The sequence below is a fragment of the Paenibacillus sp. Cedars genome (assembly GCF_003184205.1).
Taxonomy (GTDB): domain Bacteria; phylum Bacillota; class Bacilli; order Paenibacillales; family Paenibacillaceae; genus Paenibacillus_AQ; species Paenibacillus_AQ glucanolyticus.
Map to the genome: position 1 here is coordinate 5,338,700 of NZ_CP020866.1, position 115,343 is coordinate 5,454,042.

At 51.5% G+C, this 115,343-nt stretch carries 94 protein-coding genes and 2 riboswitches (2 of these 96 running past the window's edge); of the genes, 30 read left to right on the forward strand and 64 right to left on the reverse strand.

Annotation, left to right across the window (positions count from 1 at the left end; genetic code table 11):
- The 9 genes from B9D94_RS26055 to B9D94_RS26090 form a co-directional block, all read right to left on the reverse strand.
- Positions 1-109 carry the start of a dihydrodipicolinate synthase family protein gene (locus B9D94_RS26055; protein WP_006207872.1) on the reverse strand. The gene continues 974 nt to the left of window position 1, outside the view, so 109 of the gene's 1,083 nt are visible here — the first part of the coding sequence; its start codon is at positions 107-109; its stop codon lies off the left edge, out of view.
- Positions 109-1,125: an NAD-dependent epimerase/dehydratase family protein gene (locus B9D94_RS26060; protein ID WP_006207871.1), complete on the reverse strand. Its 1,017-nt coding sequence runs from the start codon at positions 1,123-1,125 to the stop codon at positions 109-111. Before B9D94_RS26060 ends, B9D94_RS26055 begins: the two co-directional genes overlap by 1 nt.
- A gap of 205 nt (positions 1,126-1,330) precedes the next feature.
- On the reverse strand, positions 1,331-1,471 hold the full coding sequence (locus B9D94_RS31190; protein WP_006207870.1) for a hypothetical protein: 141 nt from the start codon (positions 1,469-1,471) through the stop codon (positions 1,331-1,333).
- A 41-nt stretch (positions 1,472-1,512) separates the two neighbouring features.
- The gene (locus tag B9D94_RS26065; protein WP_063478442.1) at positions 1,513-2,844 is read right to left on the reverse strand and encodes a hypothetical protein; all 1,332 of its coding nucleotides are present in this window, start codon (positions 2,842-2,844) and stop codon (positions 1,513-1,515) included.
- Positions 2,845-3,097: 253 nt separating this feature from the next.
- Positions 3,098-4,720 (reverse strand): Na/Pi cotransporter family protein, encoded by a 1,623-nt coding sequence (locus B9D94_RS26070; RefSeq protein WP_006207868.1) that lies wholly within the window; start codon positions 4,718-4,720, stop codon positions 3,098-3,100.
- A 107-nt stretch (positions 4,721-4,827) separates the two neighbouring features.
- Positions 4,828-6,441 (reverse strand): ATP-binding protein, encoded by a 1,614-nt coding sequence (locus B9D94_RS26075; RefSeq protein WP_100086467.1) that lies wholly within the window; start codon positions 6,439-6,441, stop codon positions 4,828-4,830.
- Between the two features lie 243 nt (positions 6,442-6,684).
- Positions 6,685-8,115 carry an aspartate ammonia-lyase gene (locus B9D94_RS26080; RefSeq protein ID WP_148248867.1) on the reverse strand — a complete coding sequence of 477 codons (1,431 nt, stop codon included), beginning with the start codon at positions 8,113-8,115 and terminating at the stop codon, positions 6,685-6,687.
- A 251-nt stretch (positions 8,116-8,366) separates the two neighbouring features.
- Positions 8,367-9,734 carry a sensor histidine kinase gene (locus B9D94_RS26085; protein WP_063478440.1) on the reverse strand — a complete coding sequence of 456 codons (1,368 nt, stop codon included), beginning with the start codon at positions 9,732-9,734 and terminating at the stop codon, positions 8,367-8,369.
- A complete protein-coding gene (locus B9D94_RS26090) occupies positions 9,731-10,450 on the reverse strand; it encodes a response regulator transcription factor (RefSeq protein ID WP_036643968.1) in 720 nt (239 codons plus the stop codon). Before B9D94_RS26090 ends, B9D94_RS26085 begins: the two co-directional genes overlap by 4 nt.
- A 158-nt stretch (positions 10,451-10,608) precedes the next feature.
- Here B9D94_RS26090 and B9D94_RS26095 point away from each other — a divergent pair, with 158 nt between their 5' ends.
- Positions 10,609-11,328 carry a hypothetical protein gene (locus tag B9D94_RS26095; RefSeq protein WP_006207865.1) on the forward strand — a complete coding sequence of 240 codons (720 nt, stop codon included), beginning with the start codon at positions 10,609-10,611 and terminating at the stop codon, positions 11,326-11,328.
- A 115-nt stretch (positions 11,329-11,443) separates the two neighbouring features.
- Here the strand turns inward: B9D94_RS26095 and B9D94_RS26100 are convergent, their stop codons facing one another.
- Together B9D94_RS26100 and B9D94_RS26105 are read right to left on the reverse strand one after the other, a co-directional pair.
- Positions 11,444-12,364, reverse strand: coding sequence for a polysaccharide deacetylase family protein (locus B9D94_RS26100; RefSeq protein WP_148248352.1), 921 nt, complete (start codon positions 12,362-12,364; stop codon positions 11,444-11,446).
- Positions 12,330-13,652 (reverse strand): MFS transporter, encoded by a 1,323-nt coding sequence (locus tag B9D94_RS26105; protein WP_148248353.1) that lies wholly within the window; start codon positions 13,650-13,652, stop codon positions 12,330-12,332. The genes B9D94_RS26100 and B9D94_RS26105 overlap by 35 nt, the downstream gene beginning before the upstream one ends.
- 215 nt (positions 13,653-13,867) lie before the next feature.
- On the opposite strand from B9D94_RS26105, the gene B9D94_RS26110 reads away from it, so the two are divergent.
- Positions 13,868-14,584 carry a DUF421 domain-containing protein gene (locus B9D94_RS26110; RefSeq protein ID WP_006207862.1) on the forward strand — a complete coding sequence of 239 codons (717 nt, stop codon included), beginning with the start codon at positions 13,868-13,870 and terminating at the stop codon, positions 14,582-14,584.
- A gap of 48 nt (positions 14,585-14,632) precedes the next feature.
- On the opposite strand, the gene B9D94_RS26115 is transcribed toward B9D94_RS26110, so the two are convergent.
- The 20 genes from B9D94_RS26115 to B9D94_RS26205 form a co-directional block, all read right to left on the reverse strand.
- Positions 14,633-15,667: a copper amine oxidase N-terminal domain-containing protein gene (locus tag B9D94_RS26115; RefSeq protein ID WP_148248354.1), complete on the reverse strand. Its 1,035-nt coding sequence runs from the start codon at positions 15,665-15,667 to the stop codon at positions 14,633-14,635.
- A gap of 165 nt (positions 15,668-15,832) precedes the next feature.
- A complete protein-coding gene (locus B9D94_RS26120; RefSeq protein WP_006207860.1) occupies positions 15,833-16,432 on the reverse strand; it encodes a TetR/AcrR family transcriptional regulator in 600 nt (199 codons plus the stop codon).
- A 35-nt stretch (positions 16,433-16,467) separates the two neighbouring features.
- Complete coding sequence (locus B9D94_RS26125) at positions 16,468-17,916, reverse strand: MDR family MFS transporter (RefSeq protein ID WP_228029905.1); 1,449 nt, start codon at positions 17,914-17,916, stop codon at positions 16,468-16,470.
- Positions 17,917-18,322: 406 nt separating this feature from the next.
- Entirely contained in the window at positions 18,323-19,042 is a 720-nt protein-coding gene (locus tag B9D94_RS26130) for a glycerophosphodiester phosphodiesterase (protein WP_036643981.1), read from the reverse strand.
- On the reverse strand, positions 19,003-19,848 hold the full coding sequence (locus tag B9D94_RS26135) for an HAD family hydrolase (RefSeq protein WP_006207858.1): 846 nt from the start codon (positions 19,846-19,848) through the stop codon (positions 19,003-19,005). The genes B9D94_RS26130 and B9D94_RS26135 overlap by 40 nt, the downstream gene beginning before the upstream one ends.
- A gap of 84 nt (positions 19,849-19,932) precedes the next feature.
- A complete protein-coding gene (locus tag B9D94_RS26140; protein WP_006207857.1) occupies positions 19,933-20,793 on the reverse strand; it encodes a carbohydrate ABC transporter permease in 861 nt (286 codons plus the stop codon).
- Positions 20,783-21,733 (reverse strand): carbohydrate ABC transporter permease, encoded by a 951-nt coding sequence (locus B9D94_RS26145; protein ID WP_148248355.1) that lies wholly within the window; start codon positions 21,731-21,733, stop codon positions 20,783-20,785. The genes B9D94_RS26140 and B9D94_RS26145 overlap by 11 nt, the downstream gene beginning before the upstream one ends.
- Positions 21,734-21,738: 5 nt before the next feature.
- Positions 21,739-23,076 carry an ABC transporter substrate-binding protein gene (locus B9D94_RS26150; RefSeq protein ID WP_063478436.1) on the reverse strand — a complete coding sequence of 446 codons (1,338 nt, stop codon included), beginning with the start codon at positions 23,074-23,076 and terminating at the stop codon, positions 21,739-21,741.
- A gap of 299 nt (positions 23,077-23,375) precedes the next feature.
- Positions 23,376-23,930: a glycerol-3-phosphate responsive antiterminator gene (locus tag B9D94_RS26155; protein WP_006207853.1), complete on the reverse strand. Its 555-nt coding sequence runs from the start codon at positions 23,928-23,930 to the stop codon at positions 23,376-23,378.
- A 560-nt stretch (positions 23,931-24,490) separates the two neighbouring features.
- A complete protein-coding gene (locus B9D94_RS26160) occupies positions 24,491-28,360 on the reverse strand; it encodes a discoidin domain-containing protein (RefSeq protein ID WP_148248356.1) in 3,870 nt (1,289 codons plus the stop codon).
- A 560-nt stretch (positions 28,361-28,920) separates the two neighbouring features.
- Positions 28,921-29,391, reverse strand: a complete 471-nt coding sequence (locus B9D94_RS26165) for a DinB family protein (protein WP_006207851.1) — start codon at positions 29,389-29,391, stop codon at positions 28,921-28,923.
- A 150-nt stretch (positions 29,392-29,541) separates the two neighbouring features.
- Entirely contained in the window at positions 29,542-31,614 is a 2,073-nt protein-coding gene (locus tag B9D94_RS26170; protein WP_036643994.1) for an amylo-alpha-1,6-glucosidase, read from the reverse strand.
- A 24-nt stretch (positions 31,615-31,638) separates the two neighbouring features.
- Complete coding sequence (locus tag B9D94_RS26175) at positions 31,639-33,768, reverse strand: glycoside hydrolase family 3 N-terminal domain-containing protein (protein WP_006207849.1); 2,130 nt, start codon at positions 33,766-33,768, stop codon at positions 31,639-31,641.
- A 25-nt stretch (positions 33,769-33,793) separates the two neighbouring features.
- Positions 33,794-34,618, reverse strand: a complete 825-nt coding sequence (locus tag B9D94_RS26180) for a carbohydrate ABC transporter permease (RefSeq protein ID WP_006207848.1) — start codon at positions 34,616-34,618, stop codon at positions 33,794-33,796.
- 5 nt (positions 34,619-34,623) lie between these two features.
- On the reverse strand, positions 34,624-35,568 hold the full coding sequence (locus tag B9D94_RS26185) for a carbohydrate ABC transporter permease (protein WP_148248357.1): 945 nt from the start codon (positions 35,566-35,568) through the stop codon (positions 34,624-34,626).
- 95 nt (positions 35,569-35,663) lie between these two features.
- Positions 35,664-36,911, reverse strand: a complete 1,248-nt coding sequence (locus B9D94_RS26190) for an ABC transporter substrate-binding protein (protein ID WP_006207846.1) — start codon at positions 36,909-36,911, stop codon at positions 35,664-35,666.
- Between the two features lie 173 nt (positions 36,912-37,084).
- On the reverse strand, positions 37,085-37,558 hold the full coding sequence (locus B9D94_RS31680; protein ID WP_253806049.1) for a helix-turn-helix transcriptional regulator: 474 nt from the start codon (positions 37,556-37,558) through the stop codon (positions 37,085-37,087).
- Positions 37,485-38,648, reverse strand: coding sequence for a response regulator (locus tag B9D94_RS26195; protein WP_253806050.1), 1,164 nt, complete (start codon positions 38,646-38,648; stop codon positions 37,485-37,487). Before B9D94_RS26195 ends, B9D94_RS31680 begins: the two co-directional genes overlap by 74 nt.
- Positions 38,649-38,654: 6 nt before the next feature.
- Positions 38,655-40,457, reverse strand: a complete 1,803-nt coding sequence (locus tag B9D94_RS26200; protein ID WP_036644001.1) for a sensor histidine kinase — start codon at positions 40,455-40,457, stop codon at positions 38,655-38,657.
- 55 nt (positions 40,458-40,512) lie between these two features.
- Positions 40,513-41,256 carry a helix-turn-helix domain-containing protein gene (locus tag B9D94_RS26205; RefSeq protein ID WP_006207843.1) on the reverse strand — a complete coding sequence of 248 codons (744 nt, stop codon included), beginning with the start codon at positions 41,254-41,256 and terminating at the stop codon, positions 40,513-40,515.
- Positions 41,257-41,367: 111 nt separating this feature from the next.
- Between B9D94_RS26205 and B9D94_RS26210 the strand changes: the two genes are divergently transcribed.
- The 4 genes from B9D94_RS26210 (at position 41,368) to B9D94_RS26225 (ending at position 46,367) form a co-directional block, all read left to right on the forward strand.
- A complete protein-coding gene (locus tag B9D94_RS26210) occupies positions 41,368-43,653 on the forward strand; it encodes a glycoside hydrolase family 65 protein (protein ID WP_148248358.1) in 2,286 nt (761 codons plus the stop codon).
- Positions 43,654-43,811: 158 nt separating this feature from the next.
- Positions 43,812-44,489, forward strand: coding sequence for a beta-phosphoglucomutase (gene pgmB / locus B9D94_RS26215; protein ID WP_036644007.1), 678 nt, complete (start codon positions 43,812-43,814; stop codon positions 44,487-44,489).
- Positions 44,490-44,861: 372 nt separating this feature from the next.
- Complete coding sequence (locus B9D94_RS26220; protein WP_006207840.1) at positions 44,862-45,824, forward strand: phosphotransferase enzyme family protein; 963 nt, start codon at positions 44,862-44,864, stop codon at positions 45,822-45,824.
- A gap of 24 nt (positions 45,825-45,848) precedes the next feature.
- Entirely contained in the window at positions 45,849-46,367 is a 519-nt protein-coding gene (locus B9D94_RS26225; RefSeq protein ID WP_036644012.1) for a hypothetical protein, read from the forward strand.
- Positions 46,368-46,612: 245 nt separating this feature from the next.
- On the opposite strand, the gene B9D94_RS26230 is transcribed toward B9D94_RS26225, so the two are convergent.
- The 3 genes from B9D94_RS26230 to B9D94_RS26240 form a co-directional block, all read right to left on the reverse strand.
- Entirely contained in the window at positions 46,613-47,776 is a 1,164-nt protein-coding gene (locus tag B9D94_RS26230) for an extracellular solute-binding protein (protein WP_148248359.1), read from the reverse strand.
- A 72-nt stretch (positions 47,777-47,848) separates the two neighbouring features.
- On the reverse strand, positions 47,849-48,148 hold the full coding sequence (locus B9D94_RS26235; protein WP_006207836.1) for a hypothetical protein: 300 nt from the start codon (positions 48,146-48,148) through the stop codon (positions 47,849-47,851).
- Between the two features lie 56 nt (positions 48,149-48,204).
- On the reverse strand, positions 48,205-49,071 hold the full coding sequence (locus tag B9D94_RS26240; RefSeq protein ID WP_006207835.1) for an AraC family transcriptional regulator: 867 nt from the start codon (positions 49,069-49,071) through the stop codon (positions 48,205-48,207).
- A gap of 126 nt (positions 49,072-49,197) precedes the next feature.
- Here B9D94_RS26240 and B9D94_RS26245 point away from each other — a divergent pair, with 126 nt between their 5' ends.
- The 8 genes from B9D94_RS26245 to B9D94_RS26280 all read left to right on the forward strand — a co-directional run bounded on the left by B9D94_RS26245 (position 49,198) and on the right by B9D94_RS26280 (position 59,862).
- Positions 49,198-50,487, forward strand: coding sequence for a Gfo/Idh/MocA family oxidoreductase (locus B9D94_RS26245; RefSeq protein WP_006207834.1), 1,290 nt, complete (start codon positions 49,198-49,200; stop codon positions 50,485-50,487).
- A 112-nt stretch (positions 50,488-50,599) separates the two neighbouring features.
- Entirely contained in the window at positions 50,600-52,417 is a 1,818-nt protein-coding gene (locus B9D94_RS26250; RefSeq protein WP_231887986.1) for a cache domain-containing sensor histidine kinase, read from the forward strand.
- Entirely contained in the window at positions 52,395-53,993 is a 1,599-nt protein-coding gene (locus B9D94_RS26255; RefSeq protein WP_006207832.1) for a response regulator, read from the forward strand. Before B9D94_RS26250 ends, B9D94_RS26255 begins: the two co-directional genes overlap by 23 nt.
- Before the next feature lie 122 nt (positions 53,994-54,115).
- Positions 54,116-55,030 (forward strand): carbohydrate ABC transporter permease, encoded by a 915-nt coding sequence (locus tag B9D94_RS26260; RefSeq protein ID WP_006207831.1) that lies wholly within the window; start codon positions 54,116-54,118, stop codon positions 55,028-55,030.
- Positions 55,031-55,035: 5 nt separating this feature from the next.
- On the forward strand, positions 55,036-55,875 hold the full coding sequence (locus B9D94_RS26265) for a carbohydrate ABC transporter permease (protein ID WP_036644138.1): 840 nt from the start codon (positions 55,036-55,038) through the stop codon (positions 55,873-55,875).
- 71 nt (positions 55,876-55,946) lie between these two features.
- On the forward strand, positions 55,947-57,263 hold the full coding sequence (locus B9D94_RS26270) for an ABC transporter substrate-binding protein (protein ID WP_148248360.1): 1,317 nt from the start codon (positions 55,947-55,949) through the stop codon (positions 57,261-57,263).
- A 24-nt stretch (positions 57,264-57,287) separates the two neighbouring features.
- Complete coding sequence (locus B9D94_RS26275) at positions 57,288-58,934, forward strand: MGH1-like glycoside hydrolase domain-containing protein (RefSeq protein ID WP_006207828.1); 1,647 nt, start codon at positions 57,288-57,290, stop codon at positions 58,932-58,934.
- A gap of 25 nt (positions 58,935-58,959) precedes the next feature.
- On the forward strand, positions 58,960-59,862 hold the full coding sequence (locus B9D94_RS26280) for a glycoside hydrolase family 43 protein (protein WP_006207827.1): 903 nt from the start codon (positions 58,960-58,962) through the stop codon (positions 59,860-59,862).
- Positions 59,863-60,030: 168 nt separating this feature from the next.
- Here the strand turns inward: B9D94_RS26280 and B9D94_RS26285 are convergent, their stop codons facing one another.
- Together B9D94_RS26285 and B9D94_RS26290 are read right to left on the reverse strand one after the other, a co-directional pair.
- Entirely contained in the window at positions 60,031-61,050 is a 1,020-nt protein-coding gene (locus B9D94_RS26285) for a Gfo/Idh/MocA family protein (protein ID WP_006207826.1), read from the reverse strand.
- Between the two features lie 25 nt (positions 61,051-61,075).
- On the reverse strand, positions 61,076-61,849 hold the full coding sequence (locus B9D94_RS26290) for a sugar phosphate isomerase/epimerase family protein (RefSeq protein WP_006207825.1): 774 nt from the start codon (positions 61,847-61,849) through the stop codon (positions 61,076-61,078).
- A gap of 139 nt (positions 61,850-61,988) precedes the next feature.
- Here B9D94_RS26290 and B9D94_RS26295 point away from each other — a divergent pair, with 139 nt between their 5' ends.
- Entirely contained in the window at positions 61,989-62,816 is an 828-nt protein-coding gene (locus tag B9D94_RS26295; RefSeq protein ID WP_036644140.1) for a helix-turn-helix domain-containing protein, read from the forward strand.
- Between the two features lie 217 nt (positions 62,817-63,033).
- Here the strand turns inward: B9D94_RS26295 and B9D94_RS26300 are convergent, their stop codons facing one another.
- The 11 genes from B9D94_RS26300 to B9D94_RS26350 all read right to left on the reverse strand — a co-directional run bounded on the left by B9D94_RS26300 (position 63,034) and on the right by B9D94_RS26350 (position 80,055).
- Positions 63,034-63,879, reverse strand: coding sequence for an arylamine N-acetyltransferase (locus B9D94_RS26300; RefSeq protein ID WP_063478416.1), 846 nt, complete (start codon positions 63,877-63,879; stop codon positions 63,034-63,036).
- 143 nt (positions 63,880-64,022) lie between these two features.
- Positions 64,023-65,090, reverse strand: a complete 1,068-nt coding sequence (locus tag B9D94_RS26305) for a bifunctional transcriptional activator/DNA repair enzyme AdaA (RefSeq protein ID WP_006207822.1) — start codon at positions 65,088-65,090, stop codon at positions 64,023-64,025.
- A 301-nt stretch (positions 65,091-65,391) separates the two neighbouring features.
- A complete protein-coding gene (locus B9D94_RS26310; RefSeq protein WP_063478415.1) occupies positions 65,392-66,261 on the reverse strand; it encodes a carbohydrate ABC transporter permease in 870 nt (289 codons plus the stop codon).
- Positions 66,262-66,279: 18 nt separating this feature from the next.
- Positions 66,280-67,155, reverse strand: a complete 876-nt coding sequence (locus tag B9D94_RS26315; protein WP_006207820.1) for a carbohydrate ABC transporter permease — start codon at positions 67,153-67,155, stop codon at positions 66,280-66,282.
- A gap of 45 nt (positions 67,156-67,200) precedes the next feature.
- The gene (locus B9D94_RS26320) at positions 67,201-68,526 is read right to left on the reverse strand and encodes an extracellular solute-binding protein (protein WP_006207819.1); all 1,326 of its coding nucleotides are present in this window, start codon (positions 68,524-68,526) and stop codon (positions 67,201-67,203) included.
- Between the two features lie 98 nt (positions 68,527-68,624).
- Positions 68,625-70,196 (reverse strand): response regulator transcription factor, encoded by a 1,572-nt coding sequence (locus tag B9D94_RS26325; RefSeq protein WP_148248361.1) that lies wholly within the window; start codon positions 70,194-70,196, stop codon positions 68,625-68,627.
- Positions 70,177-71,997, reverse strand: a complete 1,821-nt coding sequence (locus B9D94_RS26330; RefSeq protein ID WP_063478414.1) for a cache domain-containing sensor histidine kinase — start codon at positions 71,995-71,997, stop codon at positions 70,177-70,179. The genes B9D94_RS26325 and B9D94_RS26330 overlap by 20 nt, the downstream gene beginning before the upstream one ends.
- A gap of 400 nt (positions 71,998-72,397) precedes the next feature.
- Entirely contained in the window at positions 72,398-73,480 is a 1,083-nt protein-coding gene (locus B9D94_RS26335) for a copper amine oxidase N-terminal domain-containing protein (protein WP_063478413.1), read from the reverse strand.
- 184 nt (positions 73,481-73,664) lie between these two features.
- Complete coding sequence (locus B9D94_RS26340; RefSeq protein ID WP_148248362.1) at positions 73,665-75,959, reverse strand: glycoside hydrolase family 3 protein; 2,295 nt, start codon at positions 75,957-75,959, stop codon at positions 73,665-73,667.
- Positions 75,960-76,021: 62 nt separating this feature from the next.
- Positions 76,022-77,353 (reverse strand): MFS transporter, encoded by a 1,332-nt coding sequence (locus B9D94_RS26345; RefSeq protein WP_063478411.1) that lies wholly within the window; start codon positions 77,351-77,353, stop codon positions 76,022-76,024.
- A 164-nt stretch (positions 77,354-77,517) separates the two neighbouring features.
- Positions 77,518-80,055: a GH39 family glycosyl hydrolase gene (locus B9D94_RS26350; protein ID WP_148248363.1), complete on the reverse strand. Its 2,538-nt coding sequence runs from the start codon at positions 80,053-80,055 to the stop codon at positions 77,518-77,520.
- 198 nt (positions 80,056-80,253) lie between these two features.
- Here B9D94_RS26350 and B9D94_RS26355 point away from each other — a divergent pair, with 198 nt between their 5' ends.
- The 6 genes from B9D94_RS26355 (at position 80,254) to B9D94_RS26370 (ending at position 86,471) form a co-directional block, all read left to right on the forward strand.
- The gene (locus B9D94_RS26355; RefSeq protein ID WP_148248364.1) at positions 80,254-80,967 is read left to right on the forward strand and encodes an SMI1/KNR4 family protein; all 714 of its coding nucleotides are present in this window, start codon (positions 80,254-80,256) and stop codon (positions 80,965-80,967) included.
- Positions 80,909-81,091: a hypothetical protein gene (locus tag B9D94_RS26360; RefSeq protein ID WP_148248365.1), complete on the forward strand. Its 183-nt coding sequence runs from the start codon at positions 80,909-80,911 to the stop codon at positions 81,089-81,091. The genes B9D94_RS26355 and B9D94_RS26360 overlap by 59 nt, the downstream gene beginning before the upstream one ends.
- 26 nt (positions 81,092-81,117) lie before the next feature.
- Positions 81,118-81,291, forward strand: a complete 174-nt coding sequence (locus B9D94_RS31195) for a hypothetical protein (RefSeq protein ID WP_164481469.1) — start codon at positions 81,118-81,120, stop codon at positions 81,289-81,291.
- Between the two features lie 280 nt (positions 81,292-81,571).
- Complete coding sequence (locus B9D94_RS31200; RefSeq protein WP_172964002.1) at positions 81,572-81,718, forward strand: hypothetical protein; 147 nt, start codon at positions 81,572-81,574, stop codon at positions 81,716-81,718.
- Positions 81,719-81,867: 149 nt separating this feature from the next.
- The gene (locus tag B9D94_RS26365) at positions 81,868-83,514 is read left to right on the forward strand and encodes an SWIM zinc finger family protein (RefSeq protein WP_253806052.1); all 1,647 of its coding nucleotides are present in this window, start codon (positions 81,868-81,870) and stop codon (positions 83,512-83,514) included.
- Entirely contained in the window at positions 83,511-86,471 is a 2,961-nt protein-coding gene (locus B9D94_RS26370) for a DEAD/DEAH box helicase (protein WP_148248367.1), read from the forward strand. Before B9D94_RS26365 ends, B9D94_RS26370 begins: the two co-directional genes overlap by 4 nt.
- A 1,493-nt stretch (positions 86,472-87,964) precedes the next feature.
- On the opposite strand, the gene B9D94_RS26380 is transcribed toward B9D94_RS26370, so the two are convergent.
- On the reverse strand, positions 87,965-88,804 hold the full coding sequence (locus tag B9D94_RS26380) for a helix-turn-helix transcriptional regulator (protein WP_006207808.1): 840 nt from the start codon (positions 88,802-88,804) through the stop codon (positions 87,965-87,967).
- Positions 88,805-88,958: 154 nt separating this feature from the next.
- On the opposite strand from B9D94_RS26380, the gene fabF reads away from it, so the two are divergent.
- The 5 genes from fabF (at position 88,959) to B9D94_RS26415 (ending at position 94,355) form a co-directional block, all read left to right on the forward strand.
- Positions 88,959-90,200, forward strand: coding sequence for a beta-ketoacyl-ACP synthase II (gene fabF, locus B9D94_RS26385; RefSeq protein WP_148248368.1), 1,242 nt, complete (start codon positions 88,959-88,961; stop codon positions 90,198-90,200).
- 274 nt (positions 90,201-90,474) lie between these two features.
- Positions 90,475-90,987, forward strand: coding sequence for an RNA polymerase sigma factor SigV (locus tag B9D94_RS26390; RefSeq protein WP_148248369.1), 513 nt, complete (start codon positions 90,475-90,477; stop codon positions 90,985-90,987).
- Positions 90,987-91,868, forward strand: coding sequence for an anti-sigma-V factor RsiV (locus B9D94_RS26395; RefSeq protein ID WP_148248370.1), 882 nt, complete (start codon positions 90,987-90,989; stop codon positions 91,866-91,868). Before B9D94_RS26390 ends, B9D94_RS26395 begins: the two co-directional genes overlap by 1 nt.
- A 45-nt stretch (positions 91,869-91,913) precedes the next feature.
- Complete coding sequence (locus tag B9D94_RS26400) at positions 91,914-93,038, forward strand: stalk domain-containing protein (protein WP_148248371.1); 1,125 nt, start codon at positions 91,914-91,916, stop codon at positions 93,036-93,038.
- Positions 93,039-93,359: 321 nt separating this feature from the next.
- Positions 93,360-94,355, forward strand: coding sequence for an aldo/keto reductase (locus B9D94_RS26415; RefSeq protein WP_148248373.1), 996 nt, complete (start codon positions 93,360-93,362; stop codon positions 94,353-94,355).
- An 88-nt stretch (positions 94,356-94,443) separates the two neighbouring features.
- On the opposite strand, the gene B9D94_RS26420 is transcribed toward B9D94_RS26415, so the two are convergent.
- Positions 94,444-95,079 (reverse strand): carbohydrate-binding family 9-like protein, encoded by a 636-nt coding sequence (locus B9D94_RS26420; RefSeq protein ID WP_148248374.1) that lies wholly within the window; start codon positions 95,077-95,079, stop codon positions 94,444-94,446.
- A gap of 195 nt (positions 95,080-95,274) precedes the next feature.
- On the opposite strand from B9D94_RS26420, the gene udk reads away from it, so the two are divergent.
- Positions 95,275-95,910 (forward strand): uridine kinase, encoded by a 636-nt coding sequence (udk, locus tag B9D94_RS26425; RefSeq protein WP_006207800.1) that lies wholly within the window; start codon positions 95,275-95,277, stop codon positions 95,908-95,910.
- A 111-nt stretch (positions 95,911-96,021) separates the two neighbouring features.
- Here the strand turns inward: udk and B9D94_RS26430 are convergent, their stop codons facing one another.
- The 6 genes from B9D94_RS26430 to B9D94_RS26455 form a co-directional block, all read right to left on the reverse strand.
- Positions 96,022-98,367, reverse strand: a complete 2,346-nt coding sequence (locus tag B9D94_RS26430; protein ID WP_148248375.1) for a histidine kinase — start codon at positions 98,365-98,367, stop codon at positions 96,022-96,024.
- A 2-nt stretch (positions 98,368-98,369) separates the two neighbouring features.
- Complete coding sequence (gene kdpC, locus B9D94_RS26435; protein ID WP_006207799.1) at positions 98,370-98,999, reverse strand: potassium-transporting ATPase subunit KdpC; 630 nt, start codon at positions 98,997-98,999, stop codon at positions 98,370-98,372.
- A gap of 82 nt (positions 99,000-99,081) precedes the next feature.
- Complete coding sequence (kdpB, locus tag B9D94_RS26440; protein WP_148248376.1) at positions 99,082-101,115, reverse strand: potassium-transporting ATPase subunit KdpB; 2,034 nt, start codon at positions 101,113-101,115, stop codon at positions 99,082-99,084.
- Positions 101,116-101,137: 22 nt separating this feature from the next.
- Positions 101,138-102,817 (reverse strand): potassium-transporting ATPase subunit KdpA, encoded by a 1,680-nt coding sequence (gene kdpA / locus B9D94_RS26445; protein WP_063478398.1) that lies wholly within the window; start codon positions 102,815-102,817, stop codon positions 101,138-101,140.
- 30 nt (positions 102,818-102,847) lie between these two features.
- Positions 102,848-102,925, reverse strand: coding sequence for a potassium-transporting ATPase subunit F (locus tag B9D94_RS31985; RefSeq protein ID WP_076151255.1), 78 nt, complete (start codon positions 102,923-102,925; stop codon positions 102,848-102,850).
- 149 nt (positions 102,926-103,074) lie between these two features.
- Positions 103,075-103,485 (reverse strand): hypothetical protein, encoded by a 411-nt coding sequence (locus B9D94_RS26455; protein ID WP_006207795.1) that lies wholly within the window; start codon positions 103,483-103,485, stop codon positions 103,075-103,077.
- A 128-nt stretch (positions 103,486-103,613) separates the two neighbouring features.
- Positions 103,614-103,782, reverse strand: a riboswitch (cyclic di-AMP (ydaO/yuaA leader).
- A 551-nt stretch (positions 103,783-104,333) separates the two neighbouring features.
- Positions 104,334-104,505, forward strand: a riboswitch (cyclic di-AMP (ydaO/yuaA leader).
- A 125-nt stretch (positions 104,506-104,630) separates the two neighbouring features.
- On the opposite strand from B9D94_RS26455, the gene B9D94_RS26460 reads away from it, so the two are divergent.
- On the forward strand, positions 104,631-105,095 hold the full coding sequence (locus tag B9D94_RS26460) for a hypothetical protein (protein WP_148248377.1): 465 nt from the start codon (positions 104,631-104,633) through the stop codon (positions 105,093-105,095).
- Positions 105,096-105,118: 23 nt separating this feature from the next.
- Here B9D94_RS26460 and B9D94_RS26465 read toward each other — a convergent pair whose 3' ends face one another.
- Positions 105,119-106,039 (reverse strand): proline dehydrogenase family protein, encoded by a 921-nt coding sequence (locus B9D94_RS26465; RefSeq protein ID WP_148248378.1) that lies wholly within the window; start codon positions 106,037-106,039, stop codon positions 105,119-105,121.
- 444 nt (positions 106,040-106,483) lie between these two features.
- Here B9D94_RS26465 and B9D94_RS26470 point away from each other — a divergent pair, with 444 nt between their 5' ends.
- Positions 106,484-107,242, forward strand: a complete 759-nt coding sequence (locus B9D94_RS26470; RefSeq protein WP_036644057.1) for a YpjP family protein — start codon at positions 106,484-106,486, stop codon at positions 107,240-107,242.
- Between the two features lie 221 nt (positions 107,243-107,463).
- Entirely contained in the window at positions 107,464-107,793 is a 330-nt protein-coding gene (locus B9D94_RS31685; protein ID WP_253806054.1) for a hypothetical protein, read from the forward strand.
- 190 nt (positions 107,794-107,983) lie between these two features.
- Here B9D94_RS31685 and B9D94_RS26480 read toward each other — a convergent pair whose 3' ends face one another.
- The 8 genes from B9D94_RS26480 to B9D94_RS26515 form a co-directional block, all read right to left on the reverse strand.
- Positions 107,984-109,414 (reverse strand): serine hydrolase domain-containing protein, encoded by a 1,431-nt coding sequence (locus B9D94_RS26480; protein WP_148248380.1) that lies wholly within the window; start codon positions 109,412-109,414, stop codon positions 107,984-107,986.
- Positions 109,415-109,467: 53 nt separating this feature from the next.
- The gene (locus tag B9D94_RS26485) at positions 109,468-110,229 is read right to left on the reverse strand and encodes a polysaccharide deacetylase family protein (protein ID WP_148248381.1); all 762 of its coding nucleotides are present in this window, start codon (positions 110,227-110,229) and stop codon (positions 109,468-109,470) included.
- A complete protein-coding gene (locus B9D94_RS26490; RefSeq protein ID WP_006207789.1) occupies positions 110,226-111,062 on the reverse strand; it encodes a carbohydrate ABC transporter permease in 837 nt (278 codons plus the stop codon). Before B9D94_RS26490 ends, B9D94_RS26485 begins: the two co-directional genes overlap by 4 nt.
- The gene (locus B9D94_RS26495) at positions 111,062-111,937 is read right to left on the reverse strand and encodes a carbohydrate ABC transporter permease (RefSeq protein ID WP_006207788.1); all 876 of its coding nucleotides are present in this window, start codon (positions 111,935-111,937) and stop codon (positions 111,062-111,064) included. Before B9D94_RS26495 ends, B9D94_RS26490 begins: the two co-directional genes overlap by 1 nt.
- 170 nt (positions 111,938-112,107) lie before the next feature.
- The gene (locus B9D94_RS26500) at positions 112,108-113,361 is read right to left on the reverse strand and encodes an ABC transporter substrate-binding protein (protein ID WP_036644063.1); all 1,254 of its coding nucleotides are present in this window, start codon (positions 113,359-113,361) and stop codon (positions 112,108-112,110) included.
- 164 nt (positions 113,362-113,525) lie between these two features.
- Positions 113,526-114,485, reverse strand: coding sequence for a LacI family DNA-binding transcriptional regulator (locus B9D94_RS26505; protein WP_036644065.1), 960 nt, complete (start codon positions 114,483-114,485; stop codon positions 113,526-113,528).
- A gap of 191 nt (positions 114,486-114,676) precedes the next feature.
- The gene (locus tag B9D94_RS31990; RefSeq protein ID WP_367613806.1) at positions 114,677-114,781 is read right to left on the reverse strand and encodes a hypothetical protein; all 105 of its coding nucleotides are present in this window, start codon (positions 114,779-114,781) and stop codon (positions 114,677-114,679) included.
- 200 nt (positions 114,782-114,981) lie between these two features.
- On the reverse strand, positions 114,982-115,343 hold the final stretch of the coding sequence (locus tag B9D94_RS26515) for a glutathione ABC transporter substrate-binding protein (protein ID WP_036644067.1). The gene runs 1,288 nt beyond the window's last position; only the last 362 of its 1,650 coding nucleotides appear in the window; its start codon lies beyond the right edge, outside the window; its stop codon occupies positions 114,982-114,984.

The following is a 115,343-nucleotide window of genomic DNA, read 5'->3' on the forward strand; positions in this document are numbered from 1 at the left end:
TCCGGTTCTCATCCAAGGCAAGCGGGTGCGCCGGAATAACGAGTCCTTCATGAAGGGCCTTCAGCTTCTCGGGCGCCAGCTGCTGGGCTGTAGGGACCTGTCCGCTCATTAGAATTTCCCCTTTCTCTCTTGGAAGTGAGTCGGCTTATTCCAGCTTTCGCCGCCGGATAATACCCATTCAGCGGTCCAGTCCAGCATCTGCAGTAAAGACACCCTCGGATAACCGAACAGCTGGTGAGATTTCGAAGCATTGTTCAGGAGCGCCGTCTCGGACTCGGTACCCGTAAAGCTCACTTCCTTGCCCATTCGTGTGGCCAGTTCCTGCGCCGCCCAGCGGATCGACATCGTCTCCGGTCCGGTAATGTTAATGATTTCGGGCGGCGTGCTGCAATGCAGGAGTGAGCGGAGCGCCATTTCGTTGGCATCCCCCTGCCATATCATATTCGCATGCCCCATCGCAAGGTGAATCGGACGATCCTCATGGATCGTTTTGGCCAATTCATGAAGAACGCCATAGCGCATATCAATCGCATAATTCAAACGGTACACCGCCATCGGAGTTCCATTCTTGTGAGAGAAGTACTCAAAGACGCGCTCTCTTCCCAGGCAGGACTGCGCGTACTCTCCGACCGGCTCCGGTGCCACGGATTCGTTGACTCCGCCACTGCTCACCGCTGAGAACGGATACACATTTCCCGATGAGAACACCACCATGCGGGATGTCTTGAATTTCTCGGCCACCCGGCCCGGCAAATAGGCATTCATCGCCCAGGTAAAATATTCACGGCCCGTTGTGCCGAATTTATTCCCTGCCATGTAGACCACATTGGCAGCTTCTGGCAGCTGCTGGAGCTCATCATCGTTCAGCAGATCGCATGAAATGGTCGCTACGCCCGCCTCTTCCAATTCGCGTCTGGCTTCGGCATTGCTAAACCGGGACACCCCGATGATCCGCTTGCTGCCACCGCCTTCACGAACGGCATTAGCCGCAAGTCTCGCAAGGCTTGGGCCCATTTTTCCGCCGACGCCCAGCACAAGGATATCGCCCTCCAAAGACGCCAGATCGGTAACAAGCTGCTCTGATGGCGCAGCCAGCTTTGCTTCTAATTCCGCAACGGTTAACATCAACAATCTCCTCCTCCGATATGTGATTCCCCTTCATCATACGGCCCTACTCAATATAAAGACAAATCTTTTAATCGTCTTTAAATAAGATTGGTTGATGCGAGATGATCTCCGGTTGTCTCCTTCTCGGGAGAGATTTTATCGTTAGGTTCTTCGCAACAAGTACAGAACCCCTTATCCATGCATGAAAAAAAGCTCCCTGAGCTCAGGGAGCAAACGAAATGTTCAGCACAATATATCGAAGTACAAAGAAGGCAATAATGAAGGATGCTGCCAGTCCCAGCAGCGTAAAGATAAAGATTTTCTCAAAGCGGGAAAACTTAGCTTTCGTTCTCGTACTCTTCAAGACCATCACCTCATCTACCATTATAGCGCATTTATGATAGCTTATTCCAGAAAGGTGAACCGGAAGATTTGTCTGGGTCTCCCCCGCGGCACCTTCTCGATCCCCGCGATTTTGACCAGATCATTGTCCGTCCACAGCTGGAGCAGCCGGTGTGCACTCCGAACGGTAATGTCCAGCAGATGGGCAAGCTCATGGACCTTGTATTCGTATTTACCCGAGCGTGCGCGCTGGTTCAGCAGTTTGCTTAAATAGGCGCTGGTCATGCCTGCGTCCTCTGCCCGCTTGATCAGCTCCGCATCGGTAAAAGACAACACCTCCTGCACCGGATCGGCCATCTCCAGCGGTCCAATCAGCGTTCCATCTTCCCGTACGATGAAGCAGGCGTTGCCGCCCACCTCCTTCGCTTTGCGCATCGCGATGCGTGCGTTAGTCCCCGCCAGACTGGCCGATTGGCCGAAGCCCATGCCGATGCTGAGCGAAATGCCGTAGGTTTTGTTCACGTCTTTGGCCAGGGGAATGGTTTTGTAGCCGCCGGTTTCCCGTTCGAAGATGCCCCGCGTTGTAAAAAACAAATACTCATCCCCGCCCAGATGGGTCAGATAACCATCAAGCGACTCCACATAATCCAGCACCATTCGGTGGATGTCCAGCTTCAGCTTCTGGACTTCATGCTCATTATTCCTTCGCAGTGCCTGGGCGCCGAAATCATCTATATTGATCATGCCGACCACAATCTGGCCCTCCCGACTCCGGCGGGAGGCCGTAGACAACAAAGCCCGTTCCAGCGATACCACAATATCCTGATCGGAAGGCAGCAGCCATTCATTCGGTATCCCGAGCTGTGTCAGCTCATCGGCTACAGACTCAACCCCGGTAAACGCAACAGAACTCGTGCCGGATTCATATTGAGACCGGTGAAAGGCAATCAGGCTCTGCTTCGGGGCATAGGCAGGCCCATCGTATATGACAGCCTGTACAGCAGGAATGCCCAGATCCTTCATGGTCCGAACCACCATCGCCTCTGTTAACGTATCCACCGATATTCCTCCTGCAAGCCTTCCCCTCTGTCCGGCATAAAACAGGGCTTTATACAACCCCGCGTCCGTAACGGGTACATAATGAACCGGAATTTCGACTTGGCCGAGATCCTTCACCTTACGCTGTGACAACGGATCCGAGAGGAACATTACCTCGACCTCGCTTCCGATTCGTTCAGCCAGGGCAGGTGCTTCAGCCTCATCCTGAAATACAAGCGGCACAGGGTCAAAGGAAGGAAAGGTTTCAATGACCTTCAAAATCTTGTCAACGATCGTCTGGGTTCCAATAATGCCGATACGGATTTGCTGGACAGGGGTACGGTTACGCTCTGTCATGATTCCTTCACTCCCATCATTCCCATTTCCGAGAAGCCGCATGGGGCAGGCAGGCACGGATACCTAAATCATACCCGCAATCGGAAATTTGGCAAGTGAATGCAGCCCCCATTCGTAAACTCACCCCTGCACCAATCTGGTGATTCAGTCAGGCGTACACGATAAGGAAACAACAAACAGCGCTGCCATGCTTGTCCCCCAAGTTTCAAGTGGACCGACATGATCAGCGCTGCTTTTATGGAATCAACCTATATTAAGTTTGTTCTTCGTGCATGACGAATTGAGCAATGTTCTTGCTGTGGTCCCCGACACGCTCCAGGTTGCTCAGAATATCCAGATATACCGCTCCGGAGTTGCCTGTGCACAGATTCTGGTTCAGACGCTGAATGTGACTCTTGCGGAATTTGACCTCCATCTCGTCCAGTTCCCGCTCATAATCCAGTACCTCCTGCGCCGCAGTCACATCATTATGCTCCAGTGCGGCAAGCGCCCGTTCCACCGCCTTGTCGGCAAGGGTGAGCATCTCTTTCAATTCACGCCCGGCTTCTTCCGAGAATTCAACCTTTTTATTAATGCTGAATTCAGACAGCTCTACGATGTTTTCCGCATGATCGCCAATCCGCTCAATATCATTCACAAGCTGGAACCAGCCGGAGGCTTTCTCCGATTCACCCTCGGGCAGGCCGTTCTGCTGCTGGATTTTCACCATATAATCGGTAATTTTCCGATTCAGTTCGTTAATGAGCTCTTCCTTCTGCAAGGCAAGCTCCCCCACTCGGGATTCCCTGCTGAAAAAGAAGGTTGACGCATCATTAAGCGTCTCACGGGCATACTGCCCCATGCGTAAAATCTCATGCTGGGCTTGTCCGAACGCAACCGCCGGCGTCGCCAGCAAGCGTTCATCCAGATAAATCGCCTTGAATTCAATCTCCTGCATTTTGCCCGGAATAACCTTGGTTACCAGCCATGCCAGAGCCGGAATTAATGGCAGGAAGATCAAGGCATTGGTTGTATTAAAGATTCCGTGTGCGTATGCAATCTGCATCCGGATATTGACGCCTTCGCCAAGCCACAGGACCAGGGAGTGCACGGGCACCAGCAGAATCATAAAGATAATGGCTCCAATGACGTTAAAAATAACGTGTACCAGCGCTGTGCGCTTCGCTGCAACCGTGGCCCCGATGGAAGCCAGCACCGCTGTGATCGTTGTGCCGATATTATCGCCAAACAGGATCGGCAGCGATCCCTTCAGACTGATCATGCCTTCATCAGCAATCGTTTGTAATATACCGATGGTGGCGCTGGAGCTTTGGACAATCATCGTGAATACAGTACCTACAATAAGAGCCAATAAAGGCTGGTCCTGCAGCTGGATCATAAAGTCCGTAAACGCAGGAAGCTCGCTAAGCGGCTTCACGCCGCTGCCCATGGTCGACAACCCCAGGAAAAGGGTCCCGAAACCAAAAACGACTTGGCCAATATATTGAAATTTCTTCTTGTTAAAGAAAAATAAAAAGAACGCACCTACTGCAATAATAGGCAAAGCATATTCTTCAATCTTGATTCCGACGATAAAAGCAGTCATGGTTGTTCCGATATTGGCTCCCATGATCACGCCGATTGCCTGCTTAAGCGTCATCAATCCTGCATTAACCAACCCGATGGCCATAACGGTTGTTCCCGATGAGGATTGGATAAGAATCGTAACCCCGACCCCAACCAGCACGCCCAGCACCGGGTTGGATGTATATTTCTCCAGCAACCCGCGCATCTTGTCTCCTGCCGACTTCTGCAGCCCGTCCGACATATATTTGATGCCGAATAGAAAAATACCCAAGCCGCCTACAAACTTAAATAGGATGTCTTGCCAATCCAAGAGATAAATCCTCCTTCTGATGTTACACACGTAGTAAGGTTATAAAAAACCCTCTAATAATTTAGCACAATTTCCAGATAAGATATACCTATCTAAGTATCGACATATTACGGGAGGGGCAGACCTATTTCGACCGAGGTACCCCGCTCTTCCTCGCTCCGAATGACAATTCGGCCATGATGGCTCTCCATGATCCGATGGACAATCATAATGCCAAGACCGTTGCCGTCCGGCTTGGTTGTATGAAACGGCTCCCCGATCCGCTGAAGCACTTCCTCCGTCATGCCGGAGCCGTTATCTGTAAAGATCACGCGCTGATAACCCTCCTGCACATCCAGGCGAATATGAATATTGCCGCCATAAGGCAGGGCTTCCATCGCATTTTTCAGAATATTAAGAAAGACCTGCTTAATCTGGTTCCGGTCACACAGAATCACTGCATTCTGCACAAAACATTGGGTCATCTCAATCCCGCTGAGTTCCGCCTGAATCGCAAACAGATGGAGCACCTCTTCCAGGATTTCGCCGCAATCCTCCTGCTTCAATACCGCAGCCTGAGGTTTGCCCAGAATCATGAACTCCCCGACCATCAGATTAGCGCGCTCCAGCTCGGACATGATCAAGTCATAATGGCGGAGCCGGGCATCCTTATTGGCCAACTGCAGCATTCCCTTCACGGTTGTAAGCGGATTGCGCACTTCATGGGCAATACTTACGGCAACCTGACCGGCAAACACCAGCTTTTCCGTGTTGCGCAGCACTTCCTCGGTTCGCTTCATCTCCGTAATATCCCGAAGGGAACCCACCACCCGCATGATCTGCCCCTTCCGGTCATACGCCGGCTGGACGTCGAGGATATAGTGGTTCACATTCCCGGATATTTCGAGTGAGAGCTCCTCTCCGATGCAGACTTCCTGCCTCTGTATCACCCGCTCATAATACTCGCCAATCGGCTTGATTCCGAACACCGAGCGGCTCACATAGTTCGACCGGTCCCGGTCACTCCGATCTGGGCACAACAGACTCAGACAGTGTTCGTTCATCTCCAGAATCTGACCTTGGGCATCCGTAATAATGACACCGTAATGGTTCGTGCCGAGGAGCACCTGGTTCAAGGTCTGCAGCTGTGTATTCTGTTTGCGGGTAACCATCTCCCGCTCCAGGGAATCGGCCATGGTGCATAGCAAGGCATGAAGATGCGGGTGAACAAATTCCTTGTTTGTCATCAAAGAGATGGTCCCTATAATCTCCTTGCCGCTCTCGCCATGAAAGGGTGCCGAATAACAGGCCATGCCGTGAAGAATCTGATGAAAATGATCCTCTCCAATTAACGTAAACGGCCGTTTGTAGTTAAGGCACAGATCGATCGAGCTTGGGCCATCTTCCGCGCAATAGCCGCTGCCCTCGACGATACCCAAATACCGGGCCGTTTCAATGATGGTCGGGTCCCCAGCAAAATCAAGAATGAATCCTTCATTATCCGTAATCGTAATCAAGACGGGGTTCCCGGATCCGGAAGAAAGAAACTTATTTACGAATGCTTGTATCACTTCGATGTATTCACTATATTTTGCACGCCTGACGGCCAATGCTTCATCATTCAACCGATGAGTATGTGTTGGAACAAGCTCCGGGTTCATCCCCTTGTCTATACACTGCTGTTTTGCCTGCCGAATGATCTCCTGATCGGTTATTTCACCAAATGGTTTGTCCAAAATCACATACCCCTTTTTATCATACTGCCACTTTAATGTCATTTCCGTCTATTCTATCACTTTTATCGGCAAATGGAGCCCGGCAGTAAACCCAAGAAAATCACACCCATGCCAAGCCTTCATCTTAGCACTATCAGGACTTGCTGAACAGGCAGTCCCGTATGTCTGTCTTCAACCACGAAAATATAAGGAGCCGACCAAGATATGAATCTTGATCGGCTCCTTGTTATTGTATAGGTCACATGATCCTTATTGGTTCAAGAGGAACTCTTCACCGGCAATGCCAGGGGAAGTCATATGATACGGGTCCAAGATGACCCGGATCTGATCCTCTGTCAAAAGCCCCTGCTCCAGAATAATCTCCTTGATGCCTTGGCCCGTCTTCTGCGCTTCCTTCACCAGCCTGGATGCCACATCGTAGCCCAGATGCGGATTCAATGCCGTAATAATGCCGTAGCTGTTATCCACGAAGTACTTGCAGCGTTCCTTGTTCGCTTGAAGGTCGACTATCAGGTTCTTGTAGAATACATCCATCCCGTTCTTCAGGATTTTGAGGGAATGCATCAAGTTGTTGGCCGCGACCGGAACCATAACGTTCAGCTCGAATTGTCCGGCCTCGCATGCCAGACTGATCGTGTGGTCGTTGCCGATCACCTGGAACGAAACCTGGTTCATGACCTCGGCCATAACCGGATTGACCTTGCCCGGCATAATCGACGAGCCCGGCTGTCTTGGAGGCACGTTCAGCTCGTTCAAGCCCGCTCTCGGCCCGGAAGCCATTAACCGGATATCGTTGCACATTTTCGAGAAATTAACGGCACATACTTTAAGCGCAGCCGACAATTCCATGTACGCATCCGTGTTCTGGGTAGCATCCACCAGATCCTCGGCTTGCTTCAGGGAGAAGCCCGTCTGCTCAATCAAATGCTGAACGACGCTGTGCATATAGTCCGGCGTAGCATTCAGCCCCGTTCCCACAGCCGTGGCACCCATATTCACAACTAACAAGCCTTGTGCCGCCCGGTCGATCCGGTTGATGTCACGTGTCAGCACATTGGCATAAGCCCCGAATTCTTGTCCAAGGCGGATCGGTACCGCATCCTGCAGATGCGTGCGCCCCATCTTGATGACATCGTCAAATTCCTTGGCCTTGTCCTGAATCCCGGCAACCAGTGTGCGGAACACCCCCAGCAAATCCTGAGTCAAGCGGTAGGACGCAATGCGAATGGCTGTCGGAATCGCATCATTCGTAGACTGTGACATATTGACATGATTATTAGGATTGCAGTAGAAATACTCAGCCTTCTGTTTCCCCAAGATTTCCAATGCGCGGTTCGCCAACACCTCATTCATATTCATATTGATCGAAGTGCCCGCCCCGCCCTGAATGGAATCGACAATGAATTCGGAGCGAAGATTGCCCGCAATAATCTCATCTGACGCCTCGATAATGGCGCTTCCTATCTTTTTGGGAAGCAAGCCAAGCTCCATGTTGGCCAGGGCCGCTGCTTTTTTTACTTCTCCGAGAGCAGAGATAAGCTCGGCGTGAATCGGTACCCCGCTGATCGGAAAGTTCTCTACCGCCCTGACAGTATTAATGCCGTAATAGGCTTCCACAGGAAGCTGTTTTTCCCCCAGAAAATCCTTTTCAACCCGAAACTGCATATCCATGGACAACATCACCATCGCCTTTTGATTATTTTGTATCGTGCTTGTCACCTGTTATCATCCAGCTTGCCCGGATATATACAGAATTCTGCCTTCCCACTGGAAATCCTCTATAGCTTACGCGTTTTGTTAGAGAACATTGAATAATATGTGTAAGTGCGCAAAAAAAGAGGCTTTCTCTAAGTAGAAATACCCGGAAATCGCCTCTCTTACCCATCATACCTCTTATTCGGTTGATGGACATCCATACGAAGCCACACAGACTACACAAGGGAGGCCGTTCGATACGGGGGAAAACCAAGCGAGATCACCGCCCCTCCTTCTTTACGATTGCCTGCCGTAATCAGCCCACCGCAGCGCTCCACGATGGCACGGGCAATTGCCAGCCCCAGGCCGGATTCGCCGTTCTTCCCTTTAACAAACCGGTGGAACAGGAATGGAAGCAGCTCATCGGATATGCCCTCTCCGTCATCGGAAACGGTAAGCACCACCTGGCCTTTTTGGATGCCGGCTTGAATGTAAATATGTTTGCTTGCATGTCTGGCCCCATTCGAAACAATGTTAAGCAGCGCTTGCAGCAGCTTGTCACGGTCAGCGCACACAATTAACGATTCGTTCTCCCCATAAGAAGGATGCACAAACAGCCCTTTTTTCACCAAGACCGGATTGATTCTCTCAATGGTTTCCTCCACAAGCTCCCTCAGGTTGACGGCTGTAGCCTTGAATATGTCATCCTCGCTGTCCAGCTTAGCCAGAAGTGTCATCTCGGTCACGATATTTCTCATCCGGCCGCTCTCGCTCATAATGATCTCCAGCCCTTTGCGGATGTCCTCCCCTTCAAACACCCCGTCCCGAATTCCTTCCGCATATCCGGAGATGGACATAAGGGGCGACTTCAACTCGTGCGAAGCGTTCTGGAAAAATTGCTTCTGGACATGGTTGTACCGCTCGAGCTCACCTGCCATTTCGTACAGAGAGTCTGCAACAACGCCGATCTCTCCGCTTGCCGTAACACGCTCTACTTCGGAGAACTGGCGCTGCTTCACCTTCTTCAATTCTTCCCGAAGCAGCATGAGCGGCTTAATCAGCCGTTTGGTAATGAATAAGCTTAAGATAAACATCATCACAGCCCCTACGCCAAAGACCAGCATTAAACGGCCAAGCAGCGCCTGCTCAATCGCCTTGATCTTGCTGACGGGGGTAAGCAGCGTTAATGTTCCCTGAGGCACCGTCGTGACCTCCGTGAGATACGCATCGTTGTTCATAGCGGCTTGAAAGGATACCGTCGAGAATTCCACCGGTCTTATCGGTGCAGCGTCATACGGATAGGCTGTGACCGTTTCCCGTGGAATCACTACATTTCCTTGAGTATCCTGAATAATAACTTCCACATTCGCCATCCGGCCAGCCGTATAACCTGTAACGGCTATCGGCGTACTATCGATCGGAAGACTCTGGGCGGCAGCCGTCTCCAGCTTGGCCGAGAGCTCGGCGCCAATGGACTGCATGTCCTTGCGCTGCGTTCCGATAAAGTGATCCAGCAGCACGTAATGAATGACAACGGCTGTAACGGAAAGCACAAGTATTAACGATAACGCAAAAGCAAGATTGATCTGATGCACCAGCTTCATATCGATGATTCCTCCCCATCCGCTCTCATTCGGTATCCATGTCCCCATATCGCCTCAATCGGCAGCTGCTCCACCTTCTTGCGAAGACGTTTAATGAGATGATCCACCGCCCGGTCGCTTCCGAAATAGTCGTCGCCCCACACGGAGGTCAGCAGCTCATCTCTTGTAAACGCACGATTGGGATGCTCTACAAATACTTTCAGCATCTCGAATTCTTTGTTGGTCATCTCCACTTCTCCCCCGTTCCAGAACACGCGTCTCTCTTCCAGCATCAACTGCAGACGGCCGTTGCTAAGCTCCGGGGACGCTGCCGCAATCCTGGCATTACCCTCTACATGATTGAATTTATACCATCGGTTGAGCTGCCGTTTGATTCGGGCGATCAGCTCACGGGGGCTGAACGGCTTGACCATATAGTCATCGCTGCCCAGCTCAAGCCCCAGTATTTTATCGACTTCACTATCCTTGGCCGAGATCATAATGATGGGGACCTCAGCTTCCGCGCGTATCCGCCTGCACAATTCGAAACCGTCCATGCCGGGCAGCATAATATCCAGCACCCACATATCTGGCGGGTTCGTTCTCCACATCTCCCAGCCTTCCTCTGCTGTTCCAAGCCCAACGGTCCGGTAACCCTCCTTGCGCAAATAAGCCTCCACCAAATTTCGTATATGCTGATCATCGTCGATCACGGCGATGAGATAATTTTGATTCATATATAGTACCTCCGAATTCATCTCCTCTCAGTATACCAAGCGTCGTGCGGCGAATGGGGAATGCCATTATTTTTCCACAAATACACCAATGTTCTGCCAATGCTGACCCGTACACTGGGTACTGTAAGACAAACCAACCCGATAAGGAGTGTTAAACCATGAAACACAGATTATTTGGCAAACTCGCACTATCCGCAGCCCTGCTTGGTGGAACAGCAGCTCTTCCAGTCCATGCCTCAGGTGCTGATACACCAGGCGACGTTTCAAGTCAAACAGGGAAAAGCGCGCCTGCTGAGACTATTGAGATTGCAGCCGTCCATACCCTGCCGAACCCGCTGGAATTGGCAGAGAAATACGCCCCGGAAACGGTTCAGGATTGGAAAGAAACCCTTGAGAAATACGGCAAGCTTGCTGGTGCTGAGGGAACATTTCAGTTCGCGGCGACAACAGCCGCCGCCACGGTTCGGGTTAACGATGACTCGAAGCCGGGTGAAGTAAAGGACCCCGTGGAAGCTACAATTTCGTTCAAGGCTACACCGGCCAAGGATATCCAGGAGTTAATTGACAGCGGTGAGATCAAGGAATTCACAGCAACCGGGGTCAATGACGTTGGGATGCCTCCTGAAGGTGTGACCATTCAAAGAACGGAAGCTGTAAAAGCAGGGGGCGGCGAGGCTCCATCTAGCTTTGTACCAGCCGGTGTAGAAGGTACAAAGGCAGTGAAGATCAGCGATGAGGATCTGGCTTTCATTCATGCAAGAGTAGACCTCTTCAAAGCTGCGGATTCCAAGGATTCCGCCGCCATTCAAGAAGCGCTGACAAAACTGCTGAACCAGTACAAGGAACAGATCACCAAGCTGGAAGCTGAAGCGAAATAACATACAACGGTTAAGTACAATCGGAACTTACAACACACAGGCGGCAAACGCCCGATATACTTAACAAAACAACCCTTGCCGGTGCCGCGGCAAGGGTTGTTCGTGCAGGCTCTGTTTATTTTTGCGCCATGGCCTTCATGAGTTTTACGGCTGAACGTATACGCGGACGCTTTAAGTTCTCCTCCACATAGCGGTAATCCGTTAAGATCACCTTCGCATCCCGCAGTCCGTATGCAAAATCGTCATCGAACAGAAGCCGATACTCCCACACCCGCTTCTCCCAATTCGGAATATTCGCCAGCATCCATGCATCCTCGGCTCCCGGGTGGACATAGGTTTCGCTAACCCCTTCAGGCAGTCTGTACAGCTTATCGATCAGCGATTGCTTGAAGCTGTCATAGGTCTCCCCTTCGACAACAGGGAACGGATGCGAGAGCAAATAATCCGGAATCGGCACCCCCAGCATATCGGCAAGACTGGAGGCAAGCGCGACCGGACGCTCGATATTCGATAAAGAGCTAAGCAGGGGATCCTCCGGATGAATGTAACGGAATAACCGTGCAGGAAGCCGCCAGCGCGAAGTCTTCCACAGCATCTGCGGAATAAGACTGCGCCCCGTCTCCATCCCATACAGACTGCCCATGTGATTATCAACATGGCTCACAGGAATGCCAGCCTTGCTCGCCCGCTCATACTGCGCGTCCAGCTCTTTCAGCACGGCCCCTGTCTCCGCCTTCTGTTCAAACTCCTGAACCGTCGCGTATTGATGACCGCTCTGGTCATGCAGGGATGGATGACCGGTCAAGCTGCTCCATCGCAGCGTCTCGAATTCGCTTGTCATGGTCAGGTGCAGTCCGACATTGGGCTGGCGCCGACGAGCCGTCCAGGAAGCAGCCTCTTCAAACCCGGGGGCCACCGTCATGATGGTGGCCGAGGAAGCCTTGTTCTCCTCCAGCAGATGCTGAATCGCCTGGTTCATAGCTTGGCTCTGCCCGAAATCGTCACAATTGATGATCAGCCTTCGCTCCATGGTCATGTTCGCCTCCTATGGTTTTTGAGAATTCGATTCTGGTCAGGAAGGATAACAGGAAGGAGATGATCAGCAAGCACAACGGAACGACACTGATCAAGTACCTGAAGGTTGATTCCGGATCGCTTCCCGGGTTGTCACCGCTCTCATATCCGAAAATCATGCCGACCACAAAGAACGCCAGTGCGGAAATCAATCCGCTGGAACGCGTAATGAACCCGCTGACAGCCGTATAGATTCCCTCTCGCCTTAGACCCGTCCGCTCCGCATCCTCATCGATGATGTTCCCGCTAACCATAGCCGGTGTTACCAGAAATCCTGCCAGACCGAAGCCCACGCCGATGCCGGCCAAAATGCCGCTGAGCAAATCGTATCCGAACCAGAGTGGAATAACGGATATACCGTACACCCCGAGCGAGAGTCGCCAAGCCTTCACACCATCCATCCTGCGGATCATCCAATACCAGACGAACACCAGCGGGATGACCGATACAAACACAGCCGCCAGCAGAATCGATACTTGGTCAACCGGAATCTGCAGCACATATTTGGCATAGAAGGGGATCGTTGAGCTTATCAGACCATTCACCGTCTGGGCGAACGAATTGGAGATGTTAAATACCCAGAACTTTTTGTTGCGCAAGGTTTCACGAAACGCCTGAACCAGCTTAAGCGGCTCGTTTGTGCTGTACACCTCCTGCTCCCGAACGCTCATTATACAGAGGAGCATGAATACACCAAACAACAGCGCATACAGAATTGCCATATTGGAAAAACCCAGGGCATCATAGATGATCGGAGTAAGCGCAGTGCCTATCAGCAAAGCCACTACTTGGTAGCCCTGCTGTATAGCTGAAGCCTTTGCCCGTATCCGGTCCCCGCGGAACAGCTCGGGAAACAATGCTCCATAATTAACCCATAACACGGTGGCTACAGCTTCATACAGAATAAGCGCAACCAAAAACCACATAAACAGTCCGTTCTGAGACAATCCTTCCGGTGGCGAGAATACGAGCACGAAGGTCAGCATGAACAGTGGAATCGCACCGAATACCCACGGCCTGCGCCGCCCAAGCCTGGTCTTCGTACGATCCGACCAATATCCCATGAGCGGATTGTTGACAGCATCCCAGATCAGAAATACCGTCCGCGCGAGGGAGGCCAGCCCAATGCCAAGTCCCAGTGTGTCCACGTAAAAAAAGATATAAAAGGAGCTGAACGCCTGACTCGGAACCATCATGGCAAACATGCCGAGCGAATATGAATACGGTGAATTCCTCCAACTGCGCTTCATCCGTTTCCCTCCATCCGTTAAGGACGATTTGTTGTACAGTATTCGGCGCAAAGAACGATTATACCTGCTCATGCAAGGGAGGCCATGAGATCTTGTCGAACCGTGCAGGGCAGCGTCTCCCCCTGCCGTAAATTTGGCTGATAATACATATTTTTCTTGGCAATAGCCAACCCTTCTGTGTAAGGCCGTAAAACCACTCGGAAAGGATCTGTGCCATGGAACTCATCAAAGATCTTCTGGTAGTGCTCGGCAGAATTTATACCATCTATCCGCTGCTCTTAGCCGTTACCCTGTTTATGGGCCGTCGATCCGTTGCCGAGCTGCCCGTCTTTGATTACATCATCATTCTGTCCCTCGGTTCCGTAATCGGGGCAGATATTGCAGACCCCCATATCGAGCATATTCCTACGATCTTCGCCATCGTTGCCATCGGTGTCCTGCAAAAGATCGGCTCCGTCCTGCTCATTAAGAGCCGCCTCATCGGGAAATGGATGACATTCGAACCCATTATCGTGATTAAGGATGGGCAATTCCTTCATAAGAATCTGAAAAAAGCCCGTTATCCCATCGATAATATTTTGCAGATGCTGCGTGAGGATCAGATTTTTGATATCAACACTGTGGATATGGCCGTGCTGGAGCCGAATGGGACCTTATCCGTTCTGAAGAAAATGGGGAAGATGACCGTTACGCTAGAGGACTTAAAATTAAAGCGGCAGGATTCCGGCCTGTCCTACGCCATTATTAAGGAAGGGCGAGTTCAAACCATAACCCTCCAAAAGCTAAACCTTACAGGAAAATGGCTGGAGAACCAGCTCAGCGAGCGGGAGATCCTGCTTGATCAGGTGTTCTTCGCTTCTCTTGATGAACAGATGTCTTTAAACATCACCGTCTATGATAAGGAAATTCCGGTTCCCCCGCTGTATCATTAACGAGAAAAAAGCCCGGCGCAGCCGCCAGGCTTCTTCTTGTATTCCCTCTTATTGAAGAACGATTTTGATCGCATGGCCAATCGGCGGCAGGCTCTTGGTCATCACAGGGCTGTAATAACCAATGATCTCCGCATCGGCAGTCAAATCACTAGCTTTCATAGCTTTGCCATCTTTATGCTCGATAATCGTTTCAGGCGTCAGACTTAGGATCACTTCACTTGGTGATTGCTCCGTCAATCCTTGACCCTTGATCGTTACACGCAGGTTGCCGCCCTCTGCATTGATATCAGTAATCGCACCAGCGGTAGCGAGTTGTTCCTTCTCTTCCTTGTCCGACTTCACACTGATTTCATATGCGTAGGTCTGCGGCGGCAGGCTCATGGTCATCGCCATGCTGTGAACGGCTTCAATCTCCATCCCTTTCGCAAGATCCTTGAGCTCGATCTTCTTGCCTTCCGCGTCGCGGATGATGGTGCTCTCGTCCACATTCAGAATGATGCCTTCCGTTCCCGTGCCGTTAATATGAACGGCCTTGCGATTTTCATTATGAATGACTTCCGTGATTTTGCCGCTGGTGGTTTCCTTCTTCACATCATCTTCCCCGGAAGTGATACTCACCCTCATACCATCGACCGCGACGCTAGCCCGGAGTACCTCGCTGAAGAAGTTAGCCGGAACATAGAGCGTGCCCTTCACATTCACCGGCGCAGCGCCGAGGGACTTGTACATTTTGTTTACCGCGTACTGATCCTTGCCTGTTTGCACGAGGGTCCAGATCGGTGAGCCCGGTTTCGTCAGCTCTGCAGAGCGATCCTCCTGATTCCAGTCCAGCTCAAATCCGAGTGCCTCGGACACGCTCCGCAGCGGAATCATGACCAGCTTCGCGTCTGTATTCATAAATCCAGCGCCCGTCACATCCTTGCCGTTGACCAGCACTCCATAATCCATGGCAGCCGATATCACAACCGGCTTCTGTCCTTGGCTTCCTCCAGCCTGGGGTGCCGCATAAACCGCTGCACTACCGGAAACCGCCATGGCTGCAACCATCAGTGTCACCGCTTGCTTCTTCCATTGTTTGTTCATGTTGATCATCCTTTCTAGGTGTCTTTCATTATCATGTACAACTATACTGACGGGCGTTTTTTGCCAAATGTTGCATTGAAACGAAAAAGAAACCCTACCGAGAACATACAAAAAAGCCGTCCGGAAGACTATACAGTCTTCCGAAACGGCCTCTTGCATGCCGGTCTATTTCGTTGATCGACATACAAACAACGGGTCAACAAAACTTCTGCAATATTCCTCCGCAATCTGCTCCGCACTATATCCCATATCCCGGAGATACAGAATAATGTCCGCCCGAGGCAGCGAGGCAAGCATGACGGATGTAAATTGTGAATCAACCGGCATCAGCGTTCCTTGCTCCGCCGCTTGGTCCAGAAGGCCCTTGATCTGCAGTCGCAAATACATGAAAGGTGGATGCTCACACAAAATGTTCTTGGTGTCTTCCAGCCGATCGGAACTCAGCATCACCCGCAGCCATTCCAGATCCTCATTGAAGTGAAGAATAACCTTCGTCATGACGGTCCTCAAACGGGCCGCAGCGGGCACATCCGCGCTATTGCGCAGGTAAAGGTCCAATTCCTCCATGAACCGGTCAATCTTCGCCTCCATGAGCGTAAAGCAAATTTTACTCTTGCTTGGATAGCGGCGGTACAAGGTGCCTTGACCGATTCCGGCGGTTTTAGCCACCTGATGCATCGACACGTCCTCGACGCCGTATTGGTCAAACAAGGCCTGAGCCGTATCCAAAATTCTCTGACCTAATTCGTCATTCTCTTTTGCCATTCATATATCCCTTTCTCTTTGAACAAACGGGAATCTTATGCGGCAGACTGTTCTTCTTCTACGGGTGAAGTTGTTCGTTTGACGAAGAAGCCCAGCACCAAGGCCACTATTGCAAGAACAAATCCGATTATAAAGGCGCTTTGAAGGCCTGCAATCATACTTTCCACCGGATTCATATCCCCGGTCGTCTCGACATAATTTTTAGCTCCTGATGACATGATACTGATAAAGAGCGCCATACCAATAGCTCCGGCAACCTGCTGCAGTGTGCTCATAATCGCTGTTCCATGCGGGTACAGCAAGCGCGGCAGCTGGTTTAGTGCTGTTGTCTGGGCCGGCATCATGACCATAGATATGCCAACCATCATCATAACATGAAGGAAGATAACATAACCACCGGTCCAGGAAGAATCCACTCTCGAGAACAGGAAAATCGAGAGGGACAACAGCACCAGTCCAGGAATAATGAGAACTCTCGGACCGAATTTGTCAAACAGCTTGCCTGATATCGGGGCCATCAGACCGTTGACGATACCCCCCGGCATCATGACAAGTCCTGCCGCCAGTGCGGTCAAACCAAGTGCATTCTGCAGGAACAACGGCAGCATGATCATGGTGGAGAACATACTCATCATCAGCACCAGCATCAGCACCGTGACGAGCGAGAACATCGGAAACTTAAACGTGCGCATATCCAGCATCGGCTGGTCCATCTTCAGCTGACGCCATACAAATAGCAGCAAGCTGACCGCACCGGCGGCAATGAACCATGTGACCTTCGGATCAGACCAGCCGCCCTCACCGGCACTGCTGAAGCCGTACACAATTCCCCCGAATCCGACGGATGACAGAATAATGGAGATAAAATCCACCTTCGGCTTGGTGAGCTCTGTAACGTTTTTTAGATATATAAATGCAAAAACAATCGAAAATGCCGCCAGCGGAATGATGAGGAAAAACAACCAGCGCCAGCTAAGAGCATCCACAATCAAACCGGACAGCGAAGGTCCGATCGCCGGAGCCGTCATCATGACCAAACCGATCATTCCCATCGCTCCGCCGCGATTCTCAGGCGGATAAATGCTGAGGATCGTATTCATCAGAATCGGGATCAGCAGACCCGTTCCTATTGCCTGCAAAATCCGTCCGGACAGCAGCACGCCAAAGGTCGGCGAAATACCGCTGATCACGGTACCGATTAAGAACAGCGTCATAGCACCGATAAACATCTGCCTGGTGGTAAACCACATTTGAAGCAGCGCGGTTACCGGCACCAGAATACCGACAACCAGCATATACGAAGTGGACAGCCACTGAACCGTGGACTCCCCAATACTAAACTGCTCCATCAAGCTTGGGAAAGCGATGTTGAGCAGCGTCTCATTCAAGATGGAAACGAACGCGCCAATAATCAGTGCGGCTACAATCGGCCCTCTCTTTAACTTGCTTAAATCAATCTTGGCCGTACTTGGCCCCACTCCCATATCCAAGACCTTATCCTCCTTAAAATGATGTCTGCGGACAATTGTCCGATTATGCTTTTTAAATTCTAACGGACAATTGTCCGTAGGTCAACTGAAAATTTTCATTGAATTTTCAGGAATTGCAGCCATGCTGGAATTCCTGGGATTATGCGAATACACATCAGTAATTAGGACGCTCAAGAGTTAGGATTTTCAAGACCCTTATGGGTTATCGAAATAACTAGAAAAAGGATCTGCCCCATTATGAAATGCCGGGACAGATCCTTTTCATTCTATGTTCATGCCGATCTCCATCAACCCGCAAGCCGGACATCATCGGAAGGATAGAATTACACTGATGTACTGAACTCGAATGATGCGAGTGCCTGTTATCCGTCACTCCAACTGCCGTTGCCTCTTTTGAGTTTCACGCGTTCTGGGCAATCTTCTCTTGGTATACCTTGGCCCAGCCCTCCAAATTGTTCGTCACGATCAACAATTCCGGATATTGGGCAAGCGTCTCCAGAGCTGCTTCATCATCCGGTGTCCAGACAATGAGCTGGATGTTCCGCTTGCGTGCTTCCTCCATGAACTTCGGGGTCACATAAACGTATTTTACGGATACATACCGGGCCCCGATCGCTTCCAGATACGGAAAAACGGAAGGGGTCGCCCCATATATAACCAGGCCCAGCTCAATGTCCGGATCAAGCGCACGCGCCCGTTCAACGGAATAATGATCGAAGGAGGTCAGGAAGACCTGCTTCTCCATACCCGTTTCCTTGATCACGTTGATGACCTTCTCCTCCAGCCCCGGATAGGTATCGCCCATCTGCTTCAGCTCAATGTCCACGATCATCCGATCCTTGGCAAAACGCAGCGCCTCCTCCAGCGTTGGAATGACCTCTCCCTGGCCTGCGTCCAGCTTGCGTATTTCCTCTAGCGTGAAGGCGTTGATCGCTCCTGTACCGTTGGTTGTCCGGTTTACCGTCGGGTCGTGTATCACAACGGGCACGCCGTCCTTCGTCAGCTGGACATCCAGCTCCAGATGCGAGAAGCCAAGCTCCAGCGCTTTTTGAAAACCGAGCATCGTATTCTCCGGATATTTTAGCGGATATCCTCTATGGGCCAGTCCCCGTACTTCCATATTCCCTTCCCTCCATGTACAAATCGATTGATGGCTTCGATCACGCCTTCGCCATAAGATGCCTGACTTACGTAATCGGATGCCATTTGAAGCTCTATAGGACTGTTCGCTACCGATACTCCAATCCCTGCCAGCTGCAGCATGGACAGATCATTCATCTGATTGCCTATCGCCATGATCCGCCCCGCTTCGATCCCAAGCGTGCGGGATAGACGCTGCAGCATAAATCCTTTGCTAACTTGTCCCGAGACAAGCTCCACGTAGTCAGCCTCGGACTGAAACGGAGAAACGGCATGGCGGTGGACGCTTTCCCACCGGTCCCACACCGTGTTGAATGCGAGCAGATTCCCGATTAATATCACTTTCTCCAGCTCCCCCGCCGTCCAGCGGGAAGATCGGGCAGATATCACGGAGCAGGATACGCGCTCCTTATGCTCATAGGCTTCGATCTCTTCGGTGCGTGCAAAGGTCTGGATTTCGTGCTCGCGGAATAACAACACGCTCAGTCCCATCAGGTGGAAGTCCAGCAGCATATCAGCGATGTTCTTTACGGACAAACAGTATCGTTCCAGGACGCGCCCGCCTTCTGCGAGCACGGCTCCATTGCTCAGAATGACGGGGATATCGATTCCCAGTTCCTGAATCACAGGCATCGCAGTCCGATACGGTCGTCCCGTTGCTACCGTGAACAGGCCGCCTTCCTTCACATATTGCCGGATAGTCCCTGCTACATGTTCACTTAACGAATGATCGGGTGACAATAACGTACCGTCTAAATCGCTTACGATCAGGCGAATGTCTCTCAAGAATATGTCCTCCTCGGTAACGGTGCCAAGGGATGCAGGCTTTCTCCGTCAACTCCGCCTAATCTCTTAACGAATAAAATGAGGTTATTTAAATGTCGAATTCGCCATGGCGGCTACAATATGCTTCTGCATGACCGTAAACACCAGCACGATCGGGATAATGGCCATGACGCTGGACGCCATAATAACATTGAAGAACATCGCTTCATTGCCGGCAATGGAATCCCGCAGCATGGCAATACCTACCGTAAGCACGCGCATATCGTTGTCGTTGGTCATGATGAGCGGCCAGAAATACGAGTTCCAGGACGAGATGAAGATTAAGACGCCCATGGTGACAATCGTTGGCAATGCCATCCGAAACAACAGCTTATACAGAATCGAGAACCTTCCGGCTCCATCCACGCGCGCTGCTTCCAGCACGTCATTGTTGATGGATTTGAAGGCCTGCCTAAGCAGGAATATCGCGTAAGCAGAAGCTCCATGAGGCACGATGAGCGCCCAGAAGGTGTCCAGCCAATCCAGCTTGGACATCATGACGTACACCGGAACGAAAATGACCTGCTCCGGCACGATCAGTGCAGCCAGAACCAGTAAGAACAGAGCGTCCCGTCCCCAGAATTGCCCCTTCGCAAAAGCATATGCCGCCATCAGCGCCACATTCAGCTGCAAAATAATCGTTCCTACCGCCATCAGCAGCGTATTACTGAAGAACCGCGCATAAGGGATCACCCGGAAGGCCTCGGCAAAGTTCTGCCAGGCAAAGGTTTCCGGCCAGAATGTAGGAACGGCCATCCGCATCTCAGACTGCGTCTTGAGCGCACTGATCAGCAGCCAATACACCGGAAAGAACATGACAAGCGTTACCATGACGGCTCCGATGATGCGAAGCGTCATCATGGTCTTGCGGTTCTTGGCTGACCCGGCCATATAATTATCCTTCATAGTGCACCTTCTTCCTGCTGACCACCCATTGAACCAATGTTAACAGCAGTATGATAACGAACAGAATCATGACAAGCGCAGAGGCTCTTCCTGTCTTGAATTCATCGAAAGCCATCGTATAGATCCAGTACACAATAGCGTTTGTGGCCTTGAGCGGACCGCCGTCTGTCATTACGTCAATTGACTGGAACACCTGCATGGAGGAAATAAAACTGGTAATGACAAGAAACAGGGTCATCGGCGACAAGAGTGGCAGTGTAATATTGCGGAACTGCCGAAGCTTGCTGGCCCCATCAATCGAAGCCGCCTCGTAATACTCCGCCGGAATCCCCCGCATGCCTGCAATAAAGAGGATCATCGCGAAGCCCACGCCCTTCCATACCGAAACGGCAACCAATGCCGGTAATGCCGTGGAGGGATTGGTCAGCCATTGGACAGGGTCCATGCCAAACCAGGATACAATGGAATTCAGAAGCCCGTATTGTCCGTTGTATATCCAGGTGAATACCATGGCTGCAACCACCATCGACACGTAATATGGCATGAAGATGACACCGCGCATGAAGCCGAACAGACGTGACGAGGACACATTGAGGAGCAGCGCCAGCAGCAGCCCGATCACAAGCGTGAATACAACGTCCATCAAGGTGTACAGGAACGTGACCTTCAGGGACTGATAGAAATCCGCGCTGCCCAGAAGACGCGTATAGTTATCAACGCCTACGAACTTTTTCACCGGACGAGTCATATTCCAATTCGTGAAGCTGATGTAGACGGAATAGCCCAGCGGATAATACAGGAACACGCCCATGAACAGCAGCGCCGGGACCGCGAATGAAAAGTCCTTCCACTTCTCCATTAACGTATGAGACATCCGTTTAGAGACCGAAGCGGTCGCCCGATTGGACGCCGCCTTAGTCACTTGTTTATTGGTCTCCATAGGCATCACTCATAGTCAGCCAGAATATCGTTGATCTTCTTGGCCGCATCCTGCATAAGTGGTGTCGGATCTTTTTTGTTCAGCACCATTTCCCCTACAACTTCTTTGTACACTTCACTGAATTCAGGATAAGCCGGGTGCTGCATACGCGGTGTCACTTCATCAAAATGCTCGTAAACCGATCGGTATTGCGGCCATCTTTCGAAATATTGATCGCCTTCCTCCGACTCGATCGCGGATTTTCTTGTAGGCAGGTATCCAACGGATTCGGCCCATTTAATGTTCTGCTCAGCTGAAGTCATGAACTCGATGAATTTCCATGCTGCTTCTTTCTCCAGATCCTTGGCACCTTCCATCATGACGATACCTGCGCCGCCAATGTTGGAGGTACGGACTTTATCACCAGGAATGAAGGATACGCCGACTTCGAAGTCTGCATTCTCGCGGTACATCTTCAACATCGCGGAAGTGTGCTGTACCATGGCGATTTCACCGTTCAGGAACATTTGCCGCATATTGTCGGAAGCTCCTTTACCGAAGCCCATATGCATACTGCCGTCATTTTGCCATTTGTAGAAATTCTGAAGGTAGCGGAGGGAATCCTCGTTCTCGACAGCGGAAGCACTCAGGTCCTCCGTCAGGATTTGTCCGCCGCCGTTAATGTTCCAAGGGTCATAGTACCACGTATCCCAGCCTGGAACCGAGAAGGCATAGCGAGTCGTTTTGTCGCCTTCCTTTTTTGTTACCTTTGCATTGAAATCCTCAATCTCATCCCATTTCGCAGGAGGCTCCACGCCCAGCTCGTCCAGCATCGTTTTGTTGTAGACAAACACGCTGGTGCTGACAATCAGCGGGAATCCGAATTGCTTGCCGTTGTAGGCATAGGCGTTCAGCATCCCTTGAGCAAAATCGTCCATCTTCACTTCATCGCGCTTGATCCATGGACCCAGGTCGGCAAATACACCGCTGTCCGCAAAGTTCGCGAGGGACGATACCTCCACATTGGTCACGGCCGGTACATTATTCGCAGCTACGGCAGCCGACAGTTTCTTGTGAAGGTCAGGATAACCGCCTTGGAACACCGGTTCTACCGTAATATGAGGATACTTCTTCTGAAACTCTGCAATCATGTAATTCAAGCCTTCAAGCTGGGCATCCGCGTGGGCATGCCAGTATTGGATTTTGACAGGTGTTGTATCGTTCTTCATATCCATTGAAGCGGCTTCCACATCATCCAGCGAAACCTCGCCTCCAGCACTTTCACTTCCACCGCCGCCTCCGCATGCCGTGGTGATGACCATAAATATGGTCAGTAACGTCAACAACCATGATTTCTTTTTCATTGATGATCTCTAGCCCCTTTCGAATCAACTTCTTCTGAATAATGGCTTGTCTATCCACACTTCATCCATCCCAATGCCAGCCCTGGCGGCACATGGACCCTCAGGAATGAGGAAAGCTCCTCATCCAATCAACCCTTCTACCCCTTAAAAAGCGCACAAAAATAGAGACGTCAAAAGAGCGCAACCTAAGAGCCACCACCTCCTATAAAAGCTAAAGTAGCTGCTACTCGGGTTATCTCATCGTCTCCACCCCTAGCAAATATGTAATTGTAGTAAATCCATTAATCCTACAGGACGCTTTATTTCCAAAAGCGCGCATCACCCGTAGATACGAGATCTGCACCGTTAGCCAGTGCCTCATCGATTTCTTCTTCGCTTCGTAAAAAACCTCCCACAATTAGCGGACAGTGAATTTCCTTCTTCAGGTCGCGGATCACGCGGGGCATAAGTCCCGGCATCAGCTCCACCTCGTCCGGACGCGCTTGTCCGATCATCTTCACGGCGGTTCTTAAAGCTGTCGTATCAATGGCAAACACACGCTGTATCGAGCTGATGCCTGCTTGCCGCGCTGCTGCCACCGTATTGGTCTTCGTGGTAATGATCCCATCGATCCGATACGAATCCGCCAAATACTGCACAGCCGAATTGTCACGACCAATCCCGCTTACCATTTCCAAATGAACAAACACTTTTTTGCCTGAGGAGTGCAGCCGACTTACGATATCCCTTAGTTTCATGATGTCACCTGTCATCAGGTTCACCCGTTCCACCGCGCTGCTCACAGCCGCATCGATCTGTTCAAGCTTGGTAATCGAAGCGATCACGGGAAGACGGCTTCTCTTCTGATCTGTCATAAGTGCGTGTCCCCCTTTACCGAACACTCACTATGATAAAGCGATAGGATCATGTGAGTATTAACGATGTGTAAAATATGTGTTAACGACGCTCGCTGCACACAATCCACACGTCATGAATGCGCTTTCCATTTAGCTGATAACAGATTTTACTATATGCCTGGTTTGGTAGGTTCCCTCCTAGACTTAGGATCATTTTCGGTTCAGCGAACATGGGGAGAACGCTTTCAGAATAGCTCGATCAGCTATTTAATATCTATCATAGTGGAATGATTTAGCTAGAGTCTATAGCGAATATTGTATTAATTTGTCGAATTTAAAAGAATGTGAGCTGAATGTAATAAATACATGGCGCTTTGTAAAAAGAACGTCAACTCCGTTTGCAATCGTCCCTGGTTATGGGGCATATAGAAGGGCAGATCGTGCCAGGAGATCGCACAGGATGGAAACAGGCCGCCCGAGGGTATCGGACGACCTGCCAATCCATGCTTCCATGCGCCTGTTTCAGGCGCTTAACCGTTTGGTCTGCAAAATGCGCTGACTGCTCTACACCTTGGGGATTACGGATTCACCTGAATCGTAAACGTCGAGGTGTTATTCTTGATCGGCGTTACGGTATCGGTGATCTTCAGGTTATTAAAGATCACACTGCCCACGGCCGGACCTTGGTTCGGCTCCGGCATTTCGTTAGCCCAGATTCCTACGCCGGACTTCGCGTCAAATGCGTCGCCGCTCTTTTTCGCACCGGAGATCGTAATGTTCGTAAAGATCGTATCCTTGACCGGGTTCTGCGGCTGCCCGCCAACATAATTGGTCTGGAACATGATGCCGTGGTAAGTCGGATCGATAATGTCCACGTCCGTTACCCGAATGCCCTGGAACACCTTTGAGGCTGAGAACAGCCACATTGCCGGGAAGGTCTGCTGGTTCCAGAAATGGCCGCCCGCACGGACAATCGAGATATTCTCGAATTGGGTCGGCGGCGATGCGCCGAAGCCGTTCATCGGGTATCCGAAATCCAGCGAGCTGATCGTGACGCCGGAATAACAGAGCGTATCCGCAATGTAGATATTACGAAACGTATTGCCGTATCCTCCATATACCGCAAGGCCCGCCGCACGCCAGGTCAGCAGCGAAGTCAGATTCTCGTAGACGTTATCCTTCTCGTCTGCCCCTCCCGCATCAATCGCGGAGAACAGAGCAAAGCTGTCATCCCCTGTTGCCCGTGCTTCAATGTTGCTCACGAGATTGTTCGTGCTGCCGTTGGTCATGTTGATCCCATCAGCAAACACGTTGCGGATCCGGGAGTTGGTAATTTTCATGTAATCCGTATTGGCGCCCCAATACATGCACACTTGGTGCTCCACCCAGATGTTATCGATCGTCATGTTCGCAACGTTCGAGAAATCGAACACTTTACCCGGTCCGTCGATCCGGGAGGTGTAATTGCCAAAGTATGCAAAGTTCGCGAAGGTGGAGCCGTTCGCCGTTGCATTGACGGAAAATCCGATATCGGTATTGTTCTGTGACGATGGGCCGGTAAAGCGGGTAAACCATGGGCCCGCACCAACGATTTTCACCGGTTTGCCGTAAACCTGGAACTTATTCGATGTCTGATAGGTTCCGGCCGGGAGATAGACGCCGACCAGATTCCCCGTTGTATCCATGCGGAATTTATCCAAAGCATTCTGCACGTCCTGATGCGTAAAACCTGCGGGAACGACATATTTAGCCGGGTCCGGATTCGGGATTAATGTCACCTGCTCCAGGTTGATAAAATCAATGGCGTACTGGCTTGTGTTGGCTGCATCCTTCTGCAGGCGGATTTTGCTTCCCTTTGGGATGGTGGTATCAAACATGATGTTGGCCTCGTCGTATATGTGACGCGGTGCTCCTGCAGATGGGCTGTTGCTTGGATTGGCCTCATCGCCATAGAGCCATGCATATTTGGAAGTGAGATTGATGGTCTTGGTAAAGACACCATCCACATAGACGTTCAGGGTGGCATCGATCCCTCCGCCGCCAGGCGCATCCGGAATCGAGAAGCGCGTAACCAGACTATTCGTGCTGGCTTTCGTCGTGAACTCTACGAAGCTGCCTGTTGAATGGAGTGTGACCGCCTTCCGGCCGGATGCTTCACCGGCAATATCCCCGATGTTGCGGTTCGGCCCGACCACACCCGCTCCGCCGCCAACGACGGCATCCTCGGCCTCATACATGTCATAAGGCATATTCGCCCCCCGTCCGATAAAGAGCGGACTTGTTGCGATGTTATTAGCTTGCTTCACCGGCAGCTCATTGGCATCCACGGCCACCTCGGTCTTCACGTTGTACTTGCCGTTGGCCGCCGTCCAGCTGCCTACGTTCACCGGCTGAGCCGAAGCCCCACTGGCGATGACGCCATTCACCGTGCCTGTAAAGGTCTGAATGACGTTGTTTGTATTCGCATCGCTCAGGGTCACCTTAATGCCGTGGGCACCTCCAGCGGACGCGGCCGTACCCTGGTTCTTCACCGTAACGGTGAAATTCACACTGTTTCCGGCAGCCGGATTGCCCGGTGACCAACTGGTCGCTGCCACCAGGTCGGAGCTTTGAACAGGGCTGATGACCATGGATGTCGGATGCGTATAGCTGTTATTGGCTTCGTTCTGCTCTATGACGGCATTGTTCTCATCCACCTTGGCCGTGAGTTGATATGTTCCCTCCTCCTTGGCACCGAGATTCAAGGTCACGTTAGCCGAAGCACCGGCTGCAAGTCCCGCCACATTCGAAGTACCGAGCTTGGTATTGCCATGATAGAAATTGACGGTTGTTGCCCCGGAAGAGAGGGTCCCGATGTTCTTCACTACAGCCGTTAATACAATGCTGTCGGTTTCCACCGGGTTCACCGGTGTCCAGGACATTCCCGTAATGGTCAAGTCCGGATTGGAAGCAGGCGTGCCGATAACTTGAAACTCGGCAATCTGTCCTCCCGATGAACCCGTATTGGCCGTGATCCTCAACTGCACGGCATTCACTTTGGCAGTAACCGGAATGGTCACCGTATTGCCCGTGGCCGGGTTAAAGGTATACTGCGCAGCGGATACCAGATTTGTGAAGGCGTTACTGTTCTGATCATGGCCCAGCACCTGAATTGTCTGCGCCCGCGTTCCCCATTGGCTATCCGGATTCAGCTTCAGCACAACCGACGAAATGTCCGCGTTGGAGCCTAAATCAACGGTCAGCGTATGCGGATAACGGTTGGCACTGCCTTCCCAATACGTGCTCAAGCTGCCATCATTGGCATTGGAAGCAGCATAAATGTACTCGTTCGAGGAAGCCGTGATCGGCTTGTTCAGCGCCAGATTGGTTCCGTTGCCTCCGCCGCCGCTGCCTGTGCGGGTCACCGTGTTGCTGGCGGCAGATACATTACCGGCTGCGTCTTTGGCCTTCACAAAGTAACTGACCGTGGCGGCAGCAGGCTGATTATCCGTATACGTCAGCACATTGCCGGCTACGCTTGCCCGCACTGCCTGATTGGCGTATATATCGTACCCCGTTACGCCGACATTGTCCGCTGATGCCGACCAGGTCAGCTTAATTTGGCCTGAAGCTGGCTCAGTATAAGCGAGGTTGCCCGGGGCAGTCGGTGCCTCTGTATCCCCGGCCGGTGCCTGGCCGTACACTTCGAACTCGGAAATCTGACCGGCTGGCCATGCGGTATTGGCGGTGAAAAGCAGCCGTACATATCGCGCCGATTGCGCGGTCAGATTGATCGTAACCTTATTGCCGTCTGCCGGATTAAATGTATAGGCAGCGGAAGAAGACAGGTTGTTGAACGCTGAGCCGTTGCTGCTGCCTTGTACGGTCAACGTCTGAGATCTCGTCTCCCACCCGTTCGCAGGCAGCTTCAATATCACTTTGTTGACACTGTAGGAGCTGCCCAGATCCACCTGAAGCCACTGAGGAAAGGCGTTGTTGCTGCTCTCCCAGTAGGTAGCCTGGTTAGAATCATTGGCATTCCCGGCAGCATAGGTCTGGTTATAGGAGCTGGCCGTCATATTCTTGCCAGCCGCCAGATTGCCTGGCTCCGCTGCGATTACGGCATCCTCGGCTGCTGGCGCTTTGGCGTCTTCGCCGGATGCAGGTGCTTTACCTCCTTCGGACCCGCCGCCCGGAGTGCCTTCATCGCCTGAGCCATCTCCTGGCACCTCCTCATGACCGGAGCCGGGCCGGCCTCCGCCCGGTTGATCCATAGCGGGTTCCCCCGCCGCCGGATCGCCATCCCATTGCTGCCCATCTCCAATCTGAACGGCTGGATGCGAATCGGTATGGGATCCCTCAGCAAAGCCCGGGTCAGGCACCATGATCAGCTGTGTCCATATCAGCATCAATACGAGTAAACTCATGACAGCAGGTTTGATTCTATTCATCAACCTTCTGGATTTCATGATCCAACCTCCTGATATCAAATGTTTTCCTTGTGTACGTTGCATACGTTAGTCTCGTCTTCCCGGCCGCATGCCGGAAGAAATAAGTATGCGCTTACAACTATGTTCCGTTCGTGCCGATCACCTCCCTTGAACTCCTATGTTCCTATGTGCCCTGTGTTGGTCAACCGCCGCCGCTATCCTCCCCATCACGCCCCCAGCACGAATAACCCTGTTAGGATCACCCGAACATAGGCAAAATCTCGCGCACTGGCAGTTTATAAGGAAGAATGCAATAAACATAATGAGAGGGTATGCTGGTTCAGGTGCTGCTGCAAAAACAGAAACATCATGACGCCGTGCGTAAATCTGCGGGGAGCTTAACGATGGGTGGCAAACATATTCCATGCTGTGTCATTACTATAAAGGATTTCCAGATCGATTGACGATGCGCGATCGTATGTTTTTTAGGTGGATTTCTATGCGAGGAAGGAAAGGAGTTTTAATATGGTCAGGTCAGAAAAAAGGCCGGACAAGAACGCCCCCTTGTCCGGCCCGGATGGATCTCCTCCATCCCATGGCTATTCGAATAACGGGACCTTCGGGTCCTTTCCGTTACAGTGAACCAGCATCGCATGCAGCTGTCCCCGGTGGTGGTACACATGACCCAGTATTTCAAGCAGCCATTCGTACCTCGAATAGGTGACGCCCCAGTAGGACGTCATCTCCTGATGAAGCTCTTCTTCCGTCATCTCTCTGAACGCCTGTTCCAGATACGAATAGTTGCTTAACAATTCAGCCTGTATATCCTTCAGGTTATGAATCGATACACCTGCATAATAGGCGCTCATCTCCTCCTGCGCAGCTCCTTGTGATATGTGGAAATCGGCCCGGCAGATGACGGCGATATGCTTGAGCAATTCCCCGACAGAATGTTTGTCCTCGGTCGGCTTAACGAGCAAATCCGCTTCATCGAGCTTGTCGATTATCGCCACGATGGATACAACGGCAACTTCAATCTGATGTAATGCATATGTACAATAGGAATTCATAGTTTCTCTCCCATCCGGTATGTATACAACAATCCATTCAAACTCACTTCACTATTATAGAACATACGTTCCTCTAATTTCAACCAAAAACAACCTGACCCTTAAGTATTAAGAGTCAGGTTGTTCGTGCACACAGAATCTGATAAAAGATCAATCCACAAGATTGAATCCGGTTGTATTCTCAAGTACTTGGACTTTAAACGTGCTGCTGCCGGCTTCCCGTACGACGAATACGGACAGATGGCCGTTTCCGATGGCAATCCGCTCGGCCTTCAGCTCATTCATCCCTTCCGGAAGGAACGGAGACAACGCAATTTCCTTCCTCGCTGCATTCGGATACAATCCGAGCATCGCCTGCAGGAAGGCAATCGAGGTTCCCGCTGCCCATGCCTGCGGCGAACAGGTTGTCGGGTATGGAACCGGATAACCGAGCTTCGCATCATGTCCGCAGAACAGCTCCGGCAGACGCTGGTACTCAAAATGCGCCGAAGCCTGCAGCAGGCCGGAGATGACCTTACCCGCCTCATCCTTGAATCCCTGCTTGCCAAGTCCCAGCAGGATCATGGCATTATCATGCGGCCATACACTGCCGTTGTGATAACTCATCGGATAGTATCCCGTGGAGTCTGTGCTCATCGTGCGGATTCCATATCCGTTAAACATATCGCTTCTGAGCATCCGCTTGGATTGGGCTTTCGCCCGGCTCTCTTCCGGCAGCCCGCTCATAAGCAGATGCCCGGGATTCGAGGATACGCTGCGCACCTGACGGAGATCCTTATCCAGTGCGATGGCATAACACATCTCATCCTCCATCCAGAAGGCCGATTCGAATCGAGCCCGAAGCTCCGCGGCTTCCGTCTCCAGCCTGCGGGCCCGTTCCGGCTCGCCTAACTCTGCAAAAACGGGCACCAGCGATGCCTTGGCTTGATACACATAGCCCTGGACCTCCGACAGTGCGATCGGAGATTCCGCATACTCCCCATTCTCATGGATGATCGAGTTGGCGGAATCCTTCCAGCCCTGGTTCGGGAAGCCTTTCTCGGCTTCCTGCTTGTAAGCCATGAAGCCGGAGCCCGCTTCAAGCGAGGCGTCGATGTAATCCAATGCCCGCAGCATGTTTGGCTTCAATTCCTCCGCCAAGGAAAGATCGCCTGTCCAGCGGTAATACTCGCCGATCAGCGCCAGAAACAGCGGTGTGGAATCGATGGTACCGTAATACGGCGAGAAGGGCGATTGATTCGTCGTGACAAGCTCTCCATAGCGAATCTCATGCATGATTTTGCCCGGCTGCTCATCCCGCCAAGGGTCCGTCTTCTCGCCTTGATAAGCTGCCAGCGTTCTCAAGGTCCCCTTGGCATGCTGCGGGTTCACCGGAAGCATGAACAGGGCCGTGATCAAGCTGTCCCTGCCGAATGGAACCGCGAACCACGGCAGCCCCGCGACTGTTGTATCGCCGAAGCCCACATCGGTCGTCAGCATGCGCAGATCCTGCAGCCCTCTCTGGTACAAGCCGCTGAACAGCGCGGAATCCGACTGGACCCGTGAGCTGTTCCGGTACCATTCTTCATACGAGGCTTCGAGCTTCTTCAGCCCTTCTTCGTAGGTGAGCGGCTCCGTTACGGAATGCTGCTCCGTCATCGGCGTGACAAAGAAAGTAATGACCTTCCGCTCTTTGGCTTTCAGGGACAACGGGAACGAGACGTTCCCGGCCTCATCCGCTTGGCCGCCGTCCGCATCCCAAGCAATGCGTGTCTGTCTTTTCAGGTTATCAGCCCCGACGTAGGCCAGCGTCATATCCTGATCGCCGGTCAGAATCCCCTCCATCTTGCCAACTTCCCCGGTACGGTATTTACGGACCAGGAACATATCCTGAAAGTCCGCGTCGAAGGAAACCGCGAACTCGATATTCGAGTCCGTCACGAAATAATTGGTCAGTGTGCAGCGCTCGTACAAAATGCCATTGTAGATGAAGCGCTCCCGAAGCACTTCAATCGCCCCTTCATCCTTGGCATCCTTCATCAGACGGAATGAAGCAACATAACTCTTGTCCCCCGTGGAGGACAGAAGCGAAGGCTTCTCGCCATCGATGAACAGCTCCATGCGGCTCAAAAAACGCGTATCCTTCGTATATAAACCATGGCCTTGTTCATCCCCCAGGACGATATCTCCATTAAGCCCGGTCAGAAAGAATAAATCTCCTTCTTTAATTACACGGTAGTCCATGTTTAAATCCCCCTTTGATTCCGGTTATTCAACAACTACAAGCTCAGCCTGCAGTCCTTCTTCCGAATGTGGTCCGACCCAGACATGGAACTTCCCGGGCTCTACCGTAAACGCAAGTCTCTCATCCAATAGCCCAAGTTCTTCACGTCCCAGCGTAAAATGTACCGTCCGGCTCTCGCCCGGCTGCAGCTGTACCTTGCGGAATCCCTTCAACTCTCTGACCGGCCGGGTCGAGCTTGCAACCAAGTCGCGAATGTACAGCTGAACGGTTTCCTCGCCGGCTCTTTGTCCGGTATTCGTTATGCTCACCGATACATCTACGGACTCATCCCGGCCGATTTGATGCCGATCCAGCCGCAAATCCGTATATTCGAACGTTGTATAACTGAGGCCATACCCGAACGGATACAGCGGAGAATCATCGCAATCGATATAATCTTCGTACAAATGAGGACGTCCGGTATTCTTCCGGTTGTAATACATCGGAATTTGGCCCGTCGCACGCGGAACGGTAACCGGCAGGCGACCACTTGGATTGTAAGTGCCGGTAAGCACATCTACAAGCGCATGACCTGTGGCGGTTCCCAAATGCCACGCTTCAACCACAGCATCCGCATGTTCATGCAGCCATGGAGTGGCAAGCGGACGTCCGTTCATCAGCACGACGACGATCGGCGTGTCGGTCTGACGTTTCAGCTCCTGAATCAGGCGCTCCTGACAGGGTGGAAGCGTAATGGACGTTACATTGTAATGCTCGCCCGTCATCGCTTCGGATTCGCCCACAACGACCACGGCGACATCGGACTGTCTGGCGAGCTCCACAGCCCGTTCCACTCCCCCATCCAGCCCCTCCAGAATACCGCTGCCCTGCTCATAGAACACCTCGGCTTTAGGTGCGATTTCCGATTGAAAAGCATCCCATACCGTGACAACGTCCTCATCGCGGCCTTTCCAAGCCCAGCAGCCCATCGAATTGTGGCGGTCATCCGCCAGCGGCCCAATTAACGCCAGCCTCTTGTGCTTGCCGGTATCCAGCGGTAAAATCCCGCTGTTATTCTGCAGCAGCACGATGGATTTCCGGGCACTGTCTCTTGCCTGATCCAAATGCGCCGCAGGAATGGACTTCCCTTTCCGTGTGTCTCCGGCTTCTACTATGTCTTCGCTTACATACGGATTCTCGAACAATCCAAGGCGAATTTTTACCTGCAAGATGCGAAGTACCGCATCGTCCAATAGCTCTAGCAGCTCAGGGTTTTCCTGGACCAGCGTTTCCAGATGATCAAGATAGACTCCGGCGTGCATGTCCATGTCGACGCCGGCGTTCAATCCCTTCAACGCGGAATCCTTCCGATCCTCGGCATAGCCATGATAGATCAGCTCCTCGATCGACTCCCAGTCGCTGACCACCATACCTTCAAAGCCCCACTCCCGCTTCAATATATCCCGCAGCAGATATCGGCTTCCGGAAGCAGGAACCCCGCTCAGTTCGCTGAAAGCACTCATCACGGACAGTGCCCCTGCCCGAATCCCGTGCTCAAACGGCGGCAACACGGTTTCCCGCAAGGTCCGCTCCGACATGTCCGTCGTGTCATAGTCCCGACCGCCTTCGATCCAGCCATAACCGGCAAAATGCTTCACGCATGCCGCCACCGTCGGGTAGCCGTCCTCATTCGGACTTTGAAATCCTCTGACCTTCGCGGCAGCGGCCAGGGAGGACAGATAGACGTCCTCCCCCGTGCTCTCCGCGATGCGGCCCCAACGGGGATCACGCGTGATGTCGACCATCGGGGCGAAAGTCCAGCGGATGCCTTCCGCGGATGCCTCTGCCGCAGCAATGCGGGCGTTCTTCTCCATCCCTTCCAGATCCCAGCTGGCGGCTTCGCCGAGCGGAATCGGAAAGATGGTACGGAAACCGTGAATGACATCATCCCCGATGAGAAGGGGAATCCCCAGCCGCGTTTCCTCCACGGCCAGCCGCTGTAGCTCGTTGATCTTTTTCGGACCATGCACATTCAGCAAGGACCCGATCTTGCCTTCGGCAACCAGCTTCAGCTCCTGCTCCTCGCACCGGCCGTATTGCACCGTCTGACCGACCTTCTCGGTCAAGGTCATCTGCGTGAGAAGATCCTTCGCACGCTGTTCCACGTTATCCATGTCTAATCCCTCCCAAGGCTTTATATCAACCTTTCACGCCGGCGTTCGAAATCCCCTCAATATATTGGCGCTGGAACAGGAAGAAGAACAGGATGATCGGCAGCGTGGACAGCACAACCCCCGCCATAATCATCGGCGTATTCTCAAAGAACATATCCTTCACGCTGTTCAGACCAACAACCAGCACATACATTTCCGGTGTATTCGCAAGCGTACTCGGAACAAGATAACTGTTCCAGGTGCCGGCAAAAGCAAGAATCGACATCGTAATCAGCGATGAACGGGCCAGCGGGTACACGATCCGCCAGAAAGCACCCATCTTCGTCAGGCCATCCATCCGTGCAGCCTCCAAAAACTCATTTGGAACCGAGATGAAGAACTGTCGGAGCATGAAGATGTACAAGCCCTGATACAGGAAGGGCACCGTTAACCCCCAGAATGTGTTCAACCATCCAAGCTGCGCCACATTCACGTACACCGGGATCAGGATCATATGGTACGGCACCATCATGGTGGCAACGACGATCCAGTAAATCAGACCTTTTCCCTTGAAATTCAGCTTGGCCAGGGCAAAGCCGGCCATCGGGTTAATGATCAGGTTCCCGATGACAACGACGCCGGTCATGATCACGGTGTTCAGAAACCATCTCGGCACATTGTACGCATCGTTCGTGAAGAAGATTTTGAAGTTCTCGAACGTCCAGTTGGCCGGCGACGTCAGGGTATTAACATGGCGCATCGGGATGATGGACGTATAAAGGGTATAGAGAAAAGGAAGGGCGAATAAGAGCCCCAGTATGATCGTGCCGATATACAGAAACAGCCGACCGTTGTTCGTACGGGTCAACATTACTCTCACTCCTTCTCATCCAAGAATTTTTTTTGCAGGTACGTAATCAGCATGATGATTATGAAGAACAACACCACCGCCGCGCTTCCGTATCCAATGTTCATGTAACGGATCCCGTGCTGGTAGAAATACGTAACCACCGTACTGGTAGCACCTGCTGGCGAACCGAGCGCGCCATACCGGGAAATCGCCGCAATCTGGTCGTAGATCTGGAAGCCGGCGATCGTCGATACCGACACGATGAAGAACGTGATCGGCTTCAGGAACGGAACCGTGATGTAGCGGAATTTGTTCCATTTGGATGCTCCGTCAATCTCGCCAGCTTCGTACAGATCCTTCGGAATTTCCTGCAGGCCCGACAAGTACACAATCATGGTGAAGCCGGCTTGCTGGAAGATAAACAGAATACATACGAATAAGAGCGCATAGTTGGTATCTGCAAACCATGTTACATTCCCGAAGCCTAAAGCTCCGAAAAATTCCGTTAGGAAGGTGCCCTGCTTAAACAGCATCATGAACACGGTGGTGATCGCGATTTGCGAGGTGATATACGGAATGAAGAATACCGTCCGGAATATCCCCTTGCCTTTCAGTTTCTGATTGACCAGGATGGCCAAGAGCAAACCGAGGACAGTCTGAATCGGAATCGAGATGACCACGATTTCCAGGGAATGAAGCAGCGCCCGGAAGAATTCTTTATCTTGAAGAATGGTGACATAGTTTTCGAGGCCGATGAATTTCGCCTGGTCCAAGGCAGCGAAGTTCGCATCTTGAAAACTTCTTACGAAAGACTGGATAAATGGATATAGAAACCACCACGCCCACAATATCAAAAAGGGCAGTGAAAACAACCAGCCCAGTGTCTTGTCGGAGTCTGCCAACGAACGGAACCAGGATTGCCTGATCTTGTTTCCTTTCAAATCAGCGTGCTTGCTGCTGTAATCGGACATAAGTTATCCCCCACTCCCTTACTCAAATTCTAATAGGTGAACAAAGGCTCCCGCTCCCCTGAGAACAAGGAGCGGGAGCGGGTGTTGCCTTTTTCTTATTTAAACTGGCCTTGAATGTCATCGAGAATTTGCTGAGCTGTTTTACCGGAGCCGCCCAGAATCAAACCTTCCAATTCTTTAACGAGTTCATCCGTGAAACGCTTGGTATCCGTCGGATAACCATAGTCTGTGCTGTACTCCAGCGCAGGCTGCAGCGCCTTGAATTCAGGGTTTTTCTCGAAATACTGCTCGGACAACGAGGATACCGCCGGATTAAAGCCGAGCTCCATGAATGCGGTTTGCGTATCGTCATTGGTCATATAATAAGCAGCTTTCAGCGCAGCTTCTTTGTTCTTCGCGTCTTTCAGTACCATGTAAGCATCCGAGCTCATGGTGCTTCCGTTAGTTGTTCCTTTAGGAACCGGAATGGCTACCATTTTCAGATCCGGATTCGCATCCTTCAGGTAACCCTTGTACCAGTAGCCACCCGTACTCATTGCGCCCTGCTCATTGCTGAACACTTCGCCATCCCAGCCGAAGCCGAGTGATTTCGGTGTTACAGCAAGTCCTTCGTCATACATATCGATGATCATTTCCAGCGCCTTCACGTTCTCTGGCGAGTTGATGGTCTCACCGTTGCCCCAGCCGCCGCCGAAGCTCTTCACGTAGTTCGTGATATGGAAGGCATCCAGGTTCACGATAATGCCCTTCACATTGCCTTTGTTCAGCACTTTTGCCGCTTCGATCACTTCATCCCAAGTCGTCGGGTACTCGCCGAGACCGGCATCTTTCCACATCTGCTCGTTGATGAAGAACATCGCCGGCATATCGCTGTTCGGCACGCCGTATTGTTTGCCGTCCACGTTCCAAATTTTCTTCGACGCATCCGGGAAACGGCTCATGTCTACGCCAGCCGCTTGAACCAGTTCATCGATTGGCGAGAACAACCCTTTGTTGATGTATTCGTAAGCACCTTCATTGGACATCTTAATGAAATCAGGCGCAACGCCGGCAGCGATTTCGCCCGGCAGCGTGTTCCAGAATTGCTCACTGCTCGGATATTGTTTGATTTTGAGTTCAAGCTCCGGATATTGCTCGGAGATGGTGTCTGCTGCTTTCTGGTAAATCTCCAAATCCTGTGCCGTACCCCAGAATCCGAAATTCACCGTCACTTTTTCTCCTGCATCTCCAGATCCGTTATCTGTATTGTCAGCGCTTTTATTGCCGCCGCAAGCGGTCAACCCAACAACAAGAGCCAGGCACAACACCAGCATGGCAGAAAACTTCCTGTTCACTTTACCCATGATGCTACCCCCTACATTTCTTTTCGTTTTAACTTGCACCTTAATCATAAAGAGCGAGGGCAATAAAAAAAATTAATCAAATGATGATTAATTTTTTAAAATTGACTATTTTTTTATAAATAGATTGTGCGGTAAGATCATTTTTATTAAAAATCATACTTTCTTTTCGATTATCACACTTCTTCTTTCCTATACTGTTTAGGAGAAAAGCCTGTGTATTTCTGAAATACAATCGCAAAATGGGCCTGATTATTAAACCCTACCATCTCGGCAACGTCATAAATTTTGTAGCGGTAGTTCTTAAGCAGCACCTTCGCCTTCTCGATCCGAAGCTCGTTGATATAATCGAACAGTCCTTGACCGACCTCCTGTTTAAACAGCCGGCTGACGTAATTCGGACTGACATGAAACAGCTCCCCGAACAGCTTCAGCGAGAGGCTCTCCGCATAATGTTCCTCCGTGTACTCCATAATATTGCGCGTGAGCTGGCTGTATCCCTTAAACCCCAGATCGTGGCGATGCTTAAACCGTGCTTCGAACAGGGTCCGGTATGCAGCGGACAGCTGTTGAAAATCATGGATTCCCTGCAAGCCTGCAACTTCTTCCTGCACGGCTCCGCTTGGCTTGCCGCCGCTTTCCCCGATCATAAACTATAAACTTCAAGCCTTCATACACTTTGCGGACATCCTTCTCTTCCATGCACTCTTCTTGCTCCAGAAACTTCTCCCACGTGGATAGCAGCTCGAGAAACCGGTCATTCGCTTCTTCCCTGAGCGCAGACTTCATCTGGCTCAAATAGACATCCGCCTGCTGATAAACGCTCTCGCTCTTCTGTCTCAGATGCTGATAATAAAATATCGAAGTCTCCGGGTGGTAAAATTGCTGGGACAAGGCTCTGCCTGCTTGCTCATAACCCATGGAAATGCCGTCAAAATCAGCAAACCAATCGCTAATGCCCAGCACGATGTCAATATTCACAAAGCGCTTTAGCGCCGAGCTGATCATCTGAACCATTTTATTGACGCGGGTCAACGATGCCAGCAGACTTTTCAATTCGCTGTTGCTTATAAATACGGCATATAGCTGCTCATTCAGCCGAAGAAACTCCACTTCCTTCTCCGTCGATAGAATCTCGCCTACTACGTTCTGAACCGTATTGGGCAGGATCGATTCCGTTTCTTTGGTGTACCTCTTGATGACCGCTTGATAATCCTTGATTTTGAAGAGAACGACATACATATTGCCCTCTTTCAACCCAGTCTCTGCTGACAGGTCATGGACGTTCCCTTGAAGCGCGTCATATAGAATCTGTTCCTTCCGGCTGCCGGGTACATTCGCTCCGGTTCGGGCCGGAGCCTGCTGACTTCCAAACTGCTCCCGAATGCTCTTCAGCATCGCCGTCAGCTCGCGCTCATTCATGTCCGGCTTATGGAAGTAATCGAAGGCCCCTAACTTCAGAGCTTCCTTCACATACGTTATGTCGTCGAAGCTGCTCAGCACGACGGCTTGAACCGGCAGCTGCCGCTCCTTCATTGCCCGCAGCACTTCGATTCCGTCCATCTTCGGCATCTTGATATCCAGCAGCACCACGTCCGGTACCGTTTCCGTTATCATGCGCAGCGCTTCTTCACCGTCGCCCGCTTCACCGACAATGTCCACACCCTGGGCCTCCCAGTCGATGGCCGATTTGATACCGATGCGCACAAGCGGTTCGTCATCTACGATTAGTATTCGCACTTGCTATCACCCTGCTTCTTCTGTGATGATCGGAACCCGAATCCAGGCCACCGTTCCGCCATGCTCTCCGCTCTTGATCCACAGGCCGTACTCCGGTCCAAAATGAAGAGATATCCGGTTCCTTATATTGTTTAGTCCGATCGAGTTGAAGGTATCACGAGGACCTTCCTGCTCCTGCTTGGCTTGTCCGCCCTCCGGAAAACCGCGACCGTTATCACTTACTTTCATAATCAATGTTTCTTCTTCCTCATATATGGATATCACCAGCATCCCTTTATAATCAATACCTTCGAAACCGTGGAAGACTGCATTCTCCACCAGGGGCTGAAGCAAAAATTTCAACGTCCTATGATTCATTACGGCTGGTTCAACCTCATACGTAACATCGAATTTATTAAAATAGCGGAAATCGAGAATTTTCGTGTAATTCTCCATAAACTCGACTTCCTCTGCAATGGTCACATAGTTGCCCTCCTTCTTCACCGTAAACTTGATGACCGAAGAGAAGGCCTGCAGCGCTTCCTCAATGCCGGTGGCCCCCTGGATTTTGGCCATCCACTTGATCACGTTCAGCGTGTTATATATAAAATGCGGACGGATCTGGGATTGCAGCGCATTCATCTCCAGCGTCCGCTTCTCTTCTTCCTCCACATAGATCCGCTCAATCAAATCGCGGATTTCCTGCAGCATCTGGTCCACGGTATGGCTGATCACGCCGATCTCCCCATGCTGCCTCGTATCAAAGCTTACGTCAAGCTGACCTTGGGAGACAAGCTTCATCTTGCTGTTCAGTACCGACAGCGGCTTCATGATCGTGGTCGCGATGCGCGCCGAGATCAGAATGGACAGCACGAGCAGCAGAATCAAGGCGCCCATCAGGATGGCTACCATCAGGTACACGATGGAGAAGAGGTCTTTTTTCGGAATTACCGTAACCGCCTTCCAGTCGGCCATAGAAGAGGACGAAGATATCATGTACGTATCCCGATTAATCTGCGTATTGACTTCACCGTCAGCGTTATATTGAAAATCACTCCCCAGCACCTCGGCTGCCGGCAGCCCGATCTCCTCCGGATAAATGCTGTGCACGATATGATCCGCTTCATCAATCAGATAGAAATTCGTGTTCTCCGAAAATGCCGAATCGCTCCAGAGCGTCTTCAGTTTGTCCACCGAAATGTTAAACAGAATAAAGCCCAGATCTTCCTTTGTATAGGGGTCCATGATCGCTCGGCCGGCAGATACGACCGGAGTAGCCTTGGTGGACAGCAGTTTCTCCTGGTGGATGCCTACCGGAACGAAGCGCCCGTGGGCACCTCTGATCTTCTGGACAAAAGGCTCGCGCGTGAACTGCTCCTTGAAATAAGCGAAATTCATGTACTCCTTGTTGCTTCTGCCGATGATAGACTGGCTGTTCTCGTGGTAGATGACAACCGAGTCAATCAAATCGGAATACAGCATGACTCCGCTCTGGATCAAGCCGTTCACTTTATCGAAATCCCGCCCCCGCTCAAGCAATGGGTAGGTCACCTTGCCATAATCCTTGCGCATGATGGGATACACCGTGGAATCCTGGATCGGAAACATCGACAGCCGCAGCAGCGGCTGCAAGGAGGTATCGATATTCTTGATGATTTGTTTGTTGTTCTCCACGGCAGCATCAATCATCGTACCCCGATTATTCTCTACGTAGACCCACGATACAATCCCGCCGATCAGAATGAGCGGCACAATGATAAATGCGGAGAAAGCAACGATCAGTTTCTTCTCCAGACTGAGATGAAGCATTTTCTGCTTGAGTTTGTTCATGACATTCTCTCTCTTCTCGTTTCTCTCACTTCTCGTTGTTCGTTGTCATCGTTCGTTATCGCGCCGTACCGCTGATTCGGAATTTTCTCGGGGTCATCCCCGTGAAATTCTTGAATAATTGCGTATAATAACTCTGGCTGCAGAACTTGAACGTAAACGCGATTTCGGAGATCGATTGGTTTGTATGGGTCAGCAAATGCTTGGATTCTTCAATCTTCCGCCGATTCATAAAGGTTGTAATGGATACACCCGTCTCCCGCTTAAAGCGATCGGACAGGTAGCTCGGGTGAACGTTTAAATATTTTGCAACCCGCTGTAAGGTCAGCTCCTCAAAAATATGCTCCCTGATGTAATATATCGCCAAATTCACAATATGCGAATAGGATACTTCTTCCTTCTCGGAGCGAATCATCGAAACAAACTGAACCAGCATTTCATATTCAAAATGAACCAGCCGCTCCACATCACTCATTTTCTCAATCTCAAGGATTAGCGTATCACTTAAATGAAAGGCTATCTCCGGGTCGACGCCGCCCTTGATGATCGCCCGGGTAAACAGGGTGCAAGACGCAATTAAGGCATTCTTCTTGGATCGAAGCGGATATGTCGCAAGCACGGCGGCCTCCAGCTCGTTAATCTTGCGCAGCATATCCATGGCCCTGTTCTCGTCCCCGAAGCGTATGGCCTCCATTAACTCGTGCTCGTAATCAAACGGAGGATGTATAAAATTCTCGCGCAGATAATGCATGCGGGAAGACAAATAAAAGGGATGATTTCCTGTGCGGGAAGGTTCCTTCATTATTTCTGCACCACCTAAAAATATTGATAAAAACCTTGATATTTTAGTATAACATAACCCCGTTTGGCTCTAAAATTCAAGCATAACCATGCTAGGAAGGAAGTGTAGACCATGACCTGGACAATTTCAAATCCTGAGTTGTCACAGCAAGCCTTGCTGAATATGGAAAGTATTTTTGCACTCGGAAACGGTTACTTGGGTGTACGTGGCAACTTCGAAGAAGGCTACGGAGAGGACATGTCCACCATTCGCGGAACTTACCTGAATGCTTTCCACGACGTTATTGAAATCCCTTACGGCGAGAAACTGTTCGCCTTTCCCGATACACAGCAAAAACTCGTTAACCATATTGATGCCCAATCGGTCCTGATCTATTTAGGCGATGAGAAAGAACCCTTCCGTCTGGATCACGGCACGATTATTTCGTTTGAACGCCGCTTGTTTATGGACAAGGGATATTCCGAACGAATCGTGCATTGGAGATCGCCCGAAGACAAAGAGATTAAGCTGACCTTCCGCCGCCTGGTGTCCTTTACGCACCGTGAGCTGTTCGCCATCCATGTACGGATAGAGCCGGTCAATTACAACGGCCAGGTCCGCATCGTCTCTACGGTGAACGGCAAAGTGAAAAACTACACCAATCCCAATGATCCCCGGGTCGGCGCAGGACATGCGGAACGGATGACCGTCACCGAAACTGGCGTTAAGGGCAGCGATGCCTATGTCGTTGATGAAACGATGGCATCCAAGCTGCGTGCGGCTTGCGTTACCCGCCACCGCCTGGATGCCGATGCTGACGTTCAACTTGAAAATGGAGCCGGTGAAGTCACCTACACGGCTACCCTTTCATTGACCGGACCGATCGGCTTTACGAAATACAATCTGTATACCGACAGCCTTCGTCACGGGCAGGATATGATCGAGCGCGGGATTCAGCTGCAAGAGAGTTTGAAGGAGCTTTCCTTCGAGGATCTGCTTGCAGAGCAAATCGAATATTTAAATGACTATTGGAAGTCTGCGGATGTGGTGATTCAGAACGATGACCAGCTGCAGGAAGGCATCCGCTTCAACTTGTTCCAGCTGCTGCAGTCCGCAGGGCGGGACAAACACAGCAACATTTCCGCCAAAGGGCTCAGCGGCGAAGGATATGAAGGCCATTATTTCTGGGACACCGAAATTTACATGTTCCCGGTATTCCTGATGACGCAGCCGGACATCGCGCGCCAGCTGCTGCTGTACCGCTATTCCACACTGGAACAGGCGAGAGCGAGAGCTCGGGAAATGGGACACCGGCAAGGCGCTTTGTTCCCGTGGCGCACCATTTCCGGAACGGAGTGCTCCTCCTTTTTCCCTTCGGGCACGGCGCAGTATCATATCAGTGCAGATATCGCATACAGCTATATCCAGTACCATCTGGCCGAACAGGATCAGGATTTCCTCTTGTCTTACGGTGCCGAGGTACTGATCGAAACCGCACGTCTCTGGGCCGATATCGGCCACTATTATAACGGGGCGTTCCATATTGATGAAGTTACCGGCCCGGATGAATATACCTGCTGCGTGAACAACAACTATTACACCAACGTCATGGCAAAACATAACTTGAAATGGGCTGCCAAGAGCTGCTCCATTCTGAAGTCCTATGATGCACAAGGCTTCCAATCCCTGTGCGACCGGCTTGGCGTCACCGAGGATGAAATCTCGGCATGGGCGAAAGCCGCGGAAGCTATGCTGCTCCCGTATGATGAAGCTCTTGGCATTAACCCGCAGGATGACACGTTCCTCCGCAAAGCGGTATGGGATTTCGAGAACACGCCGGAGGACAAATATCCTCTGCTGCTGAATTACCATCCGCTAACGATTTACCGTTATCAGGTGTGTAAGCAAGCCGACACGGTTTTAGCGCACTTCCTGCTGGAAGACGAGCAAAGCTATGAAACGATTCAGCGTTCGTACGACTACTATGAAGGCATTACGACACATGACTCGTCCCTGTCCTCCTGCATCTTCAGCATCATGGCTTCGAAGATTGGCAGCATGGACAAGGCTTACGAATACTTCATCGAGACGGCGCGCCTGGACCTGGACAATACGCACGGCAACACAAAGGACGGTCTGCATATGGCCAACATGGGCGGTACCTGGATGTCCATCGTATACGGCTTTGCCGGCATGCGTCTGAAGGAGAGCGGGCTCTCCCTCTCCCCCGCCATTCCGAAGGATTGGGAGAAGTACGCATTCCGCCTGAACTTCCGCGGCCGCCTCATCGGCGTATCGATCGAGAAGGACGGCGTGACCTTGGAGATCGTCGAAGGCGATGCCATCGAGATCAAGCTGTACAACGAGGCCGTTACACTTGAAGCCGGACAACCGGTGCAAAAATCACTCGCCAAGTAGCTCCGGGCAGGTACAGATCCACCAGATCCATCAGGTTAGGCTTACCGTGAGGAACCAGCTTCAGATAAGTGCATCATTGATCGTGCTCTCATTAGGAAATTAGCGATGATACTAGTACGATTGAATATATTTCAGTTGGTAAAAGGAGTTATTTGGACATGAGCATAGCGAAATCGCTGAAGGCTGTCATTTTTGACTTGGACGGCGTCATTACCGATACAGCCGAGTATCATTATCAGGCCTGGAAGGCTACGGCAACCGAGCTGGGCATTCCCTTCACCCGAGAATTCAATGAGAATCTCAAAGGGGTATCCCGCATGGATTCCTTGAAGCTGCTGTTAAGCCAGGCGGAGACGCCGGTCAACTATTCCGAAGAAGAGCTGGTGCAGCTGGCTGACCGCAAAAACAAGCTGTATGTCGAGCTGATCGAAACGATCACGCCAGCCGATCTGCTGCCGGGCGTCACCGAGTTCGTGGCAGACATTCGGGCGGCGGGTCTTAAGACCGCCATTGCGTCCGCCAGCAAGAACGCCATCGCTGTACTGACCCGGCTTGGCGTCATGGATCAGTTCGACGTCATCGTCGATGTAACCAAGCTTACGAACAACAAGCCCGACCCGGAAATCTTCCTGACCGCTGCCGCGCAGCTGGGCGTAGAGCCCGCCGACTGCATCGGGGTGGAAGATGCCGCGTCCGGCGTCGATGCCATCAAGGGTGCCGGCATGTTCGCCGTGGCAATCGGCAACGCTGCCCACTTCCCGCACGCGGATATCGTGCTGGACAGCACGTCACAGCTGAATTTCCGGGAACTGGCGCAGAAGTTCGAAGGTAAGTAGATCGATGTAGTGAAGGGGTGTTCCTTAGGTGGGACACCCCTTTTTGATGTGGCGGAGGTTGTGCAGGGACGGGATGCTCCCCATGGTCGCTGCAATGGGCTGGCGGGGAGCCGCACTTTGGCGACTCTAAGTCCCTTTTGGGGACTTGTTGGCGCGTAAGCCGCTCTTTGGAAAGTCCCTTTTGGGGACTTATTTGGCGCGTGCGAGCACCCATGCTGAGTAAGATTATCTCACAACGTCAGGATGCGCTATCCCGTTTTTTTGCAACGATGCACCATCTTCGGTAGACTTGAGTTGATACTGATGCTGCTGAGTACCATCCGGTATGTGGACCAGACCTACATATCGAGAACACCATAAAGGGGATTTTCCATGGAACAGGCTGTTTTGAATCAGGGTGCCGAGCGTTTCGGCAGAGGTTCTTATTCACTGCAATTGCTTGGAGGATTTGACCAAAATGTATTTGAATATATCGGTGAAGACGGGCTTCGCTTCATCATTAAATTCTTAGACGCGGCCAAGTACCGTAAAGCCTCGATCATCCGCGAGCTGACGTGGATGGCTTATCTCGCCGAGCATGGGCTAAACATAGCGTCGTCGATTCGTTCCGCCCAGGATCTCCTGATTGAAGAAGTCATTCACGGCTCCAAACGATATTATGTCATTGCCTTTACGAAGGCTCCGGGCAGCCCTTTATCCGATTTGACATCGGATTTTGCTATGATCGAGCGCTGGGGACACGGGATGGGAAGCATGCACAAACTCGGCAAGAAGGACTCCACATCCGCTTCGCTCGTTCACCGCATGGCTTTTCCCCAATGGAATGATCATCTCATCTTTACGGATGCGTTCCCGGAGGCTGCCGGTGAAAGGGTACATACTCAGTGGAGGCGATATCTTAAGGAGCTGGAGTCCCTCCCGCAAGATCAGGACAGCTACGGGATCGTTCATAATGACCTGCACCATAACAATTTTCATGTACATAACGGGGAGATTGTCTTTTTTGATTTCGGGGATGTTTCTTACCATTGGTTCGCATACGATATCGCCATTGCCATCTATCATGCGGTTCAGACAGTCCCTGAACACAGGAAGGCCGAATTTGTCGCCAGATTCTTCGATTCGTTCTTATCGGGCTATCTGAAAGAGAACACATTGAGTGCGGATTGGATTGAACGGATTCCGTTTTTCATCGACTTCCGAAACCTGTATTCCTATGTCTACTTCTCCAAATTCGTGGACTGGAACGAGATGGATGAGTCTACCCGGAATTATCTTCTAGCCATGAAAGCCGATATAGAATCAGGCCAATCGGTAGTCAATCTGTCTATTTAATATAAAGAAGGAAGATTGCTCGCCATGAAACCAAAATCCAAACATCTCCGCCGGCTCGCATATGCAGGCCTGGGTTTGCTCCTCTCAGCCAGCCTTCTATACCTGCTGTTTCTTCGTCCCATACCCATCAAGGCGGGTGGATTCACATCCCTTACGGGCGAGAATACGATCATCTTCGAAGTCATCAACGAAGGATTTACCAAGGTGGAGCTGCTGGATGTGCGGGTGAACGATGGCCAGAAACCAGCCAAGGCGGAGCTCGGCGTCAGTTACTCCCTTCATCTGGTCGGCGGAGACGACCTTGATGAAGACACCCATATCGAATTCGTGGGTATTCAAGAGATGCCGCTCCAACCTGAACTCACAGCAGATGAGAAGTTAGCCGCACTTGATCAGGGAGCACGCATCCCGCTCAATTATGGTGTCCGTCTTTTTAATGATACGCCTATCACCCAGATTGAAGTGACGTATAAGTATTGGGGGATCACCTTTAAGCGGGAGGTGCCGATGGGGCGGTTTTTCAATAACGGTTCAAGCACCTAAATAAGAACAGGTTTTAGTTTACGGGAGTATCATATTGAGCGTAATATCGCTCTAACTGCTTTTGTTATCACTGTTATATCGCTTCCGTTATATCTTTAACCAAGCTCTTTGATATCGACAAGTATACTATGATCACAGGACTCTCTTATACAACTAAATAAGCAAACCAAAGCCTCTATCCCTGTTGGATAGAGGCTGATGCAATTAAAGACCCCGTCTTGCAGTTCTATGTAGTTAATCATTATCTACGTTACAATCTCCGCCCACCGGGCCAGCGTCTCCTGTACCTCGGCCTCTCCTTTCATCATCGCCTCAATATCCTGATTGATCTGCTGCCTGGACAGGTTCCAGACCTGATTGGAGAGATAGGCATTCTTCTCAATGCGCTCCATGGCATACAGGGCGGGACCCCACCACAGATTATCGGTACGCCCAAGCTCCTTGGCCAGTGTTCTTGTGATCGGCAGGCCCCAATAAGCACGCTTGGCTTCCTCAGAAGAGGGGATCGCCAATGCCTTCAGCAATTCCCATGCCAGCTCAGGCTGCCTGGACATGGCAGGAATACCGTATCCTGTCGAATACATCGTATAGATATCCACGCCGTTTCGTGCATGAGGCAATCCCACAATGCCATACGTCTCACTTAGCTCAGGATCGTGGGCCACCCCTCCAATATGCCAGCTAAAGTCATATATCATCGCACAGCGATTCGAACGAAATACGTTCTCAAACCGGACCCCCGGCAGAGGAGCGACACGGTGCTTCTGATACAAATCAACAATCCATCGATACGTAGAATGCGTAATTTCACTGTCCGTATAGCCCTTACTGACAGATCCGTCCTCCGATAAATGCCGTCCGCCCCTGCGCATAAGGAACGGCTCCAAAAATTCCACATCCGGATAAATATAGAGGCCATACCGGGAGTCCTCCGGATATTCTTCGAGCCGCGTTAAGCGAATCGCAGCATCCAGAAACTGTGCATCCGTCCACCCATTCTCAGGGAACGGCACACCCGCTTCGGCAAACCTTTTTTTGTTATAAAAAATAAGGGGAACCGCGGCATCCACAACCGGCAAGGCTGCCAGCTGGCCCTCCCACATCGGATGTGACAAAGCCCCCTGGTAAAAATCATCGATGACCATCGCGGGATCATTCTTCAGATAAGGCAGCAAATCCCGGACAACGCCTTTACGCATCTGAGTAGAATATGCCCCCTCCCGGATGTGCAGCAGATCCGCTCCATCCTGATGAAACTGCTCCAGCACGCCGTAGCTGTCCTCTGCCCGGACAAGCACCACCTTTACATCTGGCCTGGCGGCTTCAAACGTTTGAATAACCGTCTGCACATATTTCAGATCATGTCCGTGCGATTCCGTGATGACACGAAGCTCGGTTGGCGTTGTCATTTCATAATCCCTCCTGTATGATCGATCACGATCACGATTCCCTGTACTTGCTCAGGCTGTTCCCATACGCAATTAAAATCCGTTCTTCTTCTCAACTAATCGTACATCGCTAGGAGTTACCGCATACGTATAGGTTGTTCGCATCTGCGGACCTTCCCCGTGTTTTGGTTCGCAGTCTTGTCTGATGATGACCGTGAAACCCTGTTCATGTTCCTTAACCTCCACGACATCGTTAATCGTCTCTAAGTCCCCTGTACACTTCGGCACTTGGGCCAAAACCTTGGTAAGTACAGCAGCACGGTCCATATTCCCCTCTAAGGGATACCCTGATATTGAAACGATAATCATGAGCACCATGTATATCATACGCATAACATCAACTCCTCTCTAATGTCATAGACGTAACATTCCTCATAATGTTCTATAGATCAACCTGGATCTCTATACTGCTGCCTGTATGTTCGCGGAGACATTTGTACCGTCCGCTTGAACACCTTCCCAAAATGGGAGAAGTTGCTAAATCCTGCACGCATGGCGATATCCGTAATGGAATCATCGCTTTCGCGCAGCAAGCGCTGCGCCTCCTTAACCCGAAGCAGATTCAGATAATCGCTGAAGGTAAAGCCCGTCGTTTGCTTAAACAGCCGGCTGAGATAGTGCGGGCTGATTCGGAACGCCTCCGCTACCCCGGGCAACGTAAAACCTTTCTGATAGTTATCGTTCAGATAACGGACCACCGCTTGGGTCTTGGGATGAAGAATGGGCTCGGTATCGGCGGAACGCACCGTGCCCAGCTGCTGATTGCGGTATGCGTACAGCAGCAATTCAACCGATCGGTGCCGGAGCAGCAAGCAGCTTCCGGCTTGGGGATGAACCATCTCGTCCACCATTTCGCTGACCATTCGCGCCATGGCTTCGCTTGCCGGTGAAGGAAGTCTCAGAATCGGAATATCCCAACCGAACGGCTCCTTCAGTCCTGCGGCCAATTCAGGCGAAATAGCCAGCTCCGTGAACAGCTCCGGCCTGATATAGAGGACAACCCGATCATGATCCGGCCTGCCGCTGTCCAGCGTCTTGTGAACGGCATTCCGGTCAACGAATACGAGATCCCCGGCTCTGACCCGATAGGAGCGGTCCTTAATGAAGTATATGCGCTCGCCCGACAACAGGTAGTACAGCTCGTAATGATCATGAAGATGGTCAACCGTCATCGAGAAGTACCCGATGCGGCGGTCATATTCGATATCCAGATATCCGGCAGGATCATGGTAATCCGCTCGAAATGGCTTCGTCACATGGCTGTCCCCCTTTCCTTGGATTATAGCAAAATATGCGGCATTTGAAAGCGATTACGCATAAAATGCGGCGAAAGAAGTGTTCCCTTGTTATAGGCTAGAGCTATATTCAAGGAGGCGATAGAGATGAGTGACAAGAAACGCTATGTATTGGTCGGAACCGGCGGCCGCGCCGAGTTCTTTTACGGAGCCCTGGCCCAGAACTTCCGCGACAAATCCGAGCTTGCTGCCTTTTGCGATATAAACCAGACCCGCATGAATTACGCGAATCAGCTGCTGAGAGACAAATATGGATATGCCGAGGTTCCTACCTATCCTGCGGATCAGTTCGATCAGATGATTGAGAACGAGAAGCCGGACTTCGTCATTGTGACCAGCATCGACCGCACCCATCACAAGTACATAATTCGCGCGATGGAGCTTGGCTGCGACGTCGTGACCGAGAAGCCGATGACCGTCGATGAGGAGAAATGCCAAGCGATCCTGGATGCCGCCAAGCGGACCGGACAAAATATACGGGTAACCTTCAACTACCGTTATGCTCCGCACCATACCAAGGTACGGGAGCTGATTATGAATGACGCCATCGGACAGGTGACTTCCGTCCACTTCGAATGGCTGCTGAACACCCGTCACGGGGCGGATTACTTCCGCCGCTGGCACCGGGACAAGCGAAACAGCGGGGGGTTGCTCGTTCATAAATCGACCCATCACTTTGATTTAGTCAATTTCTGGATCGGCTCCCATCCTGAAACCGTTTTCGCATTCGGGGATCTCATGTATTATGGTAGAGAGAACGCGGAAGAACGGGGCGTAACCCAATTTTACAATCGGGCAACCGGCAATCCGATCGCCAAGGAAGACCCTTTTGCGCTCCATCTGGATTCCGATGACCACCTCAAAGCCATGTATTTGGATGCCGAGCCGGAGGATGGCTATCAGCGGGATCAAAGCGTATTCGGGGACGGCATCAACATCGAGGATACGATGGGCGTTCTTGTACGGTACCAGAACAAGGCCATTTTGACCTATTCCCTTGTCGCCTACCAGCCGTGGGAAGGTTACCGCATCGCCATCAACGGCACCAAAGGCCGGATCGAGATGACTATTGTGGAGCAATCCTACGTGAACTCGCTGGGTGACAAGAATCTGGAAGGCGCGTTAATCGGTAAAACGCTGCGGGTGCTCCCGACGTTTGATGCCCCGTACGAGGTTCATGTAGAAGAGCAAGAAGGCGGGCATGGGGGAGGCGACCCGGTTCTCCTGAACGATCTGTTCGGGGAGCCCGTGGAGGATCCATACGCCCGCGCTGCGAACCATATTGATGGAGCAAGATCCATACTAACAGGAATTGCAGCCAACCGCGCCATCGCTACCGGCATGCCTGTACGAATCAGCAACCTGGTTCGTTTCTAAGCAGTACAAGGCTGCTTCAAGCAAATTCTCTTAAGCAAAGGCTGCGTCATTCACGCAGTCTTTTTTTCTATTTCCAAGGGCAGCCTTGAAGTCCATTCGGTAAGGAGGGAAAATGATGTTCTTCTCATTAAAAAGCCGTCTGATCGCCTTTATCGTTGTCCTGTTCGTCCTCTCTTTCGGCACGCTCTCCTTCCTGCTCTTTACAGAATCGCGAACCGTAATCCGCTCCTACATTGAATCCTCGGCCCTGGAGAAGATGGAGGAATACGGCTCGTACGTGGACATGGTCCAAATGCAGATTTACGATGTCGCCTCCCTGGTCTTCAACAGCGACATGGCCAAGAACTGGGATAACGCCATACGCGACCCGAGCCTTCCCGAAGGGGAGAAAATGCTTGCTAATCTCGCGATGAGCCGATTCCTGACCCAGGCCACCAACAGCTATACCAGCATCTCCGACGTTTCCGTCTACCGGCGGAACGGGCTTCGCATCGGCAGCGAGAACCAAGTCGCGAATGACCCCGCCTTTATGCAAGAATCGTGGTACAGAAACTTCTTCACGTCCGGGGACCACTGGCTGGCTGCCCATACGGATCAGCATGAACGCGTAAGGGATCACGGCAATCCGGTTGTCAGCCTGCTGATGCCTCTCGGTACCTTCCATCATGCGACGGCACAGAACGTGATGAAGGTGAACGTCAGCGAATCCTATTTTCTGGAGCCGCTCAGCCGCATCCATTTGGCCAAGAATAGCACGATTTTTCTGCTTAATGAACAGGGAAGCCCTATTCTCTCCCAGCAGGCGCATGAGCTTGGTGCTCGGGCTATAGCGGAAATCGACCGTATTCGAAACGGCCCGATCAAATCAGGAGTTGTCTATCTGACCAACGATGAGGGGCAGCGAGACATTCTGGTACACAAAAAGCTGGGGCGTACCGGCTGGATGCTGGCAGGTCTGGCACCGGAAAAGGAGTTATATTCCTCTCTTCACAAACTTCAGAGCACGATCTTGGTAGTTACGGTTGTCCTGATTCTGGTCTCCCTGTTTGCCGCAGCATGGCTCTCCTATGGCGTCACCAAGCCTTTAACGCGACTGGTTCTGGCCATGAGGCAGGTGCAGCGGGGCGCTTTCGATCAGGCGGATTCCCTTCTGCCTCCCGACAAAAACGTAAAAAGCGAGGTCAGTTACGTCATCTCGACCTTCCGCTACATGGTCAGCCGCCTGCGGCAGCATATCCAGAATGAATTCGAGCTGAAGCTGCTCCGCCAGCAAGCGGAATACAAAGCCCTGCTCATGCAGATTAATCCCCACTTCATGTTCAATACCTTGGAGCTGGTAAGCAGTCTGGCCATGCAGCGCCGGACGGAGGATACCGTCCAGGTCATCGAGGACCTTGGCAAAATGATGCGATTCTCCATGAATACGAGCGACGATCGGGTCCCGCTTGAGGAAGAGCTGGCTTATGTCCGGCACTATATCTCCATTCTGCAAACCCGCTTCGGTCATAAACTCGGCATCTCCATCACGGAGGAGGGCAAGCTGGATTCACTGGTCATGATCAAGTTCATTCTTCAACCGCTGATCGAGAATGCCGTCAAATACAGCTTCCAGCATCAGACCACGGCACAGGTGGATATCCGGATCAGCAGAGTGGATAACCGCCTGCATTTCAGCATTGCGGACAATGGCCCCGGCATGCCGTCCGAGATCATCCGCAAGCTGCAGGACCCCATGGCAGCTTCTCAGCTAGAGCCGATCCTGCGGAGCGAGAGCTGGCACATCGGACTCGGCAACGTGATTGCACGCTGCCGCCTGCATTACGGTGCCTTGTTTGCCGTCCATATCCGGAATGGAGTTCAAGCGGGCACATGCATCGAACTGATTCTACCGGTACAGGAGGAATATCATGTACAACGTATTGATCGCTGACGATGAGATCGAAGTCCGCGAAGGGCTGAAGCTGAAGGTGGATTGGGAGGGCATGGGCTTTGCCATTTCGGGGGAGGCCGCAAACGGCGTAGAAGCCGAAGCGCTCTTGCGAGCAGAACGCTTTGACCTGCTCATAACCGACATGAATATGCCCGTTATGGACGGAGTCCGTCTGCTGGATACTTGCCGAAGCCACAATCCTTCCATCCAGATCATCATCATAACCGGATACGAGGATTTCCAATACGCCAGAGCCGGCGTCCGCAGCCAAGCCATGGATTATTTGCTGAAGCCCGTAACCCGGGAGGATCTGAGAACAGCACTGACCAAAATCAAAGCGGAATTGGATAAGAACCGCAAGGTACGGGACGATTCGGAAATGATGCAGTGGCGTCTCTCCCAGTATTACAAGGAAATGAAGGAACGCTTCCTGCTGGATCTCGTGCGAGGCAACCGGCTTCCGGCTTCCTCGCTGCCGGAACGGATTCGGCTGTTCCACCTGGAATCATGGCAGGATCACAGGGTCTGCTTCGTAGCCGCAGGCATGAGGGAGTCCAGCATACAGCATACTCCCAAAGGGCGCGCGCCAGAGCAGCTTCACCTGCCGTTCGAGATGGTCTGCCATGAAATCGCCCAGTCTTATCCCGGCAGCATCCAGGTATTTCATGACGCAGCCCATCCCGGAATCATGTTCTTCATTACGCTTGACGGCGTTCAGCACGAATTCACACGCAAGCTCGCGGAAGATGCGGCTTCCTATTTAACCATGGATGTGCAGGTCGGGCTGGGACTTCCCGTATCGGGACTTGAACGCTGGAAAGAAGGGTATATTCATTCGCTCTTGGCGTGGAATCTGGCAGAGCGTCAAAAGGAACAGGACCGCACGCCCGTAACAGACCACAGTCCATTACTCCCGGAGGAAACCAATCGAACACTGCACCGCTGTCTGATTCGGGGCGAGCTGGATTCCTTTCGCAGCGTCATCCGGAAGGAGCTTGCCGAGGCATACCAGCTCTCTCCTTCCCGCTTGGTCCGGAGCCTTTTTCAAATTTCGCTGCTGATGGAGTCCGCCGCCGCTGACTTCATGGGGTATTCTCAGGGAAGGGAGCCTCACTGGATTTCGCCGGAATGGGTGCTGTGGATGGAGACTCCCGAGCAGGCAGAGCGTTTGCTGATGCAGTGGGCGCAGGATTTTGTGGATCAGCAGCAGGTCTCTGAGGACGGGGAAGCTACTCTGATCGAGTCAGCCAAACGGTATATCGAGGAGAATTATATGCAGGAATTAACGCTGACCTCGTTAGCTGAACAATACAACTACCACCCTACCTACTTCTCGGAAATGTTCAAGGAAGGTGCAGGCATATCCTTTATTCACTATGTTACGGAAGTCCGTATGAAACACGCCGTACGCCTGTTGAAGGAAACCACCTTAACCGTATGGGATATTGCAGAGCTCGCCGGCTTCTCATCTCCCGGCTATTTCAGCTCCAAGTTCAAAAAAATATTCAACATAAGCCCATCCGAGTTCCGATTATCGCAATCCGAAAAAATCGAACATGATGATCCGAAGAAATGAGATTCCGGCCCCTCCCCTTCCCCGGTATGATGAGTTTACCAGAAGTAACGCCGCCTCAATTGTAAGCGGCTTCACATCTCAGGGTAACCGCCCATTCTCATCCATCTGAAGGGAGGCATAACATGAGAAAGCTGTCCAAGCCCTTATACGGCCAGCAGAATAAGACAGCCTACTTGTTTCTTCTGCCTTGGCTCATCGGCTTCTTCTGTCTGACGCTGGGGCCGATGATTGCATCACTGTACTTATCCATGACGAAATTCAACCTGTTGTCATCGCCGACTTGGACGGGACTCAGCAACTATGTCCAGATCTTTACCGAAGACGATACCTTCCTAAGATCCTTGTGGCTAACGTTCTACTATGTCTTCTTGTCCGTGCCGCTGAGGCTTGCATTCGCGCTGCTGGTGGCGATGGCGCTGAACAAGGGCATTCGCGGACTCGGCATTTACCGAACCGTGTATTACATCCCTTCCCTATTGGGGGGAAGCGTGGCCATTGCCATTGTCTGGCGTCAAATCTTCGATGGCAGCGGACTGGTCAATCAGTTCCTGAGCTGGTTCGGCATCACGGGGCCATCCTGGATTGCCCATCCCGACTATGTAGTCTATACGATCATCACCCTGTCCGTCTGGCAGTTCGGGTCGGCCATGGTCATCTTCCTTGCCGGTCTGAAACAGATTCCTGCCGATTTATACGAAGCCTCGGGCGTAGATGGTGCAGGAAAGCTCCGTCAGTTCTTCGGCATCACACTCCCGATGCTGTCACCGGTCATCTTTTTCAACCTGATCATGAGCATGATCAATTCCTTCCAAGCCTTCACGCCAGCTTATGTTATCGGGGACGGCCGGGGAGGACCGCTCGACGCCACGATGTTCTACACTTTGTATCTGTATCTGAAGGGCTTCTCGTTCTTTGATATGGGATACGCCTCAGCCTTGGCATGGATCATGCTGGTCATCATCGGGGTGTTCACCGCAATTGTCTTTCTCACATCGAAGTTCTGGGTGTTCTACGGGGACAACCAGGAAGGGAGGTAATGGATATGCCACTCAAGAGACAACTGGTTCAAGCCGGCAGGCATGCTGCCATTATCCTCCTCGGACTGGCGATGCTCTATCCGGTGTTATGGCTAATTCTGAGCTCGTTCAAACCAAATCAACTCATCTTTACCGACAGCAGCCTTATCCCGACAGCCTTTACGCTGGATCATTATGTGAACGGCTGGAAAGGGCTGCAGGGCATCTCCTTCGGCAGGTTCTTCAGCAACTCCCTGCTGATCTCGGCACTGAGCGTCATCGGAAATGTCATCTCCTGCTCACTCGCGGCCTACGCGTTCTCCAGGCTGAAATTCAAGTTTAAGAGCCTGTGGTTCAGCATCATGCTGGTGACGATTATGCTACCTTACCATGTGACACTGGTGCCCCAGTACATTCTGTATAACGAGCTGCAGTGGATTAATACGTATTTCCCGCTCATTCTGCCCAAGTGGCTGGCGCAGGACTCCTTCTTCATTCTGCTGATGGTTCAGTTTATCCGGGGAATTCCGCGGGAATTGGACGAGAGTGCCACCATCGACGGCTGCGGACAGCCGCAGATCTTTTTTAGAATCGTAGTGCCGCTGCTTGTTCCCGCGCTCATTACAACAGCCATCTTCACGTTTATCTGGAGCTGGGATGATTTCTTCAGCCAGATGATTTATCTGAGCAAAATTGATCTGTTCACCGTACAGCTGGGAATTCGGTCCCTGTTCGATCCATCGGGACAATCGGATTGGGGGGCGCTGCTCGCCATGTCCACGCTGTCGCTGCTGCCTGTGACCATCATCTTTCTTGTGTTTCAGCGGTATTTTCTCGAGGGCATTGCCACAACGGGCCTGAAGTAGTCACGCGCTGTCTGTTCTGTTCGTGAGCATGAAGCACATTTCAAATTATATTTAAACCGGGGGGATTAACTATGTTAAAACGATTTATGGTGGGTATGCTGGCAGGACTCATGTTGTTCGTAACAGCCTGTTCCGGAACGGATCATACCGGTGCTGGCGGAGATACGGATAACGGAGCCGCGGAGAGCGGCCAGGTTGAACTGCGCATGATGTGGTGGGGCGACCAGAAACGGGCAGATATTACGAACGAAGCGCTTAAGGTGTTTCAGGAGAAACATCCGAATATTAAAATTATGGGTGAATTCTCACCCTCCTCAGGATATTTTGACAAGCTGAATACGCAGCTGGCATCCGGCACGGCACCGGATATCTTCTTCTTAGGCGGGAATGTGGTCGACTATGCCAAAAAGAATGTCCTTCTGGATCTGGATCCGTATGTTGGCAGTGAATTGAATCTGGACGGAATGGATCCCACCATGGTTGAGTATGGCCGTCTCGACGGGAAGCTGCAGCATATTTCAGCCGGTGCGAATGCCCGGGGCATTGTCATCAATCAGGCACTGTTCGAGAAGGCCGGAATCCCTTTGCCGGAGCCGAATTGGAACTGGGAGGATTACGCAGCTGTCAGCAAGGAACTGTCTGACAAGCTGGGTGATGGCATTTTTGGAACGTACAACTTCACCGTCGATGGCATGGACATCTATCTGAAGCAGCGCGGCAAACAGCTGTATAATATGGAAAATGGAACTCTGGGCTTTGCCAAAGAAGACATCCAGGAATGGTTCCAATATTGGGAGGAGACGTCCGCAGCAGGTGCTGTGGTCACACCTGAAATGCAGGTATCCAATCCGCATGACGACACTAGTAAATCACTGCTGATTACAGGCAAGGCCGCCATGAGCCTCCTTCCTTCCAACCAGCTGGCTGCTTTCCAGAGCCTGACGGAGGACCCGCTGATCCTCCATCCGGTACCGCGGGGTCCCAAGGGTACGGGTGTTGTATTCGAATCCAGCCAGGGATTGTCCGGTTATGCGAATACCAAGCATCCCAAGGAAGTCGCTATCCTGATGGATTTCTGGATCAATGATCCACAAGCCGCCAAAATTCTCGGCAGCGACCGGGGCGTTCCGGTAACGGAAGCCAACCGCAATCTACTGCAAGAGGAAGCCGGTCCGGTGGAGGAAATTGTATACCAATACACAAGTCTCGTATCTGAGGCTACAAAATCAGAACCTTTTGACGTGAGTTACAATCCTCCGGGATTTGCTGAATTCTCCAAGCTGGCGCAAACGACAAGCCAGGAAATCGGCTTCGGCCGGAAGAGCGTCGAGCAAGCCGTTGCGGACTTCTACAATGGCACCGTTCGAATCTTTGAATCGAATCAATAAACAAGGCTCTACAAGGAGGCGGACATGACCGAAGTTATGCTGGACCGTCTGCGCGGGATCTCGATACAGGATCAGGTGCAGACGGTTAAACCGGAAGATCAGAATTTGTTGCGAGAATGGCAGGAGTCAGGCGTACGATTTGCCGCATCGGGCGGACGGCTGGAGGCTTCATATTATACGGCGCTGGAGAAGCTGCTTCCCTGCATCGTGCCGATGGCTGGCAGCGAGCCTATTCTGCAGGAAGGCGGGATTTATCTTGGCTGCTGGCTGGAGAGCACCGGCACCATCAATGCGGAGCTGCTCTCGCGCTTGATTCCTTCTGTCTCGAAATCGACCTATCTCGCCTTTGCGGCTCACCAAAGAGAGGACGGTTTGCTGCCTTACAAATTAACGGAGAACGGTCCCTCCTTCCGGCAGATTCAGCTGGTTACACCGCTGGCACGCAGTGTATGGAACCATTACCAGCTCCACGGCAAGGACCGCGACTTTCTGAAGACCATGTACAAAGCCATGGCGCATTATGACGAATGGATTGCAAGCTTCCGCAATACCCGGGAGACCGGCTGCGTAGAGGCCTTCAGCACCTTCGACACCGGACATGATTTATCACCCAGGTTCTGGCATGTTCCGGATACACCCTATATGAATGATGCCGCAGCCTATCACCCGGATTCTCCGGTCCTGCCTTTCCTGGCACCGGATTTGACCGCCAACATCTACTGCCAGCGCATATATTTGGCCCGCATGGCCGAAGAGCTTGGTGGATCCGGAGCTGATTGGAGAGCGAAAGCCGAGTCCAGCCTCGAGAGTCTCTTCCGTTACTGTTACGACGAAGAAGATATGTTCTTCTACGACCGGGACCGGAATGACGAGCTGGTCAGAGTCCAGTCCGATGTGCTGCTGCGCGTGATGGCCTGCGAGGTTGGGGACCGTGAATGGTTCGACAAGCTGCTGCGCCGGTATTTGCTGAATACGAGCAAATTTTTCGCCAAATATCCGTTTACATCTATGGCGATGGACGATCCCAGATTCGATCCGTTCTCCTCCTACAACAGCTGGGGCGGGTCGTCCAACTTCCTGAGCCTGATTCGCGCTCCGCATGCGTTTGAATATCACCACCGCTATGTCGAATTGACGTGGGTACTGCATCCGATCCTGTCTGCGCTGTCCAAGGCAAAGCGCTTTGCACAAGCGTTAAGTCCCTGGACCGGAGAGGAAGGTTTTACCGAGACGTATTCCCCTTCCATCCTGTGTCTGCTTGATTATGTGGAACGGTTGTGCGGGATTATGCCGGTCGGGTCGGACCAATTATGGTTTACCGGTCTTCTCCCCGTCGACATGGATCATGGCGAGGAAGTTGCAGGCAACACGGCCTACAGCCGCACGGTGAATGGGCTGCATTACGAATTGGTAAATACAGCAGATCGTATAACGATATACCGGGAAGGCAGCGTTCATATTGAAGGACCGGCCGGAATTCGGCTGGTTACCGATCGAAGCGGACACCTGGAAGGCGTCATTGGAATGAGTGTGCGCACCATCGAGGGCGAGCTCATCTATCAAGGCAATTCCCTTCCGATCCGGATCAAAGGAAATGAAATGCAGCGATATCGAGGCGGAGGCTTGAAAACAGAGAGGGATATCGGCATTATCTGTCCCTCCTATCGTTAATGATTTCAGGAGGTGCCTGAACAGCATGAACACTCAGGATATTCAGCTGCGGGATCCTTATATCCTGCCTGATTCCAAGCACAAGAAATACTACATGTACGGCAGTACCGACAAAAATATATGGAGGGAAGGAAACGGCTTCGATGCCTATATAAGCGAAGATCTTCGGCATTGGGAAGGCCCTTGTACGGTCTTCCACAAGCCCGATAATTTCTTCGCGGAGGTGAACTTCTGGGCACCCGAGGTGTACGAATATCATGGCCGTTATATCATGTTTGCCACCTTTCGCAGGAAGGATAATGATCTGCTGGGCACTGCGGTGCTGTCAGCGGAGCAGCCGACAGGGCCCTTTGCTCTCCATAGCAGCGGTCCTGTGACACCGGCGGATTCGAGTTCTTTGGACGGCACGCTGTATATCGATGAGGAGAACCAGCCGTGGATGGTGTTCTGCCATGAATGGCAGCAGGTTGGCGACGGCGAGGTCTGTGCCATGCGCCTAAGCCCGGATTTATCCGAATCCGTATCGGAACCGGTGATCTTATTCCGTGCCTCTGAGGCGGCGTGGACCACACCGTTTCATTCGCAGCGCTTTCCCGGGACCGGAAACTATGTGACGGACGGTCCCTTTCTATTCCGGACAGCACCCGGCAGCCTGCTGATGCTGTGGGCCAGCTTTGTCGACGGCCGCTACGCGCTCGGCATTGCCAAATCCCCATCCGGCAGCTTGACGGGTCTCTGGCTTCAAGAGCCGGAACCCTTATATTCCAGCGACGGCGGGCACGGGATGGTGTTTCGCACGTGGGAGGGGCAGCTGATGCTGGCGGTACATACCCCGAATCGGACGCCGGAGGAACGTCCGATCTTTATCCCTGTAGTTGAAGACGGAGACAGCCTTAAGGTAAGTCCGATGGATCGGCAAACCGGTTAAAGCACTGGAGTGAATAAAAAAACAAGAGCCGCTCTCCATAGTAATGGCAGAGCCGCTCTTATTTTTATGAAAAAGTTGTTGCTGCCCTGCTTATCATGATCATCGCTTTACTATCGGATATGACAAAAAGAGAAGCCGCACTTCCACGGCTTCCCTCTGTTCATCCTATTACAGCTTCACAATCTTACCCGTCTCTTGCGATTCGAATGCGCCCAGGATGACGTTCAAGGAACGCAGCCCTTCCTCACCGGAAATGCTAGGAGGCGTGTTTGTTAGAATGGATTCCACGAACGCGTCGATGACGCCGCTCGGCACCTGCTTCTCATTCGTTGCCATGGCACCAACCTTGTAAGTCTCGATCGTACCATCTGTCAGCTCGACGTTAACCTCGTCACCATGAACGGCACCGATCTTCATCACGCCTTTCTCGCACCAGAGGACCGTTCCGTTATCACCGGATCTGTAATGCGTCCAGCTTGCCATCAGCGTGCCGACTGCGCCACTCTTCATGCGAACGATGCAGGTCGCATTGTCGTCCACGTCCGTTCCCTCTTTGTGGACCGTTCCGATAAAGCCGGCAACTTCTGCGATTTCATCGTTCAACAAGTAACGGATAAAGTCGGATTTGTGAACGCCAAGGTCACCCATAGCCCCCATAATGGCTTCTTCCTTACGGAAGAACCAGCTGTCGCGACCGTCCAGACTCCAGCTCTCTGGACCCCCATGGCCAAAGGAAGTGCGGAACGTAAGCACCTTGCCGAGCTTGCCGGAATCCAGGATTTCCTTAGCTTTTACGTGTGGAGGCATTAAACGCTGATTGTGGCCTACCATCAGGTAAACCCCATTCTTGCGTGCTGCCTCGATCATTTGCTCTCCTTCTTCCGTTGTTGTAGCCATCGGCTTCTCAACCAGTACATGAAGGCCAGCATTCGATGCTGCAATACTCATTGGAGCATGCAGGTAGTTCGGCGTACATACGCTAACGGCATCAAGCTTCTCATTCTTAAGCAGTTCTTGGTAGTCGGTATAAGCTTTGCCGCCATACTGGGCAGCCATCTCTTCGGCACGTTCCTTTACCGGATCGGCAAAAGCAACCAGCTCCACATTAGCATTGTTCGCGTATTCAGGAATATGTCTGCGCTGGGCGATGGCGCCGCAGCCAAACACAGCCACTTTAATTTTGCTCATTGAAAGTCTCCTTTTTGCACATAGATTAAAATTGGTTCAGGTAGTTCTGCTTCAACCAGTTCATACTGTTCTCCACGCTTTGCAGCGGTGGGTTCTGACACACGTCCTGCTCCACGATCAGCCATTCCGTGCCTGCATCCGATGCAGCTTGAATGACACCCGGCAGGTTCACAGAGCCTTGGCTCAGCTCCAGCGTCTTCATGTTGCCCTCAGCGTCTTTGCTGAAATCCTTCAGGTGAAGCAGCGGCAGGCGTCCCGCATATTTCGGAATGTAAGCCAGCGGATCTTGTCCGGCAAACTGTACCCAGCATACGTCCATCTCGACTTGTACCGCTTCCGGCGTCGTTGCGGAATACATTGCATCAAATACGAATTCGCCGTCAACCTCCGCTTCGAATTCAAACGCATGGTTATGGTAACCAAAGATCAGTCCTTGCTTGCGTGCTTCAGCTCCTACTTCTTCCAGGAAGGAGAAGAGGTTCTTCCAATCCTCAGCATCTTTACGATCTTCTTCAGCTACATAAGGGCACATCATATATTTAGCGCCAATGGTTTTCAGGTAATCTATCTCCTTCTGCAGGTCTGCACGAAGAAGATGCAGGCCCACGTGGCTCCCAATCGCCTTAAGGCCGAGCTCTTGAAGAAGCGTTTTCATTTCCTCGGCCGGAATGTCTCCGTAACCTGCGAACTCCACGCCTTCATAACCCAATTCAGCCACTTTGCGAAGCGTACCGCGGAAATCCTGAGCCGTTTCATCGCGCAGCGTATACAATTGCAAACCAATGTTCATTCTTCTCATTATAGCGCACCTCGATTCCAAAAATGAGTTACTGCTCTATCTGCTACTATCATACATGCAAATAGGCTAAAATGAACATAAACAATATTGCTGCAACATGAACTATCTGCTTGCATTTTTACTGGGGGTTTTAACCATGATGGAGGCAAGACTGCTAATCTGCGACTATTCCTACCACTTCCAGCAGTTCAGCAACAGCCACCGGGGCGGCTTGACGACCTATCTGTTTCGTCTCCAAACCGAGGGGTCCTGTGAAATATACTGCAACGGCATCGAGCACCACGTGCAAGGGGGCGATCTGCTGCTGCTGAAACCCGGCGATGAATACGAGCTGCGGATCAACGATGACGGCGAGGATGGCCGCGTATCCAGCGGAGATTATTATATATTTTGCGATGGGTCATGGATCGATGATTGGTGGAACCGGATCCATCGGCCAGTTGTCAGCCATGTCGGGCTCGACGATCAGCTGCTGGGTCTGTGGAGACAGATGCTGCTGGAGAAGCGGCGCGGACTTGAGGGGGAGACCGGGGAGCTGACGGATTATTTGCTGCGCAGCCTCTGCCTGTGTCTGGACCGTGCCATTACCGAGATCAAGCCAACGGATCGGCTTGCCTTCACCGCTCTTCGGCTGAAGCGATTCGTGGAGGAACATGCCACGATCACCTTCAAGCTGGAGGAAGCCGCTTCTCATGTCGGGCTCAGCTTATCCCGGGCCGTTAAACTGTTCAAGGAGTATTACGGAAAAACCATGATTCAGTACGCCTTGGAGATCAGGCTGAACGCAGCCGTTGAGCGCATGAAATACAGCACCATGACGCTGGAGGAGATCGCGGAAACCTGCGGCTTCGCAAGCTATTCCTATTTTCACAGAGTATTCCGTGCCACATACGGCATGTCCCCGGTCAAATACCGGGAAACGGCAACCGTACCGGCAAGGCCGGGGCAAGAGAAAGCCCCGCGGTAATTTTTTCTCTACATTATAAGAAGCAGCCTGCGCGTACCCGGAAAGGTGGAGCAGGCTGCTCCAGACTACAGATGCTATTAATAACTCGATATACTCTCCAGTACCCCATTAGTAAGTAGAGATAAGGGATATTATACCATGCTTCGACAGGTTGAATAGGTAATTTGAACTAATTGGTGCTGCCGTTCTACTCGGGGAAATCCGGTATAGCGCTGGCTTAAAAAATATCAACACCGAGACTCTGTAGAACCGTTACGGCATCTTCGACAGGCAGCTTCGGAAGCTTAAACTCATGATCGATCACCTCTCGAAGCTCGCTGAGGTCCGATAAAACGCGCTTGTCAACCCTCCCGTCTTCATGCCGGATACTCAGTATATTATTGATTAGGGACAGCGACCGTTCTTGCTCCAATTGCCAGAGCTGACAGCGTAATATAGAGGTGAAGAGATCGTTAGGCTTAAAGTACTCCCTAATAGCAGGCTGAAAATCATCGAATTGATAGGTTTTTCGGGTATCGAAGGACCATACCAGATCTGTAAGCAGCTGGCCGTCCACATACCTGTAGTACGTGTACGTTCCCGGCTCGTCTCCCGGACGCAATCTCACTTCAATTCCAGCATATTGGGAAACCTGATCAGGATAAGTCTCCAACCGAACGGGTTCGAAAAACGGAGCAGCGTTCCCGCAGTCCACATACACTTCTTCTTGCCCATCAGGGTTCCGAACAAGCAGTCCGACATGCCCCTCGCCCAGCAGCGTATAACGAGTTGGAAATCCGAGCTGGTTCAGCAGCTGATGGAGACTGCTGTTAATCATATAACAAGTGCCTCCCGCATTCAGCTGCATCAGCTGATCGACAAACCTCTTCTCGTCTTGCTCCAGCCTGCCTTGCTGATGATACTCATGATACCGCAGCAGCGTGCTAATATTCTCGAAAGGAATCCTATTATGATGCGCAGTGCAAATCTCGGTTAAATACGCCAGCGAAGCCTCCTTGAATGGAACCCGAATATACTGCAAATAATTGGCGGCCCATTCAGGTAAGTGTACTTGTTCCGTCACTATCGTTCACTCTCCCTTATCGGATGCTGTTGATACACTCTTTATTTTAAACGATTCAGCATATCAATACTTCGTACGAACGATAGTGGAACTATGCAAAAATAGTCTTACCCCAAGGTAAGACCATTCTCTATGACCCAGGTCTAATATTCCTCTTTTCTTGCGGCACTCATGGATTTCTCATGATTCAACAGCCATTGCTTGCGCGACAGCCCTCCCCCGTATCCGCCCAATTCACCGCTCGTATTGATGACGCGATGGCATGGAATGACAATCGCAAGCTGGTTGGCCCCATTCGCCTGGGCGACGGCGCGGTAAGCGGTAGGTCTTCCCATCGCTGCTGCGATCTCGCCGTAGGAAGAGGTTCGACCGGGTGGAATCCGCAATAATTGGTCCCAAACTTCCTGTTGGAATGGTGATCCTAACAGGAACAAGGGGGTTTTAAATTCCGTTAACTTCCCGTCAAAATACGCACCCAACTCTCTCTCAATCGAACGGATGGGAGCTGTGTAACCCGGAATAATCGCTGACTTGGTTCTCAGTCTGAGACGTTCTACCTCCCGCTCCAAGCCCCGGCGATCCACGAATTCGAGCAAATACAGTGCTTCGTCATCTGCAATAGCCATCATCGGTCCCAGACGCGTGTCGAGCCACGATGCTTTTAGAATATGATGATGCCCGGACCTTGTAGGGGCTGCGCCCATAATCCGCGAAAAAGCATCCCGAAATCCGCTGCTGGACTCGTAGCCGGTTGACAGCTGCGCATCGATGACAGCATCTCCTTCCCGGATCTGCTTCAGGGCAAGGCCCATCCGCCTAGCTCGTGCATATTCAACAAAGGTCATCCCGAACCGCTTCTTGAATTGGCGTCTTGCCGTTGAGGCATCCACGGACAGCTTCTGGAAGTCCTGGTTGGTCCATCTCTTCTCCGGGTTATCCTCCACAGCGTCTACAAGCAGCCGCACAAGATCCGAAACTTGATTGGGATGCGAGAGCGGCCGGCATCGTTTACAGGGTCGGAAGGATGCCAGCAGTGCTTCTTCGGCCGTCTCATAAAACTCGCAGTTCTCGATCTTCGGTTTCCTCGCCGGGCATGTCGGGCGACAGAATACACCGGTTGTCTTAACGCCCACGTAAAAGACGCCTTCATATTCCGATTTCTTATCCAGCAGCGCCTGATAATATTCCTGTTGATTTGCGGCCGATATCATGTAACGTTCCTCCCTGTGACTATGTTCATTCTATATGGTACATCTGGTATAAGCTGTGTTTCTCCAGGAAAATCATGTACCCTGTCTTGGTGTACCTATTATATTTCTTTTGCACACATGGCGCAGCCGAAAATCGTGCATGAATGTTTCCCGGTTGGAAACAGAGAATGATCATTACTGGCACGAACCAAAACAGCCCCTTCCGAATGAATCGGAAAGGGCTGTTCATGGTAAATATGTGCGGAGCCTCGGAACAGGCTATCTGCCTCCGTTGTAAACTAAATGGACCTTGCTGGCAGCCTTAACCCTTGATCGAGCCTGCCACCATGCCCTTCATGATCTGCTCCTGCAGAATCAGGTAGGCTACAATGGTAGGAATGACCGCGATTGCCATCGCACCCATGGTCAGGGCGTAGTCCGTGCCGAAGCCGTCCGAGAACAGGGACAGACTGAGCGGCAGCGTCTTCAGCGCTTGCGTATTGATAAATACGAGTGCGAAGGAGAAGTCATTCCAGAATCGGAGGAATGCCAGAATGGATATCGTTGCAACGATAGGCGTGCAGAGCGGCAGAATCATTCTACTGAATATCCCCCACCAACCGCTGCCGTCAATCATGGCCGCTTCTTCAATTTCCCTTGGAATGGATGACATGTAAGCCATCGCCAGGAAAATCGCAATCGGCAGCTCAAACGCCGTGTAAGGCAGAATGAGCGCTCCGTACGTATCGAGCAGGCCGATGTTTTTCATCATGATAAACAGGGGCACCAGCGTACTGTGGATCGGAATGAGCAGCCCGGTCGTAAATAACACAACCACCAGCTTTTTGAACCGAAACTCGAATCTGGACAGCACATATGCCGCAAGTACGCTGAGCAGAATGGTCAATGCAACGGCTGTAATGGTCACAACTGTTGAATTGATCATCGCCCTGCCCATATTTCCAAGCTCCCATGCCCGAAATATATTCTCGGTCATCCACTCCTTCGGCAAGCCGTAGGGGTTCGTGAAGAAATCCTGATTCGATTTAAACGCGCTTGTAAAAAGCCAGTACAAGGGATAGAGCGTAAGAATCGCATACACCATCAGCAGCAATTTTACGAACCCGGATAAACCCTTCATGATGACTCGTTTCCCTGAAGCATTTTCGGTCCCGGTCGTCTGTAAATTCACATCGCTCCCTCCTTCATGTTAACTTGACTTTCTGCGCGTTGCGAAGTAATTAAGCGCGATTAGGATGGCGCTGACAATCATAATCATCGTGGAGACGGCAGAACCGTAACCATAACGATACACACTGAAGGTGCTGTTATACATGTATGTGGCAAGCAGCTCGGTCGATTGCGCCGGTCCGCCGCCCGTCATGACAATGACGTGGTCAAAGGCCTTCAGACTTCCGGAGATACAGAGCACGATAGTCACGACAACCGTACTCCAGATCATCGGCAGCGTGATTTGCATCAGCTTGTTCCAGCCCGTGGATCCATCAATTTTGGCCGCATCATGGATCTCGGGAGAAATATTTTGCAGTGCTGCAATAAAGATAACCAGATACGGACCGACGTTCGCCCAGTTAATCGGAATCGATATCGCCAGCATGTTGACTTTCGGATCAGACAGCCAAGCGCGGGTCCATGAATCCAGACCGAGCATCTCCAGCACATAATTCGCAATCCCGAACTGCGGATGGTAAATGTAACCCCAGATCAGGCCGACTACAACCGTCGACAGCACCATCGGCATAAATACGGCGGAGCGTATGAATCTGGAGAAAAACGAATTCTTGAACAGTACAATGGCCAGAATCAATGCAATCGGAACCTGACCGACAATGGATGAGACAACCAGAATCAGGTTGTTTCGAAGCGCCCGCCAAAAAATCGGATCCTTGAACATCTCTATATAATTATCAAGACCGATAAAGGTGGCATCCCCGAACCCTTTCCAGCTGAAAAACCCGTAGTAAGCTGACCAGAAAACCGGAATAATGACAAATATCAGAAACAACAGAAGCGCTGGAAGAAGAGCTATGGCTATAAATCCTTTGCTTCTCATCGCTGTAGGCATGGCAGCCTCCTCCCTCCTAATCCTTGTGCAGTGGTGAATGGTTTCTTATGGAGTAGCGGATCTGGCTTGCGCATCCTGAAGCTTCTGGGCCACACCTTCAACGGGACCGCCCATCATGATTTCCTGCAGACCGTTGTTGATGACTTCAGCCGCTTCTGCAGACAGATAAGCATCATATACTGGCGTAATTCCAGTGGTTTTCACCAGATTAAAGGCTTTGTAGTACAGGGAAGTAACTTTGGACTCATCAATCTCGGTATCGTACATTACCATGGAGTTGCTCTCGGCAATCGCTTTTTGCGCTTCCGGTCCGCTCACGGCATAGATCAGTTCAAGGGCCAATTCTTTCGCTTTCCCTTCGGTTCTGCTGCTAAGGGCCAGACCGCCGCCAGCTCCGCCGGAGATCGTGCCTGCCTCACCTTTTCCACCAGGAATCGTTGGCAAAGTAGTAACCTCGATATCCTTCATTTGCTCCTCAGAGGAAGAAGCCGCAAGATTCGTAAGGGTCCATGCGCCGCTGATCATCATCGCTGCATTTCCTTGAATGAAATACTGCTCAGCTTGCGTGTTGTCGATGCTGTTCGCCCCTTCTTGGAACGCTTTGTTATCAACCAGCTCTTTGAAATAGCCGAGCGCTTCGATAAACTCAGGATCGGTAAACTTCGCGCCTTGCTGTGCTGCTGCATTCTTGAACCATTCGGTGCCTGTCACACGGTCGGCAATAGAGCCGATAATGGTGGATTGAGCAACCCACGGAGCTTTGTTTCCGAGGGCGATTGGCGTTATGCCGTTATCGTTGAAGGTCTTAACCGCCGCCATCATTTCTTCCCAAGTCGTTGGGACTTTTACGTTATGTTTGTCAAACAAGGCTTTGTTGTAGTACAGAATCGAGGTTGCCGACATACCCAGTGGAGCAGAGTAGATCTGGCCTTCCTCGAACTCGTATGGATCAAACGCTCCCGGCAGGAATTTATCCTTCCAATCCGAATGCGCATCTAACACTTCCGTAATCGGTTGAAGCAGCTTCGCTTGATGAAGCTCGGATGACTGACTTCCTGCATAAACGAAGAACACGTCCGGCATCTCATTCGCAGCCGCAACGGTACTCAGACGTTGACGGTAGCCATCCGGTGGAATCGCTTGTGCATCGAGTGTAACTTCAGGATGGTCCTGAGCAAACTGATCGATAAAACTTCGGACTGATTTTGCACGCAGGTCATCACCGGCAAAGTTATGCCAGATGGTCAGCTTGACCTTTTCTTGATCGCCTTCATTCCCTCCGGCCTGCTCTTTGCTTTGCCCGCCGCCGCATGCTGCAAGAACCAGTGTCATCATCAGCAGTACAAGACCTATTTTGCGTTTTGGTCTCATGGTCAATCCCCCTTTAATTTATACGAAAATGATGAAGCATCCTAAGATGATTAGTCCAAGTATAAAAGAGGATGTAACGCTTACATAGGGGATATAATTCAGTCCATAGAGGGACAAAATTCAGGATTTGCCCGATACTCCGACGGCGTCTGTCCCGTCCATTTCTTGAACAGGCGGTTAAAATACTTAATATCCTCATAGCCGATTTCATTTGCGATTTCACTGATTTTGGCCGGCGTTTCCCTCAGCAGAGTCATTGCTTTCCGCAGCTTCGCCTGGGTCACGAATTCAATGTAATTCTGCCCGGTCTCCTTCTTGAACATCTCGCTGAAATAATTGGGATTCATATGAACATGCTTGGCCACTTGCTGAAGCGACAGGCTCTGCCCCAGATGCTCATGAATGAAGGAGATCGCCCTGTGAACAGGACTGGTTGTCGACACCATGTCCCGGTACTGCTTCATGATGAGTCCAAGGGAATCGATCAGCACCTTCTCCGGCTTCTTCGTTAAATCGCGGATATCAAAGTTGTCCTCAATCTTCACCGGACTGGTGTAGCCGATGGACGTTGCAGCGCGTATCAGCCAGCGCTGTCCCGAGACGAGCAGGGAATGCAGATAAGCCTGAACCGAGCCGGGTGTCGCCTGGCTCTGACTTTGGATGCGTTCCAGCACATCCGCGACCCATGCCTCCAAATCGGCGGATTGCCCTGAGCGCAGAAGGGAGGAGAGCTCGGTTTCTTCTTCCATCGAACAGACCGTCTCAATGCCTTTCCGCCCTTCGATGTCCTCATAACGGATATGCCGTTCCGAATGGAGAAGCCACTCGTAGGAGCTGGCCTCCACCGCCGTCTTCAGCGCGCGATCCAGCTCGCGAACACTGGACACCGGTCGGCCGCTGGCTGCCTTAATGCGGCAGGCGTGAGTCGATTCCAGCTTTCGCAGCGCGGAATCCACGCGCCCCCAGCCATCGCCTGGCTCTGTGCGCACCAGCAGAAGCAGGGAACCATTCCACTCCAGCCAGGCACCATGCAGCCCTTCTGCCAGCTCCGTCCCGAGTAAGCTGTGTCGTTCGCCAAGGGTCAAGTGCTCCAACTCATCCTGATGTAACGGATGAACCGACAGCATCCAGATCTGCAGAACGGAGCCGGGCGTTGTCAACCTCAATTCAGGATATCTCTCCCATAATTCATTCTCGGCATGCTCATCCAGTGAAACTCCCGATGCAAGCAGCCTCCTCAGGAACCCCCGGTTGACCACCATTTCCTGGGCCTTCCCCTTCGCTTGATGGAGTCTGTGCTGCAGGATTCGCTCTCTCGCTTGAACTGCAGCTTCGATAATTTCCCCGGGTCTGCTCGTCTTCAGCAAGTAGTCACTCACGCCTTCACGCATCGCCTGCTGTGCATACGTAAATTCATCAAAGCCCGATATGACAATGATTTCGATCTCGGGAAACCGCTGCTTAACTTGATGAGCCATGTCCAAACCGCTCAGGCCGGTCATGCGAATATCAGTAAATATAATTTCGGGCATATCGACGGGAATACGCTGAAGGGCTTCCTCTGCCGAAGCCGCGGGCGCCAGCACCGTAAAGCCGTTATCCGCCCAATTGATCACTGTACTCAGCCCATTTCGAATGATTACTTCATCATCAACGATCAGTACCTTCAAGGTCGTCATCCCCTTTGCTGGATATTTCAGTTTGTTGAATATCAGTTAGGTCCGGTATCGTAAACATAACCCGTGTTCCGGCCCCTTCCGTGCTGTCCACACGCAATCCTGCATCCTTGCCGTAATGGAGGAGCAGCCGCTTATGGACATTTCGCAGCCCGTAGCTTCCGCCCGGGGTTTGTCCCTTCTCGTATTGCAATGGATTCTCTACCAGCTGATCCTGAAGCCATTTCAGACGATCGGGCGTCATCCCGATTCCATCATCCTCCACCACGAAGTGAATCCCTTCGCTGCCATGCCGACCTTGTATCGTAATCGTCCCCATTCCGTCACGGCTCAATATGCCGTGCAGCATGGAATTTTCGACGAGCGGCTGCAGCAGCAGCTTCAACATGGTGTGCTGATGAAGTGTCTCCTCGACATGAACCTCAAACGAGAATTTCTCCGGATACCGAATGGTTTGGATGTTCACATAGTGACGGACATGCATAATCTCCTGCTGGATCGTGCAGTATTCCTGGCCATTGTTCAAGCTGAACCGCAGGAAATCACTGAGTGATCCGACCATCTCGGCTATCTTCACATCCTGGTTCATCAGCGCCAGCCAATGAATCGAAGACAGCGTATTGTATAGGAAGTGCGGATTAATCTGCACCTGCAGTGCATGCATATCCGCCTCCTTTTTCAGCGACTCATTGAGTTTCACTTCATCGGTAAGTTTCACGATCCGGGAACTTAACCGGTTGTAACTGATAATAAGCTGTCCAACCTCATCAATTGTCTTCACCGGCAGCGCAGGCAGCGGCTCCTCCGGGCTCGAATTCTTGAGAAACTTCGTTAACACAGACAACGGATTCGTAATCTTCTGAATCAAGAAGAGAACCAGTATAATGGCGAGCAGGATGGCCACGGTTACGGCAACCGCCGTCAATTTGATGAAATACTGGTTCTGGGAACGGTATTCCTCTGAGGGAATGATGCCGACCAGCTTCCAGTTCACACTCGACATTTTCTTATAGAGAATGGTCTTCTTATTGCCGCCCTCTCCATAGTCCATATTCCCGCTAAGCCCCTCGAACTCTTCAATCGAAGGATAATAGTCTGCCAGGGTAAGATTCGTCTCCATATCCGGCGGACCGGCAATAATCCGGTTGTTCTCATCAAGCAGGAGGACAAAGCCGGTTTTCTCCAAGACGGCCTGCCTGAATTGATTGGCAATGACGCCTTGATCCAGGTTGATCTGCAGATTCCCGATCGGCTTGTATTTATCCGTGCTGCGAATCGGCCTGGCCAGCGTGATGACCTTTCTCATGCCTTCAAATGTCCACTGTCGGTGAACAAAAGACCACCATTTGGGATGATGCTCATAATAATCCGGGATCTCCTCGGTAATATTCCGGAACTCGGAACGCACTAATGACTTATGCGAGATCGGATCCTTGCTGCCGAGCGGTTCGACAATGATATTGGCGATATAATCCTTGGAGAAGGCCAGATTCGTCAGGAAGTTAATGACCGTTGTCTGCTGGACATAGTTGCTCTCCTCTGTCTTGAGGTAGGATTGGACCCCGGTGTGCCCGATGAGGAATAGCGAGATATTCTCGACGTCCTTCACCATCGTGTCCAAGTAAGCTTCCAGTTGGCGGAGCGTATTCATCCCCGTAATCTTGGCTTTCTCTTCCGTCAGGCTCTTGGCCATGTTAAAAGAGAAAATACCAAGAAATAACAGCGGCACCAGCGTAGCTATAATAATAAGCAACGATAATTTATGCTTTAGCGATTTCCCAAGCCATTGCTGCATAAATACACCCCGTTCGAGTCCATATGGTATGGGCTTGTTATATTACTTAACATTGAAGGCGTTTACTTCAAAAACATTCTCTTTCCGTTGCAAAAAGGTGTCAGGTTTATTAACTATCTTAGAGGAATCTTAAGACTCAAGTAAATGGTAATAAAGACCTATGAATAGAGATAAAACCATCTTTCATATAGGGTACACTCCCCATGGTCGCCGACCCGCTTCGGTGATGCAAACCGCGTTGACTCTTGATAAGCGCAGCAAAAAAAGGGCGCTGCAGCGCCCTTTTAAATAGAAAATCACATCACCCGATCCAAATTCCAACCTTCCAGTTCATGCTTATATCCTTCTGCTGGTATGCATATATATGTAGTTCTAAAGTTCCGCATCGATAAACGGTAATTTACCTCTGCTCTTCCAAACGATCATATTCCATGCGATCCACCACAAATCGATTCGACTCTTCATCATACCGGTAGGTTATTTGGAGATCACCCGCAAAACCGGCTGGACTTATGCTCCCAGCTGCGAGCGTAACAAGCCGCCCTTCTTCGATGCTGTGTCTGACTACAGCTCCAAAACCCAACTTGTCATTCAGATAGCTTTTATCCTCGGAGTCATCCTCAATTCTCTGAACGGTTTCCTTCCCGTCGATCACAATCTTCACGGCGATGTAATCCGCAAACTTCTCGATGCTGGACTCCACATGACCCGCTACCGCCTGATCCAACGATTCCATAGGAATTTCCTTCAGGGTTTCAGCGTCCACCACATGTGTCTTGCCAATATAAATACCCGTCCCGGTCCCATCCACATAGAACACAACCACTTCCGGCTTGCCATCACCCGTCATATCCCGATATTGAATGATCGGTTTACGCGTACCATCACCACCGTACCAATCCGCAAAAACTTGCCTTCTCCCTTCTACCTCTACCACCATTCCTTCATATCTTCCGTATTTCGTAGCGCTTACCGGGTACAACTTCACATCAGGGTTCTCCTCTGCTGTCGAAACGTCCACCTCCGGCGTATAGACGTAAATCATTCTTTCCTTCGAATCCCAGCCTACCTCTGCATTGTGCAGCTCCGCTATGAATCGAACCGGAACCATAATTCGGCCATCCTTTAAATACGCGGGAACGGACAGCGAATACGCCTTCCCTTGCCCCTTGGCCTCCCGGCTTCCCATCTTCAGCGTGACTTGATCTGTGCTTGTGCTGACGGTTACCGTCTTGGTCTTGTTGTTCCATTGAAGCTGCGTGGGCTTCAAGTATTCCTTAATCACGCGCAAGGGAACCAGCGCCGTCTGATTCACGATAACAGGATTGACATCGAGCGTAACCATCCAATGATTAATGTTCAATTCCATTTCCTTCTGCGGTGCGGCTTTGGCCTGTACCTGTGCCTGTACCATCGTACTCATCAGCATCGTGGACGCCATAGCGCCAATCACCGCCATTTTCGCCCATTTCCGGGTTGTCATGTTCTCTAATCTCCTTGGCTAATAATATATGAAATAATTCGTATATAACTAAGACGCAAGTTGATCGGTATTGGTTGTCCATGTCACGCAAAAAATAAGCCGCTCAAGCATATCATCACTTGAGCGGCTCACCCGGATGGGTACGGAGGAAATCTATGCGATCACGATCGGATAACTGTCATGCCTACGGACGCGGCTTCCGATATTTCTCCGTGCGTTCATCCTCGATGACTCCCTTCCAGTTTAAACCGAAGGCAAAATCATAGGTGTGATTCTCGGAATCGGTATGGCATTCCATATCAAACGCCACATCCTCAAGCTGTTCCTCCACGGTCTTCATATTGGCCGGCATCTGCATGGGCAGCAGGCCTGACGGCTCCACTTCACCCGCAAGCACCTCCATGATGGCTTGATCCAGAACGCCGAAATTCACAAGAATCGCATCCACTTCGGCTTCAAACTCCTCAACCACAGTCGGATTGGACAACAGCATGGATACGATGACCGGTTTGCCGTTCAGCGCTTTCTTCGTTTCCAGTACCATGTCGAGATCGGCCGCATTCTGAGGCGTAACGGATTTGCCCCGATAGGAACGGTTCAGCACATCCGTTGTCCGTGTATCACCGGCCAGACTCACTTCACGGGCATGCTCTGCCGTATACGTCTTGTACTGCAGGCTCATCGGCACGTAGCCGTTGCCTCCCTGATCCTCATCTTCTTGGCTATACCCGGTTCCGGATTTCGGCGTACTGATAAAGACAAGCCCGAAATCCGCCTCGTCCGGATGCTCCGCGAGTTCGAAGTATTTGGCCGCGATGTCCAGATTAACCGGATACTCCAGGCTTTCCGGCGTGGGGTTGCCAAACCAATCCTGTCCTGCAGCCATAAAGCGCTTCGGAATGTAGACCTTGCTCTTCCGCTCGACGGGAAGCACGCCATTTTTATTTTTCAGCATGACGATCGATTTTAGCTGGGCTTCATAACCTTCACGCATAAACTCCGGATTTCCGACCATACGGGAGCTCTCCAACGGATCAACATAAGGGTTCTCAAACAGCCCCAGTCGAAACATATTGCTCAGCAGGCGCACGGCCGATTGTTCGAAGCGTTCACGCATATACGTCTCGCCATGCTCCCGGACACCCATGTGATAGGCAGCCAGCACCGGTTCCATCTCATTGTTGCCGCCAAATTGGTCAACGCCTGCCATCAACAGCTTGTAATGCCGCTCTGCTACCGTCAATCCTTCGACACCCCACGGCTTCCCGCTTAGGAAAGAGTCACGGGGACCGGACTCATCGGCCGTAATCGCCCAGTCCGTGCAGACAACACCGTCGTAGCCGTATTTTTCCCGGAGCAGGTCCTTGATCAGATAGGAGTTATATGAATTGCCAACGTTCTCCCCGTTGACGGTATCCTGGTTCATCGAAATGGTGTAATACGGCATCACAGCGGAAGCCATTCCCGTCTTGCCCTCCAGCTTAAAAGCCCCGTCTACAAACGGAATGAAGTGCTCGTGAAAATTATTACCCGGATAAACCGCATATTTCCCGCTGCTGTAATGCGCGTCCCTGCCTGCCTCGCCGGAACCGCCGCCCGGCCAGTGCTTCACCATGGCGTTGACACTGTCGTACCCCCAGCCTTCGGATATCTCCCGGTCCCCCTCCGATGTCTGAAAGCCATCCACGTAGGCGCGGGCCATATCGGTTGTCAAACGTGAATCCTCGCCGAAGGTGCCGTTAAAGCGGAACCAGCGCGGCTCTGTTGCGATATCGATCTGTGGGGAGAGCGCCGTTGCAAGGCCCATGGCACGATATTCTTTGGAAGCCATCTCGCCAAATTTCTTCGTGATGTCCGGATCAAACGTAGCGGCCAGGCCCAGCGTCTCCGGCCACATGGAGATCCGTCCTCCCGAGCCGGCGTTAAACTCCGAGCTGGCATCCGTGCTGTGCCTTGGGTCCGAGCTGTTATTGGCAGGAATGCCAAGTCCCGTGCGTTCCGCGTATGCCTGCACCTTATTGTTCCAGCGTGCCGCCACTTCCGGACTCTCGACCGTGGTCACCAGCACATGACGCACATGGTCCTGGGCCAGAAAGGCCAGCTGCTCATCCGTCAGCTCCCATGGCTTCACGCCACTCTCCTCGTAGGATTTACCGCCATAGGTAGCCGAGAACCAGCCCCCGCTGGCAGCCGGAATCGACTGATGCCTGCTGTACAGCATCAGGCCGGCGATTTGCTCTATGGTCATTTTGGAAGCCAAGTCCTTGGCACGCTCCTTAGGCGTCAACCGCCAATCCTCATATCGGTCCAGCCTACCGTCACGGCTCAAATCCTTGAAATACAGTCCATCCATCTCGATAATTGCCACACCTGATTCGGACGAGTATCCCAGCTTAGGACCTCCCGGATTGTCGATATAGCGAATGTTGTCTCCATTTCCCGGGATCGTTTGGGTTGTCTGATTGATCTGATGGTTCATTGTGATTCCCTCCACTCCAAGTTTGTCTGCTCTTTCGCTCTGCGCCAGCTATGGACTTTCCGTTATACGTTCTGTACGCTCGGTGCCGTGAGGTCCGGGGAAGGATTCATATCTCCTTCCGTTGCAACCGGCTCCCCGATTTCAGGCAGCGGCTTAATGGATATCATCCCGATCATCATGAATACGGAGAGGGCGATATAGAAGAAGGTCCAGTCCCCGATACCCATCATGGTGCCTGCACCCAGCAGGAACGGCGCGATCGCAGGCACGATGGATTGCGGCAGCGCATTCGCCACGTTCATGATGCCAAAGTCTTTTGCAGAATCCTCCTTGCGGGGCAGAATCCGCGCAACCAGCGCCATATCCACAGCTGAGAAGCATCCATAACCGAGACCCAGAACCGCGGAAGCGATAACATAGGCAAGATAATTCGGAACAAAAGCAAAGACCAGCGTGGCCAAAATCATAATGAAAGCCGACATGTACAGAAACGGTTTTTGCTTACGGAACTTATCCGACAGCATCCCGCCAAATATGCTGGTAACCGCCATTGCCACCATGGAGATGATGTTCACGGTTGCCACACTGGCTGTCGCCTGAGCTTCGGTATAGCCCATCCGGTTGACCAGCATAACGGTAAAATAAAGACTGCTGCAGTAACCCATCATCAGGAGAAACTTCGAAATAACCGCCCAGGTGAAAGCCGGATACCGGCGCGGGCTTGGGTAGACTTTGCTGAGCTTTTCGCCAAACGGGATTTTCTCTTGTTGCTTATGGACGATATCCACTTTGCCTTCCTGGATCAGGAACAGACTGAGGACTGGACCAACCACTCCGATCACCGCGAGCAAAGTCCACTTCGCTGCGGAAGAAACATCCGTCAGGAAGGTCATCATGACCATGCCGACCGCAATCGCTACCGGCAGCACCAATCCCAGAAGCCCGGATACCGTGCCTTGTTTCTCCTGCTTGACCTGATCCGGGATGAGCGCGGTGTACGCCGCCATTCCGAAGTTAAAGAACAATTGCGCAATCGCCCAGCCGATAATAATGAGCCACAACGAGGACGTCATGCCGATCATGAGAAGAGACGCGCAGCCGAACAAAGGACCGATCAGAATCCATGTACGCCGCCGTCCAAACGACAGGTTCGTACGGTCACTGATGGCGCCGCCGAGCGGATTGCCGATAAGAGCGAAGAATGCCCCGATACCTGCCACCAGACCATAGGAGGATGTATATCCGTTCGGGTCGATTTCAATCATTTTGAAAGTCAGCAACAAGGTTGCAGGTGTCATTAATGCCAGCATCATGCAGCCATAACCTAGCATAATACCGAAAGTCAGTCTGCCAAACGATGTTTGCACCTGCCCTTTCACCTTAGCTTCAGCCATTGATATAACCCCCTAATTATTATGAAAACGATTACAGTTTTATTATAAAAGAAACCGCCTTCATCAAGACAGGCGGCTGCTTACAGAGTTCTACGCTTATTTTTAACATCTTTTTGTAAACGTTTTCCTAACTTCAATAGAAGGAGATTAAGAATTGACACAATTCAATCATACGTAGGTGTCAGCTCTATGAGCGCTACCCCGTGGGGCTCAAGATTGAAGCAGACGGTTAGTGCTGCCCCGGGCTCTGCATCGACATATGACACGTGCCGGCGGGGACAGGAACTCGCCTTAAGATACTGCACGTCCTCCTTCGTTAGGGATTCCGGGGCTCCCATCGCGACCCAGGCATCATAACTGCTTCCTTGGTTGCGGTCGATCGTATGCTTCACCATTTTGAACCGGCCATCCGGAACGTTCATGAGGGCTATGTCTATTTTTAATGTCCGCTCATGCTTGAAGCCGTTATAACGATGCGTATGATCAATAAAAGAGATATCGCCCATGGCGTACAGGTCGTCGAAGTGGCAGTAATTATACGTGAGAATCTGATACCCGCCGTCTCCGGCCGTCACGATATATCCCTCACCCTGAGCCAGTACGGTGTGACCCAGCTTCGATAACAGCTCATACGCATGCATCGCAGCCTTCGGAATCCCATATTGCGCAATCAGGCCGAGGCCTCCATGGAACAGCTCCCGGGACGGAAAGGTCTCCTCAATGTTGTCGCTGAGGACCCAGTACCCGAATCCATGGATAACATCCAGATTATCGAGCAGATTCTTCACGATATAAGCGGCCTTGTACACCGTATCGTTCGTGAGCTCGCGGTGGTATGCCGTCGAATTCCATTCGGTAAGATAAATCTCGCAGCCCGACAATCCGTACGCTGCAAGCAGCTCAAGCTCAGCGTTCAGTCTTTCCTTCAAGAAATCAGGATTTGGCGATATCCCGCCAAATTCCTCAAGCAGCTGGTAATAGGGGTCGGTATCGAGCATTTGTCCGATAAACTCCGCGTTCACCATATCCTCGATGCGCTCGTGCGGATAGAAGTGAAGCGGAATAAAATCCGGCTGGCAGGCGTGATGTCGGCAAAACTCGAAAAAATCCTTAACGATGGAGACGGAATCCACCGTAATGATCCTTCCCGGAGCGCCGATCTGGAGCGACTGCGATATTCTTTTCACCGTCTGATAGGTCCTTAAATACAGCGCCCTGTATTCATCCTGTGAGGCAGGCCAGAATATATGGAACTCGGGCTCATTCCAGAATTCAAACTTCCAGCTCTCCACCTCCGCCGCTCCGTAACGGTTCATGCAGTGCCTAATCAACCGATCCACAAGCTCACACCATCTATCCACGGATTTGGGAGGACTGGTGTAACTGGCCCGGTAGAATACCGTTTGGTCCGGATCGGAGGCCAGAGCGGAGGGCATGAATCCCAGCTCGATAAAAGGCTTCAGTCCAATGGACAGCAAGAAGTCAAACAGCTGGTCCACATAACGAAAATTATAACGGGACTGCCCTGCCTCGTCCTCATGGTACACCATCATCCCGTCATCAAAGATGCCGTGGAACCGCAAATACTGAAAAGGACTTCGCCGCTGCACATACTTCAGATGCTGCTGTACATCGGCATGCAGCCCCTCCTTGGCTTTTCCAATGGTAATCAGGCTCTTCCAGGTATGCTTAACGGTTGTTCCAACCCGTGCCGCATCGATTTCATAAGCTCTTGTTTCCAGGGTCTCCACCTTCCGGACCTCTCTGGACTTGCTTCGCTCCAGAAACTGGTGGATGATGCCCAGCGCACTCGAATGATTAAAATTCAGATAATGGGAGGAAATGTCCTCCTTCTTCCGGGGGGCCATCTCCGGACGATACTGCTTGCGGTACTCATGCGGCGTCATATGGTACCGGTTCTTAAAGGCGGTATAGAATGACTTGGCATTCGGAAAACCGTGATTCAAGGCCAGGTCCGCAATCGGAAGCTCCTCGCGTAACAGCAGGTCTTCGACCGCATGCTTCAGACGAATGCTGGTCAGATAGGATTGAAAATTCAATCCGATGTTCTCACTGAAAAATTTGGACAGATATGGCACCGAGAGAAATTCACGCTCCGCTAGGGACTGAAGCGATATGGCGTCTCTGTAGTGCTCATCGATATAAGTGATAATGCGCAGCATGCGCTCCATATACTTCTCGTTCATCGCGCCGCTGGAGCCGCTTGTCCGAAATTGCTTCATGAGGATGGAGAATACGGCCAGCATCCGAATGCCCATGTCCAGTTCGTAAGCTTCCCCCTTCTTATTGCTCAGCTGCACCATCTCGGCCAGCAATTGCAGAATTTGATCAAGCGCGCTGCGCTGCTCAGGTCGTACCGTTCCGGATTCGCATTGGAACGAAATACGCTCAATCCCCTTAATGTTCTCTTTGAGATAAGACAAGGGAATTAGAAACGTAGCGATAATGTTTTGATCGAGACCCATCACTTCATGAACGTGACACGGATTGATCAGGAACACATCGCCCTCTGCCAGCTTGTGCTGCTGACTCCCTACTGTGACCTCAAGATTCCCGCTCAGCACAAAAATAATCTCCACACTGTTATGCCAGTGGCTCGGTACATAATTCACCCTGTGCAGGGACACGTCAAAAGGCAGCTCGTCTCCCGTCTCCACCAATTCATAGATGGATGTCTTCAATTCATTTTCCTCCTTTTCTTTGCTTTAGCGGAAGTTATGTATTTTTGGCTTCATATGCAAATTTCATTACAACGTCCCCTGCATTATGTTAAAGTTAGATCGTATTGTTATATTCTGGAATGCGAAGCATGCTGAAATTGCCCTCTCTTCTAATCTTATAGGTATGTAGACCTATGATGCAAATACCAGGAGGATCCTATGAAAAAAATGTTTAGCCTTTACCGGAAAGTATTCACGATGAACCGAATGGGTTCCTCCTTAAGGCAGGCCTATGGCTCTTACCCGATACCTCCGGTGATCCATCGTTTGCTTGAGCTTAGCCAAGAATACACCGCAAAGGGCTTTGACATGAGCTGGATCGGCTTCCGGATGACCGGTTCCTATGCGCCGTATTCCATTACTCCTCCTGACTTGATTCCCTTCGCAGAAACCGGCGGGGGGGGCATTCATTTTGGCTTCTTGACCGATTTCGGCAAGGTAAAGAATCTTGAGTCTGCCGCCATCGTCTGCGTTACCCCAACCAACGATCCCCCGATTCGTTTGATTGCGCGCAATATGGCGGAATTTCTGGATCTGGTGGTCTCGGTTCCGCATGCAGAGCATCTGGAATCATGGTGGGCGTGTACGGATGAAGAAATGAAGCGTCAGGAAGAAGCACAATTCGAGGCGGAATCTCCCGTTCCAATTACCCACACCCGGAAGGAGATTTTCGAGCGTCTGAGATCTGAATTCGGGGCCAAACCCAGAGCCGTTCTCCCTTATTTACGGGAGGTCCTTCGGGAAAGAGAGTCGAGCTGTTCCCTGTTAACATTAGATGGATTAGGCGTTATGGACGAAGAGGGAGCTAAGCCGGATGCGCACCTACCTGTCGAATGCATCCAGCACGGCAGCGAAACTGGCGTTCATCCGTGACGCCAACTATTGGTATGTCCTGGACCGCGATCAACCGTCGCCTGTATTCAAGCTGCTTCGGGAGACCATGCTGTCGCTTGATCTTCAGGATGAGGCAGCAAGACTGTTTGATATCGACTTGTAAAAAACACCTTGAGGGGAGGTGAGTTTATGGAATTTGGCGGGATGTCCATGTTTGGCATATGGTCGATGTTGATCATTATCGTTTACGGACTTTTTATACTCCTTGGATTATGCGCGTTGTATCTGCTCATCAAGCTGATGATGCGGGCCATAACCGCACTTGAACTCTACATCGATGAGAAAAGAAACCGACGGCTGTAAAGGTGGAGCTTCGGAGTATGCTGTCATAAAGTCCAGGGAACCAGAAATGAAAGGATAAACCAAAAAGCCAATGCTCTATGCATTCTGTCCCTGCACTAGGTAATACTTCGATATGGGGTGTTTCGGGATAGGGTTTCTGCGGTTTTTTAGATGTGGCACGGATGCTTGATTTTTTTTGATTCCTTAGGCCGCCAGATTCTGCTTCTGCCCACATCAGCCTCCTTCCGAAATCTCGGAGAGGGGTTTTTTTTTGCCTCTTTTTTACATGGATGGATCATCCATGACAGGGCCTAATCCAAGGAAACCTTACCTGCTTCCACGGAACCGGAACGTACATTTCATCAATAACACAATGGCACAGCCTAGCATTATTGTGGATTACTCCTGCTGCGATGCCATCACGAACGAATCCTTGGAGGAGCAGTAACTTTACAACATCAGTGCCCTTGAGAAGCCCGTACAGCTGTTACCGGGCTTTTCAGCAAGAAGAAATTCCCCGCTGGTTTCTTCATCTATAGGAATGTGATAGATTTAATGGATAACTTAGAATGATTTCTCTTAGGAGACCGCCTTATTATGAACCCAAACCTAACGTTAGATGATATACAGTGGCAGACGCTCATTCAGCAGACAGCCGGTTATTTCAGCGACCTGACCCTCAAACGGGGATTTCAATACTACAAGCAGGGCCGTGTCCATGCAAGCGAGCTGACAGACTCTTCCGGGATTATAGAAGCCGCTGTGGACGGGACGGAAACCTACCGTACCCGGCTTCATATTCATTCCCTGAATGACAGCGAGTGCAGCTGTCCCGTTAAGGAAGGCTGCAAGCATATGGTGGCCGTTCTCCTTGACTATGCCCAGCTTCAGGGGAGGTCTGTTCATGCTCTGGTAAACGCGCATTCCACCTCGTATGCCCCCGCCGCTTCTTATGCTCAGAACGAAGCTTGCTCCGGTCACATACAAGGACGCCCTGCGGCCGGTACCTCGAAATGGCGAGTGCAGGCAGACCATTTGCCCGAGCTGCCGATCTCCGCATGGCATGAGCTGTTTGAATTGTGCACGGCATCCCTGGGAGCTAACACGCAGAATTCGTTTTACGCCAAAAATGCGCTGGCCTCCCTGCACCATATCAAACCGCCGATGCCGGCGGATATGGATCCATTATACGAGCTCCATGCCCATCTCTTTATTCTGGAGAAGCTGGTCAAGCAGCCCGCCAGTGCCTGGAATGCCTCAGGCTCTTACATTGGCTATCATACGCAGATCGCTGCGGATCATATTCAGGCCCGAATGGAACACATCTTCAAGGAAGGTCTTGAGGGCATCGAGCCCAAAGAGGCGTTCGGACAGCGATTGACCGAGACCAATGCCTATGTCCGGCAGAGCATGCTGAGCGAACCGAGGAACCGTAAATTTTATGCCCAGGTCTACATGCAGCTCTGGATTCACTGGATCTATCCGCTTGCGAAACATAATGCCAGCTTGATCCAAGCGGAGCTGGAGCAGCTTCAGACAGCCGAAGCGGAATTCGGCAGCACGCTCTCACGGGCCTCATGGTTTACGGCGCAGGGCTTAATGTCCTTCTATCTTAGAGAAGATGAAACGTCCTGGAATCTGCTCCGGGAAGCAGACAAGATCAGCAGCCTTCCCCCGGCTGCAGTCCTCGGCTTCTTTGACATGCTGCACGCCGCCCAGGAATGGGACAGGCTGGCCCAGTGGCTCCCCGAGATCGGCCCCCTGCTCGGCAGTCACCGAAACGAGCACCTCAGCAGTTATCAATATTACTGGGATGCCGTCATTCAGCATCTGCCCGAGAAGGCTGAGCGGATGTGGAACAGTCTCGCGGCTATGCTGCCTTACTCGAAGGACATCTACCAGAATGCCTTAATCACGCATGGCAGATGGCGGGAATGGATCGACTACCAATTAAGCACAGGCCGGGAACCGCTGGAGCTTCGGGTCAGCGAGCTTGCCCCGATTGAGAAGAATGCGCCCGAATTGCTGCTGCCTTTTTACCATCAGGCGGTCGAACGGTACATCCTTCACAAGAACCGTGCCGGCTATAAAGCAGCCGTCAAGCTGCTCAAGCGATTAGCCAAGCTATATAAGAAGCTCAAGCAGCAGGAGCACTGGGATCTGTTCATTGTCGCCTTGTCGGTGCGTAACAGCAGGCTGCGCGCATTTCAGGAAGAGCTTCGGAGAGGAAAGCTGATATCATGAGCAGACACACGGAAACCATCACAGTCCATATGGCATTAAGCGAATACGGAGATGCCGTGATATACGGCTCTACCGTCATGCGTGGTTACGTGTCCGGGACATATTTGAAGCATCGATTATTCGCATGGCATGAAGTCTCCTTCTATGGTACAGAGCTTACCGTTCAAGCCGTTCAGGATATGGAAGTGGTCATTCTGCCTTCCGAGCAGGTAATCCCCTTCTTCGCAGACGGGCGGCTGCTCGAGCATATTGAATGGGTATGGGATGAGGCGTGCCTCCCCTTCGTTGAGCTTGCGCCTTCGCTTGCGAATTGCATCCAAGACAAGAAATACGCGCCAAGCTTGAGCGCCTTCAAGTCAGGCAAGCTGCAATGGGTGTGGGATGCGGAGGCTTTTACACCGGAAGAACTGAATCGTATCTCCCTGCTCCACGAGGACGAGATATGGGATGAGGGCTTGCGAGCCACGTTCTCTGCCACTGTTCAAGATCAATGTTATGGCAGCGAAGAGGCGGCGGCTGACCTGCGCAGGGAATATCCCCTCCTCTTCTCGCAAAACCGCACAGCAGCCGAAGGCATGGATGACAAGCAATGGCTGATTGCAATCGGTTGGCGACCGGATACCGCTCCATTCCGACCGCTTCTTCAACTGTTGGAGCCGGACGAAGAAGCCCCCGAGTGGCGGCTTAAGCTTGTACTGCAAGATAAGCAGGACGCCGCAGGGCTTGCAGCCGTTCGCCTGGTTGAAGACGGCCAGGCATTCGGCTCCTGGCCGGAGACATGGACGGCGCATATCAAGGAGCGATCCCCCGGCTGGCTCCAAGGTCTGCAAGCAGCACTTCCGGCAAGGGTGCTTCATGCACCGGAAGATGATGTGCTCGGAAAGCCTCTGTCCGACGAAGCCGCCTGGCAGTTCCTGACTGTAGACAGTCAGCGGCTGCTGCAGTCGGGCTGGCTTGTGCTGCTGCCTGCCTGGTGGGAAGCAGCGAGCCGGAAGAAGCCCAAGCTGCGGGCAAAGGTACGCTCCGGCGAAGGCGAGAACGCGGAGCGAAGCAGCGGCGGCTCCCTGTTCGGTCTGGATGCACTAGTGAATTTCGATTGGCGCATCGCCATCGGGGAAGCAACCCTGTCCGAGGACGAATTCGCGGAGCTGGTTGCCCGGAACGAACGACTTGTCCGGTTCCGGGGCCAATGGATTCCGCTGGACCCGGCTCTGGTCGCTCAGATCCGCCAGATGATGGCAGGGGTGGACCGCGAGGATGGTCTGTCCTTTCAGGATATTCTGCATCTCCATCTGCTTGGCAACAGCGATGATACGGAGCCGACCCCGCAGAACGGAGAGGAAGCGCAGGACCCGGAACGGATCAAGCTCGAGGTTGAGCTGAACGAGCATCTCGTGAAGCTCATCGGCCAGCTCGGCCGGCAAAACGAATGGCCGAGCCTGCCCGTCCCGGATGGGTTGAAGGCTGAGCTTCGGACTTACCAGCATGACGGCTTCGCTTGGCTTGCCTTCTTGCGGCGATATGGGCTTGGAGCCTGTCTTGCCGATGACATGGGCCTTGGTAAAACGGTACAGTTTATTGCCTACCTGCTGCATGTAAAAGAGATGACGATGCAGCGGGAAGAGAGACGGCTCCCTTCCCTGCTGATCTGTCCTACCTCGGTGCTCGGCAACTGGCAGAAGGAGCTCGAACGGTTTGCACCTTCACTTCAGGTCATGCTCCACTATGGCGGCAAAAGAAGCACCAGCGAGGATTTCTATAAGGAGGCCTACCAGGCCGACATTATCCTGACTTCATATGCTACAGCGACGCTCGACCAAGAAATGTTACGGGATATGAAATGGGAAACAATCGGCATCGACGAAGCGCAAAACATCAAGAATGCAGACACCAAACAATCCGCCGCCGTGCGAAGCCTCCCAGCAAGACACCGTGTTGCCTTAACCGGCACGCCGATTGAGAACCGGCTGTCGGAGCTGTGGTCCATCTATGACTTCATCAATCCCGGCTATCTTGGAAGCCTGCGCGCGTTCAACGCCCGGTTCATTCAAGCAATCGAGAAGGACAGGAACGAACAACGCACGGCGGATCTTCAGAAGCTGATCAAACCGTTTATGCTTCGCCGCAAGAAAAAAGATCCCGCAATCCAGCTCGATCTGCCGGACAAAAACGAGATGAAGACCTATATCCATCTGACCGCCGAGCAAGGAGCGCTCTACGATCAGACGGTGAACAGCCTTCTGGAGCGCATGCAGAAGCTCGAGGGCATCGAGCGCAAAGGCGCCATCCTGGCTGCCCTGACGCAGTTCAAGCAGCTCTGCGATCATCCCGCTTTGCTTACAAAGGAACCGCTCCCGGAGGTGCCCGGGGGCGGCGGCTTGCTGGATACCGAAGCCGTTGTTGGCCGTTCGGCCAAGCTGGAGCGGCTTCTGTCCATGGTCAAGGAGCTACGCGACGAAGGGGAGCGTTGCCTGATCTTCACCCAGTATATCGGCATGGGCGAGATGATGCGGCAGGTGCTGCATCAAGAGCTTGGAGAGCCTGTACTGTACTTGAACGGCAGCACGCCCAAGCGGACGCGCGACCGCATGATCGAGCAGTTCCAGTCCCAGACGCTTCCGGCCGATGAGCAGCCGAATGTTATGATTCTCTCGATCAAAGCCGGCGGAGTCGGCCTGAATCTGACCGCCGCGAATCACGTGTTTCACTTCGACCGCTGGTGGAACCCGGCGGTCGAGAATCAGGCAACGGACCGCGCCTATCGGATGGGTCAGACCAAGGATGTCCAGGTGTACAAATTCATCTCCATGGGCACGCTCGAAGAGCGGATCGATGAGATGCTGGAGAGCAAGCAGCAGCTCAGCGATCAGGTCATCGCAAGCAGCGAGGGCTGGATCACCGAGCTGTCCACCGATGAGCTGAAAGACCTGTTCACGCTGCGGCGTGACTGGGCGTAATCTCAGCTGTTAAGGCGAACCCATATACAGCAAAGAGATAGCCAAAAAGCCCCGTGTGCTAACACGGGGCTTTTTCGATTAAACAACTTAAGAGCTTAACCAGCTCCTTGCTTGCTTACTTCATATCTTTGGTGAGTGTGGACACTTAACTAACGGACTGAGCAGACGTTATTTTGCATAAACTCGGCAATTTTGAAATCTAACGGACATGAAATACGCTAATTACGGTAAAAGACAGTAGACTCATCAGATACTGGCCCCTTAACGTCTCTCCTGTCCGTTACGTTTAAAATAATGCCGTTATTGTCAGAATAACGGCGTTGAGGTCCGTTGCACGGTAGTTTGTGGAGTTGCCAGAGTACCGGGAGTAGCAGAGTAATAGAGTGCTTAGGTTACCGGAGTTACAGAGACTGGGAGTTACGGGGTTCTGGGGTTCTGGGGTTCTGGGGTTACTGGGGTTACTGGGGTTACTGGGGTTACTGAGCTAACGGGTTATTGGAGTTATTGGAGTTTCCGCAGCCCGGGATTACTGTGCTAACGGAGCTATCAGAGATACCGGAGTTACTGGACAAAACTGGAGTTATTGGAGTTACCGTAGCCCAGGATTACTGAGCTAACGGGGCTATCAGAGATACCGGAGCTTTTTTGCCTTACGTGTGACTTTTGGTGGGTGTTGGCACTCAACTAACGGACTGAGCAGACGTTATTTAGCATAAACTCGGCAATTTTGAAATCTAACGGACATGAAATGCACTAATTCCGGTAAAAGACAGTAGAATCATCAGATACCGCCCACTTAACGTCTCTCCTGTCCGTTACGTTTAAAATAATGCCGTTATTGTCAGAATAACGGCGTTGAGGTCCGTTGCACGGTAGTTTGTGGAGTTGCCAGAGTACCGGGAGTAGCAGAGTAATGGAGTGCTTAGGTGTTACCGGAGAAACAGAGACCGGGAGTTACGGGGTTACCATGGTTACCATGGTTTCCAGAGTTACTGGAGTTACTGGGTTTCCGGAGTTACGGGGTTACTGAGTTACTAAGTTACCGGAGTTGCAGGGGTTACTGGAGTTACTAGTGTTACCGAAGTAACTGAGCTACCGTAGTTAATGGAGTATTGGGAGCTACCAGAGTTACTGGAGCTGCCGGAGCTTCCAAAGTTACCGATGTTACTGGCGTTACCAAAGTTACTTGGCGTTACTGGAGTTACAGGATTCCCAGGGTACGGGGGTGCGGGGTTACGGAGCTATTCGAGTTGCCCGGGTTTCCAAAGCCACCAGAGTTACCGAGGTTAGGGGGTTCCGGAGCTACTGGTGCTACCAGAGCTACTGGTGCTATCAGAGCTACTGGAGCTATCAGAGCTACCGGAGCTATCAGAGCTACTGGTGCTACCGGAGCCACCAGATCTACCGAAGTTACCGGCGTTACCACAGCAACCTCACACCAACAATGGCCCCGCTGGACAATCACCAGCCAGCCAGACCACCACCCCCTCCGCTCACTTCTCCTCCATCAGCTGCCGCAGCTTCGCTTCCGTGGTCGTATCCGGCGCGGGTGTGTAGATGCTGCATCGCAGATCATCATTGCCGTACACCTTCAGCGACGTGAGTTCGTATACCATCTTCCCGGCTTTGGCATGCCGGAATTCCAGATGCACCTCCGGAGCGTAGCTGACTTGGCTCTGCTCCCACATCCGGTTGAAGTCCGGGTGCCCCTTCTTCATCTCCTCCAGAAAACGGTCATACCACTCATCCTCCACGTACTGCCCGTAATAGGTTCGGAACATGGAGAGGAAGCCGCTGGCGAACTGCTCCCAGTTCACCGCCAGCCGCTGGAACTCCCTGCGGGTGAAGAGCAGCCGGATCATGTTCCGCTCCTCGGGAGGAATGCGGTCAAAATCAAGGAATACATACGCGGCCGCCCGGTTCCAGCCCACGATGTTGCACATGCGATCCGATATCATGACCGGGCAGTACTTCAGCTCGGTGATGATTTTTTGCAGGGACGGGCTGATATGCACGGCCTCCTGCTTGACGGAGTAGGGCTCTGCCCCGCTCTCGAACGCAAGCGAATACAGGTATCTCCGCTCATCAGCATTCAGCAACAGCGCACTGGCAACACAGTCCAGCACAGACGAGGATACCTGAATATCGCGCCCTTGCTCCAGCCAGGTATACCATGTCGTGCTGACACCTGCCAGCTGGGCAACCTCCTCCCGGCGCAGGCCCGGTGTTCTCCTTCGGGTGCCGGAGGGCAATCCAACGGACTCGGGGGAGATTTTGGCACGCTGACCTTTCAGAAAAGCCGACAAGGCTTGAAGCCTGACTTGGGAATTCATAGGGTACGCCTCCTTCATCCAACTCAGGATAGCAGTATTTATACTAGGATAAACGGTATCTTGTAATAGGATACTCTACGTGACATTATAACCTTAAGATTGACAAGTTATAAAGGCTTGCCGTTAGTAAAGTCTTAAAGGAGGCTGTTATTCCATGGAAAGAGTCGTTATTACCGGCATGGGTGTCATCTCACCGCTGGGAAATGATGTTGAGACGTTCTGGTCCCGGCTTGTTCGGGGAGAATCCGGTATTACACATATAGATGCATTTGACACATCGAGGCAAAAAGTAAAAATAGCAGGTGTCGTAAAGGAGTTTGATTCAAACTCGCTGTTCGGTGTAAAAGAAGCACGGCGTATGGACCGCTTCTGCCAGTTTGCACTGGCTGCGGCAGATCAGGCCTTGCATAACGCCGGACTTGATCTTGACCAGATCAACCGGGAGCGCATGGGGGTATACGTCGGCTCCGGCATCGGCGGTATCCAAACCTTGATGAATCAGAGCGAAACGCTGGCTTCACGAGGACCTGAGCGAGTCAGTCCTACTCTGGTGCCGATGATGATTCCCAATATGGCGGCTGCCCTCATCAGTATCAAATACGGTGCGCTGGGCTCTACGCTGGCTCCGGTTACAGCGTGCTCGATCGGCAATACGGCGATTGGGGAAGCTTTCTTTAATATCCAGGCGGGACGGTCCGATGTCATTATCGCGGGAGGCTCCGAAGCGGCCGTGACCGATATCTCGCTGGCCAGCTTCTCGAATGCAACCGCCCTCTCCACCCGCAATGATGATCCCGGCCGAGCCAGCCGGCCGTTTGATGCGGCCCGGGACGGATTCGTGATGGCGGAAGGGGCCGGTATCCTCGTGCTGGAGTCGCTCTCCCATGCCCTGCGCAGAGGGGTCGACATTTTGGGTGAAGTAATCGGGTATGGGGCCGGCTCGGATGCCTACCATATGGTGGCAACCCCGGAAGACGGCAACGGTGCAGCCCGGGCGATGAAGCTGGCGTTGACGGAAGCGAACCTCTCCCCTTCCGATATCGATGTCATCAGTGCCCATGCCACAAGCACAGTGATTGGCGACCGGTCCGAGACGGCTGCAATCAAGTCTGTATTCGGTGAAGCTGCTTACCGTATCCCCGTGACCGCCAACAAATCGATGACCGGACATATGCTGGGCGCATCGGGCGGCATCGAGGCGATTGCCCTCGTGAAATCGTTGCAGGAAGACGTCATACCGCCAACCATCAATCTGGATGCAGCCGATCCCGGATGCGATCTGGATTATGTGCCTAACGAGGCGAGATCAGCTGCGCTTCGGATCGGCATGTCCAACTCCTTCGGCTTCGGTGGACACAACTCGGCGATTGTTATCAGAAAATATGAGCATGAATAACAGCAAAAACCGAAGACCCCCGTATTGGGGATATTCGATCTCATCTTAAACTCCCTGCAGAAAACGGGGAGTTTCGCGAAACTCTGAGGCCCCAGTGAAACTGGGGTCTTTTTCTTGTTGCGACCGCTGAAGGGTTCGCTGAATAATGAGGCAGACGCTGTTTTTAAATTTTTTATGGAAAATCAAACTTTTTGAAGGACTTGCACGTCATGCATCCGTAAGTCAATTGCAATTGATGGTTACCCGCGCGGGCCCAAAGGAGTGTCATATTTACATGAGAGGCGGACGGAAGCTGGAGAAGCTTCTTATACAGTGCATAACCGAAAATCAGGATAGCGCCTATCGACTGGCATACAGCTACGTTAGAAACAAAGAGGATGCCCTCGATATCGTTCAGGACGCCATCCACAAAGCATTTTTATCCATAGAAAAACTGAAGCAAACGGGTTCATTAAAAAGCTGGTTTTTCCGGATTATTGTAACAACCTCCCTGGATCTCATAAGAAAACAGAAAAAAGTCCGCGTCATGGACGACGAGAACCTGGAGTTTGTATTACCCAGCAGCCATGATCATTATCCCAATCTGGATCTGGCCCAGTCCCTGGAGGAACTTCCCGACAAATATCGGGTCGTGATCATTCTCCGGTATTTTGAAGATATGAAAATCGAAGAAATCGCCGAAGTGCTTCATGAGAATGTCAGCACGGTGAAAACGCGGTTATACCAAGGACTGCAGAAGCTGCGCGTGAATTTAAGTGAGGAAGATCAAGAGGAGGAAAAACGATAATGCATGACAAGCTGAATAGGATGAAAGAACAGTACGAGAGCACTCCTATTCCTGATGAATTGAGCTCGCTGGTTAACAGGACCATTGCAGCCAGGCGAAAAAAAAATAAAACCCTGCCCTGGCTCGCCAGCGCGGCGGCAGCATGCATTCTGCTGTTTGCCGGTGTGAACACCAGCCCAGTCCTCGCCCAAGCCATGTCGGATGTGCCGGTTCTAGGCAATATCATCAAGGTCATCACCATAAGGGAATATACCGAGCAGGATGACCAGACGAACCTGCATATGGAAACGCCGGGCATAACCAATCTGGGTAATGCGGAGCTGGAGCAAACGTTGAATAACAAATACCTGGAAGAGAACAAAAAGCTGTATGACAACTTTAAAGACGAAGTGGCCCAGCTCCATAAGGAAGGCGGCGCGCATCTGGGACTCGACAGCGGCTATGAGGTTATCACTGACAATGAACAGCTGTTGATCCTTTCGCGCTATGTCGTCGAAACGGCCGGCAGTTCGGCTGAATCCAGACAATACGATACGATCGACAAAATCAATCAGATGGTGATCACGCTGCCAAGCCTGTTCAAGGATGATCGTTATATCCAAACCATCAGCGACAATATCAAGGAACAGATGCGCCAGCAGATGCAGGATAACCCGGATATCGTCTACTGGGTAGAGCAGCCGGGCGTGGAGCCTGAAATACCGGAGGATATTTTCCAGTCCATCGCTAAAGACCAAAACTTCTACATTAATCAGGACGGAAAACTAGTCATCAGCTTCAATGAATACGATGTCGCACCCGGCTATCTGGGCGTTGTGGAATTTACGATTCCAACGGAAGCCATCGCAGCCGAGCTTGTCAGCAACGAGTACATCCGGTAGATCACACATGGTAGATATCCATTCATAAAACTGGAGGTAATAACGATGAAAACAATGAAACATACAACGACCCCGTTGACCAGAACCTTGGCGGCTGCCGGATTAGCAGGCATTCTCATGATATCCGCTTCAGGGCTGCCGTCCAGCCACGTCCATGCCGAAACCCGAACTGCAGCGAGTACGGATCAAGCAGAAACGCCGGCCATAACCCCACCACTCGTGACATCCAAAACGCTGCAATCCAAGGAAAAGTGGCTGGAAACCGACATCAAAATCCCTGTATTTCAGGGTCTGGCCGACACCAAATATCAGGAGCAGCTGAACGACATCATCGAACCCCACGCTTCCAAGGATATGGCCAAATGGGAGAAGGAAGCGGCAGAAACAGCCGCCAGTGCTCAGAAGAACGGCTATACCATGCGCCCTTATCAGCTGACGATCACCTATGAGCTGACTTCGGATGGCACGGATGGCGACTTGATCTCCCTCAAAGTCATTACAGAGGGCATGGGAATGAACAATGGCGACCCCCGCGTGGATACGTACAACTTTCGAAACGAAGCTGAAGCACAGCGCGTGACGCTGGAAGACCTGTTCGGAAGGGATTACAAAGCCATTGTGGATCAAGCGGTCAAAACAGCGATCGCGGCAGATCAAGAGAATTACTTCCAGCATGAGGACGGGTTCCAGGGCATCGATGCCGGGCAAGCCTTCTATGTTTCAGGAGGAACCGCCTATATCGTGTTCCAGAAATACAGCATCGCACCCGGGGCTGCAGGCATGCCCGAATTTGCCGTGAAGCTGCTTGGTCAAGGTCAAGCAACGGAGGAACAAGCAGCTGCAGCTGTGATGAAATCAGGCGTTTATTATAAGGATAACAACGGCAAAATCATGGTTCCGGCAGCTCAAGTACTGCGCCAGCTGCACTTCGACGTCAAGTGGAACGGCAAGAGCAAAACCGCCGAGATTTCCAAGGGAGCCGTCTGGAGTGCGGTGACTCTGAACAAGGATGCTTACTCTGTTGGCAAAATGGCCCCGCGCCCGCTCGGCTCTGCTCCTGAAATGAAAGGCGGCCATGTGTATGTTCCGCTGGTCTTCCTGACGGATATTTTGCATCTACAAGCCAAGCAAGACAAGCACGGCGACATTACGGTGACAGCAGCGCAATAACTTTTTATGCTGATCTTATGTCATTAGCTTCCATCCAACTGCACGGCTGCTCCTCAGCCAGAACACCATGCCACAGCACATACAGAGGCCCTCTCAATCCCTTGAGGTGGGCCTCTTTTCGCGCTGTGCGATGGGCGGATGGGCGGTTAGCCCTGCGACCTGCCAGCATGACATCCTGGTGATTGTGCAGAAGCTCAACCGTCATAAGCAATAAGCATTCAGAGGTATTCCTTCACCTGTATACCGGCTTGTCATCTCTGCATAAAAGGTCGATAATGGAAGCAGATTTCTATCGTACTATGGGATTGAGGAGGGTATGGGATGGAATATGTCTATTTGGGAAGAACCGGACTTGAGGTATCCCGCTTCTGCCTGGGAACCATGACTTACGGAGACTGGGATTTGGACGAGAAAACCTCGCTTGGCATCATCGACCGTGTGCTGGATTCCGGCATTAATTTTATCGATACTGCGGATACCTATGGCAAAGGTACGAGTGAAGAAATTATAGGCAAAGCCATTCAAGGACGCAGAGACGATGTTATCATCGCGACCAAATTCAAGGTGCGGACCGCCGAAGGACCGAACGGAGAAGGCGCAAGCCGCTCCCGTATCATGAAACAGGTTGAGGCAAGCCTGAAGCGGCTGAATACGGACTATATTGACCTGTACCAAGTACATCGGCCCGATCCGCATACGCCGCTCGACGAGACGCTGCGTGCGCTCGATGATCTGGTTACCCAAGGGAAGGTAAGATATATCGGCTGCTCGAATTTCGAGGCTTGGCGAATCGTTGAATCCCTATGGACCAGCGAAAAAATGAACCTGGAGCGTTTTGTCACCAATCAGCCTTCGTACAGCATCTTCAACCGCTACATCGAGCAGGAAATCCTGCCGGCTTCACAGCGTCACGGGTTGGCTACACTGGCCTATTCCCCGTTGGATGGCGGCTGGCTCTCCGGTAAATACCGGGCCGGGCAGCCGCTCCCGGACAACTCGCGCGGTGAGCGCATGGACATGGATTCACCTGATAACCGCGCCAAGTTAGAGAAGGTCGAGCTGCTTGCCCAGCGGGCGGAGGAGAAGGGAGTCAAGCTGGGACAGTTTGCACTGGCATGGCTTCTGCAGCGCAACATTGTTCCTGTTGTCGGTATCCGTAACGAGCAGCAGCTTGCAGATAACCTCGGTGCGCTGAAGGTGCAGCTGACCGAGGAGGATTTGAAGCTGGTCGACCAGGTATCACCAAGTCCATACCGGGACTTCTCCCAGGACGGCAGCTTCTGGTTTACCGAGCCTCGGGCCTACCGGTTTAAGTAAGCCTGTCCATCCAAAAGTCGGCAAACATATGAAAAGCCGCAATCGCACGTAATTCTGCCATTGCGGCTTTTTGAGTTACAGCCTCATGCTATAGATCATCAACAAACTCCAGCTTCCCGAACCGGGCAGGAATATGGTAATTCACCTCTCCAGTTGGACTCCATGCCTGATATTCCCGGATGCCTTGAGGGTCTTCGTCGATCCGGTAAAAATTCACGTTCCAGCTCCGCCCCCTCTGTGGAGGATTACCGAAGTTCACGGCAGGAATTGTAATCTCACAAACCCAATTTCCCTGCTCGTCATGATCGACCGAGGTCACAAGACCGGTTAGATCCCACTTGATATCGCTGGTCGTAATCGACTTCCCGCCGTCGTTGCGGATAAGGGCATCAAATACAACATTGTTCGGGCTAACCTCAAGCTCTATGTATTCCTTTCCACTCCCGGCATCATCCACGAACAATTCCACAACATCCTGTTCATATAGCGGCTCATCCCTGTGAAGATACTCGGATACCATGTAGGAATCCTGACAAACAAATTGCACATGAAAATATTCAGGACTCCAGCAGGCACGGACCTCGGTTGCTTCTTTCACGGCATGCCCGGTCACCGTATCGTGGAGAACAACCGCTTCATAGCGACTCCAATCGATCTGTTCCCGTTCCTCTCCCTGCCGGGTGAATGAAGCCGGCCTGCATGGATAAACGGCGGCATTGTGCATGATAACCCCTCCACAAAATTCAATTGCAACTCATCTCTCTATGATAATTCATACCCGTTGGGTTCACCATGCCATGCCAGGAATAAAAATTTTCGGAAAATCCCAGCTTTTGCTCTATATCCCCATAGTGAAAAAAAGCGCATGCTGTGCTACAATATTAAAATTGCAAACTCTAGGGAGGGTTATGGATTCGCCATGCTCATAATTGGTATTGCCGGCGGCACCGGATCGGGCAAAACGACGGTTGCCCGCTCTGTCATTGACCGTCTTGGTTCAGATAAAGTGACTTTCATTTCGCAAGATAACTATTACAAGGATCATAAAGAGCTCAGCTTTGCGGAACGCGAAGCGATCAACTATGATCACCCGTTCGCCTTCGACAACGAGCTGCTTATCGAGCATCTCGGCATCTTGAAGGGCGGGGAGCCCGCTTATGCACCGGTCTATGATTTTACTGCACATGCCCGCTTCACGGATCAGACCCTTGAGCTCAAGCCAAACAACATCGTTATCATTGAAGGACTTCATGTGCTGTCCGACGAGAATCTGCGCAAGCTGCTTCACATTAAGGTGTTTGTGGATACCGATCCCGATGTGCGCCTGCTTCGCCGGGTCGTTCGTGATATTGAGGACCGCGGCCGGACCATCCAGTCGATTCACAATCAATATCTGACAACGGTCAAGCCTATGCACGAGGCGTTTATCGAACCCTCGAAGAAATACGCCGACCTGATCATTCCGGAAGGTGGAGAGAATGAGGTTGGCATTCGCCTGCTCTCCATACTGACCGAGAAATATTTGACCGGCGATCACACATTGTCAGGAGAATAGCCCTGGCACGCGCGCCCTATAAATCTCCCCGTAGGGAGACGTCAATAACGCCCGCATTCCTGTTGCTTACAGGTTTGTGGGCGTTTTGGCGTTTATGTTTTTCATAAGCGATTAATTCCCTGACGGTTTGGGCTCGTTCGTGCACGGATCATAATCGGCAACCACCAGCACATCCATATGCCTTGCATATCTCAGCAGGCTTCGGATCGATTTCCGCTCGGCGTACAGCCTCCATCCCGTGATCTTCGGCTGACCGATGATCAATTGGGTAGCCTTCGCCTCATCAGCCGCCGCGACCCATTGGGATGCAACTTCACGCGCCTTCCCTCTTCTTACAGGCAGCACGCAGAATGTTCCTCCAAGTCGTTCTGTCAGCGTTTGAAGAGCCGTTAAGCGTTTGGAGTCAGCACGGGATGGATGCGCACGCCCCTCCTGAAGGAGCGTCACATACCAGGCCGCCTTCAGCCGATGGGCAATCCGGAAGCCGCGGCGGATGAGCCGCTCCCCCTGAGGTCCGCTGCCAACCATAACATAGATAACCTCCTCGCGCCGCCACGGTCCCCGAAGCGAGCTGCTTCGCTGCCATGACTCCAGCCTCTCATCCACATCATCTGCAATTTCCCTCAGGGCCAGTTCCCTTAGAGCAATCAGATTTCCCGTCTTGAAAAAATGGCTGAGCGCCTGGTGGATCTTCTCCGGCGCATAGATTTTTCCATCCTTCATCCGCTGCTGCAGCGACTCCGGCGTAACATCGATGAGCTGAACCTCGTCCGCCAATTGCAGAATATGGTCCGGCACCGTCTCGCGGACACGCACACCGGTAATTTGCTCCACCGCGTCATTCAAGCTCTCCAGATGCTGCACATTCACGGTCGTAATAACAGAGATGCCAGCCGACAGTATATCCAGCACATCCTCATATCGCTTCCTGTGCTTGCTTCCGGGAACGTTTGTATGCGCCAGTTCATCCACCAAAACCACATCGGGCCTTTGGCGGATGATCTCATCGGTATCCATCTCTTCAAGGCGTGAGCCCCGGTAATCCATCACTCTTCGTGGAAGAACTTCCAGTTCACCGACCTGTAAAAGCGTATCCTTCCGCCCGTGCGTTTCCAGCAGTCCGGTAAGAACCGTCAGTCCCTTTTTCAGCAGATCATTGCCCTCCCGCAGCATCGTATACGTCTTGCCTACACCCGGGGCTGCACCGATATAGACTTTGAACCGCCCACGCTTGACCTGCTCGATCTTCTGATCCAGCTCCTGTTCATTCAAGCGATGAAACGATTCGGACGAACGCTGCGGTGGATGAATCTGAGCCGGGATGATTCGTTCTCCGTCATGCGCTGCCCGGTCCGCTACGATAAAAATATCAATCCCGCGCGTTTTCTTAAGCAGCTCCTGAATCATCGATCCCTGCCGCAGCTCCTGCCAGGGGGTCTGCTTCGAGTGACCCAGCACAATACGGGTGACATGATGCTCAAGTGCATATTGAACGAGTTCACCTGGCAGCTCCCTTCGTGAATGAAGGGGCAGTTCTTCCAGCTTGGCGCCAATCCGTTCCGCAAGCTTCAGCATGGAGCGCTTAAAAGCCGCCTGTTCCTTCGTAAGCTCCTGCTTCTGATTCACAAACGTTACCGCCAACAGTTCGCCGTTCAGTCTCTTCGCAATCTGCTGACCGCGGCGCATATAGATGGACCCGTTCCAATGGTACTGTGTGGACACCAGTATCCGCTCATCGGCCCCCGATGGGCCGATGAGTCCCTGTTCCTTGCGGTACCGCGCAAGCGAGTTGTTCACGCCCTCTGCAACAAGACGGAGGGTAAGCTCCCGAAGCACGGCCAGATTGCCCTGCTTCCATATGCCTCCCCCCGCAAGCAGGCCTTCCTGTGCCCGATCCAGCATCGTTTCAGGTGTTACATCAATGAGCACCACCTCATCGGCGGTCTCAAGGGTATCGGCGGGCACCGTATAACTGGCCTTGATGCCCGTCAGCTTGGTGGCAATGCCATGCACATCCTCAAGCTCATACACATTCACCGTTGTGATGACACTGATCCCCCGGCTTAACAGGAACTTTATGTCCTCCAGCCGTGTGGCATGCCTTGCCCCTCTCCGGTTCCGGTGGGCAAGGCCATCCACAAGCACGACCTCCGGATTGCGCTTCAGCAGCAGATCCAGATCGAGATCCTTCTTCTCTATGCCGTCCTGAACCCAATGAATGCTCGGCACCCGTTCCAGATCCTGTGCCTGCTCCACCGTCTCCGGACGCTGCATTGTGGATACGGCACAGATGACAACATCAATGCCTTGCTGTCTCAAGGTCTGCCCCTCGCGAAGCATATGATAGGTTTTTCCCGAGCCGCTCACGGCCCCGATATACACTTTGAGCCGCCCCTGGTGGAGCTTCGAGATGGACCTTAAAATTTCCTCCGGCGATTTTCTCCGAAAGTGATCCATCGTCAGCTAAGAAGCTCTCTGAGAGCCAAGTTCAGCTTCAACACATTCACGCGCGGTTCACCGAATACACCTAAATCCCGTCCTTCCGTATGCTTCTCCACCAGCTGCTGAAGCTCTGCTTCCGGAATTTCGGTCAGCTTGCTGATCCGTGGAATTTGAATATCCGCTGCTTGCGGCGAAATGTGAGGATCCAGTCCAGAGCCGGAATTCGTTACCAGGTCCATCGGGAGCTCGCTTACCGGAACGTCCGGATTATTCTCCTTCCATGCCTCAATCGACGCCTTTGTTCGATCGATCATCTCGGGATTGGAAGGTGCATAGTTATTGCTGCCTGAGCCGGCTGCGTTGTATTCGATGCTGGACACCCTCCCATGGAAAAATTGCGGGTCCGTAAAGTTCTGGCCGATCAGTTCCGAGCCTACCACCTTTCCGCTCTCATCCGTAATCAGGCTGCCGCCGGCTTGCTTCGGCATCAGCAGCTGCGCTGCACCTGTAGTTACCAGAGGATACAGAACTCCGCACAGCACAATGAATACAAGACTTGCTCTAAGCGCAATGCCTACGGAGACGCGAGCGTTGCCCGCCTCAGCATGAGGCGTGGACGTTGACGATGTTTGCACAGGATTATTCATTATTCTTCGACCCTTTCTTTCATATCTACCTTGTATAATCAACCTTTGGTTTATCTCTATATACCCGGTTTAACCAACACGCCTAAATCCATAAGTGGACAATCATGTCAATCAGCTTAATCCCGATGAACGGCACGATCACGCCGCCTAATCCGTAGACAAGTACATTACGCTGTAGCAGCTTCGATGAGCTCATCGGCTTATAGGCGACACCCTTCATCGCAAGCGGAATGAGCAGCGGAATAATGATCGCATTGAAGATCAGCGCGGACAGGATGGCCGACATAGGGGAACCGAGTCCCATGACATTCAATACGTTCATGCTTGGAATAGCAGCTGCAAACATGGCGGGAATGATGGCAAAATATTTGGCGACATCGTTCGCAACGCTGAACGTGGTCAGCGCGCCTCTTGTCATCAGCAATTGCTTCCCGATGGCAACGACCTCGATAATCTTGGATGGATCTGAATCCAGATCCACCATATTGGCCGCCTCCTTCGCGGCGGTGGTACCGCTGTTCATCGCAAGCCCGACATCGGCCTGTGCAAGGGCCGGCGCATCGTTCGTTCCGTCACCGGTCATGGCCACCAGCTTGCCTTCGGCCTGTTCTTTTCGAATGACGGCGATCTTATCCTCCGGCTTGCTCTCTGCGATGAAATCATCCACTCCCGCTTCGCGGGCAATCGTCGCTGCAGTCAGCGGATTATCGCCTGTACACATAATGGTCTTAATGCCCATCCGGCGCAGCTGTTCAAACCGTTCCTTCATTCCCGGTTTCACAGTGTCCTTCAGGTAGATCAATCCATAGATGCGGTGATCCACAGCCACAGCCAGCGGGGTTCCTCCCTCCGTAGCAATTGCATCACTGTTTGGCGTCAAGTCCGGAGGTATGGAGCCTCCTTGAGACAGCACCCAAGCCTTGACGGCATCCACTGCACCCTTGCGAACTTTTCGGCCATCCTTCAGGTCCATGCCGCTCATTCGGGTCTCTGCCTTAAATTCGATGAATTCGGCTCCCGCCGTCATACTCTCACCCACCTCAAGGCCTTCCTTCTTCAACAGCTCCAGAACGGAGCGGCCTTCCGGTGTTTCGTCCAGCAGCGAGCTGACCGCTGCCCACTGGGCAACCGATGCCAGCGTTTCGCCACGGGCCGGGATCAGTTGACTTGCCATCCGGTTGCCAAACGTAATGGTTCCGGTCTTATCCAGGATCATTGTATTAATATCTCCGGCCGCTTCCACCGCTTTACCCGACATCGCCAACACATTGAACTGGGTCACCCGGTCCATGCCTGCAATCCCGATGGCCGACAGCAGCCCGCCGATCGTGGTCGGAATCAAACATACCAGCAGCGAGATCAATACCGGGACAGACAGCTCGATGCCAAGATACTTGGCAATCGGAGCGAGTGTAACCACAACGATCAGGAAGATCAGGGTCAACACAATCAGCAGTGTGTTCAGCGCTATTTCATTCGGCGTCTTCTGCCGCGAAGCTCCTTCAACCAGTGAGATCATTCGGTCAATAAACGATTCGCCGGGATCGCTGGTAATCCGAATTTTGATTGTATCGCTGACCACCCGGGTTCCCCCGGTGACCGAGCTGAAATCGCCGCCTGCTTCTTTGATCACCGGCGCGGATTCTCCCGTAATGGCAGATTCGTCGACAGATGCCAGACCGGCGATGACCTCTCCGTCACCAGGGATCATCTCGCCCTGCGTAACCACCACGATATCCCCTTTGCGAAGATCGGTAGACGGCACGGACTGAACCCCTCCGCCTTCCATCACTTTATGGGCGGTCATTTCTTTCTTGGATTGCTTAAGAGAATCGGCCTGAGCTTTACCCCTGCCCTCGGCAAGGGCCTCGGCAAAGTTCGCGAACAGCAGCGTAAACAGCAGAATCACAAACACCGTCAGATTGAATCCGGTACTGCCTTCTGTACCGAAATTGGATGGAAACAGTGTCATGAGCAGAACCACCAAGGTTCCGGCCTCCACAACAAACATCACGGGATTTCTCATCATGAAAGCTGGATTCAGCTTGATGAAGCTGTCCTTCAGCGCTTGATTGACCATTTCTTTGGACATCACTTTGGTTCTCGTATTATTCATGGTAATAGGCCACCTTTTCTAATTAACGGATCGTCAGATGCTCAGCAATCGGGCCGAGCACCAGCACAGGCAGGAAAGTCAATGCGCCGATGATCAGAACCACCGCGAGGAGAATGCCGGCAAACAGCTTATTGTCTGTTCGGAACGTCCCGAGTGTCTCCGGTACCCATTGCTTCCGCATCAGTGAACCGCCGACCGCCAGCAGAGCGATCATCGAGATATAACGGCCGAACAGCATGACGAGCCCGGTTGTGATGTTCCAGAACGGCGTGTTATCTGCAAGTCCTTCAAACCCGGAACCGTTATTGGCTGCGGATGACGTGTATTCGTACAACACCTGTGAGATGCCATGGAAGCCGGCATTGGTAATGCCCGCCTGCCCGGCATCCGTCATCAGGGCAAGCGCCGTCGGAGCCAGAATGATAAATGGGTGCACCAGAATGACGATGGCGATCAGCTTCATTTCCCGCGCTTCTATTTTTCTGCCCAGAAATTCAGGCGTTCGCCCAACCATAAGCCCGGCCAGGAACACAGCCAGTATCGCATACATGAGCATATTCATCAGCCCGACGCCTTTTCCGCCAAAAACAGAGTTCAGCATCATCAGGGACAGCGGCGTAATTCCGCCAAGCGGCGTGAGTGTATCATGCATGTTGTTAACTGAACCGGTCGTAGCCGCCGTCGTCACTGTAGTAAACAGCGAGGACTGGGCGATCCCGAACCGGACTTCCTTACCTTCCATGCTGCCTTGGGATGCATCAATCCCCAGTCGGTTCAGTGCCGGATTGCCGTTTGATTCAGCGGCATAGTTCAGAGACAAGAAGCCGATGAACAAGGTCATCATCACAGAGAATATAATCCAGCCCTGCTTGCGGCTCTTGGCAAACAAACCAAATGTATACGGAAGCGCAGCCCCGAGACTCCACATGCACAGGATCTCAATCACATTGGTTAGAGGGGACGGATTCTCAAACGGATGGGACGAATTGACCCCCATATATCCGCCGCCGTTGGTACCCAGATGCTTGATCGATTCAAGAGCAGCCACCGGACCTACCGCAATTTGCTGCTCGCTTCCTTCCATCGTGGTCACGCTGAGCGCAGGCTTCAGGGTCTGAGGCACCTGCAGGGCGACCAGCACCATTGCAATGATGAAGGCCGCCGGAATGAATACCCGGATATGAGCCTTCACAAAGTCCTCGAAGAAGTTGCCGACGGTTGTCCCCTTACTGGTCACTGCCCGGATAAAAGCGATGGCCACGCACAGCCCGGTCGCCGCCGATGTAAACATCATCATCGTAATGACAGCCATCTGCGCAAAATAGGATAGCCCCGACTCTCCGCTGTAATGCTGCAGATTCGTATTGGTCATAAAGCTGATGATCGTATTGAATGACAAGGTTGATTCCATATTATCGATTCCGTTCGGGTTGAACGGCAGTACCTTTTGCAGCCGCAGAATCAGGTAGCCTGAAGCTACCAGTATGATATTCGTAATGACAAAGCTGAGAGCATACCCTTTCCAGGTCATCCCCTTGCGGTCTTTCAAGCCAATCAGTGCAAATATCGGCTTCTCTGCCCAGGAGAACCATTTATCGGTTCGGTTATCTTCATTGCGAAATACCTGATATAGATAGGTTCCGAGCGGCTTAACCAGCAGCAGCAGAACCAGAATAACGATGGCAATTTGTATAATGCCCATGACGAGTGCCTTCCTCCTTCAGCGGTTCCCCTAGAATTTTTCAGGGTGAACCAGCGCATAAATCAAATACAGAAAAATAAAGAGCGTACATACCAATAATATGATCACAGCTGATCAGCCTCCGGTTCTGAAACCACGCGTCCACACCAGGACATAAACAGCATGAACAGTCCGTAGGTCCCTCCTAATATGAGCACCATATAAAAATCCTGCATAATCCAATCCTCCACGAACCGTATTTGGCATTAAATCTGCAACTAGCTGACAATGGACGAAATCAGGAAAGATACCTGATGATGGTTCGTATGAAGCACCACATCGGCGCCCAGTCCCTTATATATCAACCGCGGATTGCTGGAGTGGGTAATGACGTAAATCGACTTTGTTGTCCATGTCCGGCAAATCCGCAAATAGCGGCAGCACAGATTCAAGCTGCTTTCGAACAGAAACACCTTGCTGACGGGAAACTCGGGAATGATCCAGGTTGACTCGTCTCTGGTATCAATCAGAATAATGTCTTTGCAGCCCAGTTCCATCATCCTCTCCTGCTCGGCCCGATTGTTGGCTATAGCTGCAAACGAAATGTGTTTGTACATCAACTGGCGGATAAATTCCTCCCCGGCCTTATTCGGGGCGGATACCAAGATGAAATCCTGCGGTTTCTCCATGTGTTTCTCCTCCTAAGTTTCAGAAAGAGAAGGCAACAAAAAGAAGCCTGCGGGAGGAGAAGAACTCTTCCCGCAGGCTTCTTATTCATCCACGGTGAAATACACCGTGGCTAAAGTCCACGACAATCGTTGCCTCTCTCGATACGCTTACGAGGTTAGCTGACGGATTCGGGCGTGAGAGTCGCCCTACCCATAGACCGTTATCTTGTCTATGGGATTCACCCCTGAGAGATCAAGTTCATCTCCCGACTGGTTCCCCCGTTCCTTTTCCATTCAAGGACTCAGCGAAAATTGAAAACGAGTAGCATGTTATTCAATTAGCTATTGACTTATATTCCAAGCCTGGCAGAACTGTACAGCCGTCAGAGTCAAGCCGTGAGAGTCGCTTGACCCTGAGCCTCTGGAAGACCCATGGTGCCTTCGCCGAGGTTCTCATTCATAAAGGAGCACCGCAGCTCTCACACTGCCTTGTATCCTTATGAATCTTATCGACCGGCTGCCGCTGTGCCCTGCTCTTGGAATCATCCGTCAATTCATAGTTCGTATCATACGTCCGGCCGTGCGGGATGTAAATGAGCTCAGAAACACGTGTGGCTGAATGTGGAACAAGATCTAACCAGTATATCTTCATTATCTCTCGAATACTGCTCCATACTATGTATTTCTCTTGTTTTCTCGAATTTATCGCAATCCATCGAGATACTGAGATTTTGCCATGATAATAGATGACAATACCAAATGTACACGTTTTCTTTTACGGATTTCATCGATTTTCGGAATGTATGCGTCAAATACGGTCATTTACTTTTGGCTGCCTCCGGCGTATGATTCATCCATCTATTCGCAACACACGTTATACGCTGAGCTCCCGACAGATCGGGAGACGGGGGAACCAATATCACCGATAGGACTTCTGTTGGTGAATGGGGTGAATCCGCGATGCCTGACCAGGCATTGTGGTAGGGCGCTCTCAAGCCCGAATCCGACAGCTAACCTCGTAGGCGTATTGAGAGAGAACACGATCCAGCCAAGCTAAAGCGGCCGCTTCATCGGCTGCTAACCGGAAAAAGGCCTGGAGAGCGGGGTTTCTCTGCTCACCAGGCCTTTTTGTCTTGCATATAACATCTTATAAGGGAGCGTAGATCATGACGAAACTCATCGAATTCGAAGCACAGGCAACAGCCATCCAAACAGCGCCAACAATATGTGAAGAGCCCATCCGCTATATGGAAATGTTCCGTTTCGACTGGGGCTCGGCTGAACGCTTTATCCCCTGGAGCGATCGAAGCTGGAACTGCGGCTTGTTCAAAATCAGCTGCGGAGAAGCAGCCGGTTATGCGGAATATGCCCTGCCGAGCACGAGAGAATTCGCAGATCTGGTCCGCTGGGCATCTGTATTTGCAAGGCTGCGGGGCATGCCCGTGACTGAGGCCATACGCTATGCTCAGCAGCAGCAGCAATGGGGATCCGCTCGGATGCTGCTCGCCGTATCGGCGTTAGCCGATCTGGAGACGAACCTGCACCAGCATGTAACTCGCGAACGCCTAGGCAGCCTCCCGCTGGAGCGGTCCTTCCTGATGGATTGCTCGCAAGCTTATTATTTCTTTTAAGGTAAGGGCGGTGTTCACACCCCTCACTTGAACATATTTTTCAGCACCATCATGAGGTTAGCCGGTTTCTCCGCCAGCCGCCGGGTGAAGTACGGGTACCACATCGTCCCGTAGGGCATATAACAACGGATGCGATAGCCATCCTCTGCAAGCGCAGCCTGATCGTTCATTCGCAGCCCGTACAGCATCTGAAATTCGAAATCCTCTTTCTCTATGCGGCTCTGCTCGGCAAACACCTTGACCCAGTCGATGATATTGTCATCGTGCGTGGCAATCGCAGTGTACGCTCCCTGATCGAAATGCATTTTGATCAATTTTTTATAGTTATCGATCACTTCGCGTTTCTGCTGAAAGGCAATGGTTCCGGGCTCTTTATATGCCCCCTTTACCAGGCGCAGATTGACCCCCGCCTCCATCAGGCTTCGCACGTCTTCCTCCGTGCGGAACAAGTAGGCCTGCATCACGGTGCCCACATTGGGCAGCCCCTCCTTATGGAGCCGCAGCGTCATATCGATTGTCGCCTGGGTATATGGCGAATCCTCCATATCCAGACGCACGAAATTGCGAAACTCTTTCGCCTTTTTCACCACCGACCTGATATTCTCGTAAGCCTTCTCAAGGTCCAGTGCCATGCCCATCTGCGTCGGTTTCAATGACACATTTGACTGCACTCCCCGCTGTGCGATTCCCTCCACAAGCTTCAAATATTCCTCGCGGTATTCGGCCGCTTCGTCCAGCGTCGTAATGCCCTCCCCCAGATGATCCAGCGTGACGAGAATGCCCTTCGCATTGAGCCTCTCGATTTCATCCAAGGCCTCATCCAGCGTATTGCCGGCAATGAATCGGCCTGCCAATTTCCTTCCGTATTTGATCGACAGCCACTTCACGAGTTTATTGCCGGACACCGTCAGGATCACTTTACGGTAAAGCTCGGTTCCGTCCATGCATGCGCCCCCTTTGTAAGGTAAACCAAATGCACCCTCTACCTTAACTCATATGCAAAAATCATGACGGCATGCAGGAAGACATACATATCACGCAGGCAATGGCCGTGTCGGAGCGATTCTGGCTTTCCGGCATGCAAAGAAACCTCTCCATTACGATAGTGGAGAGGTTTCTTTGCAATGCCGAAGATTCTTTTATTGAGCATTTTAAAATCATTATAGTTCCGATTGATTTTTCGATTTGCAGACAATTGAAGTAGAAAAGTTCGCCATATGTAAAAGAGATAACTGTAAATATTATAATATACCATTTTTACTATTATAAATTCATAATCACACTATTTTTTTAGAGAAAACACAACTTTTTTTCATTTGTTAAATTTTAGGATTTTAATATATATTATTCGTGTTAATTATAAAAAATAACAGTAAGGGGTTGATTTTTTGAGTTTTTGGGGAGTAATTAAAAAAGTAGCCGCTTTTTTGGCTTTGGTAATGTTATTAAATACGGTATTTGCAGCAATTACTGTATCCGCGCTTCCTGCACATAGCGAACTGCAAAAGACTCAAGAGGAATTAAAACTATCAGAAAGCGAGATTCAAGAACTTCTATTATTTATTCAAGAACATTCTACAAGCATAGAGGAAGCAATCCAAACAGACAACAATTTAAAATTAAAAATGGAGGAATACGACGAGTACAGCAAAGAATTTGCCTTGATACTTGCTTTTGCAGATATAGCAAATAGTCAGACCTCAACGATTAGTCACTTGTCAGATCCCAGTATTCAGAGTGAAATTTCACCGGCGATTTGGCCTATTGTTTGGGCGGTTGTTGCTGCTATAATAAAAGCAGCTGTAAAAAAGAAGATGGGAAAGAAAATCCAGCAGCAACTCGGTGATCGTTTCGAAAGAGAAGTTTGGCCTCAAATAGAGCCAGGAATTAAAGCGCAATATGAAAGATATGGTTATACTAGAAACAAAGGACCTGAGTTACCTTCCGCACCGAACGGGATTAATCAGGGCGAGCAAATTATTTCTTTATTTGGTCAAGATGGTACAGAATATTTGAGACTAGATGTCTTTACTTCCCAATCAAGAAATCATACTCGGTGGCACTATCATACAAAAGATGATTGGCCTGATCATAAAGGAAATATTGATTTATACCATAATTCACTTCCAAAGTGGGGTTCAGAGTAAAGTTGCATAAGAGACGATTTCTATTAACGTTTGGTCGAAATTTAGACCATAGTAATATCGACTACTTGGTAAAAAGCCGATTATCCAGGTATAAGGGCGGAATCCAGAAAGATTATTTTAATACCGTTCTTAAAAAGGGCGCCGAAGTTATTCTAAACTACCAGATTATCGATACGAATTTTGATCGAATATCGTCCAGGTATTATTTGGACGACTTTCATTTGACGGAAGCTCAAAAGAACGGCTTCCTGCTTTCATTAAACAAGCTGAAAGGCACCCATGTCTGGTGCGATCCTAGGATTCAAGGTCATGCGTTCTGTGTAGTGGGTGATATTGAGTTCAGTTTTTATGTGTATCGGTCACTTGAAGGCCAGGAATACCGCTTTCCTCAATACTACAATCATGACGGTAACGCTGATATTATTGTACATTCTCAGCTGCCTAAAATGCCCGAAGAAGAACAATATTTGTGCTTTCCGACTGATTGGAGCCTAGAGGTCAAAGATGAAATAACGATCAAATGGATACAGAAGCTGATTACTTGTAGTTAACGATACTCTAAACCCAGCCGACTCGAACCAAGAAGGTATAAGAATATACTGAAAAAGCTGAACTAGCATCATCTAGTTCAGCTTTTTACATAATTTCAGTCTGTAAAAGGCCAGGTTGATTAAAACTTTAGCCCATTGTCTGATGACGACCACATCATATCCGTTTGGAGAAAAGCAAAAATTACATGTTCTACACCTTGGCCTTGCCGTTAATCTCCCGGACCACCTTGCCCTGAAACGATTGGTTCATCCAGTAAGCGAGATGAATCCCCTCCTCATCGAAGGTACAATCCGTGGTTAAATAGAACGGCGTCTCCGTCAACCGGATCGTCAGTCTCAGCGTCTGGTCGTTCCAGGTCATGGAGGCGGCATAGTCGTTATCCTCGAGCATAATCAACTTCGTGGTTCCTGACTTCCACTCATTGCGGCCAAAGGCAATCGAATTCGTGCCGTCTTCCCCCGCAAGCTCCATTACAGCGCCATCTTCTTCGAACCGAATGGAGATCGAATGCAGCTTATCCTCATTCTCCTCCAGCTCATACACAATTCCGGTAATGTCCTGCTCGATCGGGGAACGCGCTTCTTCCCTTGGGGGATCCAGCTTGAGCTCTTGCAGCACTCCGGCAAGAGAGGACTCGGCCCCCGTGTCAGCCGGCAGCTTATCAGGTCCCATGGCAGGCAGCAGATGCTCCCATACCACGTCCAGCACTTCCTGCATGTCCCCAAGGCCGGAGGTAATGGCGATGACCGCATCCTGCTCCGGCAGCACGACGCAGAACTGGCCGAATGCGCCATCACCTCGATATCCTCCATGACGGCACATCCAGAATTGATAACCGTAGCCTTCGGTCCAATCCGATGTGGAGTCCGCAGGTCCGTTGGATATCTGCTTCGAGGTTGCCTCTTCGATCCAGTCTTCCGGAATCAGGCGGCGGCCTTCCCACACCCCCTTCTGAAGGTAGAGCTGGCCAAACTTGGCGATATCCTCGGTCTTCACCTTAAGCCCCCATCCACCGGTATTGATTCCCTTCGGACAGCTTTCCCAGGTGGCTCCATGTATGCCAAGCGGTTCGAACAGACGGGGCTGCAGATAATCCAGCAGCGTGATGCCGGTTACCTTCTGCAGAATAGCCGAGAGCATGTAAGTCGCTGCGCTGTTATAGACAAAATGGGTTCCAGGTTCATGCTCGACTGCTTGTTTGAAAAAATCATCTACCCAGATATCGGACTGCATGGCAGGCTCCTGGGCATGCCCCGTTCCCATAATAAGCAAATCGCGTATCGTCATCGCGGACAGATTTGGAGAAGGTTCCTCCGGCGTATTTTCCGGAAAGAATCCGATCACCTGATCCTCCAGCGTGACCCGGCCTTCCTGGGCCAGAAGTCCAATCGCGGTAGAGGTGAAACTTTTGCTTAACGAGAAGAGCATGTGCGGCTTGTCCGCCTGATACGGCTTCCACCAGCCTTCCGCTGCGACATGCCCGTGCCGCACCAGCATGAAGCTGTGCAGCTCAAGCTCCTTCTCCTGAATCGATGCGATAAAACGTTCAATAGACTGTGATGAGATTCCTTGGTTTTCGGGGGTACTTCTTGGCAATAACGGAACCGTATTCATATTCATCTTCCTTTCGCCTCTCCCTGTATTAACAAGATACATTCATCCGTACGCTTCCATTATACACCGGATAATGGAACCGCTTCATCATATCGAATCGCACGAAAGCCCCGTCGTTCGCTAATCTCATTCAAGTCCTCCCGTGCAAGAAAGGAAGCCTCCTCATTACGCCCGCGCGCCAGTTCCTCCCCATCCACTTGAGCATTGCCGCACTGCACCATTTCCTCCGAATACAGTGCCGGATGGGACAGGAAGAAGTACTGGTCTTCCGTCAGACCGCCAAGCACCCTTTCAAACGAATCGGCGCCGTCCGGGACACCACCCGGGAAGAAGTTGTAGTAATCGCGATGGTTGATAAGCCCCTTCGCTTCAATCCAGCGGTCCAGCTCTTCCTGCAGCCCGGGTATGAAACGTTCCGGCAGCATATGAGAGTCCGCGTAAGAAATCTTGAACCCTGCTGCGGTCAGTTTATCAAGCTGTGCTTCGCATTCCACGATAATCTCCTGCAGTGAAGGCGGATGATCCCGGAACAAGATCGGGTCCTGATAGAAATATCCGGCCCGATCGACAAGCGAAGGAACCTGTTCCTTCGCGGCAACAGGTCCCCAGCGTACGTTATCCCACTCTGCATTCAGCGTCATATGAAACCCGAAGCAGATGTCCTTGCGATGCGCCAGCAGCTGCGCGGCCTCGGCTAGATAGGGGCCGGGCGCCATAATGGACACATTTTTAATAAAACCGGCATCCACACTTCGGGCAATCGCAGCATTGGCTGAACGGCTGGAAGCGTAATCGTCCGCTCTCGTGATGATCCGCCTCATTTTACCGCACCTGCCGCAATCCCCTTGATGATGTATTTCTGCGCGAAAATATAGAATATAACCACCGGGATAATGGTCAGTGTCAGACCTGCCATCGCCTGGTTCCACACAATCGTGAATTCCCCGAAGAAGTAGAAGGTGGAGAGCGGAATGGTCCGCAGCCCTTTGTCGGACAATGTCAGCGATGGAAGCAGATAGTCATTCCACAGGGCAATGACATTCAGGATGGCAATCGTCACACTGATGTTCTTCAGCAGCGGAAACACAATTCTCCAGAATACACCCAGTTTGGAGCAGCCATCGAGCGTTGCCGCTTCCTCCAGCGCCACCGGCACGGATTTAATGAAGCCGTGGTAGAGAAAGACTGCCATGCTCGAAGTAAAACCGATATTCATATAAATCAGACCCTCATGGGTATTAAGCATCGGAATGTGAAGATTGCTGCGAATCCAGTCCATGACCTGCATCAGCGGCATCATCAGCGTCTGGAACGGAATCAGCATCGTTGCCACAAATGTGAAGAAAATGACTTTGCTCAGCTTGTTATCCGTACGCACCAGCATCCAGGCCGTCATGGAGGCGAGCACGATGACAATGACAACCGAGATGATGGTGACATACAGCGAGTTGCCCAAAGCCGTGAAGAAATTCATCTTCTCCATCGCCGATTTATAATACTCGAAGCTGAAGGAGGAAGGCAGCGCAAGCGCATTCTCATACAGCTCCGCACGATCCTTGAACGAGTTAATCAGCATGAGGAAGACCGGAGACAAGAAGACCAGCGCAAAGAGGAACAGCAGAATGTCGAGCAGCCATTTACCTGATTTCTTCATTACATCTGCACCTCTTTTCTCTTCGTGATGATGACTTGCGTCAGCGTGAGTCCAGCAACAATCAGGAAGAAGATGATCGCTTTTGCCTGACCTAAGCCATAATTGCCGTAAGCAAAGATCTCATTGAAGATATTCATCGCAAACATCTCTGTCGCATTGCTCGGTCCGCCCTTGGTCAGGGACAGATTGACATCATAGATTTTGAACGCACCCGACAAGGTCAGGAACAGACAGATCGTGAAGGAAGGCATCAACAGCGGGAACACAATGCTCTTCAGACGCTGCCACAGACTGGCGCCATCGACCTTGGCCGCTTCCATCAGCTCATCCGGAATCCCCTGGATTCCCGCGATATAGATGATCATCGTATAACCTGCCAGCTGCCAGGTGAACACCGCAACGATGGCATACAACGCAAATTGCGGATGCAGCAGCCAGTTAAAGAACACACTGCCGAGCCCTGTTTTCTCTCCCAAGAAACTGAAGGCATCCGTAAAAATAAACTGCCAGATGTAACCCAGGATCAGACCGCCGATCAGGTTCGGCATGAAAAACATCGTCCGTGCCGCGTTTCTTGAGCGGAGTTTTGTCGTAACGAGCAGTGCAAACCCAAGCCCCAAAATATTGACGCAGACCAGCGCAAGCAGCGTGAATTGAACCGTATGCCAAGCCGATGACAGGAATCGGTCGTCCTGGAACAGCTGAACGTAATTGTCAAACCCTACGAATACTTTCGGATTGGCCGGAATACCGTCCCAATTCACAAAAGAGTACACAATACCGATAATGAACGGGATGATGACGACCGTCGTGAAAATAAACAGAAGCGGCACCGTAAACAGGGCAAACCAGGCTTTGTCCTTTCTTTTGCTCATAATCCATACCTTCTTTCCGTTCCGGATGATTCCCGCGCGGGCGGCATCAAACCTTGAATTCGTGTTAGAAAAAAAACAAAAGCCTAACGCTCTTGGATCATAAGAACGTCGGAGGCTAGGCTTTCGTTTTCATGGAATTGTTATTTCACTTCAGCGGCTTTGCCTGCTTCTTACTTGGATGCTTTCGCCCATACCTCATCAAGTTTCTGCAGGAACTGTTCACCTGTCATGCCCGGATTCATGAAGTACTCCTGCGTCGCCGGAGCCAGGTCATTTGTGATGATGCCCGACGGGAAGTAGTTCAGTGCCCAAGTAATCGTCTCGCCTTTCGTTGTTGCCTCATGCACCGCTTGGGACAATGGATCCAGGTCGCCTGCTTCAATATTCGTTAAAGCCGGAATGAATTTGAAATCGTCCACGATGGCTTTCTTGCCTGTGTCGCTGGTAAACAGCCAATTCAGGAAAGCGTTCGCAGCTTTGACTTCATCAGCATCAGCCTGATTGTTGACGACCCAGTAGCTCGCCACGCCAACGGCGATTTTATCGTTGCCCGCAAGCGGGAACGGCATCATGCCGACCTTGGAGCCGAAATCACCGAAGTCCGCAAGCATGGAGTAACTCCAGTTGCCTTGATGCACCATAGCCGTTTTTTCTGTTGCAAAGTCACCCATCTGGCTGTCGTATTTTACTTCCAGTGGATTCTTGGCATTGGCTTTGATCACATCCATGAATTTGGCCCACTCCTGGAACTCTTTCGTGTCGGCCATCTTCACTTCGCCTTTATTCAGCTGTTCAATATAAGCCAGCGGATCCGCTTGAAGCGCAAATGGTGTATTGAGAATGTGTCCGATCAGGAAGTATGCCTCCTGGGACAAGCTCAAACCGTTCTTGCCATCAGCCTTCAATTGCTCCATCGTCTTGGTGAAGGAGTCCAGGTCTTTCACATTCGCCGGATCTACCAGGTCCTTGTTGTATACAAGGCCGAAGCCCTCTACACCGTATGGAACGCCAACGGTTTTATCGTCGACCTTCAATTCCATGTCAGGCGCAATGTTCTTAACATACTCTTCGCCGCTCAAGTCGGAGAAATAGGATTTCAGCTTCTCGGACTCGGGTCCCTGTGCTACGCTGAATATCGTCGGTCCCTGATTGCTGCCGAGCTTTGCTACCAGCTGCTGCGAATAGGCATCGCCCGCTGCACCCCATACTTCAACCTCGTTGCCGGTTTCTTCTTTATAAGTTTTAACCAAGGCTTCAAGTGGTTCTGTAATTTCAACTTTAGATTGGAAGAGCGTAATTTTCTTTAGCTTATCTCCCCCGGATGCTGCTCCAGACTCTTTGTCAGATGTACCGCCACAGGCCGCAAGTGTCGCAACCAAAGCGGTTGCCGTCAGTATGCTTAATACCTTTTTTACTTTTTTCAAGTGACACGCCTCCCCCTAAGGACTCTATAAAGTAAAACGTTTACAAACCCATCATATGGCGGTTTATCTAGATTGTCAATAAAAATTGTACGCGTTTTCATAAAAATATGAAGTAAAAAAACTAGTAAAATATTAGATATTTTACTAGTTAAATTCCCTGCGTTTTATTTTACTGTTTTCCGCCACTGGATGGTGGCATTCAGTTTAAAGGGTTCCCTGCCCGTGGTGCCCTTGATCATTTCCAACAGTTCCTTCGCCGCTAAATAACCGCTTTCATAACGGGGGATGGCAATCGTGGTCAATCCGGCCATGGCCGCCGCATCCGAATTGTCGAATCCGGTGATCGAGATATCCTCCGGTACCCGCAATCCATTCTCCTCCAGCGCTTTAATCGCGCCCAGAGCCATGTTGTCATTCGCGCAGACCAGCACTTCTGGCAAGGCGTTACTCAGTACCAGGATTTTGGCAGCCTGATATCCGCTTTCCTCGCTGTAGTCGCCATGAAAGTAATTGCGGCGATCAAAGACGATCCCGTTCTTCGCAAGCGTATCTATAAATCCGGCGTACCGCTCCTTATGGTCCAAAGTAAACTCCAGCCCGCCGATGTATCCAAATGTTTTGAACCCCTTATCCACCAAAGCCTGGACCATCTCACACATCACAGGGTAATTGTCAACGATCACGCTCTTGGTGTTGGCATACTCGTTATCGATAATCCGGTCCATGAGAACAACGGGAAATTGAGGCGTAGCTACAGAGACCAAATATTCGTCCGTCATATTCCGGTCCAGACTTATGGTACCGCTTGCAAATTTGCTGCGCATGAAATTCGTGCTGGATTTATTCGTGCAGATGATGAGGTCATACCCGTTCTCCGTCAGGCAATGGCTGATGCCCTTGATGATTTTTAAATAATAATCGCGATCAAAGTCGCTGAATACGAATATAATCGTGTTGCTTTTATCGGATTTGGTCCCCTTATGTGGAAAATAGCCATGTTCCGAGCATAATCTCAGCACCCGCTCCCTCGTATCCTGGCCCACGTTCTTGCGTCCGTTAAGTACATTGGACACTGTAGACACCGAGACATCCGCGAGCCTTGCAATTTCCTTCAAACCACTCATGCGTCCTATCCCCTCTCCAAAGGCGTTAGTAAATTTAATATAACATGGTTTTATTTTTAATAAAATTTACTTATTTTGTTTGGACGAGTTTTGGCTTGGAAAATAATTGATGGGGATCATCGCTTAAGCAGGAAATTCTTTGCTTATACAAGCCAAGAAGCAGGCCATACGATGACATCGCCGTGACCTGCTTATCCGTATGTACCGGGAATCAGAGCTGGCTTAAGGACAATCACCGGCCCTGCCTCACTCAATATCCGCAGATGGCAACGCACTTGCGGCTGGCCAATTCCCAAAATTTCTACGATGTCGCTGACCGATCTCGATTCTTGCTTTTAGAGTTCAACAATGTTAGATCGGTTCGGTTACCTGTTCCCTTTGCTTATGCTGGTTCTCTTAGAGAACCAACAAAGAGGCCGCCCAATGGCGGCCTCTCTCACTATAAACTCCTCTTTAGATCAAAACCGGTCAAAACTATGAAAATTTCATAAAATCACTATGGTTGAATTGACACATTATGCAGCTGCATAATACCGTTTGGATGTCTCCAGAAGCCCTCGACCTTGCTGCTGACTCCGTTTAAATACTCCTGGTGGTGGATATACAACATCGGGGCCAGCTCAACCAGCTTCTCTTGCGCCTGTTTGTAGATTGCCTTGCGCTGTTCAGGATCGTTCTCCTTGCGACCTGCATCCAGCAGTTTATCCAGTTCAGGATTCTTCGTAAAGGTGCGGTTACCCGGCTCCCCTACATTTTTGGAATGGAACAGCTCATACATGCCGTAGTCGGCATCAGCCGTTACCGTAGACCAGCCCAAGATGAACATATCATGCTTGCCTTCTGCCGTCTGGGCCAGAT

Bases quoted from the DNA above. Each gene is read 5' to 3' on its own strand.
- B9D94_RS26305 (WP_006207822.1), bottom strand. From the start codon at position 65,090: ATGATATCGGCCGCAAATCAACAGGAATATTATCAGGCGCTGCTGGAT.
- B9D94_RS26170 (WP_036643994.1), bottom strand. From the start codon at position 31,614: ATGGACTACCGTGTAATTAAAGAAGGAGATTTATTCTTTCTGACCGGG.
- B9D94_RS26125 (WP_228029905.1), bottom strand. From the start codon at position 17,916: ATGGGAGTGGGGCCAAGTACGGCCAAGATTGATTTAAGCAAGTTAAAG.
- B9D94_RS26155 (WP_006207853.1), bottom strand. From the start codon at position 23,930: ATGACAGATCAGAAGAGAAGCCGTCTTCCCGTGATCGCTTCGATTACC.
- B9D94_RS26320 (WP_006207819.1), bottom strand. From the start codon at position 68,526: ATGAGACCAAAACGCAAAATAGGTCTTGTACTGCTGATGATGACACTG.
- B9D94_RS26400 (WP_148248371.1), top strand. From the start codon at position 91,914: ATGAAAACAATGAAACATACAACGACCCCGTTGACCAGAACCTTGGCG.
- B9D94_RS26265 (WP_036644138.1), top strand. From the start codon at position 55,036: ATGCCACTCAAGAGACAACTGGTTCAAGCCGGCAGGCATGCTGCCATT.
- B9D94_RS26390 (WP_148248369.1), top strand. From the start codon at position 90,475: ATGAGAGGCGGACGGAAGCTGGAGAAGCTTCTTATACAGTGCATAACC.
- B9D94_RS26505 (WP_036644065.1), bottom strand. From the start codon at position 114,485: ATGAGTGGTTTGAAGGAAATTGCAAGGCTCGCGGATGTCTCGGTGTCT.
- B9D94_RS26370 (WP_148248367.1), top strand. From the start codon at position 83,511: ATGAGCAGACACACGGAAACCATCACAGTCCATATGGCATTAAGCGAA.
- kdpC (WP_006207799.1), bottom strand. From the start codon at position 98,999: ATGAATAATCCTGTGCAAACATCGTCAACGTCCACGCCTCATGCTGAG.
- B9D94_RS26415 (WP_148248373.1), top strand. From the start codon at position 93,360: ATGGAATATGTCTATTTGGGAAGAACCGGACTTGAGGTATCCCGCTTC.
- B9D94_RS26480 (WP_148248380.1), bottom strand. From the start codon at position 109,414: ATGAATATGAATACGGTTCCGTTATTGCCAAGAAGTACCCCCGAAAAC.
- fabF (WP_148248368.1), top strand. From the start codon at position 88,959: ATGGAAAGAGTCGTTATTACCGGCATGGGTGTCATCTCACCGCTGGGA.
- B9D94_RS26130 (WP_036643981.1), bottom strand. From the start codon at position 19,042: ATGGAAGTACGGGGACTGGCCCATAGAGGATATCCGCTAAAATATCCG.
- B9D94_RS31680 (WP_253806049.1), bottom strand. From the start codon at position 37,558: ATGATCGGGGAAAGCGGCGGCAAGCCAAGCGGAGCCGTGCAGGAAGAA.
- B9D94_RS26315 (WP_006207820.1), bottom strand. From the start codon at position 67,155: ATGCCTACAGCGATGAGAAGCAAAGGATTTATAGCCATAGCTCTTCTT.
- B9D94_RS26355 (WP_148248364.1), top strand. From the start codon at position 80,254: ATGAAAAAAATGTTTAGCCTTTACCGGAAAGTATTCACGATGAACCGA.
- B9D94_RS26085 (WP_063478440.1), bottom strand. From the start codon at position 9,734: ATGAAGCTGGTGCATCAGATCAATCTTGCTTTTGCGTTATCGTTAATA.
- B9D94_RS26280 (WP_006207827.1), top strand. From the start codon at position 58,960: ATGAACACTCAGGATATTCAGCTGCGGGATCCTTATATCCTGCCTGAT.
- B9D94_RS26140 (WP_006207857.1), bottom strand. From the start codon at position 20,793: ATGAAGGATAATTATATGGCCGGGTCAGCCAAGAACCGCAAGACCATG.
- B9D94_RS26455 (WP_006207795.1), bottom strand. From the start codon at position 103,485: ATGGAGAAACCGCAGGATTTCATCTTGGTATCCGCCCCGAATAAGGCC.
- B9D94_RS26290 (WP_006207825.1), bottom strand. From the start codon at position 61,849: ATGAGAAGAATGAACATTGGTTTGCAATTGTATACGCTGCGCGATGAA.
- B9D94_RS26235 (WP_006207836.1), bottom strand. From the start codon at position 48,148: ATGCGTATGATATACATGGTGCTCATGATTATCGTTTCAATATCAGGG.
- B9D94_RS26230 (WP_148248359.1), bottom strand. From the start codon at position 47,776: ATGACAACGCCAACCGAGCTTCGTGTCATCACGGAATCGCACGGACAT.
- udk (WP_006207800.1), top strand. From the start codon at position 95,275: ATGCTCATAATTGGTATTGCCGGCGGCACCGGATCGGGCAAAACGACG.
- B9D94_RS31200 (WP_172964002.1), top strand. From the start codon at position 81,572: ATGACAGGGCCTAATCCAAGGAAACCTTACCTGCTTCCACGGAACCGG.
- B9D94_RS26225 (WP_036644012.1), top strand. From the start codon at position 45,849: ATGAAACCAAAATCCAAACATCTCCGCCGGCTCGCATATGCAGGCCTG.
- B9D94_RS26395 (WP_148248370.1), top strand. From the start codon at position 90,987: ATGCATGACAAGCTGAATAGGATGAAAGAACAGTACGAGAGCACTCCT.
- B9D94_RS26210 (WP_148248358.1), top strand. From the start codon at position 41,368: ATGACCTGGACAATTTCAAATCCTGAGTTGTCACAGCAAGCCTTGCTG.
- B9D94_RS26065 (WP_063478442.1), bottom strand. From the start codon at position 2,844: ATGACAGAGCGTAACCGTACCCCTGTCCAGCAAATCCGTATCGGCATT.
- B9D94_RS26180 (WP_006207848.1), bottom strand. From the start codon at position 34,618: ATGTTGACCCGTACGAACAACGGTCGGCTGTTTCTGTATATCGGCACG.
- B9D94_RS26420 (WP_148248374.1), bottom strand. From the start codon at position 95,079: ATGCACAATGCCGCCGTTTATCCATGCAGGCCGGCTTCATTCACCCGG.
- B9D94_RS26205 (WP_006207843.1), bottom strand. From the start codon at position 41,256: ATGAAGGAACCTTCCCGCACAGGAAATCATCCCTTTTATTTGTCTTCC.
- B9D94_RS26060 (WP_006207871.1), bottom strand. From the start codon at position 1,125: ATGTTAACCGTTGCGGAATTAGAAGCAAAGCTGGCTGCGCCATCAGAG.
- B9D94_RS26160 (WP_148248356.1), bottom strand. From the start codon at position 28,360: ATGAAATCCAGAAGGTTGATGAATAGAATCAAACCTGCTGTCATGAGT.
- B9D94_RS26360 (WP_148248365.1), top strand. From the start codon at position 80,909: ATGCGCACCTACCTGTCGAATGCATCCAGCACGGCAGCGAAACTGGCG.
- B9D94_RS26260 (WP_006207831.1), top strand. From the start codon at position 54,116: ATGAGAAAGCTGTCCAAGCCCTTATACGGCCAGCAGAATAAGACAGCC.
- B9D94_RS26120 (WP_006207860.1), bottom strand. From the start codon at position 16,432: ATGGCAAAAGAGAATGACGAATTAGGTCAGAGAATTTTGGATACGGCT.
- B9D94_RS26105 (WP_148248353.1), bottom strand. From the start codon at position 13,652: ATGAAGCGCAGTTGGAGGAATTCACCGTATTCATATTCGCTCGGCATG.
- pgmB (WP_036644007.1), top strand. From the start codon at position 43,812: ATGAGCATAGCGAAATCGCTGAAGGCTGTCATTTTTGACTTGGACGGC.
- B9D94_RS26465 (WP_148248378.1), bottom strand. From the start codon at position 106,039: ATGGACGGAACCGAGCTTTACCGTAAAGTGATCCTGACGGTGTCCGGC.
- B9D94_RS26340 (WP_148248362.1), bottom strand. From the start codon at position 75,959: ATGAACCATCAGATCAATCAGACAACCCAAACGATCCCGGGAAATGGA.
- B9D94_RS26165 (WP_006207851.1), bottom strand. From the start codon at position 29,391: ATGAATTCCTATTGTACATATGCATTACATCAGATTGAAGTTGCCGTT.
- B9D94_RS26245 (WP_006207834.1), top strand. From the start codon at position 49,198: ATGAGTGACAAGAAACGCTATGTATTGGTCGGAACCGGCGGCCGCGCC.
- B9D94_RS26095 (WP_006207865.1), top strand. From the start codon at position 10,609: ATGAAACACAGATTATTTGGCAAACTCGCACTATCCGCAGCCCTGCTT.
- B9D94_RS26090 (WP_036643968.1), bottom strand. From the start codon at position 10,450: ATGAATCAAAATTATCTCATCGCCGTGATCGACGATGATCAGCATATA.
- B9D94_RS26110 (WP_006207862.1), top strand. From the start codon at position 13,868: ATGGAACTCATCAAAGATCTTCTGGTAGTGCTCGGCAGAATTTATACC.
- B9D94_RS31195 (WP_164481469.1), top strand. From the start codon at position 81,118: ATGGAATTTGGCGGGATGTCCATGTTTGGCATATGGTCGATGTTGATC.
- B9D94_RS26285 (WP_006207826.1), bottom strand. From the start codon at position 61,050: ATGAGCAAAATTAAAGTGGCTGTGTTTGGCTGCGGCGCCATCGCCCAG.
- B9D94_RS26175 (WP_006207849.1), bottom strand. From the start codon at position 33,768: ATGGATAACGTGGAACAGCGTGCGAAGGATCTTCTCACGCAGATGACC.
- B9D94_RS26345 (WP_063478411.1), bottom strand. From the start codon at position 77,353: ATGGCTGAAGCTAAGGTGAAAGGGCAGGTGCAAACATCGTTTGGCAGA.
- B9D94_RS26380 (WP_006207808.1), bottom strand. From the start codon at position 88,804: ATGAATTCCCAAGTCAGGCTTCAAGCCTTGTCGGCTTTTCTGAAAGGT.
- B9D94_RS26330 (WP_063478414.1), bottom strand. From the start codon at position 71,997: ATGCAGCAATGGCTTGGGAAATCGCTAAAGCATAAATTATCGTTGCTT.
- B9D94_RS26250 (WP_231887986.1), top strand. From the start codon at position 50,600: ATGATGTTCTTCTCATTAAAAAGCCGTCTGATCGCCTTTATCGTTGTC.
- B9D94_RS26115 (WP_148248354.1), bottom strand. From the start codon at position 15,667: ATGAACAAACAATGGAAGAAGCAAGCGGTGACACTGATGGTTGCAGCC.
- B9D94_RS26295 (WP_036644140.1), top strand. From the start codon at position 61,989: ATGGAGGCAAGACTGCTAATCTGCGACTATTCCTACCACTTCCAGCAG.
- B9D94_RS26220 (WP_006207840.1), top strand. From the start codon at position 44,862: ATGGAACAGGCTGTTTTGAATCAGGGTGCCGAGCGTTTCGGCAGAGGT.
- kdpA (WP_063478398.1), bottom strand. From the start codon at position 102,817: ATGGGCATTATACAAATTGCCATCGTTATTCTGGTTCTGCTGCTGCTG.
- B9D94_RS26080 (WP_148248867.1), bottom strand. From the start codon at position 8,115: ATGTTGTCCATGGATATGCAGTTTCGGGTTGAAAAGGATTTTCTGGGG.
- B9D94_RS26365 (WP_253806052.1), top strand. From the start codon at position 81,868: ATGAACCCAAACCTAACGTTAGATGATATACAGTGGCAGACGCTCATT.
- B9D94_RS26190 (WP_006207846.1), bottom strand. From the start codon at position 36,911: ATGGGTAAAGTGAACAGGAAGTTTTCTGCCATGCTGGTGTTGTGCCTG.
- B9D94_RS26145 (WP_148248355.1), bottom strand. From the start codon at position 21,733: ATGGAGACCAATAAACAAGTGACTAAGGCGGCGTCCAATCGGGCGACC.
- B9D94_RS26100 (WP_148248352.1), bottom strand. From the start codon at position 12,364: ATGACCATGGAGCGAAGGCTGATCATCAATTGTGACGATTTCGGGCAG.
- B9D94_RS26150 (WP_063478436.1), bottom strand. From the start codon at position 23,076: ATGAAAAAGAAATCATGGTTGTTGACGTTACTGACCATATTTATGGTC.
- B9D94_RS26185 (WP_148248357.1), bottom strand. From the start codon at position 35,568: ATGTCCGATTACAGCAGCAAGCACGCTGATTTGAAAGGAAACAAGATC.
- B9D94_RS26485 (WP_148248381.1), bottom strand. From the start codon at position 110,229: ATGAGGCGGATCATCACGAGAGCGGACGATTACGCTTCCAGCCGTTCA.
- B9D94_RS26430 (WP_148248375.1), bottom strand. From the start codon at position 98,367: ATGGATCACTTTCGGAGAAAATCGCCGGAGGAAATTTTAAGGTCCATC.
- B9D94_RS26490 (WP_006207789.1), bottom strand. From the start codon at position 111,062: ATGAAGAAATCAGGTAAATGGCTGCTCGACATTCTGCTGTTCCTCTTT.
- B9D94_RS26335 (WP_063478413.1), bottom strand. From the start codon at position 73,480: ATGACAACCCGGAAATGGGCGAAAATGGCGGTGATTGGCGCTATGGCG.
- B9D94_RS26495 (WP_006207788.1), bottom strand. From the start codon at position 111,937: ATGAGCAAAAGAAAGGACAAAGCCTGGTTTGCCCTGTTTACGGTGCCG.
- B9D94_RS26460 (WP_148248377.1), top strand. From the start codon at position 104,631: ATGACGAAACTCATCGAATTCGAAGCACAGGCAACAGCCATCCAAACA.
- B9D94_RS26275 (WP_006207828.1), top strand. From the start codon at position 57,288: ATGACCGAAGTTATGCTGGACCGTCTGCGCGGGATCTCGATACAGGAT.
- B9D94_RS26270 (WP_148248360.1), top strand. From the start codon at position 55,947: ATGTTAAAACGATTTATGGTGGGTATGCTGGCAGGACTCATGTTGTTC.
- B9D94_RS26200 (WP_036644001.1), bottom strand. From the start codon at position 40,457: ATGAACAAACTCAAGCAGAAAATGCTTCATCTCAGTCTGGAGAAGAAA.
- B9D94_RS26255 (WP_006207832.1), top strand. From the start codon at position 52,395: ATGTACAACGTATTGATCGCTGACGATGAGATCGAAGTCCGCGAAGGG.
- kdpB (WP_148248376.1), bottom strand. From the start codon at position 101,115: ATGAATAATACGAGAACCAAAGTGATGTCCAAAGAAATGGTCAATCAA.